Source organism: Mesorhizobium sp. BR1-1-4 (genome assembly GCF_020165375.1).
In the GTDB taxonomy this organism is placed as follows: Bacteria; Pseudomonadota; Alphaproteobacteria; order Rhizobiales; family Rhizobiaceae; genus Mesorhizobium; species Mesorhizobium australicum.
On the sequence record NZ_JAIUIB010000012.1, the window covers coordinates 1 to 115,343 of the forward strand.

Below are 115,343 nucleotides of genomic sequence, written 5' to 3' on the forward strand. Positions count from 1 at the left end.
ACTGGCGCAACGGGCGACACCGGTTCAACCGGTGGGACTGGCGCGACCGGCGACAACGGAGCAACTGGCGCAACGGGTGATACCGGAGCCACGGGTGCAACCGGCGATACCGGAGCCACGGGTGCGACCGGGAATCCTGGCTCAACGGGTGCCACCGGCGCTACGGGCGACACCGGTGCGACTGGGGACACCGGCGCCACAGGTTTAACGGGTGCGACTGGCGCGACCGGTGACACTGGAGCGACTGGCGACAACGGAGCAACTGGCGCAACGGGCGATACCGGAGCCACGGGTGCAACCGGCGATACCGGAGCCAGGGGTGCGACTGGGGATCCTGGCTCAACAGGTGCCACCGGCGCTACGGGGGACACCGGTGCGACTGGCACAACGGGTGATACCGGAGCCACGGGTGCGACCGGCGATACCGGAGCCACGGGTGCGACCGGCGATTCGGGTGCAACGGGTGCCACCGGCGGTACAGGCGACATCGGTGCGACTGGCGCAACGGGTGATACCGGAGCCACGGGTGCAACCGGGGATTCTGGCGCTACGGGTTCGACTGGAGCTGCAGGCGCGACTGGCTCTACCGGGGCGACTGGCGCGACCGGAGCCACGGGTTCAACTGGGGCAACCGGTCATTCGGGTGCGACAGGGGCCACGGGTTCGACAGGAGCGACCGGTGCTACCGGAAGCACAGGCACAACTGGGACCACCGGCGCAACGGGCGACACCGGAGCAACGGGCGCAACCGGTGATACTGGTGCGACCGGAGCAACTGGCGCAATGGGTGATACTGGTGCGACCGGGGCTACCGGAGCGACGGGTGACACCGGAGCGACCGGCGATATTGGCGCGACGGGTGACACCGGAGCGACTGGCGCGACGGGCGACACCGGAGCAACTGGCGCGACGGGTGACACTGGAGCAACTGGCGACACCGGAGCCACCGGAGCAACGGGTGATACCGGGGGGACTGGCGCGACGGGTGATAGCGGGGCGACTGGCGCGACGGGTGACACGGGGGCAACAGGTGCGACCGGAGCAACGGGTGCCACTGGCGACCCTGGTGCAACGGGAGCCACGGGCGCTACAGGCGACACCGGAGCAACTGGTGACACCGGAGCGACTGGGGCGACCGGTGACACCGGAGCAACTGGCGCGACGGGTGACACGGGGGCAACAGGTGCGACCGGGGCTACCGGAGCAACGGGTGCGGCTGGCGACCCTGGTGCAACGGGAGCGACTGGCGCTACAGGCGACACCGGAGCAACTGGTGACACCGGAGCGACCGGAGCCACCGGCGACACTGGAGCAACTGGCGACACCGGAGCCACCGGAGCAACGGGTGATACCGGCGCGACGGGTGACACTGGAGCAACAGGTGCGACAGGGAATCCTGGTGCAACGGGTGCCACCGGGGCAACAGGTGCGACCGGCCATACTGGTGCGACCGGGGCAACTGGGCACACCGGAGCAACGGGTTCCACTGGAGCAACGGGCCATACCGGGTCCACTGGTGCCACCGGTCATGGCGACAATGATCATGACCACAACGGCAACCACCATCACCATGGTCACAATGGCAATCACGACCACGATCGCCACAATGGCAATGGTGACCGTCATGACAATGACCGTGGTGACAATGGCCGTGGCAGCCGTGACAATGGTCATGGAGGGCATGGCAACGGGGATCATGGTTCGTCGGCCAACAGTCAAGGTGGCTATATCTCGACCGACACGCTTGGGCTGAAGGATATCAAGCAGTTCATACAGTCCAGTAGTTCCGCTGACAGCCAGGACTTGTTCAGGCAGCTCATCAGCCTCGCCATTGTTTCGGTGGCTGTGGACCTCCTGAACCTGCTCACTTCTGTCGCAGGCTTTGGTCAGACCCAGAACAAGCCGTTCGGTTCGACCTTGGACCTGACATCGGACAAGCAGAGCTCGGGGTATGCTCAAACCGACGACACACTGAAAAAGACACTGAGCAATATTCTGAAGCCGCATGACTAAGCGGTTGAAAACAGTGGACGCGGACCCTGCTGGAAGGCGGGGTCTGCGCCTGCGCGCTTCCAGCGCCGGCAATCGTCTCATCTCGTATGCCTGTTGGAGATGCGAACGGTCTCGCCAACTTCCATTGCGACAAGACGTAGCGAGCCTCTTCGAACTCTTGAGGCTGGTTCGCGGGAGCAGTGCACTGTGAGCGTACAACTCAGTCAAGGCCCCAAACCGAGCCCGAACCATCATGACGCGCAAGCGAATGCGGCCGGCAAGCATCCGGGCGAGGGCAAAGCGCAACGGAGTCCAGGCGGGCCTGCCGAATTCGGTCAGGTCGCACCGCGCCTAAGGGCTATGATCAAGGTCGCACGTTACCACGGTGTCGAGCTGGACCCCAACGAATTCAGGGCCGCAAGCGTAGGCACCACTCCGACCGCTGCGGATCTCTCTCAATGGGCGCAGAACGGCGGGATGTGGTCGCGCGCGGTTCGCGTCCGCTGGTCGCATCTTCTGCGCTTCGAACAAACCGGACCGGTGGTTCTGCTGTTCAGCGATGGCCGCGCTGGCCTGCTTACTGGTGCTAGCGCCGAACGCAATCTCATTTTCTTGAAGAGCGTAGATGCGCCGGATGATGCCCAAGCGATCGCGATCGACGAGCTGAGGTTGTCGCGGGTCTGGTCGGGTGAGGCGGTGCTGCTGCGTCCTCAACGATCCTTCGTCGCCGCCGACGCGCCGTTCACCTTCCGCTGGCTCGTAGATCTTGTGCGGCTCGAGGCTGTGCCGCTGCGCGACATCGGCATCGCTTCGTTCACACTCAGCATCCTGACAATTCTGCCGCCCCTTATCGTCATGACTGTGGTCAACAAGGTGCTGCAGTTCAACAGCATCTCGACTCTGGCATTGCTGAGTGCAGTGATAGTCGTCGTTTTCGCCTACGAGACCCTGCTCGGCCACGCGCGCCGCCTGATCATCAACGTGGTCGGCGCTCGCTTGGACACCAAGCTGAACTTGCACGTCTTCGGTCGGCTGTTGCGCCTGCCGCTTGACTATTTCGAGCGCCATCCAGCGGGCGAGACAATGTACCATCTGGCACAGGTCTACCGCATCCGCGAATTCCTCACAGGCAAATTGCTCAGCACCTTCCTGGATCTGATGACGCTGTGCGTGCTCATCCCAGTCATGTTCTATATCAACGCAACACTCGCCTGGATGGTGCTCGGCTGCGCCGTCTTGATCATGCTGATCATCCTTGCTTTCCTTGCGCCGCTGCGGGCCAGCTACCAACGCGTGGTGAATGCCGAGACCTGGAAGTCGGCGGCGCTCGGCGAGACCGTCGCCGGCATCAAGACGGTCAAGGCGCTTGGTCTCGAGCCGCAACGCAAGGCGCTTTGGGACGAACGGGTGGCGGACGCGGGTAAGGCGCGCCTGGCTTTTGGGCAACTCGCCAATTGGCCGCAAACCCTCGTAACGCCAGTTGAGCGCGCGATGGTGTTGGGCACCATGCTGATGGGGGCGTATCTGGCCATGAGCGACAGCACTGGCTACATGGTCGGCAGCCTGTTTGCATTCATGATGATCGCCCAACGCGTCGCGCAGCCCCTTGTCGGCCTGGCACGTCTGGTAGAGGACTACGAAGAAGTCGGCGCGGCCATCGGTGAGGCGGCGTCAGTTCTCAACCGTCCATTAGAAAGCAGTTCAAATTCCGCGGGCCTGAGGCCAAAACTTGTCGGCGAAATCAAGTTTAGCGACCTGACCTTCACTTACATGGGTACCAAGACGCCGGCGCTCGACCGGGTCAGCTTCGACATTCCGTCTGGCTCGATGTTCGGCATCGTCGGGCGCAGCGGCTCCGGAAAATCGACCATCGCGCGTCTTCTGCAAGGCATCAACCGCGACTACAGCGGGTTCCTCAAGCTCGACGGGATCGACCTCAAGGAAATTAACCTGCGCCACCTCCGCCAGGGCCTAGGTGTTGTCCTTCAGGATAATTTCCTTTTCCGCGGTTCGATAAGGGACAACATCATCGCGGGACGTCAGGGCTTGACGCTTTCGGATGCCATGCGTGCTGCTCACCTTGCCGGCGCGGCTGAGTTCATCGAACGCATGCCGAATGGCTATGATACCTACATTGAGGAAGGCTCACCCAATCTGTCGGGCGGGCAACGGCAGCGGTTGGCAATAGCCCGCGCGCTCATTCACAACCCGACCATCCTGATACTGGACGAAGCGACAAGCGCGCTCGATCCCGAGAGTGAAGCGGTGGTCAGCGACAACCTCCTGCGTATCGCCAGCGGCCGAACGATGATCATCGTCTCGCACCGGCTGGCATCGCTGACGGAGTGCGATCAGATCCTCGTGGTGGATCAGGGCAAGGTTCTCGATGTCGCGCCGCATTCCGTCCTACTGGAGCGGTGTGGCGTTTACCGCCAGCTTTGGCTTCAGCAGAACCGGCACCTGGAAGGCCGGCGTGGCCGATTGGCGGCTGTGCCCTCCGTTGATGTGAGCCGGCCATGAGCGTCACCCCCTATGCGCCAATTGCTGCTCGCCGTCGTCGGGCAAAGGCCAGCGATCCGACGGCGCCGGTCATTCTCGAATTCCAATGGCCATCGACAGCCGTCGCAAACGCGCCGGTTCCGCGAGTGGCTCGTAGCATCGTCTGGGTCGTATTTAGCCTGGTCGTCGCGCTGATAATGCTCGCAGCTCTGATACCGGTTGACCAGGTGGTCACGACGAGGGGCCTGGTGGTGGCACAGTCGCCAAACATCGTCGTCCAGCCGCTCGAGACAGCCATCGTCCGCTCTATCGAGGTACGCGAAGGACAGCAGGTCAAGGGCGGCCAGGTGCTTGCCCGACTCGACGCCACTTTTGCCTCGGCCGATCTCACCGCATTGGCCGCCCAAGTCACGACCCTCGAAGCCGAGGTGGCTCGCCTGAAGGCCGAGGCCGACGGAAACTCATTCACCTATGACGGCCTGGATCCGAGTTGGACACTGCAGGCCTCGATCTTCGATCGTCGCAAGGCGGTCTATGACGCCAAGCTGGAGAGCTTCGATCGACAGGGTGACCAACTCAGTTCGGTCATCTCCCGCTCCCAGTCCGATGCCGATGGCTATCGGCAGCGATTGGCCGTCGCGGGGTCGATCGAGCAAATGCGCAAAAAACTCGAAGTGAGACAGGTCGGAAGCCGTCTCAATACGCTCCTTGCCGAGGACAACACAGCTGAAATGTCGCGAGCTCTCACCAACGCCGAGCAGACATCCGAGGCTGCTAAGCGCCAGCAGGCTGGGGTTGCGGCCGAGCGTGACGGCTTTGTCCAGAGTTGGCGCGCAGACGTTTCGCAGAGCCTGTCGGAGGCCAATTCGCGCATATCCGACGCCCGCGAGCTTCTCAACAAGGCCAAGCTGCGCAAACAGTTGGTCGAGCTCAGGAGCGAGGCCGACGCTACCGTTCAATCTGTGGCTAAAGTTTCCGTGGGTTCGGTTCTGCAGTCCGGAGAGCGGTTGATCACCCTGGTCCCGGCTGACGCGGTGCTTGAGGTGGAGACGAATATCATCGGCCGCAGCAGCGGCTTTGTTCACGTCGGCGATCCCGTAGCAATCAAATTCGATACGTTCCCCTATTCGCAATACGGCCTGGCTCACGGCACGGTACGCTCAGTCAGCCCGGATTCCTTCTCTGCCAGGGATCAGGTGCGTGACCCGAATAGCTCGTTGGCCATGCTGCCCTCGGATGCCGACCAGTTCTACCGCACGAGAATTTCCATTGACGACGTCGCCCTTCATGGCGTGCCCGCCGGCTTCGCGGTCAGCCCCGGCATGCCGGTCACAGCTGATGTGAAGGTAGGCCGCCGCACGGTGCTCAGATACATCCTCGGCACGATGCTGCCGATCGGTCAGGAAGCAATGCGGGAGCCATAAATGGCGTTGATGGATCGGTTGGCCGGACGTATCCACCCGGCGCTGGCGCTGCGCAGGGCAGCTCAGCTTACTGAACAAGGCAAAGCTGCCGAAGCGTTTCCGCTTATAGCCACCGCTGCTCGTGCCGGGGTTCCAGAAGCGGAATGCCGCGTCGCGCGCTGCTATCTTGAGGGGTCGGGCGTACCGCCAAGCCGATTGGAAGGGACGCGCTGGCTACGGCGGGCTGCTGACCATGGTAACCCCGATGCGCAGGCACTCCTTGCCGCGCTTTACAGCACTGGGCTGGCCGAACACGAGGACAACACAGGAACCAGCAGTTCAGAAAGCCTGTTCAAGTCGCCGTCTTCACGAAAGCCGGATTTCGAGGCAGCGCTTCCGTTCGCCCAAAAAGCTGCCGAGGCTGGCTCCGCAACAGGGCAGGCCATACTCGGCTATATTCTAAGCAAGGGCCCAATGCCGATGCGCAACCTCAATGCCGCTCATGGCTTGTACGAGAAGTCCGCGGCGGCCGGTTGTCCGGAAGGATGCCTTGGCCTCGCCCTGTCACTTGCCCGTCGCAAGCAACCGGAGCACAGGACTAGGATTGCCGAAGCGATGCGGCGTGCGGCCGATGCAGGTCTGCCGACAGCGATCTACCTTCTTGCGGTCCTCACCGAGCACGGAATGGGGGTGCCCGTCGATCGCGAGGCGGCTGCTGAGCTTTATCAGCTGGCTGCGGAAAAGGGCCTCGCTTCGGCCCAATTCAGGCTGGGGCTTTCTCTCATCGAGGGCAGCTTGTCACGTCAGGACCCCGCAGCAGGCGAGGCGTGGATGCGTCGCGCCGCAGTGGCCGGAAACCTCGACGCCGCCTATCGTATAGGCGAACGGTATGTGAAGCGCCCTCAACCGGATTATGCGGAAGCCGCGACGTGGTACCGGCGCGCTGCGGAGGCAGGTCATCCAGTAGCCGCTCGTGCCTTGGCATCGCTGTATCTTTCCGGGAACGGTGTAGCTCAGGACGCCGAGGAAGGAACGCGCTGGCTGCGCGGCGCCGCTAATGGTGGCAATCGAGAATCCCAGGTCGACCTTGCGAACCTTATCCTGGAAGGCGCCGGCGACCCTACTGATGGTGTCGATGTCGCGGAGTGGTTCGAAGCGACTGCTTCGTCAGGAGACGCAGTCGCGGCCTTCAATCTCGGGCTTTGTTTTGCCGAAGGGGTCGGAGTGAGCAAGAACCAGGAACTGGCGGCGAAGTGGATGAGGCGCGCAGCCGAAGGCATGGCGCAGGCGCAGTATATGTATGCGCGCATGCTTCAGAATGGACGCGGTGTGCCAGCTGACCAGATGCAGGCCAGGCTTTGGTTTGACCGAGCGGCCAATGCTGGCATGGTGGACGCGCAGGTGGCTTTGGCCGAAATGCTCTACAATGGGCGTGGAGGAGAGCGCTCGGCGCGCGCCGCGGCGCATCTATTCAAGCAGGCTGCCGCCACCGGCCATGTTGGCGCGATGTTTGCAATCGGGGCTCTATACGAGAGCGGGCAGGGGCTTACTCCGGATCGGAAGGCGGCGCAGAAATGGTTCGCAGCCGCCGCTGAGCGAGGGCATGGACACGCCCAACTCATGCTGGGCCGCTACCTTTCCCAAGGTGTTGCCGGTGAGTACGAGCCAGTTGCCGGCCGGATCTGGCTCGAGCGAGCCGCCTCTCAGGGCATTGATGAAGCGGCCGATGAGCTTGCTGTTCTTCGAGACAGACGCGAAGCTTCAGGTCCCTCAAATGCAAGGATCCCAAGGGGCTGAGGCGCCTGGTGCTCAGCTCCTGATGTATTCGCCGTCGAATCCGGCGAACTTCGTCAGGCCCGGAGAATCGAGCACGCGGACATGGCCCTGGCGGAATTCGAGAAACTTCCGCTCGCGAAGTTCCCGCAGCATTCGATTGACATGGATCGGAGTAAGACCAAGGGCGTCCGCGAGATCGTATTGGGTGAGCGGGCAGTCGAAGCCGTTGCGGTCAACCGCGCCTACTCGTTGCAGGCGCGCTGTCAGTTCGAGCAGCAAATGTGCTGTTCGCTCCAATGCGTTGCGTCGTCCTATGTTGGCGAGGTGCTGGGCCATCACCGCGCCGTTGCGTACGAAAGCCCCAACAATGAACGAGAAGAGTTGAGGCGATTTCATAGCAGCAAGCGTCAAAGTCTTGGTGGGTGCCACAAGCAACGAAAGTTCAGTTCGAGCTACGAACGTCTCAATAGAGCCGCTCCCATGTGATTGAGGCAGAACGACATCGCCTATCAGGGCAAAATCGAGAATTTGTCGCTGGCCATCCGGAAGCTCATGGGAAATGCATCCCCAACCCGACTCGACGACGTAAATACGATCCTTGTTGTCACTTTGGCTGAAGATCACCGCGTCGGCTGGATATCGCTTTGCGGTGAACCCGAGAGTCTTGATCAGAGCGGCGTCGTCATCGCTAAGTCCAACGTATGTCGAACGGTGCTCATCTCCTCTCGAAAAAGAACGTGAAGCATTCGCCATCCCTACCCCCTACGCCAACTCCATGTGTACCTTCCTGAACTTCACCATGTATATAAAAATCCATGTGATGGGCGCCTCTTTGGATCCCGGCAAAGAAAGGTCGCGACGTCAATGTCGTATCGAAATCTGGCTCGCAACACGCTAGGGCTCGATTGACGCCGCTTAGAGCTGGCGTCATCTATGACTTACTTCTCTTAAAATTCTCCCTCATTGACTCAACTATTTCGCTGGCAACGAGACAGCTCCGATTATCTGCCTGGTCGGCGGCGTTGCGCAACGTCAGCGACGCGTCCCTCAGCAGTCCCCTGATCTCGGACGGAGACAACAACTCCGATGCTTCGAGTTCCAGGAGGACCGATTCACTCACATGCAGCGCGGCAAGCGCAACGGCCCGAGGCCTTGTTGCAAGCAGCTTCAGAAGATCACCACTGCGCCTGTGCCGCGATTTCTTTTTTGCCATCGTCGCCTTCAACTGTACGGACAACGGTTTCTAATTCCCACGTCTTGACAACTTTACGCAGCCTCAGATCGAGAGGCAGGTCGATCCTCTCGTTTTGGCGTGACTTCCACGATATCGCACTTTGCTGTGGTGACACAGAGACAAGAAGATACCGAATTAGCGGTAGCTGGCGTCCAAGGCGTCACAGGGACGAATGGCGAGAAAACATTCTGTTTGGAGAAGATCCGTCCCTTTGCGATGAGCGATCGCTTTCTTTAGCCATAACTCTGCTTCGCGACAGCGCTGTCGTCTTTGAGAGACGGTACGGGGAACGCCTCCACCTGCCCCTCGGTCTTGTCGAGATATTGCATTAACGCTGTCACCAAATGGTAGAAGATGCTGGCAGGAACCTCCGTCGCCAGCGATCGGCCGCGCTCGTCGATCCTGTCCATCCACAGGCCAAGCGGTGCGGGATCGATATGCCATCTGAAAAGGCGCGCGACACGAGCTTCGATCTCTGGTTTCAGATCGGGCCCGCCGATGCCATCCAACGCGATCGCCGCCTTGATCGCTTCGCATTGCGGCCAGCTACGCGAGAGCCTGTCGAGAGGCAGCCCTTGTCGCGAAACGGCCGCATACGCCAACCCTGTGGCTCGATTCAGCCCGCTGGCGACCGCCGACGAATAGAGTTTCCTCGCATAAGCAGCCAGATCTTTCTGCCCGCTTGCCCGCGCGAAGTCGACGAGCAGAGAGGCCCATTCGAAATGGTGCCCCGGTTCGGTCCACTGCCCCTGGTCTCCGGGCAACGGCAGCCAGTCCGCATCGAAATACTCGCCGAGCGTCCAACTTTCCTGATCGAAGAAATGGCTGCGGAAGAGATCGATGACGCGAGCCGCTCGACGCAGATATACGCGATCGCCGGTTACGGCATACCAAGCAAGGAAAGCTTCAAGCATGTGCATGTGTGGGTTCGAGGACCGAACCCCATTCCAGCCAGGTGTCTCAAGGAAGCCATTCAGGCTGCCATCCTCGAGGTGAGAGTCGATGAACTGAAATGTCTCCTGTGCAAGCTGAAGGCCAGCCTTGTGGCCGCATCGATAGGCATGGGCAAGTGCGAGGAGCACGCAGGAGTGATCATAGGCGTCCTCCACGGGGTCCGCCACGCTTCCATTCGGATTGAGGGTGCGTACCCACCCTCCGCGATCGGTGCGGCCGTATTTTGAGATGAAGTCGATTCCGTGATCGATGAGCTTGTCGGCGTCCCCGGTCCAGCCACGTTCCTTGGCCACCGCAAAAGCATAGATCTGGCGAGCCATCGTCCGCATCCGCTTGGGTTTGCTTAATGGCGTCGCATCGAAACGAAGCGCTTCGTGGAAGCCGCCATGCACATTGTCGACCCCTGCGTTTGACCAAAGCGGAAGGGTCTCGTTGAAGAGCCAGTGCTCGACGCGCTTGCGCCATGACCCGCTGACAATGACCCGGTCTTCCGACGCCGTGAATTTCGTCTCGAGACGCCCACTCTTCTCGAGTTGCTCGACGACCTTCTTCACATTCTGGCTATGGCTGACCGGGGCGACGAATATAGCGTCCGGCGTTGCGACCACCGCCACATCCTTCATCCCTATAACGGTGAGCAGCCGACCTTGGCTTCTGAGGTAGGAACTGTCGCAGTCCATGGCGACAACATCGCCCATTACCACGTTGCCATTGCCGTCCACGGGGCTCGCCTCCAGCAATGATTGCCACGATCCAAGGTCGTTCCAGCGGAAGGACGCCGTCACCATCGCGATGCCCTGCCCATGTTCCATGACCGCATAGTCGATCGATGTGGAGGGGACCGCCGAGTAGAAGCCTTGTGGCAGGTAAAGACCCGAGACATCCACCTTGGCCGTCTTGAAGGCGCGTTCCGCCGTTTCCCATATCTCCGGCTGAAATTCGATTAAAGCTCTCTGCATTGTGTCGGCACGAAACAGGAAGATGCCCGCATTCCAGTAGAACCTTCCCGACGATAAATACTTTTGCGCCGTCTCGATGTTCGGCTTTTCGACAAACCGTGAAACCGCGGCCGCGCCGTCACCATTGGCCGCAACCTCAATGTATCCATATCCCGTCTCTGGATGAGTGGGCTTGATGCCGAACACGACGATGCTTCCCGAGTCGGCGGCAGGCATGCCCGCTTCAACGGTCTCCCAGAACTGCGTCTCGGTCGATATCTCGTGGTCGGAGGGGACCACGAGCACAAGCGCGTCCTTGCCGTGCTTCGAAATCGTCTGCAGTGTCGCAATAGCGACAGCTGCCGCGGTATTGCGGCCCAGGGGTTCGAAAATCGGCTTTCCGCCGTTCAGCCCAAGCGGAGTTATGTCCGAGATGACCCGTTCGGCATGACGTTCGGATGCTATCAGATAGATCGGCGTTTCGCTGTGCGGCCACGCTTTCAGGCGCCGAACCGTCTTCGCCAGCATGGAACCGTCCCCCGAGAGATCGTGGAACTGCTTGGGATTGTCTTCGCGCGAGAGCGGCCATAGCCGGGACCCGACTCCTCCGCTCATCACAAAACTTACGATGCGGTGTGCCATGCTTCAGCTCCTCTCAGAATGTCTGGTTGTAGGCCCCGACCTCTGGATTGCGGCGCAGGACGGCGTCGATCGCCTCGAACATCTGGCGACGGCGCTCCGACGAGACGGGGCTTTCGACGACGACGACAATTTCGGGCTTGTTCGACGAAGCTCTGACCAGACCCCAGGTGCCGTCTTGAGCCACGACCCGCACCCCATTGACGGTAACCAGATCAGCCAGCGGCTGACCCGCGAACACCGTCCCGTCCCCCTTCATCTTCATGAAGTCGCCGACGACCTTGTCGACAACGCCGTATTTGACTTCGTCGGGACAGTGAGGCGACATTGTTGGCGTGCCAAAGGTTACGGGCAGGGCGCGATAGAGGTCGGCCAGCGTCCTTCCCGGATTGCGGTCGAGCATCTCGCAGACGGTGATCGCCGTGATGAGGCCGTCGTCATAGCCACGCCCGATCGGCGGGTTGAAGAAGAAGTGCCCCGACTTCTCGAAGCCGGCGATTGCGTTAAGCTCGGCAACCCGTCGCTTGATGTAGGAATGCCCCGTTTTCCAATAGTCCGTCCGTGCACCGTTTTGCGCGAGAACGGGATCGGTCATGAAAAGTCCGGTTGATTTCACGTCTACGACAAAGGTGGATTGCGAATAGAGGCTGGAAATATCTCGCGCCAGCATGACGCCGACCTTGTCCGCGAAGATCTCGGAGCCTTCATTATCCACCACGCCGCAGCGGTCGCCGTCGCCGTCGAAGCCGACACCCAAATCGGCACCGGTTTCCAAAACCTTGTCCCGGATCGCATGCAGCATTTGCATATCTTCGGGGTTAGGATTGTAGCGCGGAAAGGTGTGATCGAGCTCCACGTCAAGGGGGATCACCTCACAGCCGATGGTCTCCAGCACCTGGGGGGCAAATGCGCCCGCCGTCCCATTACCGCAGGCAACGACGACACGCGGCCTGCGTCGAACGTTCCTTCCGGCAGTCAAGTCTTCGATGTATCTCTCGCGAAAGTCGGAAACGAATTCGTAGCCGCCGCCACCCACCAGATCGAAGTCGCCGTTCAGCACGAGCGCCTTGAGCGCTGCCATCTGGTCAGGCCCGAATGTAAGAGGCCTCTGCGCGCCCATCTTCACTCCGGTCCAGCCGTTCTCATTGTGGGAGGCCGTTACCATGGCGACAGACGGAGCGTTGAGTGCGAACTGCGCGAAATAGGCGGTCGGGGAAAGCGCAAGGCCGATGTCCTTGACACGTGCGCCAGCCGCCATCAGCCCTGACACCAACGCCATCTTTATGGACATCGAATAGCTGCGAAAGTCATGGCCGGTAATGATCTCAGGGCCCACGCCCATCCGGCGGATCAGAGTACCCAGACCCATGCCCAGCGCTTGGGCGCCCATCAAATTGAGTTCGGGCTCTTTCTCAGAGCCCGGATGCCCAAACCACCAGCGCGCATCATACTCGCGGAAGCCAGTGGCTTTGATGAGAGCATTGTTCTCGAACGCGAATGTGTTTGGCTTGGCTTGGCCGACTATGTTTAGGGTCACGACTTTCGCTCCGAAATTGCGCCAACATTCCTAGCATCTCGGCGAGCCACGGCCGCTTCATGAATTCGGGTAGCGCTACCCCACGCTTCGTGCCGCCTCATCCAATAGGTGGAGCCCATCGATGATCGAAAGGATGTCTCGTCTGGGCATGGCGGTTGAGTATCGTGGGAAGTAGGTCCGCGTCGGGCGCTAACCTCAATGTGGCTGTGTAGTGCCGCTGACACCATTCAGCTTCCTTTTTCGGAAGAACGTCGATCATAGGCGTTTCCGAGCCTTGGCACGTGCGCTCGACGGCATTCAGCCAGAAATCGAAAGAGAATCGGAGCGACTTCGCGGGGCCTGGAAACACATGACAGATTGTGCGGCGTTTTCCCTGGAGGCAACGGAAAACGGGGATAAGAGCGAACGCCTGTCAGCTAAGCTGGATATTCTCGCCCGGGACCTTGCAGCCAACCGAGCACGACAGTTGCTGCTGGAACGGCAGAAGTCATTTCTAGCCACGATAAGGGCCGGTCTGCCGCGCATTCTTCACTCCCACAGGGCGTAGGTCTACGCCAATTGGTGGCGTTTACCTTCCCCCGCGTCGGCGTAGTCTTTCTTGCAAAGCTTGGGATCGCGGGGCCTCGGCTCTTATGAGAACATCGGGCGGACGCCATGAAGCTCTTGTGTCGGGCGGCGTGCACGAAGGATTCTCCTTCATGCCCGCCGGAGACGTTGAATGAACCGTTTGTTCGCCAGCCAATGGCCCTTGGCAACCAATCATCAGGCCAATGCCGGACAAGAATTCATCGGCCTCTCGGACATAACCGAGTTTCTGAGATATTATGTCGGAACAATGTCGGCCTGCCTTGCCGCGGCACTCCTGGTCGCATGGTTTTACAATTCGACCACCGATCCGGTTTTTACAGCCAGCGCGAAGATATTGATTGAACCGAAGCTGCCCCAACATCTGCAGGAGGGTGGCGAAATAAATCTCTCGTTGGACACCGCACAAATAGAAAGTCAAATCGCTGTACTGCAATCCGAGAAGATTGCTTCCATGGTCATCGGCCGGTTGAAACTGATTGAGGATGCAAGTTTCAATCGCCCCGAGACACCGATATTGCAGGAGAGATTTAGGAAAATCAAAGATATAATGGTCCAGGCTGTGGGGCTTGAGAAAAGCATCTGGCTGAACGCGCTCTGGGGGCATATCGGTTTAGGCGCTCCGGAGTCGGTCGCGAAGCTGACCGACTACCAGAAGTCACGTCTCAGCATGCTGATTTTCCTCAATGGCCTCGATGTGCGAAGGGTGGGTGTCTCCTACGCGATAGACATATCCTTCACCTCCGCCGATCCCGAGGGCGCCGCCAAGATTGCGAATGCAACGGCCGACGCCTTCGTGCATGAGCAGATCGACACCAAGGCCGAGTCGGCAAGAGAAGGTGGGGCATGGTTGGAAAAACGCCTTCAGCAACTGCGCACCCAGATGAACGAGGCAATGGCCAGGGCACAGGCATTCCGCTCTCGACACGATTATAGCGTAGGCGCTGATTCAAGTGCCGGTGACGGCGTCAATTCTGAACCTACTCTCGAAGAACTCGAGGTGACCGCCGACACCTACCGAAAAATGTATGAGAGCTTTCTGCAGGCTTACACCAATTCAGTAAGCCAGCAATCCTACCCCGTCGCCGATGCAAGAGTAATCACGGCCGCGACACCACCGCTTCTTCCAAGCGCTCCAAAACCGAAGCTGGTGTTGGCCTTCGCCGGCGTCGCAGGGCTCATTCTCGGCATTGGCCTTTCCTTCGCGCGGCATTCATTCGACTGGACCATACGCTCGCCACGTCAAATCCGCGATAACCTGGAAATAGAGTGCGTAGGAGAATTGGCGCCCACCAGCAAGCGCAGGGAATTCGGAAACGTCGACGAGGTGACTAGGCATCCGTGGTCGCGATACAGCCAGAGTCTGAGGAAAGTGCGAACCGAAATCAGCTTGGCGGAGACGAACCATCCGGTGAAATTCCTTGGCCTGACTGCAGTGTCGAACAACAGTCAGAAGAGTTCCGTCGTCAGCAATCTTGCGACCCTGTATTCTATGTCCGGCCTAAAGACATTGGTGATCGACGCCGATGTCCGAAGATCGACGATCACCACTCAACTGCTTGGGCGCCCGAACGTCCAGGGCAAAGAGTGCCAGGATGGTTTTCAACACAATGTCATTCGCGCCCTGGGGCGGCGGTTCGACGTTCTTTCAAGTTCCGTGGTGGATGCAAAAAGCCTGCTCGTGCCAAGAAACATGCAGGCTTTCCTGTCTCAAGTCAGTGCTGAGGATCCGACAGCCGACGAACTGGCCGCTTATGATATGGTCATCGTTGACCTGCCAACGCTCGAATCCGGGGCGGATGACCTGATCGTTGGATCCGTGCTCGATGGTGTCGTGGTCGTTGCGGAGTGGGGAAAGACGCACGTCGACACGTTGCGGGAGCTTGTGAGGACGCTGCAGGCCTCCAGGACGCCGATACTTGGCGTGCTTCTCACGAAGGCGCGGGCAATGACGTCCAAGCACCGTCGGATTGCGGCCAAGCGCAGCGCTTTCGGAAGTCGGCAAAGCGTGTAGGGCAATCATACGTGAGGATTAGGGGGTAGCCGTTGGAGTATCGCGCTACCTCCTTTGCATTTCTTGCCGGCAAGTTCCGTCCTTGGAAGACTGTGGAAGTTGAACAACGAGAAACAGCGACCGTCACATGACAAACGCCTTCGAGAAGCAGTCGCACCAGGGGGGGGCGCTTTGGGGCCAGCCCGCTGTGCCGGCGGCGGTCGAGAGCAGGGCGGTCCTGCATGTTGTTTCTGCGCGTGACTACGCCGGCGCCGGGACCGTGTTGAATGACCTGTCGGATGTCATCACTGGAGCGACGAACCCTCCGATCGGAGGCGTCCTCAAACGGATCATGGATCTGGTCATCGCCGGCGCAGCGCTCGTTTTCGCCGCGCCCGTCATGATCCTCGTAGGTCTGTTGATCAAGATTACGGCCGGCGGTCCGCCAATATTCTCGCATAGCCGCGTAGGCTTCGGCGGAAGGTCATTCGATTGCTATAAGTTTCGCTCGATGGTGCGCAATTCGGACGAAGTTCTGAGTGCATATCTTGATGCCAACCCCGACGCACGCAGGGAGTGGGAAGAGACCCACAAGATCAGGAACGATCCGCGCGTTACGCTCTTGGGGCGACTGCTGCGCAAGTCCAGCCTGGATGAGCTTCCCCAACTCATCAACATACTGCGCGGTGACATGAGTTGCGTGGGCCCAAGACCTATCGTCAAGGACGAACTCAGGCGTTATGGCGAGCATCAGGCGGAGTACCTCGCAACCAGGCCGGGACTCACCGGTCTTTGGCAGGTGAGTGGAAGAAGCAGCATGGACTATGATAACCGCGTTGCGCTGGACAGCCAATATGTGCGGAACTGGTCGGTCTGGCTCGACGTCGTGATCCTGCTCAGGACCATTGTCGCGGTCATGCGGGTCGACAGGGCCTCCTGAAGCGTCGAGCGACGATCACTTTTCGTTTCGAGTCCAGCAGTGCGCTAGAGACAAGCCTGCGAGGTAGGCGCAAGCCAGAACAAATACCAGAATTAGAGATTTGCCAACGGTCACATAGCCAGGCAGCCCCATGCTATTCCAGGTGACCGCCCCGATCACCAGCAGTGCGGTCGCTGCCAGCAGCGCCGCAGCCTTGAATCGTAAACCCAGTAGTATCCCTGCCACCGACACGGCCAGTATGCTTGTGAGCACCGATATCTCCAGTGGCACCAGCAGAACCAGTCGGCTTGCCGCGGCAGGGAGTTCCGTCAGGGGCCAAGAGCCCGCGTGCGCCAACTGATATGCGGCCTCGCAGTGCAAGGCAAGTGCTAGAGACGGTGTGTCGGAATGCTGTTCGAAATATCGCGAACGGGTACTTGTAGGGCGACATATTTTTCGGGTCATAGCCACGAGCATGACCATGCACGACCCGCTGTGCCCGTCCAACGCCACCTGTAGCAAGAGGGCAGCCCGGTCGATCAGCGGCCGAGCCAGGATACGGCCCTGGTTGGCCCCAACCCGGATCCGGTCAGTTCGTACTTCCAACAGCAGTTGTTTTCGCCTGGATGCTTGTATCCGCTGCGGGCAAGCTATCTAAGCCCGACTGCGGCAGCGGGATTTCGACCTTCACGGTATCGCCCGGCTCGACGAGGGTTGTCTCCTGGGCAGCAAACTCTTCCGTGCCGCTGTCTTTCGGCCTCACAATCGTGAAGATCGGCTTGGCCCTCGCGGCATTTTGCCTTAGCGCCAGCAGAGCGGGCACTGCAACCTGGGTCTCGCGCAGCAACTGCACCGCGGTGTCGGACTTGCTGGTGACCTCATTGAGCTGCTGTTGTGTCTCGCGCAAGCCCTCGGCAACCTCGCTGGAATGCTGATTGCTGAGGTTGAGGATTTCGATGTCCGTCTTGCTCATCTCCTGCCTGACACGCAGCATCGAGGTCTCGGCCGCCAATCTGTCGCTCTGCATCTGGGCGACGGTCCCCTCCAGCGAGAGTTCCCGCGGTGCGACCGCGAGGCCCTTCTGCACGAGATTCGAAACACCCGCGAGCTCCTTTTGGATGAGTTCGATCTGTTTGTCATGGAAAGTCAGCTGTTGCTCGAGCGAGGCCAGCTCCTGTTGCAGGAAGTCCTTGAGTTCTCGCAATGAGCGCAGTTGGGTCGCCAGTGCATCCTTGCGGATAACGAAAATCTTGCGTTCCTGGTCCATTGCCAGCGCAACGGTTGCGTTCGAAGCCCTGTCCCTCAGTTCGCTCGGGAAAGCGATGTCTTCACTGCCGGCCAGCTCTGACAGCAACCGCGCTTTGCGCGCGAGCAGGCTGACATTGTTCAAAGCCAGCAGCCCGACATCGCCTTGGCCCGTAATGAACTCTCGTCCAAGCCGAGACACATCGTCCTCGCGTATAGGCAACCCGCCGGCGACCCCGAGCGCCTGCAGTACCGTCAGGCCGGGCCTGTAGGGAAATTCTCCGGATTGCTTGACGTTGCCGATGATATAGAATGGCCTATATTGGGCAATCTCCACGGCCACATCCGGCTGGCGGCCGAGACCCATGTGCTGCATCAGCCGATCGCCTATGGCGTGAGCGAGATCCCCGGGAGCGGAGCCCTCGGCGCGCATCTGCCCAACAAATGGCAGGAAGAGCGTCCCATCGGCACCGACAGTGAAACTGTCATTGAGAGCCGTCCACTCGAAGATGACGTCACGCGATGCGCGCCATTCGTAAACCTTGAGCCTGACCTTGTCCTGCGGCCCAAGCAGGTACTCCGCGCCTGACGCCGGCAGCGGACAGGCAGCAGCTGCCGCCAATGAAATCCCTGCCACTGTTGAAAGCAATTTGCGCATTGTCTTCCCCCGTCGTCAGATCTTCAGGATGTATTCGGGTTCGATTCGCCCCATGGCGATATGCAGGATCGCGAGCGCGTTCCCGCTGAGACGACCCCTTCGGTCGACATATGGCTCGGGCCAAAGGCTCTTTGCGAGGTTGGCTGCAATATTCCTGAACATAAGGGGAAGCGCGAAAGAGGCTGGAACTGTCCCTTTCCTTACCAGGTAGACCGCATTGGCGACCTGGGAGTAGCCGAACCGCTTTCCGCTGACGCGTCCCGTTTTTATTCCAAGATGAACACCCGTGATCGACGTCACGCATACGACGCGACCTCTGGTTCTCATTTGACTTGTGAAGTCGATGTCTTCCTGCCAGCCATAGAGGACGAGGCGCTCGTCGAAGCGCAAATCGCCAACCAGCGAGGAACGGAACGACATGTTGCATCCGTAGGCACCGACATGGTCGACCACGCAGGGTCCATTTGCTGTGTGGCCTTCCGATTCCCTTAGCGCAGCTTCTGCATCCTCCCAGGTAAGACCGGCATTGGTGGCGCCGTCTCTGACGACCCTCCCCATCACAACCGCCCATCCCTCATTTCCAGCAAATGCCTCCTCGACCTGCCCCAGGTATCGAATGGAGGGAACGAAATCGTCGTCGAAGAATGTTATGATGTCGAAACGCCCCAATGCGGGCACAAGAGCGGTGTTGCGTTGGGCAGCCAATCCTTTCGGACCGAAAACACTCGATACCGGGAACCGGCAGCCGTCCGGCAGTTCGATGTGTGTGGCGTCGGGTGCCGACAATATGACTTCATCGGGAGGTCTTGTCTGGCCGCCTAAATATCCAAGCAGGCGAGCAACTTGCTCGCTGCGTCCGAGGGTCGGGATAATTACTGCAAGTTTCATGTTTCTTCCAGGCATCGCTTCCCTGACCCTATGATGACGCGAGGGCTCAAGCAGCCTGCATAAAAGTGGGCTCGACCAACGGGGCCTACCCCCGGGTACCCGCTTTTGAAGTATTTCCCGCAAGCGGCTCACAATCATAAGCGGTAGGGCAAATGCCAGCCGGCAGCAGTCCGTGACCGATCGGACAACTTGCGATCCTCCTTCGACAAAACAGAAACTGAGGCCTCAAAGGGGAAGGGGAGAACCATGCTCCATGAACGCTCTTCCGACCTGGCCATCGCGGCCAAGGTCGAAATGCCGATTGAGGAGTTTCCGGCTGCTCCGGTGTCCGACTTCGACAGATATGCCAGGATAGCGGTCGTTCACGACTGGTGCCCAAATTTCCGGGGTGGCGAACGAGTTCTGGCGCAGATATGCAAGCAATTTCCCAATGCAGAGGTGTTCACACTTTTTGATTTCCTCCCGGCTGAGGTGAAGGAGCAATACTTTCGCGACGTGGAATTTCATGCCTCCGCGGCCAATCGGATACCGATGGTACGGAAATTCTACCGGTCCCTCTTCTTCTTTTGCCCATTTCTGATCGAGCAGTTCGACGTGACCGGCTATGATGCTGTGATCTCGTCCTCGGCGGCATTTTCCCGAGGTGTGATCACAAGACCTGATCAGCCGCATCTGTGCTATGTGCACAGCCCCGTCCGCTATGCCTGGGATGAGCAATTCTCCTACCTTCAACAGGGCAAGCTCGGCTTCGGTCCGAAAGGACTGCTCTACCGCTATATGCTGCACCGTCTGAGGACCTGGGATACGAGAACCGCGCACGGTCCAGACCTGATGCTGGCGAATTCAAACTATGTCCGTTCCCGAATCCAGCACATTTACGGACGTGACGCACGGGTTGTTTTCCCGCCGGTCTCGCTGAAGGAATTGCCCTGCGTAGAGGACAAGGACGACTACTACGTCTCGGCGTCCTTCCTGGCCCCCTACAAGCGCACCGACCTGGTGATCAGGGCTTTCAACGAGATGCCGTCGCGACGGCTGGTCATAGTCGGCGAAGGGCAGCAATCAGCCAGTTTACGATCGCTGGCGGGTCCGAACGTCACATTTTCGGGGTTCCTCCCTCGCAAGGAATATATCGATACGCTTGCCCGGGCGAAGGCGATGGTGTTTGCGGGTTGCGAGGACTTCGGCATCGCGCTCGCCGAGGCGCAGGCCTGTGGGACGCCGCTGATCGCTTTCGGCAGAGGCGGCGCGGTCGATATCGCGCGAGGCCTGGGAGCAAAGTCCGAGCCGACGGGGGTACTGTTCAAGGCTCAGACCATCGAGCACCTCATAGACGCGGTCAAACGGTTTGAGGAACACAGCCACCTCATCACGCCCCAGGCCTGCGCCAAGAACGCGCAGCGCTTCTCGGAAGAGAATTTCGACCGCGCCATGCTGGAGTCCATAGGAGCGGTCCAGGCACTTCACGCGATCATGTGAGTTCACGCAGCCTGACTATGTTGGTTTCTGTATCGATACCGTCAGCAACAGCCATCGCCTGCAGGTAGCGCAAGGCGCTTGCTCTCCAGCTATATGCCGAGGCTCTAGCCTGTCCCTTCCCTATCAACTGCAGGCGCAGGGTCCTGGAATTGCGGAGTTCCATGAAACGGTCGAACCATGCCTGCGGATTGTCAGCGGCAGCATAGAGGGCTGCGTTCCCACAGACCTCTGGCAGGCTGGCGCGTTCGGACACGACAACCGGACAGCCGAGCGCCATTGCTTCGACAACTGGGAGACCAAAGCCCTCTGTTAGTGAAGGAAAGGCCAGGCAAAGCGAGTCCGTCAACAGCGCAGCCAACTCGTTGTCGCAAATGCGTCCGAGCCAATGGATGTTTCGGGCTTCAGCTCTGGCCGATCCTGTTTTGAAAATGGCCGAACCCGCCATGCCGACAACCGCGATCTTCAGTCCAGCTTTGCCAAGGCGGTCGGCCATATCGAGAATGAGATTCACATTCTTGTGGGGTGCGGCGCTGCCGATCATGACGATGGTTTCGCGCGAGGCGGCCAATCGTGTCGCTGCCGAGTGTTCAGCCTTCCACAGCAAGGCATGTTCATGGCCGTTCGGCGCAACGAAGACCCTCCGCTCTGGGACGATGTCCCGCCGGACCAGTTCGCCTAGCGAAAAATTGGAAACTGTCGAAATGCGGCATGCCATCTTGCCGAGGCATGGTAACAGCGCTTTGTAGGAGGTCCTGAAGCCAAGTGAATAGCTGTGTGGGGCATTCCAGACATTTGCATCGTGAATGCACACGATATGCTTGCGCGACAGAACCGGCCCGGTATTGCACAGGCTGAGTAGCCCGCCGCCGCGCACAGAGGCGGCTAGCCGGGTCTGCTCCCATAGATGCCCACCGCTGCTGCCTAGCACGCAACGTTCGATAGAATTGAGCGGTATGTCCGAGCTCCCCGGTGGGCAGTGAAGCCTGAGCTCAAGCCCACAGGTGAGCGGCGCCTGTTCGGTGATCAGCGCGTCCAGCGAACGGACGATCTCTCCCGCATAGCGCTGGACGCCCGTTGTCGGTTGGGAAAGGAAACGTCCGTTTATTGTCCAGTGCCGTGCCATGTCACCCTCTCGATGTTTCTAGTTTTAAACCGCTAGCGCGTGCGGTCACTACGGCCGTTGGGTCATCCAGACGCGCTGAGGGTCATCCAGCCAGGCGAGGGCGAGCGTTGGAACTACCTCAAACGTTTGAGGGCCGCTGCGTTGGCGACGGTGTTAGTCTGGCTGTTGGTCCGGCAAGGTGGAGGAGATGGTGGGCAAATCTGAGTTCAATGCGGCGCCGGCGTTGCAGTCCAGGAACTCGCGCCGGCAGAGCGCCGCCGCGATGGTGGCAAGATCGCTTCCCGACGGCTCGCCGTACCTGATTGGCCATCCTGGCCGGACACCGGCGGACTTCGAGCCGCCCAAGCGGCGGTGGACGATAAACGGCGATTTCACGACGCTTCGACGCAATGGGATAGCGCGTTACGCCCACGAGGTGACGATGGCTCTCGATGCCCTTATTTCCGAAGGGCATCCCTTGGGTCGCGACCTTGAGATCGATCTCGTGGTGCCGCGCCCGCCTGCCGAGGCTCTTCATCTCAAAGCCATCTCGATGCGGATCGTCCCTGAGTTCAACAGGCCTCGACTTCCGCAGTTGTGGGTGCAGGCGCAGTTGCCCTGGCACGTGCCGGGAGGGCTGCTCAGCTTCTGCAACCTCGCGCCCGTCGTGCTGAGACGCCAAATTGCATGCATCCACGACATGCATACGAGAATGATGCCGTCGAGCTACGCGAGAGGGTTCCGTTGGGCACACCGCCTGATCCTTCCAATGCTGGGCAGGCGGGCCGCACGGATCACGACGGTTTCGCAACTCTCCCGCAGTCATTTGGTCGAGTTCGGGATCGCACGCGAGGAAAATATCGTCGTTACCTACAACGGCAGCGATCATGCCAAGAAGTGGGACGCAACAAGATCATCCCTGACCGTCAATCGGGGCAGGCCATATGTCGTTTGCCTAGGCCGGGGGGATCAAGAATACAAGAACATGGGGCTTCTAGCCAAGCTCGCATCGTTTCTAGATGGGATGGGTCTCGACCTCTGGATGCCTGGGGATATCGACGAGACCACGGTCTTGCGGCACGTCCCGGAAATGCCGTCGAACCTAATCCTCCTTGGGCGCGTAAACGATCACGACTTCAAAAAGGCGCTCGAAGGCGCCCTCTGCTTCCTGTTTCCATCACGGATCGAAGGCTTTGGGCTGCCCGCAATCGAGGCGATGGCCTCGGGTTGCCCGGTCATAGCCTCGACTTCGCCCTGTTTGCCTGAAATCTGTGGAGATTCCGCGCTCTATGCGGACCCGGACGACGTACAGTCATGGGCCGAAAACGTTCGCCAGCTAGCGGTTGACCCGGATTTGCGTAAGCGAATGGTTGGCAAGGGCCATACCCGGGCGAGCAGCTATTCTTGGCGATGGATCGCATGGAAGTATCTCGAGCTTATGATCCAGGTCGACGCGGATTTCGGGGAAGTCTACGGGTAGTCGAACGCAAGTGCAGTTACCCCCAACTGATTGCCGCACAAAGCACATATCAATTCGTTTCATCACGGCACGCATCAACGCCCATCCGGGTGTCCTGTCAGGGAAGTGGCAGTCAAATAGTCATGCCGCCTGATGGCTAGGTCATGGCCTCCAAAGGAGGTAATGCGAAGCTTACCACCCCCGTATAGGCAAATTGCTTCAACATCCGGTAGTTCCGACAATCCCGATATTGATTGTCGTACAGGGAGGCATGATCGCTATGTCGTTTCGTTTTGCAGCCGCGGCTGCTTTGTTGCTGACAGCATCCGCGCCCGCATCCGCCGATTTGCTCTGGGGCGTGAACGGCCATCCGGTGGTTTCCTACCCGGATGTTCCGATCGAAAGACAACTCGATTTCGTCAGAGATCTCGGCGTCAAATCATATCGGGTCAACATCACGGCGGCAGATCAAGGAGATACCCTTGCGCGACTCGTAAAGGCCGGCAAAGAAAGAGGGATCGAAATACTGCCCGTGATCACGCCGGGACTAGACCTGGACAAGGACAAGCCGGAAGAGCTTTATGGCGAGGCTCGGCAATTGGCGTTCGCCCTTGGCGCCAGGTTCAAGAACGATATCCGCGTTTGGGAACTCGGCAACGAGATGGAGATATACGCCATCATAAAGCCCTGCGAGAAACGCGATGACGGGTCGCAATATCCATGCGGGTGGGGTCCCGCGGGTGGAAACGGAGTGCTCGACTACTACGGTCCGCGCTGGGTGAAGGTGAGCGCCGTCCTCAAAGGCCTGTCCGAGGGCATGACGGCAGTCGACCCGAGCATAAAAAAGGCGATGGGTACAGCTGGATGGGGCCATACTGGCGCCTTCGCGCGGATGAAGCAGGATGGAATCGCCTGGGACATCTCCGTCTGGCACATGTACGGGGAAGATCCCGAATGGGCTTTCCGCGAGATTTCCTCCTACGGCAAACCGATCTGGGTCACCGAATTCAACAACCCCTACGGAAGTCAGCGCAGCGAGCACCAGCAGGCTGACGGCGTCAAGCAAACAATGACACGGCTTCGCGAACTCCAGGACAAGTACAAAGTCGAAGCAGCGCACATCTACGAGCTGCTGGATGAGACCTACTGGGCTCCAAGCTTCGAAGCCAATATGGGGCTGGTCAGACTTGCCGCAAACAAAGGCAAATGGATAGCAGGTGAACCCAAACCTGCCTATATGGCTGTTCGCGACATCACCCGTGGCCCGCAGCCCCTGCCCAAACCACGCCGGGATTGCGATGCGGGTGCCAAGTTTGCCGACGGGTTCACCTATGTGCGTCAGGTAAATTTTGCCTATTGCCTCGTACTTGGCCATAACGGCGACGCTGCGGAGTTGGATCGCTGGTCGGCAACGCTCGAGAGCGGAGGCGCCCGGCTCACCAACGTGATCATGGAAATGATTCGCTCCGAAGAATTCGAGGCTAAGTATGCCACGATTGGGCTTACCGACCGCGCCTATGTCGCGTTTCTTTACCTGCTCTTGTTGGAACGCCCCGCGGACAGCTACGGTATGGAAACCTATACCCGCCAGTTGCGCTTAGGATCAATGACGCGCGATGCCATTGCCTTTGGCATCGTCAGCTCGAGCGAATTCAAATCCCGACATTCTGCCATGCGCGACGCCTCGGATGTGCCCGCGCCCGACTAAGCAGGGCAAAGACGCCGGGTATGGCGGTGGCATTGCAAGTCCATTGCTCCGGCCGCGGCACAAGACTTGAGGCCGCCGCCGGCAGGTCTGTCTGATTTCACGGTTGACCGGAATCTGTACAAGCATGGTTGTTTCGCGCCATACCATGGGCCCTGAAGGACGAGATCATCAGGCAGATGCATCACCAGCCGGCCGGGGCGCGAATTTGCCAATTCCTTTCGCGACAGTGGCCGCGCCCCATCGGAGTTGCCGAGATGAACGCCGTTCCTTTTTGCCAGGGTCGCAGCACGCGCATTCGCGACGTTGGAACCGCCGTTGCAGCGCTGCCCCCCACTGCTCTTAAGACGGCCGGAGAGACCACGATTGATGAAACCTGGCGCGAGAACCGACACTGTCCTTTGCCCGCGTCGGTGTGAGAGCACCTGCAGTTGGTGCATGATCCTGCAAACGGAATAGATTTGCGAAAACAACCGCGGTGCTTAAGCCGATATTGCGTTTTGGCTCAGACGAGACGCCATTCGAACAATGGCGGAGCGATTTTAACAAAAATACGGCCCCCCGGGGCTAATCCCCGACGGGCCGCCTGAAACCACTATCATTCTTGCGCGAGAGCGCCTTCGCCGAAAAGATCGTTCACCTTGTAGGCGACCTCTGTCCTGTTGGTTGCCTTCAGTTTTTTCATGATGTTTCGGATGTGCACCTTCACAGTGCTTTCGCGCAAGTTCAGTTCGTAGGCTATGATCTTGTTCGCCTTACCTCGCCGAAGCGCCTGAGCCACTTCAGCTTGCCGGTGCGTGAACATAGCCGTCAACGGACGCGTCTCGCGGCTGCCTGAATCGATCAGATGCCGCATCGACAGCACGCTGCTGGCCGGCACGAAGATGCCACCCGCCGCCGCAAGGTTGACGGCTTCGACGCAGACGTCAATACCAACAGAAGTCGGGATGTATCCGCGTGCGCCGCATTCAAGTGCTGTTAGTATTTGCCCGAGATCTTCTGTATCAGATAAGATTATGACTGGAACAGAGCTGAATTCAGAAGAGATGGCTCTGATCTCATCTGCAATCCCACGGTCAGTAAATTTGCGTCCGCCAAGATTAAATAGAATGGCAGCTAGAGGAGGATAAGCCCCCTTCTTTATACGCCATTCTTCGATCAATCCCATGGCGGCAACGGCCATTCCCAGGTCATGATCCTCGAGGGCCGATGCGAGACATTCGCGGTCCAACGCCCTTCCGTCCAGAATAAGGAGGCATTCTCTATCTGCTTGTTCGCTGCCCCTTCTAATGCTGCTCGACGGAGTTTCTGGTTGACTTGCGGAGTCGAAATTATGCAGTCCGTTTGCAGAAATCATACTAGTACCCCAACCCTTGATCAAACACGACGACCTTCTGGCGGCCGACATAACCCCCTCAAATTCCCGGATTTTCTTGAAGTTTTCTGCCCGTCCCGTGAAGGCCTAGCTGGACTTCTTCAGCTTAGAGCGCTCCTCGTTTCCCAAACGCCACCTAGGATTGAATAGTTTATGCTTTACAAGTGGGTGCTAATCTAAGTTAATTTTCCGATAATTTTTTTATTCAAGCCGAGCGAATGTCGCCAGTTGCGCGGGCAACAGGGCTGGCCGATAAGCTCAGTTCATGAACCAAGCATGCAAATAGTCCGAGATTGACTAAGCCGTCATGCTCATTCAATAGGCGGAAGCTGGGCAGGCAGTACTCTGTGGCGTCTTGCCACAAAAGGCTTCGTTGACGAAATGCGTTGCCCAGGACGAACATCGATTTGCCAGCGTCTGCCCGGGCCTTCGCGGTCTGTCTGCGGACACGCGAGACAAGATAGGGGAGCCGCCCGCCCGCCCCGATGGCTCCTCTATCGCTTTGCGGGAGCAGCGCCAGGACGGCGTAGTAGAAATCCGCCTGCCGGCATTGGCTGACAGGCTGATAATGCTCCTGGAATTGACGCTGGACCTCAGGCGTTTCCCTGGGGATCCGTCTCACTCAGCCACCGCCTACCCTTTTCATCGCTGCGGGTCACGGTTTCGAAGGCATCGATCAACTTCTTGGCGGCCTTGTTGGCAAGGTGGGATTCAGGATAATGGGCGCTCACAGCGCGCGCCCGTTCGTAAATTTCCCTCAATTGCATCATCTGCTTAGGGCCAAATGCGCCATGGACAACCTGGGTGGTCATACCGCTTATCCTCCTCAACATGGACCTCTGGAGAACCCACCCCGTTTGCCAAGAGCTCCCGATAGTGTCCCATTAACACGACGTCTCTCGATTGTAAGCAGAGACGTGCCCGCAGTTCTGTGTATAAGTGTGACATTCGCCGCCGTCGAGGCGTTCTTTAGTGTGCGTTTGCCAATTAGCCGTTTGCAGGAAGGGGTAGGCGGGAATCCGCAAGGGCGGCGTCTCGAAAATTCCGGAGGTGTCGGCCCTACGCCGCACGTGCTTCTCTTGCTCAAGCAAATCGCTCCATGCTTGCCATCCATTTCTGGCAGCCCGTTTTACCAGGCTCACCGACAAGCATAACGCCGCGGTGGGGTCTGCCGCTGCTCGGTGCTAGGGCCTCCCGCGGGACACGGGACTACGCCGTTTGGCTCTCTTGCCCAAGCTATGTGCCTGTCGAAAGATGCATCACCGGATAGCGTCTTTCGTCAACGTTACCATGACCAACTGAGAGCGGGGCTCGATCAGCAATGCAGGTTTCTTTACCGGGTCTGCTGGTGTGCGCGGCTATTCTGATCATTGCATACTATTCCCGGGGACTGCTGATCGTTGGGCTGATTGCTTCCCAGGCATTCGGCGCCACGGCCCTCATGACCCTGACTGTTTTGGGTGGGTCATCTCCGCTCATCTACACCGTGTTCGAGGCTCTACTCGTCGCTGCCGTCGCTGCCAGACGACGTATATGGCTTGACTTGGGAAGCGTGTTTGGGAGCATCCGCCCGGTCTGGATCCTTGCGAGCCTCATGGTGTACGCAATCATTGGGGCGTGGCTGTTTCCAAGGTTCTTCGCCGGCCAAACGGCCGTCTTTGTCCAGTCGAAAATCCGCGGCACCGTCGTGGAAGCGTCGCTGGCTCCGGTTTCAGGCAACATCTCTCAGACGGGCTATTTCATTCTCGGTGGGCTCACGACCATTGCGCTTTGCACCCTGTTGCTGCACGCCGACAGGATAGACCAGCTACGCCGTGGCTTCTTCTTGTGGTGCGCCCTGCACGCTGGCATGGGGCTGATTGATTTCGTCAGCAAGAATGCCGGTGTGGGCGACGTGCTCGCCCCGGTCAGAACCGCCAACTATGCGATCATCAGCGACGCGTACGAGGCCGGTTTCGCGCGCATCACGGGACCTTTTTCCGAGGCTTCTTCGTTTGCCGGCGCTTCACTGGTCTGCCTGGCTTTCTCTTACACATATTGGAGAATGACCGGATCGCGCCTTGCCCAGTGGCTGTCGGCCATCCTGATTTTCCTGACCATCCTTTCGACGTCCTCGACCGCCTACGTTGGCCTGACTTTACTGTGTATTCCGGTCGCCCTCTCAATGCTGGCATCAGTTCTCCGGGGAAGAGTCGAACGGGAGGAGATATTGATCACGGTGCTGATGGTGCTCGGCGTGGCCGTTGTTATGGGCGTCAGCCTCTACCGGGCCGACGCGCTGGACCCCTTCGTCAGGCTCATCAACAGCACCATCGTCAACAAAGCCGATTCCGCCTCGGGGCATGAGCGCACCTATTGGAACCTCAAGAGCCTGCAGTCCTTCGTCGACACCAGTGGCCTTGGCGTCGGCTTCGGCAGCTCCAGGGCATCGAGCTGGCCGATCGCGGTTCTCTCCCAGCTTGGTTTGTTTGGGTCTCTGATGCTGGCAATGCTGCTCGGTGTCCTGATCAGGGGCTTGGGCGGGGTCCAACAGTGGGTGGCGCCTGAAACGGCTGCAGTTGCAATGAGCATCAGGAACGCCGCCTTCGCGGGCATAATCGCTAACTCGGTGTCTGGTGGCAGCGCCGACCCCGGCGCCGTGTTCTTCATCGCAATCGCCGTCGTCTCTGCCACCAGGGTCAGCGCCTTGCGCATGGCTGCAGATTTTGAAAGGCGCAATCCCTATCGGGCGGCACAGCCCACGCCTGCTGTCGATGCCGCTACCCCTTTTGGCGCCGAGACGGGCTGAAAATGAAGGCGTGCGCTGGCAGCGGGCAAGGCCATTTTGATCTCGCGCGGCCCAGCCCCTTTTTGACCGCCGCCTATGGGCGAGGCGGCAATCCAACGCCCTGGACCCATTCTATGCTCCCAGCAGGAGACTTCTCCAGCCCTGCAGGAAGCTTCGTTTCGAGGCGCGGGAAGCAACGTCGCGCAGCTCGAGGCTGGTCTGCGCCTTTTCGTGAGAACTCCGTAAAAACGCGCGCCGCATCGCCTGTCCGATTGCTGCCGTGTCTTTCGGCGACACTTGTGCGCAGACGCCTTCCACGGCTTCCACCAAGGCGCTGTCTTCGGAGACGATGGGGAGAAGGCCCATATGGGCAGCCTCCAAGGCTGGCATGCCGAACCCTTCCAGGAGGCTCGGCAGGACGAATGCCTCAGCGTGCGCGTAGAGCCAGCGCAACTGGCTGTCCGGCACATATCCCGGCATCACAACCCCCGGTATCGAGTTCGCAAGATCAATGATCTTATCGCGGCCCTCGCCTCGCGGACCGCAAAGCACGTATTTGATACCTTGCTCATAGAACCCGGCGTCCCGATATGCCTCAAGCGCGGCCTTCTGGTTCTTGCGTATCTCAAAGGCGCCAACCGTCAGGAAGAAGGGGCTGTCGATACCAGGAAGGGCTTCCAGGGCTCCGGTAAATAGACCCGTACGCACGTACAGCGGAATCGTGGTGAGGAAGCGGAAGTGCAGCCCGAAGATCGAAACGAATTTATCCTTCGACCAATCGCTGACGAAAACGACCCCGGGTCTGCACCTGCGGATTTTTTCATAAGCGACACGGTAGTTCTCGACGGTTACAGCGTCATAGAGAAAACTATGGCTCAAAGGGCCGACGTCATGGCAGAGCACGATATCTTTTTCGGCCAGCTCCGATCTCAGCACAAAGAGCGGATCGAGAAAGACGCGCGTGTTCCGGTCGGCGGCTTTGCTGCCGATCAAGCAGCGTGGGCTGTCCTTGAGCCAGTTGATTTCCAGCATCATCAGCCGCGCCGCGATCTTGCGGGCCAGGCCTTCGGGAGCGAGCGCACCAAGCCGCCAATACCGAACCTGCGCGTGTTCGGGAACGAACTCCTGACAAAGGTCCTTGGCGATGTGCCAAGCGCCAGTCCGGTTCAATATCGATAGCGAGTTTTCAAAAAGTGGACGGCCGACAGCTGCAGCCACGGACTCTGCACAAGCCGATGCAAATCTTCCCTCCGCCCTCCGTGGAGCTTGCCGCTTCTCAATTTCCAACAACCGTTCACCTAATGTCGAACCGTCGGCGGCTTTGATCCGATGCGCAGCATCGGAAAAATCGTCGCAAGTTTCAGTTGATTGTCAAAAGCGTATCGGGGGGCAGGTTTTTGTCAACAAAATCACTGGGGAGGAGGCTCCTCTAAAAGAGCAGGTTCGGTCTAACCTTATTGGCTGATAGTTGCGCCACTGAGATTGACCATCCACCTGCAGATTTCGCGCCTCCTTGCGCTCGCTATGTCGGCCGACTGGCATGGCGCAGGTCGACTGCGGGTCAGGGCAGCCGGCGCTCTACCACCTCTGCCATGCCCGCCGCGAGTTCTGCAGCCAGTCATCGATAATTGGTGCAAGAGCGTCATCGTCAGGCCATTGCAAGGGCAGCGAGTGGACACGTATTCAGTCCACCCGGTCGAAGGATGCCAGCCTCATTCGGACTGGCGGGCCGCAGCAGGGGAGGGCGGATATGCCGCCTTTCATTCAGTTCCAGATCAGCGGGCGAGCGAGCGGAGCGAAAGTGGGGTCGTCCTCAGCTAAAACACCCAGGGCCTGGAGGAAGGAGCCTAACCCTTTCAGGCTCCTCCGGGAGCCTGCCGGGATTGTCCCCTCGCGGTCGATCTAATTATTAGCAAAAGATTCAGAACGCCCGTCGTAAGCTGTCATCCAATCATCCGCCGCGCGTGCGACCGCAAGTTCAGTTGGATCCGGCGCTTGAATTCCGTGGGCTTGAGCATAGGCCTCAAAGGTCGCGCACGCTGCCTCAATGTCTCTTTTGTCGGCAAGCGCGGACCGGCAAAGGGCGGCTGCCGCCTCATAGATGGGGCTGCGTCTGCCGGTCCACTCATCGAGGACCTGAACGGCTTCTTGAACGGACGTCACAGGATGGGGAAAGCCAAGCCCCACGAACACGTGAACTGGATGACTGAAGCGGTGCACCGACATTGTAGGAGGCTCCGTTGGGATGGGCTGTGGCCCGACTGCCGGGGATGATTTTTGGACTTATTTGGCAGCCGGGCCGGGGCCATCACTGGCGTGCTTATCTTCGCCGACTATCAGCAACAACACAACTAAACCTTAAGGATAGCCCTTCCGAACGTGGGCCATTGCCTCGATAACGAAGGTGCAGTTCGCGAAGTAAAGTCAAAGGCATTCGCGGTTTTCCTTTCGCGGGTTACGCAGTAGGACTTAAGTCTCATGTCCTAGGTTCCTAAGGTCTAAGCTGGCCGCTTTGGTTCCGCGAACGTCTATGGAATGTTCCTTCGTCGAGTAATCTCGATTAGTGCTCCAGGTAATACGCCGGCAACTCACGGCGGTCCAAGAGGGAGGTCGACTGTTCAGGTTCGGCGGAGCGATACGGGCAGCATTCTCATCTTGGTCAATCAAAACCAGATAACATCGGCGACCCGTTAAGCTCAGCACGCCCTTAAGGCACGGTGGCAGCAATCTACCGCCGAGCGCGGGAACGCCCGCTATTGCGCGGCTCCTTCGGCACTCCGTTAAATTAGTCTCGAGGTGGCAGCCAGGCGAGATAATTTCAGCCAGATTATCGCACGCGAGACCGTCAGCACGGCAAAGCGCGCCGGTCTTACCCGACTCCTGTCTCACTTCATGATCCTGCCGCGACCTTTGCCCGGTCCTGGCTCCGCCCGCGATTGAAGTAGTGCTCATTTCCTCCGGGTAGCAGCGTCGCGATAACGCGCCACTCGAAGTCGATGGAATCCTATCAGCTCACGGCGATGCTGAACCAGGCTTCCAGCCCGGGCAAGACCGCCAGCCTGTGACTGAGCCTGCCTTGCCGTTGTGAGCGTCGCGGCCACATACTCACTGCGATTCAGTTTGCTCGAGCGAGGAAGGCAATGCGGACCTCACTCTACGACCTGAGCGAGCCTACCTTCCTGCAAGCCGTGAGACCCATCCGAAGCGTTCTCGGCCGTGCCGTCACCTCTTTTCAACACCGGTGTCGATCCCAATCGGTTCGTGCAAACCCGCCTTTTCGATGAGATGGCGCCATTTCATGTTCAGATCGAAGCGGCGTGGCATCATTCCGTGTTGGGAGGTTGAGGCTCTCAGGACTGGCGCGTTCAGAAACGGCCCTGGAGGCCGTCGCCCCGGAGAGATTGACGGCTGCGCGGGCAAGCACCTAGACCTGACATACAAGGCGGCGCGGCTTGGTGCCCACCGATTAGCCGGGGCGCCAAGAAGATGACCCCTTTCCCAATCTCTTTCGCAGCGGAAGCTTGTCGCTTTCGGCGATGTCGCTAAGAAAGCCAATCACCATCTTCGCCTGTTCGGACGTACAGGAATAGAAGCGCCGTTTACCTTCGGTACGCGATCGGACGATTCCGAATTTGGCCATGCCGCTCAAATGCTGTGAAAGGGCGGTCTGGGTCCCGCCCACCAGAGAAACTAGGTCCGACACGGATTTCTCACCATCCATCAGATGAACGACGATCAGCAATCGCTTGCTGAAGCCCAGGGCTGCGAATAGCCGAGAGGCAACGGACATCTGCCGTCGCGAAGGTTTTCCCTTAGAGGGGCGGGTGCGAAGGGCGGGATCCGCTTTGACTTCCGCAAGGCGTTGCCGAACATAGGAGACCAAGGGACGAGCTCCAACAAAGGACCCGATTTGCCTTGGTCATCGAACATTTGTCAACGGTGCAGAAAGCCCGCCTGGACGGCGAGCTTTCCGAGCTGCCGGAGGCCAGGAGAGTGCGGCCAAAGCCTCACGGCCGGCGTCTCGGTGCGACGGCGGCATTTCCATACGACCGCATGACGGTAGAGCGGTTTAGAAAGACCTTTCCTCGCGCCCGCTGGAACGACGATCTGAAGGCGTGGTTCGTCCCAGGCAAAACTGCGGCGCGGCGTCGATCGATGGCTCGAACGAGAGCGTTCTCAGACGGAAACCCATGGCGATCTCAAATGCCGGGACGCCTTTGCCTTTGATCCCCCCTTTCCAAGTATCTTCGTCGGCTTGATGACCATTTGGAAGTGGTGACGCCCTATCCACGCGTCGTCGTTGATGAGATGCGCGAGGTGCCATTTGCCTCCTGGAATGCCGATCGCCGTGTATGGACGGTCCCCTACCGGTCCTATGAAGCCCTGCGCCGGCGCTGGAGCCGGATCGAGGAGGCGGCTAGGCGTGATTGTTGAGTCCCCGTTCGATCTGTCGTGCTGAGGCGAAAATGTCATCAAAGCTGGGCGATGCGTATTTCCGCGCCCGTCTGCTCACGTGCGGACGCTACCCGTGGCCTTTCGTTCTAGCAAGGGCACCGCAAACACCGAAGACAATGAACCCCACCCGCTGCCGCAAGGTGGCGGGCTTTTTGCTATGCTCTGGAACAGCCCGATCCAATGCAAGTTGGGGCCAACGCAGCGCACTCCCCACGTTCCTTCGCGCTGCTGCCCAAGGGAAAACTTGGTCGGCCCGCGCTTTTCTGCCGAGGGGCGCGGGCCAAACCCCGCAGCCCGCTGACATTCGGACTTGCGCTTGCGAGTCCCTGCGATAGGCCGTATCCATTTGCGGCGAGGGGTATCTGAGGACCTGGTAGTGCTCCCGCTTGGGACGGGGGGACTGCAATGGGGGATTTGCGCTCAAGGGCTGAAGTCTCGACGTTCGATTGCAACATTATGCGCGATGCCTTCCGCGTCATGGTGCGTGAGGAACATATCCCTGAAGGCGAGTGGCAGGAATTCGCTGCTCAGCTATTTCGTGATTATACCGGCTACGAAGAGATCGAACCGCGCTTGCTGGAATGGATCACGCGCAAGTAGGGCGTTATCCACCGCTGGTACCAGTGAAATTGCATTTAAATTGGCGCGCCAGGATCGCGTGGTAGCTGCTGGTTTAGGAGCGTGGCTAGTGCCGTTGTGATCTGCGCGACGGCAAATGGCTTTGAAATCATGATGCTGTTTGGAACGCCCCGTTTAGCCCAATGCAAGGCACTGTCACCGCTGACGTAGATAACTGGCATGGCTGGTGCGGCCTGGCGCAAATATTTGGCGAGTTCCCATCCACATTTCCCGGCCCCCAAACGAATGTCGGTGACTAGGGCACGAATATTCGATGGGTCTGTGTCAAACACCTCGATCGCAATTTCTGCGCTTTTCGCGCGCACGACCTCGAACCCAGCGTCTTCTAACCCCGATTCGATTTCCATTAGAATTAACGGGTGATCTTCTACGACCAAAATCACGACTGTTACACCGGCCCCCTCAATGGACGGCATCTTGCGATGTAAGAGAAAATTAGTCCATGCTAATAGCCTTCCCTTTGAGGTTGGCTATCCACCCCCATAGGGCGTATGGTGACATCGTCGCCCGCGAGATTTGCCGGCATCGGACGTTTGGAAGTGAACATCATGCTTTCGCCCTAGCAGGGAGATGGAAGCATGGATCCCGTCAAAGATTATCTTCGTGACATCGTTTGCCACTATGGACCGCCTTGTCCATTCAGGACCGGATATTGGAGCGAATCAGGAAGCGGGCGGCCGACAGGGCAAGAGGAGCAGCTGCTTGAAAGTTTACTCGAAAACCTGAAATCGGCGCAGGATGCCCTCCGGCGGCAGGAGGATAAGTGGAACCTATCAATCAGCATTCTCGTTACCTCCGGCCGCCGCTGCGCAGCAGCCGCAAGACCGCCCATCAAATGTTGAGTGTGTTACGAGCGCGCCGTATAGGTCGATGCGGATTCGGGCTCGCCCCGCTCACTGATAACCGCACGCGCAGCCTCGGCAACATCCTCCTTTTTGGAATTGCGAATCGCCTTGCGCTTAACCTGTGATAGTGCCTGTTTGTTCTGTTCAGAAGATGCCACAGAAGTCACAGGCTCCCCGGAGGCAAAGGCGTTCCACTGATCGATGCGGCGCAACAGACTGATTGAAGCTTGATGGCGAGGGGTGATCTGGCTGATCCAATGAGACTTCCTGTGTCAACCTTTAGGGATATGCAGGCGTGCGGCGGGGTGTTTGTTGGGGTCGCCGGAGGGCGGCAGCAGGCGGCTGGCTTACCTGCAACCAGACGCATAATTGTCTAGGCGGACGGAGAATGTCCTAACTCGTACGAGCCAGCATCGCCTGCAAAGCGCGCCGCATGCTCACGCTGGATATGCTGAAAAATCCCCCGTAGGGCTGACTAAGGTCTGCGATAACGAACATAACGCTGCTGAGTGAGATCGCGCTTAGAAGCATGAGGGTCCATGTCAGTTTCGTTCGTGGAGCGATGAGACCGTGGCAGGCGAAAATAATCATGAGCCACACGATCAGAATTCCGTAGAAGGGTTGCAGCAATTCACTGCGTGCCGCCTCGATCACGCCGAGACGGGCCGTAGAGACGCTATCATATCGCGCACGGCACATCGCTGCGATCGCCGTTTGTTGCGGACCGGCCGGCAAGAGTTCGTTCACCTCGAGACCGATCTTGTTCATCAGCTCTTCAAGTTCCGGTGTGGCGCCCACAACAGGCATACGCGACGTGTCAGGGTAGGAAACACCGGTGGGCCGAGCTTCATTAGGCCAAGTGCTCGCAATAACGGCAGCGGTGTAACCTGCTAGGTCGACGCGAATGCGGGCGGCGTCAGTTCCGTAGTCATGTAGGCACGCATCCATGAGGTCAAGCTGCAGGGCATATTGCTGCCGGTCCAGAGCCGAATTGTCGTAGGCCTGCTTCACCGACGCGGTGAGAAGACCGAGAACAACTGCGGCAAAGGTTGCAAGCAAACCAACGGTCAACTGCATCAGCAGCGTGGCTTCGGGGGTCTGGTGCTGCGCGGGAAGCCAGCCCCGAATAAGTACGCCCAAGCCTGCGCCAATGCATAGCAGCAGAAAGACCACTATTGCTGACAAGACCTCGACCAAGTGCCGCCCTCCTTCGACTGTCCAATCCTGCCCGCGACCGCCGCGCCTTCGTGTTTGCCGTGCGTACCTTTCATTCTGCCACAGGACCTGAAGGTGAAATAGCCGGCCCAGGATCCTGCGTACGTGAGGGCGAAGTCGTCGAGCACATGACATGTCGAGCCGCCATCTCGCGCCGGACCTGGTTTCGGCATTGTCGCGAGGACTGGAACCAGCGGGCATTCGCCTGGAATGGAAAGCCGCGCCGGTCAGCCCCGCCGGGCTAATAATCACCTTAGACTTCCCGCACCTCGCGCTGATCGCGCTCAGAGTTTCAGGCTCGTGCGAATGACGGTGACCGCACCGATGCGGCCGATATCTTGCCAGTTCGTGGTCGTCGATGTGTTTCGACGATGTCGGCTGCGAGTTGGGAGGTCAGGCCGCCGACGAGCCAGCGCGAATGCCGCATCCAGATGGCGCGCGCCGTGCTGGTTCTCGGGGCGGGTTCCTGCCTGGAACACGGAGCCGGCGAATTCTGCATGGTGCCTGCGGCGATGAGCCGATGATCGGAACGAACAGCTCCGTCAATTCCTGGAGCCACTCAGCAATCATCGCTGAGCTCTGCCCGGCCGGACGATGCACCGGAAGCCGAGATGGGAGATCGAAGTGTCCACCGGCTGAGCCATCCGCGCGGCCGGACGGTCGCGCCGGCGCGCGCACATGCGAGCCGCCCCTGGTGATGTTGCGCGGGATTTCACATTCGGCTGGCGGGGATCATAGCTCGCTTCGCGCGCGGCACCGCGCGGGTTTTCGGCCGAGCAGCACGGGGTCAGGCGCCAGGAAGAAAACTGCCTACGCTCACGGAGATGAAGGACGGGAACCGGACCTTTGGTGACGTTGCTCGGACGAGGACCAAATGAGTACTCGCGTCAATCTCGAGACAGGAGCTGAGCGTCTGGAAAACACCCGCCGGCCACGGCGACCGCCAGAAGCCTTGCGGATGACAGAGACCGATGTCGCAGTTCCCAAGCCGCCTCGGCAGCGACGTTCACGGCTGACACTGCGAGCTGCGTCAGGGTTTCGTCGGTGTCCTTTTCCTCGGCAAGGGTAAGCTCAAGAAGCTTAACCGCTTCGGCCATGCCGAGCTCGCTAGCCCAGGTGCGCATCGTAAGCATCGAGAGCCGGAGAGCCCTTGTACTCGTCCATGATCTCGGTGCCTTCCTCCGTGATGCCCATGATGGCGGTACAGGTCTTACCCTGGGGCTTCTTGCCTAAGGTTTCGAATATTTTCTCCAGGCGCGCGACGTGCTCCTGGGTCTGGCCGCGGTGCTTTTCGAAGGCTGCCTTAAGGTCAGGGCTTTGTGCCGCCTTGGCCATCTTGGGAAGTGTTGCCAGGATCTTCTTCTCGGCGAAAATAGATGTCCTTCAAAGTGTCGACGAAGAGTTCGTTCAGGCCTTTCGTTGAGGCCCTTTTGGCGGTTGCCATGACTGTCTCCCTTTTTCACTGCCTCACAAGCGGGGCGGACGAGAAACAAAATTGCGCCAATGCAGTTCCATCGGGATTAGACTGGCATGCCGAACGGCTCTTGCCGGCGGTGCATGCAGATGCAAAATCACCGCCGAATTCCGACAAGCCATCGCCACTGCCGGCACACCGTCTTTGTCACCAGCTCGATCAATCATCGCCACACATCGACTCCTTATCCATCCAGCAGGACGACTGACCGACTTTCGATCCGGCTCCACGCGCCTACAAAAAGGAGCCTGGTTAACCCTGTCGAATCTAGATGCGCTTGGCCTTCAGCCGGCGTATGACAAATTAGCGGGAGGGCATCTGGGAGGAGCCCATTATGTTTGAGGTGCGAAGTTTTATCGCCAAGCTGGTGAAACGCGAGCGGATAGCTGCCAAGCAGCGAGCGATGCAGCCGATAGCGAACACAATCGCCGATCGGCCTGTTCACAACAGACCCCGGCCAGTCAGGAACAGACCGTCTCCGCCGCAACATCACGCCGCCAGCAACATGTAGGCTGTCAGACGCCCTGGGCCGCGCCTTTTGCCGGCTGCGGCCCTCTCCGTACCCATTTGGATGACCAGAGGCCGGGCTCGGTGGCAGCCCTTGAGGGACCGTTGGGGAGCAATATTGTGCTATCGCGAATGCTTTGAGGTTATCCTCGCGAAGCTGGTGCGAACCTGTTACCCTAGCAGATGCATATCCCGCACGCTAAGCACGAACGTGGCCCCTTTCTTCGTCGCCGTCGGCGCATCGGGATCAGATGGCCTCAGCGACATCAAAGACCTTCTTAGCAACCTGCCCAAGGACCTGCAGGCCATCGAGGGCGCTGGACACATACATCGCGGGCAGACCGTCGACATCCTCTTCAATTCTGTGGCCGTTCACGCCAAGACGTGCGCAATCGGCATCGTGTTATCGGGCTCGCTGAGTGATGGCTCACGCGGACTTGCCGCAATAGCCCACGCCAGCGGCGCAACGAAGGTCCTTACCGAGGCCGGCGAGATCAAAGCCGGGATGCCGATGAACGCGGCAATGTATGATGGGCCGCTCGACTTCACCGGTTCTGCCGATCAGATCGCCGGTGAGGTCATCCGAAGAGTGCGGCGAGCTCAGCCCCAGCCACTACTCGTTTAATCGAAAGCGAGGGGCAACTGAACATAACATTCTCGTTTGGTCCGACGGTCGGCAGCTCGCGTGCTGGTCAGGTCCCCGATACCCAGCCAGCCCCGCTTCCCTGCCGGTGAAGCAGGCCCACACGGTCGGCAAAGTGGCAAGCGCCTTCGTTGGAACCTAAACGCCCATAACCGGTTGGGCGCTTGGTGGCAGTGGCCCCTCCAGGCTCGCCGCTGGTTGAGGTCCGGCCTCAACTGCCCGCGCTTCTGCCGAGGGCGCGGGCTATCACTTAGGCCCAGAAAATGCGACGCAAGGTAGACAAATTAAGGCACGAACGGACTGACCGAATTTCGAGCCGTCATCGATGCGGAGCGCAGAGCCCGTGAAGAGAAGACGGCTCGTCTAAAGGCCGATCGGCTGGGGCAGCGTTCCGTCCCGCATGCAAATGTCGAGCCGAAGAACTTACGCTAGTCCGTGCAGCATGGGTAGGCTGCGGGCTTTTTTGCTACCGCCAAGAACCGATTCTATCGGCCCAAGGTGCCTGGCGCCCATTGACACCTCCCAGGTCGGGAGGCGCCGAAGAGTTGTTCAGACAGCTTCGGGGCGCCCTCCGGACCACCAAGAGCAACACATAAGACGCCGGTCCGCTTTGCCCAGGCCTTCCAAAAAGGTGATACCTATTGTGATACATATTGTGATACAAATTCGCGTCAGGTACACAAAAAGAAGAATAGAAACAATAGCTTATCCATCTGATCGATCCCAGCCAACGGTACCACTAGCACTCGCCCCATAACCGGTCGAAACTATTGGAGAAGGTTTTTCCAATAGCGGGTCCTTTCCTGATTGCATCGCCTTCGATGCTGCGCCCCTTGCTCTCGCGCACCGCAACTTTCGCGGTGTTCCGGCGCATCAGTAAGTGATGGCTCGACCCGCAAAACCACGCCCCGCTCTTAAACAGTCGGCTGCGGCCCGGGCCTCGCGAACCCGACCCGTCAGCTGTAGAAATCCTGGTACCACTCGACGAACCGCCCCACCCCCTCGGTGACGGAGGTGCGGGGGCGATAGCCGACCGCCGCCTGCAGCGCCGAAGTGTCGGCGAAGGTGTCGGGCACGTCGCCGGCCTGCAGCGGCAGCAGCTCGATCACCGCCTTGCGGCCGAGCGCGTTTTCCAGCGCCTCGACATAGGCGGTCAGCTTCACCGGATTGTTGTTGCCGATGTTGAAGATGCGCCAGGGCGCGCTGCTGGTCGCCGGATCCGGGCGGCCGGAATCCCAGGCCGGGTTGGCCGCGGCGGGGCTGTCGCTGGCACGGATCACGCCCTCGGCGATGTCCTCGACATAAGTGAAGTCGCGCGTGTGGTTGCCGTTGTTGAACAGCTTGATCGGCTCACCGGCCAGGATGTTCCTGGTGAACAGGAACAGCGCCATGTCAGGGCGGCCCCAGGGACCGTACACGGTGAAGAAGCGCAGCCCCGTGGTCGGCAGGCCGAACAGGTGGCTGTAGCTGTGCGCCATCAGTTCGTTGGCGCGCTTGGTGGCGGCGTAGAACTGCAGCGGATGGTCGGCCGGCCGATGCTCGGAAAACGGCATGTCGGTGTTGGCACCGTAGACGCTCGAGGTGCTGGCATAGGTCAGGTGCCCGACACGGCTGCCGCGGCAGGCCTCGAGCACGTTGGTGTAGGCGATAATGTTGCTCTCGACATAGGCGCGCGGGTTTTCCAGGCTGTAGCGCACGCCGGCCTGGGCGGCGAGATGGATCACCCGGTCGAAGCCATGGTCGGCAAAGCAGCCGTCGACCACGCCCCTGTCGGCGAGATCGCCGTGGATGAAATGATAGCCGGCATTGGTCTTGCGGCTCGCCTCGTCCAGGAGCCGCAGCCGCGCCTGCTTGATTTGCGGGTCGTAGTAATCGTTGATGCTGTCGATGCCGACAACCTCGTCACCGCGCTCCAGGAGCCGCCTGGCGACATGATAGCCTATGAAGCCGGCAGCGCCGGTGACCAATACCTTCATCAGAAGGCATTATAGGTTGCGCCGTGAAGCCGGCATCCTGCGGACGCATGATATGTCCAGCCCATGGCTCTCGGGCTGGACTGCCGGCATGCGAACTCCAGGCCTGCTTAGCGGAAAGCCCTGGAAATCTGGTCCGTGAGAGGTTTCAGCATATACGACCAGACATTGCGTTCATCCGTGCGGATGTGAACTTCCGCCGGCATGCCCGGTCTGAGTTGCCTGGCTTCCTTCAAGCACTCCGACTGACTGTCGACCTTGATACGGGCCGAAAAGTACGAAAGCTGGCGTTGCGGATCTTTGATCAGGTCCGCCGAGATGTACTTGACGGAGCCGTTGCAAACAGGGGTAGTCCCGGCATCGAAAGCTGGAAACCGGATCGAAACGCTCTGTCCCGGGTTGACGTCGTCTATGCGGGAAGGAGGGATCAACGCGTCCACGACAAGGTTGTCGGCCTCGGGAACGATCGTCATCAGCAGTTCGCCCGGGGCGACCACGCCGCCGACAGTGTGAACGGACGACTGCTGAACTGTGCCGGATTGCGGAGCGCGGATCTCGGTTTTGGTCAGTTCGTCTTGCGCCACGATCTTGCGTTCGTTGAGTTCGGTGCGCTTGGCTTCAGTCTCGCGCAGTTCACCGGTCACATCGCTTCGCCGTTGCTCGTCGAGCTGCAGGATTTGCAACTCGATCTCGCTGATCTTGGCCTGTGCCTCTGCTACCGCGGCTGCCAGTCGTCCCGACTCGCCCTTGGCACGGGTCGCATCCAGCCTGACGTTGCTGATCCTCTCTTTGGACACCAGTTTCTTCGAATAGAGGGCATCGACATCCGTAAGGTCAGTGCTCAGCAGCGCCGCTGATTCATCGGCTGCAACCTGCTGGGCCTTCAGGCCATCGATCTGACGCTCGAGTTGCTTTGTTTGGCTCGACAAGAGCGCCTTCTGCCCGGCCAATGCCGAGGCACGGGTTTCGAACAGAGCGCGCTCGCCGCTGACAAGGGCGGCCAGCTCCGGCTTTGGCATCCCGGCCTCAAGGCCGGCTGGAAGCTGCATTTCACGCAAACCGCCGCGTTCGGCCTCCAGTCGCGCAAGCCGCACCGTGGTCCGATCAAGATCTTCGCTGATGATCTGCAGATTGGCCCGTGGCAGCGTGCCGTCCAGCCGGACCAATATGTCACCGGCCCGAACATGGTCGCCGTCTTGCGCAAAGATGCCGCCGATCGTGCCGCCGGTCTGGTGCTGGACCTTCTTGATGTTGCTTTCGACCACCACCGTGGCGGGCGCGATCACGGCGCCGGCTATCTTGGTCAAGCCAAGCCATGCTCCGCCGCCGACCACCAGCAGGCCAGTCACAACGAGCCCCAGCGTCATGCTTGGCCAAAGGGTCCCTGGCGCAAGGATGCTGTCTGGCACCTTGGGCAAGTCGGTTTCGGCGGGCTGATCTCGAGTTCCGAACCGGGCAAGTGTCGGCATGAACGCAAGCACGCGGGGCAAGATGTCACGCATGTCCGGTCACTCCCGAGTGGATGGGCGCGATCGAAGATGGACGTTGCGCGGCAGGCGAGGGCGGCCGCCGCATGCCGGCAAGCACTTCCTCGCGCGAGCCGAAGGTGCGCAGCCTGCCATCCGCCAGGACCATGACCTGATCGATGTTGGTGAGGGCAGATGGCCTGTGTGCAACAACGATCACAATACCTCCACGCTGGCGGACGGCCATGATGGCTCCGGCCAGGGCGGCGTCACCTTCAACGTCGAGATTTGAGTTTGGCTCGTCCAGCACGACCAGGAACGGGTTGCCGTAGAGCGCCCGGGCAAGGCCGATAAGCTGCCTTTGCCCTGCCGACAGCGCTCTTCCTCCCTCGCCGATGCGCGTCTGGAAGCCTGCCGGCAGATGCATGATCATCGAGTGGACGCCCGCGGCTTTCGCCGCGGCGAGCACGCCCTGGGGGTCGCTCTTGCCGCCAAATCTCGAAATATTGTCCGCCACCGTCCCGTCGAACAGTTCAACATCCTGCGGCAGATAGCCAATGTGGGCGCCGAGCCGTTGCGCGTCCCACTGGTCGAGAGAGGCCCCGTCCAGCCGCACCGTGCCGTGCAGAGGGCTCCAAACTCCCACCAGCGCGCGCACCAATGTTGTCTTTCCCGAGCCGCTTGGGCCGATAACGGCCATTCCCGCGCCGCTCGAAAGCTGGAAGCTTACATCGATGAGCGTCGGCCTGGGTGTACCCGGAGGCGCTACCGCCAAACTATCGACCGCCAGGCGGGCTTCTGGCGGCGGCAACTTCATGGATTCCATTGGACTCTCGAACGCACGGAGCGCCGCTTTCAACTGGAAGTAGCTCTGCCGGGTGGATAGGAAACCCCGCCAGTTCGCAATCGCCGCATCGACCGGGGCTAGCGCGCGACCCAGCAATATCGACGACGCGATGATCACGCCAGGGGATGCTTCGCCTCCGATGACGAGATACGCGCCGAGCCCTAGCACCGAAGATTGCAGCACCATCCTAAGCGCCTTCGACAGCGAGCTGATTCCACCCACGATGTCGGAGAGCCGCTCCTGATAGGAGAGATAAGCGTGAGTGACTTCGCCCCAGCGTCCCGCCAGCCGTTCGGAGAGGCCCATGGCGTGGACCACCTCGGCATTCCGACGGCCGGAATCAGCAAGCGCGCGCTGTGTCAGGATCGCTTCGGACGCCAGCGCCGCAGGGCGGCGGCTGATGATCTCAGCCACGATGGTCAGCACGACGACGGCGACGGAGCCGAGGGTCGCAAGCACGCCGAGCGACGGATGCAACATGTAGATAATGAGCAGATAAAACGGGATCCACGGCGCATCGAAAAGAACCGTCGGCCCCGTTCCCGAAAGGAATCCGCGCAATTGATCGAGGTCCCGCAACGGAAGCACCCGGTCCGCTTCTCGACCGGCCCTGAGCGGGAGAAGCAACGAAATCGCGAATGTTCTCTGCTGCAAACTGCAGTAGAATCGACTGGCGATTCGGACCAGCAGACGAAGCCGCACGAAATCGAGCAGACCGTAGGCCGCATAGAGGCCCAGCATTCCGATGGTAAACCCGACCAAGGTCGGGACGCTTTGCGACGGCAGGACGCGATCATAGACCTGCAGCATGTAAACGGATCCGGTCAACGCAAGGATGTTTATCATTGCGGAAAAGAGTCCGATGCCAGCTATTCCGGGCAGGCAGTCTAGTATTGCGGAGCGTAGCGGAGAGGCGCTTTGTGGCTCTTTATTCATAGCTTATTGCTACGACACGACGTTGTCGCGTGTCTTTCTTTGTTCATCCGATGGGTAACCTTTTCTGATTCCACCATATCACATGCGCCCCCCGGACATGATGGCTAGCTAACATATGGCGAACTTTATGCAAAATGAAGCGAAATCGTGGCCGGGAGTCGGGGTGGGGAGAGGGGTGCCTGTGAAAACAGTGGAGAACTGTGCATGCGGTCGTCAGTGGAAAACCCGCAGATTTCGCTGCAAGCCACTGACTTTACAGTAAATTGCACTGACCCGTTGATGTGGCCATCCCCACAGCGATCAAAAACTTCGTTCAAAGATGTTGGTATGTGATTTTCATCTAATGTAGCTTTCGGTCTAACCCCCATCCAGGGCGGGGTGTTGCCAAACAAGAAGGAAAACGCATGGCGACTCTCCATTATGCATCAGGCGGTTCGGCTGCCGAAGTTGCGGGCGCCGGATTTAACCTGGCGGACGTTCAGTATCTTTCGCAGGTCAATGAGCTGCCCAGCGGAATGAAGGGGCTTGTCTATCTAAGCGCTCATGACGGGGTGACCTCGTCGTTCATCGAAAAAGTCACGCCCTTCCTCAACAATCCAAAAGTGTTTGGATTTTTCCTGATGGACGAGCCGGATCCTACCGGCAGATGGGGCACCTACGCGAGTGCGGCAAATCTGAAGGCTGAATCCGACTGGATCCATTCCCACTTCCCGGGCGCCAAGACCTTCATCACCATGATGAATATGGGGTCGTCCACCAACCCGGACTTTTCCAACACCTATAATCCCGCCAACACCGGGATCGACTACTATGGACTGGACCCATACCCGGTTCGCACGGGGATAAGCAGCGTCGACTACAACATGATCGACAGAGCCGTGGCAGCGGCCGTGAAATCAGGCATTCCGGCTGACAAGATCGTTCCTGTATATCAGACATTTGGCGGCGGCGGTTGGCAGACGGACACCGGCGGCAAGCACGTCATGCCAACGTCGACCCAAATGCAAACGATGATCGATCACTGGGCAAAGCTGGTTCCGTCCCCAGCCTTCGACTATGCGTATGCCTGGGGTTCTCAGAATGGCGACACCGCCCTGGAGAACTCCCCTGAGTTGCAGGCCGTTTTTCGCCAGCACAACCTCGCCAGCCCTAGTCCTTCGACACCGCCTCCGAGTTCCGAGCCGACAACGCCTACGCCCACCACGCCGACTGTCCCCGATCCCACGCAGTCGACCCATCACATCTTCCATGGCGGCCCTGGCGCGGACGTATTTCATTCGACCAGCGGGGACGACGTTTACTATGTCAACAATGCACATGATAAGGTGATGGAGGCATCAGGCGGCGGCTTCGACAAGGTGGTCGCCTCGGTCAGCTACGCATTGTCTGCTGGTTCGCATGTCGAGCAACTCTCGACCGACAAGACGGGCGGCACACATACGATCAACTTGACGGGCAACGAGTTCGGCCAGGCGATCAATGGCAATTACGGCGCCAACAAGATCGATGGTCGAGGCGGCGCCGATACAATGAAAGGCTATGGCGGCAACGACACCTATTTTGTCGACAATGTGCATGACAAGGTGGTGGAGCAGCCAGGCAACGGCAAGGACGCGGTGTTCGCCTCGGTGAGCTATGCTCTCTCGGCGGGCTCATCCGTCGAGAAACTTGCGACCACGCAGGCTTCGGGAACGGGGCAAATCAACCTGACCGGCAACGAGTTTGCCCAGACGATCCAAGGAAATGCCGGCGCCAACAAGATCAATGGCGGGGGTGGTTCCGATACGCTGACGGGCTTTGGCGGCAAGGACGTCTTCGTGTTCAACACCGCGCTTGGCTCTGGAAATATCGACAAGATAACCGACTTCAAGGTTTCCCAGGACAAGATCCAACTTGATCACAGCGTATTCACCGGACTCCAGCAGGGCGCCCTTTCGGCCGCGAACTTCCACATCGGCAAAGGTGCGCATGATGGAAGCGACCACGTCATCTATAACAGTTCGACCGGCGCGCTCTCTTTCGACAGTGACGGTATCGGCGGCCATGCTCAGACGCAGTTTGCGACCGTTGCTCCGCATCTCTCAATTGGCGCGAGCTCCTTTTTCGTGGTTTGACGCACGCGGTTGTGCTTCCGGCAGGAGCTGAGCGCTCCTGCCGGTCGGCTTCTCCGCTCGCCGTCGAGTTGAGCACGCACGCCGCTTTTGGGGGCTAAAAACGGCTGCCGTCCGAGGCATTGCGGGAACATTCTGCCTTGATCGTGGTTTGGTGCCATCGCGCAGGGGATGGATGACGTGCCAAGCTACGAAGTCGAGGAGATTTTCGCCGGCCAAGTCGTGGTGACCCACAAGGTAGTCGCACCAACTCCGTTTCGAGCAGCCAAGCTCGCGACAAACCGGGAAATCACGCTTCGTGCTTCCGAGGTCCGCTGGATCCGGGTATTCGAACAGGACGGCCGTCGCCGAGCCTATGAATATACGTTCTCGGATCGACCTCAACCCACCCCAACGAGCAATCTTGATAGTCCGATCACCCGTTCGCGATGAATGCGCATTCGCCCGGCTGATCCCATAGCGCACGGCGTCTCGATCCAAATAGTCCAGCCCGCAGTCCGATCCTTGCGCCGTTAGCGCGCAAGCACGGTCCTAGTTGCGTCATTCGAACGGACGAGGACAACGGCCAGCCCTGCCCGTAGCCTGAATTACTGGTGTAAATCGCAACGAAATCGGGCCATGGGAAACGATCCAAGTTCGAGCCGCTTATGGGAGCCGAAGGCCCGCTGGATTTCGGGAGCGGCACGATGAACCCACACCTGGTTTGCATCGGCGGCGAGGATCACGCCCTGAGGATCTCGTTTCTGATGGAACTCCGCGAGCGGGGTTTTCGGGTCACCGCAGTCTCGACGGGCGATGAAGCTCTGTTTTTACGGCACGGCATTCCGCACCGCCGCTACGAGTTCAATCGCTTTGCCAATGGCAGCGGCAAAGCCGGGACGATCAGGACATTGCGAAGGTTGTTGCGGGAACTCCGCCCCGACATTGTCCAAAGCTTCGATACGAAACCCAATTTGCTAACCCCGCTGGCGGTGCGGGGAGAAGTCCCGGTCGTCCGCACAATCAACGGCTTGGGCTGGACCTTCTCATCGCTGGAGCCGCGAGCCTTGGCCATGCGGCCCGCCTTCTGCGGTCTGCAGTGGGTTGCTTCCTTCTGGACTGCTGCCACGGTTTTCCAAAATCGCGACGACCAAGCCTTTTTTGAGCGCTATCGGCTGATCCCACGCGGCAGCGGACGCCTTATTCAGGGGTCGGGCATCGACGTCAATGCATTCGCGGTGGCAAGACGTCTTGCCTCATCACCAGCGGCAATGCGGCGGGAATTCGGACTGGAATCGGCCGAGATCGTCATTTTTGTCGGCCGGCTCACCCGCCTTAAGGGCATTCCGACCCTTCTCGAGGCGATTCCGCACATTCTCTCCAAAAGACCTCATGCGCGTTTCGTGCTCGTTGGCCCACGGGAATCGGAAGGACCATTCGCCGTCGAAAAGTCCGAAATCCAACGATTTGCTTCTCATGTAACCGTGCTGGGCAAACGGCATGATGTCCCCAGTCTGCTTGGCATGGCTGATTTGTTCGCCTTCCCAACGCAATATCGCGAGGGCGTTCCGCGCGTCTTGCTGGAAGCCGGACTCGCTGGATTGCCGATAGTCGCATCGCGAATGCCCGGTTGCAGCGACGTCGTCGAAGATGGGTGGAACGGTTATCTGGTCACGCCGCGCGATGCTCGCGCCCTTGCGGACCGGATAGTCGACATACTGTCGGACCGCACCTTGGGAGCGGCCATGGGGCAGCGCTCCGCCTCGCTTGTCAGGGAGCGTTTTGCCCTGCCGGGCATCGTCGACCAGTACTGCGATGTCTATAAGAGCAATCTCAGGACCAAATCTCGCGGCTTGCTTGCTCCATCGCCTCTGGAGAGCGGCATTGCGAACCGCCGGTTGGACGGGGCGCGGCAATGATGCGCGACGCGTTGCTTGCCGGCGGTGTCATCCTGTCAGCCGCGTCGCAGCTCTCCGTCCCCGGCATGCCATTCGGCTATGGCGAACTGCTCCTGGCGCTTTGGATCATGCTGTCGGCCGGACGAATGTTGGTCGGCGGGCGCGTCGAAGCGACACCAGCCTTCGCGCAACTCGCGACTTTTTGGCTGCTCCTTTCTCTCGCATTGGGGATCGGCACGATCGTCGGCTACTTGACCACCCTGCTTTACCCGACAGGGTTGTTGCACGACACAATGGCCTACGTGCTGTTGGCCAGCATCACTTGCCTGGCGAGTGTTGAGCCGGACGCGGGGCGTCGTCTTCGACGCAGCGGTTGGTGGGCGATCGCGTTCGCCGACGCGATATTTGCCATCCAACTCGCCATCGCGTGGGGTTGGCTCCATCAGCCCGGCGTCGATCCCTGGTATTGGGACCGCTTCCGCGGCTGGTCTGAAAACCCGAACCAGCTCGCGCTCTATTGCGCGCTTCTTGGTCCGCTGGCGCTGCACCTTGCAACCACTACTCGCAACCGGTGGGGTCAGGCCCTTGCGCTCTCAAGCCTCGTGTTCATCTTTTTTGTCGGCCGCCTGACCAGGAGCGATGCCTATCTCTACACCACGATTGTAAGCGGCGTCGCCTTCCTCGGGTTGCGGTTGAAGGCATGGTTGGCATCCGATGGCAATCGAACCAGCCTGCCCAGGCAGATCGCACTTCTGCTGATGGTCGGCGCTGTCCCCCTGGTGATAGCGATGACCCCCTATCTTCTTAGCGAGGAAAGCTTTGCGGCGAATTTTGCCAAGAGCCTCACCAAGGACGGAGGCGGCGAGGCCACGGCTGAAACATTCGAACTTCGGGTTTATCTGTGGGATGAGGCGCTTCAGAAGGGGCTGCAATCGGCATCGCTCGGCCTCGGTCCTGGCCCCCACCTGGAGCGCCCGCCGACGGCCGACATGCAATTTCTGGAGCGGCCGTTCGAAGCGCACAATACGGTTCTCGACCTCTATCTGCAGGGCGGGCTGGTCGCGGTCATCGCCTTGCTGTGGATCGTTGGATTGGCGGCCATGTCCGCCTGGCGCGCTCGCTACGACGCGCTTTTGGTGCTCGTGGCGTCCGCAGCCGTGTTCAGCATACCGCACCTCATCATTCGTCATCCGATCGTGTGGTTTGCATTGACCTTCTGCCTCGTCGCGGGAACGCCAAGCGTTTTCCGGCGCGAGCTTGAGCCTTCAGAGGTGATGTGATGTGCGGGATAGCCGGGATACTTCTCGCGTCCAATGCTGCCGACCCCAAGTCGCTCGATCAGATCGGGCAAATGATGATGGCGCTTCGTCACCGCGGTCCGGATGGCGAAGGACTCTGGACGGATCGCGAAGCAGGCATTGCCTTAGGCCACAGGCGGCTGGCGATCGTCGATCTGTCGGAAACGGGGCAGCAGCCCATGCTGTCCACAAGCGGTCGGTATGCGATCACCTTCAACGGCGAGATATATAATTTCCGTGACCTGCGTCTCGAGCTCGAAGGCGTCGGTCACCATTTCCGCGGCACCAGCGACACCGAAGTCATGTTGTGTGCGATCGAGAGCTGGGGCCTCGAGGCCGCACTCCAGCGTTTTGCTGGCATGTTCGCGTTCGCCTTGTGGGACCTGAAGACCAGGACCCTGCATCTCGCGCGCGATCGATTGGGCAAAAAGCCCCTCTACATCGCTTCAGCCAGGCATGCGCTGGTCTTTGCTTCCGAACTGAAAGCAATCAGCCGCTTTTCACGCTACTCTCCGGAGATCGATCTGGATGCCGCCACTGCAATGCTTTCCAAGGGGTGGGTCCCGGATCAGAGTTGCATCTGGCGAGGTGTCTTCAAACTGCCACCCGGCTCGGTCCTGACCCTCACGGCCGCGACTGTAGCGGAGGGGCGCGGGGCCGCCTCCCTTTCGCAGGGCGCAAGTCGCTGGTGGTCGCTGGCCGAAGTCGCCAAGAACGGGCGAGAACACCAGATCGCCGGCAGTGACGACGATTTGACCAATGAACTGGATGATCTGCTCCGGCTTGCCGTTCGCGAGCGCATGATCGCCGACGTTCCGTTGGGCGGTTTCCTGTCGGGAGGCGTCGACAGCTCTACCGTTGCAGCCTTGATGCAGGCTCAATCTCCAAATCCCGTGCGCACTTTCACCATCGCCTTCGCGGAGAGCGGCTTTGACGAGGCCCCTTACGCCGCCGAGGTAGCGCGCCATCTGGGCACCGACCACACGGAACTACACCTTTCGGCCGCCGCCGCGCGTGACGTGATCCCCGAACTGCCAACGGTGTGGGATGAGCCATTCGCCGACGAATCGCAGATACCGACTCTGCTGGTGGCGCGGCTGGCCCGCCAGCACGTGACCGTGGCGCTGTCGGGGGACGGCGGAGACGAGTGCTTTGCAGGCTATGGCCGCCACTTCATGGCGGACCGGCTGAAACGGTACCAAGGTCTACCCGCAAGTGCACGACGAACGGTGGCGGCCGGCGCAGGGATGCTGTCCAGGGCGGCTCGTCACGATTTCATTGGCAACCTGCCACTTCCGTCGCATGTGCGGCATGCGCTGCGCAGCGATCGGCTCACTCGCTTCGCCTGGCTTCTCGCCGCGAAGGATGAAGACGAGCTGCACAGGCGGCTGACGGGATCATCGGCCGAAAACCTCACCCGGCACGAGACTCCTGCATCCATAGTCTCTGCACCGCGGCTCGACGGGCTGTTGTCTCGCCTCCTGTACGACGACATGTCCGGTTACCTCGCTGGTGACATTCTCGTCAAACTGGATCGAGCCAGCATGGCCAACAGCCTCGAGGCGCGTTGTCCCCTGCTGGACCACCGCGCCGTCGAATTCGCTTGGCGCCTTCCGGCTGCCATGAAGGTTCGCAACGGCGGAGGCAAGTGGATCCTTCGAAATGTGCTGCGTCGTTATCTTCCGCAACGGCTGATCGACCGGCCGAAGCAGGGCTTCGACGTGCCGATCGCGGCTTGGCTGCGGGGCCCGTTGCGCAGCTGGGCCACCGATATTCTGTCCGATGTTCGCAACCAGGGCGAAGGCTTGCTGGACAGCACAAAGGTGGACGCCTGCTGGCGCGATCACGTTGCAGGACAGGACCGCTCCCGTGAACTGTGGTCGGTGCTGATGTTTCAAGCCTGGTGCAACGAGGCCAAGCGGCAGGCGTCGGCATCGAACTCATCCCGTGAACTCGATCTGGCAGGAGTATGAAATGGCGGGTTCCGCAGTCAGCCGAATTGAATTGCCACGAGCCACCCCGGTGGCTGCCCCGGCTCCTGAAAGCAGGGCCCGCGTACGGCCTCCCAGAAGCGCCCCGAATTCAGCAACCCCGTCTCGCCAACTGCTGGTGACATTGGCGAGCAGGAAATGGATCATTCTGCTCTTCGCGGTTGTCGGCGGCATCTTGGCGGCCTTGGCGGGAATAACCCGCCCTACCATGTACGAAGCCACCAGCCAGCTTATCATAGACGCTCCTGCCAGGGCGGCCCTTCCCGCCAGCCCGGGCTCAGCGCAGGACATGATCGATTCAAGCATTGACGACCACATCACGATGCTCTCGTCGGAGAGCCACCTTCGTCGAGTCGCCGCAGCGCTGCGTCAACCGAGCCCGGCCAACGCGAACGCACAACCGCAAGCCGGGAAGGGAAGCTCCAGCCAGGGGCCAACGCCCGCCGATCCGCCGACATCGCACTCTTTCGCTGGCGATCTGCTGAAGCGCCTTTGGCCGCGGGATGTTGTATCCACCAATGCGCCGCAAGCAGCAGAGGCCGCCGAGATGAAAGCGCTGCGCAAAGGGGTAAGGGTCGGACAAGAGCTCCGGTCCCGGGTCATTTCCGTCGGCTTCTCGGACGATGACCCGGCGCGCGCGGCGATGGTGGCCAATACATTCACCAAGATCTATGTCGACGACCTCGCGCAGAAAAGTCAGGCGTCGAACATGCAGGAACTTGACGCCGTCGTCGCCAGTTTGCCCAAACTGCAGAATGAACTGGTGGATGCGTCCAATCGGCTCGAGGAGTATCGGCTGAGCCATGGCGCGGTCGATCAAGGCTCGGCTGACAAGGTGGCCGGGGAGAGGGCGGATCTCAGCCAACAGATATCGATGTCCAAAGCGGATCTGGCGGCGCTGGAGTCCCGGCTCCAGCGTATCCAGGAGCTTCGAAAGCAGGGCGCGCCGGCCGCGACCCTGGCCGAGGCCGCCGGCACGCAGGAGTTGGCCGACCTTTCGGCTCGCGTGGCCAGGGCGCCAGCGGACAAGGATCTGGCCAATGCCTTTTCCGTCGCGATCGAAAAGGTAATCGCTGATATCGTCGCTGAAGCGGACATCTATCGTGCCCAGGTCGAGGCTCTGGGAAATCGAATGCGTGTGCTCGATGCGGTCGCGGCCGACACGGCCAGCCGGCTCGCCGGTTTGCGGGCGCTCGAACCTCAAGTCAGCCTCCTGACGCAACGCTACAACGAACTTCTCGGCCGCCAGCAGGACCTGAAGCGGCGCATCGGAGCTCCGTCCGCCGGGGTCTCGGTCCTTTCCGTTGCATGGCCGCCGACAATTCCGCAGACATTGCCGCCGGTTTTTTTGGTTCCACCGGGAATGATTGCGTTCGGCCTCCTTGGCGCCGTTTTGGTCCTCATGCGAAATCGCTTCGATCGCACCTTGCGCGGTGAAGCGGAGGCGGAAGCCGTGCTCAGGATACCGTGCGTGGGGCTCGTGCCCGAACCGGGCAGGATGCACGCCAAACAGTTGCGTGACTTGGTTTTGGGCCAGCCCAAGTCGGCCTACAGCCGTGCGGTGACGTCGCTGCTGGTCGCGGCCGCGCCAAATCAGGCAAGGGGTCGTGCTCCGCACACGATCCTGCTCACGCCAAGCGTCCGGGCTGACGGAGCGACCGAGCTTGCGTGGGGCCTGGCCTTGGCGGCCACCCGACTGGGCAATCGTGTTCTTCTGGTGGATCTCCAGCGGGCGGGCTCCCAACTTACGCCCGAGTTTCTGCGCCAGTTCAACGGACCCAAGGCTCGTCATTCCTTCGCGGATTACATCAGCAGTCGTTGTACCTTGGATGACGCGGTCGCCAGCATTCCCGAAATTGGCATCGACCTGACGACCATGGCACCTGCAGAAGATCTTTTGGCTCTCCTGGCGCGTGTCGACACCGCCAAGTGCAGGGAAGATTTGCACTCGGCGTACAGCCTCGTCATCATAAACGGGCCATCGGGGCTGGCTGGGCCAGAAGCCATGTTCCTCAAGAGCTGGGCGGACGCGGTTCTCGTTACCGTTCGCTGGGCAAGAACCTCGCGGCATGTCGCGCGCGGGGTGGTGGAGCAGCTCCTGAGCGACGGAACGCTCTCGGTTCCGGTGGCGAGCGTCCTTACCCGGGTGAACCTCACCCGGTACGGCAGGTATCGGTTTGGCGACAGTGCCGATCTTTTGCGCGAGAGGATCTCATGAATTCGACCGGCACCGGCCGTAAGCAAGGCTCGCCATGATCCGACTTCCGCAAAGCCCGATCGGCAAGGTCCTTCGAGCGGCCGGTGGCGTGTCGGCCATGGCGATTGCCGGTCAGCTCATTCTTGTCGCGACCATTCCGGTGTTGGCCAGGCTCTATTCTCCTGCTGATTTCGGCTTGTTCACGATCTATCTTTCGACCGTGAACATACTGGGGGCGGTCGCGGCACTGCGCTTTGAGGCTTCGCTGTACGGCGTCAAGAGCGACGCGCAGGCATACGTCACGGTTAAGCTCATTCTTTTGGCCGTGTCGGCAACCGGCGTTCTTGCCTTGACGGCGGGGGTCATGTTGTCGAGCACCGTTCCGGTCCGCGCTGTTGACCTTGTGTGGCTGGTCCCGATCGGCATGGCAGGCGCAGGTCTTGTGGAGACCATGAATTGCTGGAGCCTGCGTGCCGGCCTGCTGCGCGACTTCGCGCTCGGCCGCTTGATCTTGCCCGCGACGATGGCGTTGTTGCAACTGATGTTCGGCATCGTCCATCTCGGAGGAGAGGCGATGGTGCACGCTCACATTCTCAGCCAATTCATCTTCATTGGGTTCCTTGGCGTTCGGATTTTCCGCTGGGAGGACGTGTGCGGTATTGCCCGCGCGCCGTGGCAAACGGTCTTTGAAAAGGCCAGGCGCGAATACAAATTTCCACTGTTCGACATCCCGGCAACGGTCGCAAGTTTCGCCATCAACAACCTTCCGGCGATACTCGTCGGCTCAATGTTCGGGACCGCCTATGCGGGCTATCTGGGCGTCGCGTCGCGGCTCGTCACCGGCCCCGTCACGCTCATAGCCACGCCGCTCAGCAATGTCTTTGTCGCCGAAGCCAACAAGGGCGGCGGCCGCAGGCATCTGCTCGGCCTCGCACGAGGCCTGCTGATCCTTGCCGGCGGGCTCACTTCACTGCCCATTCTGGCTCTTGGCCTCGCCGCACCGCAGCTCGTCGTACCCCTATTGGGACGGCCATGGCTGCCCGCCGCCGAAATCATGACGGCGCTGGCGTTCATGGGCGCGGTGCAAGCTTTGTCGACGCCGCTTCAGGATGTGCCGGCTCTCCTGCGACGGCAGGAGGTGCGCCTGGTCGTCGATGCCGTAAGGACGGTGCTCGTGTTTGGTCCGCTTCTAGCCGGCGCCAGAGCTGGCTGGGAACCTCTCACTGTCATTTATCTCATGGCTGCCGGCGGCGCCGGGGGCTTCTTCATCAAGACGGCAGCCTCTCTCTATCTGTTGAAGCAAAGTGTTCAACCGGACGAGACGTCGCCTCGCAGCCGGTGCATCGCCTTGGAGGAAAGATAACATGACGCAGATGGACAGTCGCGACGCCCTTCCTTCCGCAGCCCTGCCAACAGGGGTCGGACCTTCGCAAGATGAGGGGTCGGCGGAGTTGGCGACACTGCGGCCGTTCATTTCAGTGGCCATCCCGACCTTTCGCAGGCCAGATACCATTCGAAGGACAATCGACAGCATCCTCCAGCAGGATTTTGCGAATTGGGAACTGGTGGTTAGCGACGACGAGGGGCAAGGAGGGCTGTCCTGGAGGATCGTCGACGACTATGCGCGTGCCGACGGTCGCATCCGGATTGTCGAGAACGGCAGGGGGCGAGGCCAGGTCGAGAATACCAACAATGCCATGCTGGCTTGCACCGGCACCTGGATCAAGTTGCTGCATGACGACGACTGGCTCGCGCCCGGCGCGCTCAAGCGATTTGCCGAGGTGTCCAAGGAGCATCCCTCGGCCGCATTCATGACCTGTGCAGCCAATATCGTGGAAGACGGCAGGATCATGCTCCGCTCGACGCCATCGGAGCAAAACCGCGTTTCAGTCTATTCGAGCCAGCAATGCCTCAGGGATCTTTACCTTGTCCGGACGACGAGGAGCCTCGGCATCATTCCCTCGACACTGTTGATCAACAGCAAGGTTCTTCAGGCTGGATGCCGAATGCGTGCACACAAATCGATCCCCGCCGGCGTCGACCAACTGTTCTTCGTGGACCTGGCCGGTCACGGAGACATGGTTGCGATTAATGAGGGTCTGATTTTTTACGACGCGACCAACCATCCGAGCATCACCACATCGAAGAGCTACACGGAAGTGGACGAAGTTACGCTTGCGGTTAAGCAGCTTAATTGGCAGCTGCTCGAAAACAGAAGGAATCTTCCTGACCCTGAGAGCCTCTTGCGAGCATTGCGGGTTGCACGCGTACCCGCCAGATTTCATCACCAGTCCTTGCCCGTGACTATCCGCGACACGCTGCAAATTCTTCGCCCATCAGTGATGAAGATCGCAAGCCAGTACCTCGTGGAATACCTGTTCAGGATCCGCCCGGTCCTAGGGCCATGGTATACCCGAAGACAGTGATGGAGCTGACCCGTTCAAGGCCGCGCACGGGACGCGGCACGCGCCGAACCGATTTATGGGGCACGGATTCACGACGGCCGCCCCTGCGGTGGCCACAAGGCTGGACACGATCATCCCCGGATGTTCAGGGAACTAGGGCAACACCGAGACGCGTGCGAGAAGGGTGACCAATTCTGCCTGACGCCTGGTTTCAGTTTTGGCGAACAGTGATGCGAGCTGGGTTCGGATGGTCGTCCGGCTGAGCGCACAACTTTCAGCGATTTCCAACGGGGTGTAGCCCTTTGCCAACCGCACCGCCAGATGTGTCTCGGCTCCGGTCAAACCGAACATTCGCTGCAGGGTTTGAGGGTTGGGCGCCGATTTCGTCTCTCGGTCCAACAGGGCGACGACGATCGTGTTGTCGGCTGCGAAGAGGCCGCGCTCGTTGATGACAACGGGGCGATCTCCGCTGCTGCGGATCACAATCCATGCAAACGATCCGGGGTTGAGGTGGCACGGCACGTTCGCGATCAGGCTTCTGAGCGCTCCCGAAAGGCCGTCGGCGTTGTTCACCTGGCTGCCATAACCGCTGAGAATGACGCGCGCGGTGGCGTTCCACTTGAGGACTTTCCTGGTTTCGCTGAGCACGAGACATCCGTAGCCAAGGCGATCAAGCATACCCGGGAAAGAATGCAGCGGCGGTTGGTCACCTTCGGTGGCGGCAGCAGGCCTTTCAACCTGCCGGTCGGAGCTTTGGGCATGGCGCAAGGGAGACGGCCTGCTGCCAGGCCCCATGGCCGCCATCGCACGTTGCACTTGGAAAACAGTACTTCTCGGCCGTTCGACCAGGTTCATTGTCGTCACCACTTTCCGGTTTCGCTGTCAGATCGGCGCCAGCGCATGGGCTAAGTGTTGGAACTTTCTTCTGATGATTCTGATAGGCTGACATTTCGGCGCGCGAAAGCGAGCAGCAGCACTAGGTCCGATAACCAAAGGCTCTAAGCCGCATTGGCTAAGCCAAAAGTTGTAGGTAGTCAGGATGAGATTGCGGATAGGCGGTCCCGTACTGTCGGACAGGCTACGACAACATCTGGTTTCGTCGGCCGTCCTGCTGGCTACCCTTTTTATCGAGATGAAATCGTCGCTGACAGGTGGTGGCAGTGCGGCCTTTCTGGAATGTGTGCCGGCGATTGTCATCATCGCCTTCCTGGAGGACCGCTGGCCTGCGATGGCTGCCACGTTTGCCATGGTGGCTGTCGGCTTGGCAGTTCGCCTGGCGGCGAACGGTCAGTTGGTCGGAGATGATCTTTCCGAGGCCATTCTCCTCGCCTTGTCCGGCGGGATGATCGCCTTTCTTTTCCATCGTTCAAGGCAGGAGTTGAGGAGCGCGCTCGATGTCGCCGAGACCAGGCTTACCGCCATCGAAACGACCGAAGCGCGATATCGCTGGGCTTTCGAGCGGGCCGCCTTGGGATTTGCGACCGCAAATGACCGTGGCGAGCTGCTGCAGGTCAACATGTGCATGTGCAGTATGTCCGGCTACGCACAGGAAGAGCTCGTCGGCCAGCATATCGAAACGCTCGTTCATCCTGACGAACGCGATCTGTTCGCCAGGCTTGGACGTGGTCTAAGCGCGGAGGCGCCGTCGTTTGGCTTGGAAATGCGCTTGAGAAGGAAGGATGGCACTGTTTTCTGGGCTCGCGTGACGCTCTCTTGGTCTGGTCCGGAGAAACAACTGCCGATGGGCATATTTGTCGTCTTCGAGGATATCACTGAACGCAGGGCTGCAAGCGAAGCGCTCTTGAGCCAAAAGGAATGGCTGGACCTTGCGCTGCTCGCCGGAAGGCTTGGCACATGGCGCGTGGACTACAAGGAGAGAATTGTCTCCGGTTCAGATCAATTTTGGGAAATTCTTGGTTTGCCGCCAGCCGCTTCCCGTCCTCTGGACGAGCTGTCGGCGATCATTCATACGGCGGACTGGCCAAAACTCGGGGCCCATTCAGAATTCATCGCGGCAACCGCCAACTACGACGCAGAGGTTCGAGTTCGGCGGTCGGACGGACAGTTCCGCTGGATTGCCCTGCGCGGCCGTGAGGACATCCGCGATGGCTATCATCAGCGGTTCGGGATCGCGGCTGACCTTACCGAGCGGCGGCAGACGACACTGTTGCGGGCCGCGGTGAGAAGACAGGAGCGGCTTATACTTGAACAGCGGCACCGGCTCAGTAATCTGTTTGCCGTGATCACGGCTGTCGTGAAAATGATCCCTGCTTCAGACCAGGATATTTCCAAGTACAGAGGAGATCTTTTAGAGCGAATTCGGGCGCTCGAATCCACGCACCTGCTGTTGATCAACAATGCAGAGTTATCATCTACGATCCGCGATATTGTCGCACATGCGCTTCGCCCCTACGCGGAGGCACACAGAGCAACGATCACAGGGCCTCATGTCAGAATCGTCGGAGGCGCTGCGGAAAGTTTCGCGATGGTCGTCCACGAACTCACGACAAATTCGGTCAAGCACGGGGTGCTCGGGAACTCCCAAGGCCAGGTGGAGGTAAGGTGGGGCGTCGCACCCGAGGGCTCGGACGGCGACATCGTGTTCGACTGGATCGAACGAGGCGGCCGAAATGCCAAGCCTGTCCTGCGGAAAGGTTTTGGGTCGATTGTCCTTGGCGCCGATGGAACGCCCTTGGTCGGTCACTCTTCGAAACTGGAAATGTCGGCTGGTGGATTGCGATATCAGCTACGCCTATCCCAGGGCGAGATTCAGCCTTAACTTAGATCGTTCCAAGCCATGTCCTCATCAAAACAGCGACCTCGGTGCGGTTTCGGACTCCCAGTTCACGCAAGATTGCGGCGGCATGGATCTTCGTCGTGGCCTCGGCGATGTCGAGATCGCGGGCGATCTCCTTGTTCGAATAACCTTCGGCCATAAGCTTGAGCACGTCCTTTTGCCTTGACGTGAGCCTTCCCAGAGAACCTGGGCTGGCCAAGGCCTGGTGCGAAGCCTCCACGGGAGATCTATGCGTCTGAGGCGCGGCTGCGCCAGAGCTTCGCGACAGGAGGGCTGGTACATAGATGCGGCCTGACAAGATCTCTTTGACAGCCAGCACCACCTCCTCATCCGGCTGCGACTTCACGATGTAGCCGTGGAGGCCAACTGAAAGGGCCAACAAAATTTCCGATCGTGAATCGTTTCCTGACACAATCGCAAACCTGCTTTTGGGATAGGCGGCGAGAACGTCGCCGAGCACTTCCTGGGTGAGCAGCCCGGGCATGTTCAGGTCCAGGATCGCAAGATCAATTGTTTCGTGTTCGGCCAGGAGCCCAACCACGGCATCAAAACAGGTCGCCTCGATTATTTCGGCTCCAGGGATTCCGGCTGTCAGCGCCATGCGCAAGCCACGTCGATAAAGGCCATGATCATCGGCTATGACGATCTTGTACATAGAAACCCCCACGCACAAACAACCCGCACTACCTGGCCGCGCCTTGCAGGAGCGCCGGTACGTCCAGAAAGGTGGACCCCGACGTCCTACAACCCCGTCCTGCTAATTACCGTACGCTAATGTAGCTCGGTTTTAGGAAAATGTTTACCTTCAATCGCAATTCAAGTGGGACCTTGGTCTGTTGCGCGTCTCGACCACGCCCGTCAGGTCCGCGGGATATGTTTCGTCCCCTACGGTTCCGGGATCAGAGAAATTCGCCCGTGCCATTCAAACGCACGACGACAGTATCCCGGTTCGCTCCCTAATCTCTCGCAGGTTCGGACAACTGAAACCCTGCTGCGCGAGGCGGTTCGCCGTCTTGGCTCCGGATGCGGTTTCAGCCGTCAAGGCCAACTCTGGCCATGTGCGTAGGGAGGATCGAATGAAAGCGGTAATTCAATGCGGTGGCATGGGAACGCGCCTTCGGCCATTTACATCGGTTTTGCCCAAGCCGCTGATGCCAATTGGCGCGCGGCCAGTCCTCGAGTTGCTGCTGAAATGGCTGCGGCGTAGCGGAATCGAAGACGTCTACGTCACCACCGGCTATCTCGGGCACCTGATCCGGAGCGTGTGCGGTGACGGCTCGCAGTGGAATCTGAGGATCCGCTACACGCAGGAAATGGAACCGCTCGGAACGATCGGCCCGCTTTCCTTGATCAGAGACGAATTGAATGAGCCGTTCATTGTCTTGAACGGCGATGTGCTGACCGACCTGAGCATCAGCCGGTTTACCGCAGCGCACCGCCTGCACAAAGACTCCGTCACGATAGCGACTTCGCTGCGGCTTACCAAGATGGATTTCGGTGTGATCGACGAGGTTGACAACACCGTCCAGGTGTTCCGCGAAAAGCCTGCGCTGTCGCATCTGGTAAGCATGGGCATCTACTGCATGAACCCGGACGTCCTCGACTTCATCCCATCCGGGATACCGTTTGGGTTCGACGACCTCATGCTGCAGATGCTCCAGGCCGGACGCGTCGTGCATGTCTACAAGCACGAAGGTCTTTGGCTCGACATCGGACGCGTCGAGGACTTCCAGAACGCGCAGACAGTTTCCTGGGAAGAGCAGTCGGCGTCCATCGAAGTGGCCGCCGCGGCAGCGTAACGGCCAGGCGCGAGGATCATCGAGGAGGTGACGATGCTCTTGGTAAGTTCCCCGGTCCTGGGAGTGCCAGAAAAAGCGGCTTTGGCGAAAGTGATCGACAGCGGTTGGCTGACGATGGGTGAACGGGTCCGGGCTTTCGAAGAGGCGTTTGCCTTGATGCACGAGGCAGAGGACTGCGTAGCGGTTAGTTCCTGCACCGCAGCCCTTCATCTTATCCTTCACGGATTGGGGATTGGTCCGGGCGACGAGGTGCTGGTTCCTTCGCTGACCTTCGTGGCTACCGCGAACGCAGTGCTCTATGTCGGCGCCACTCCTGTCTTTGTCGACATAGAATCGGCAGACGTCCCTCTGATGTCGCTCAAAGAAGCAGAAGCACGCTGCAGCCCTCGCACCAGGGCCGTGATCCTGGTTCATTTCGCCGGCTATCTTGCCGACAAGGACGCCTGGCAAGCATTCGCCAGCGCACGCGGGCTCTCGATCATCGAGGATGCGGCACATGCTCCCGGCCTAAAAGCGGTTGGCACCTTTGGTGCGGGCGCCGCCTTCAGCTTCTACGGCAACAAGAACATGACGACGGCGGAGGGCGGGGCCGTAATTGCCCGGGACCCCCAACTGCTGGACAGGATTCGCCAGGCTCGCGCGCACGGCATGACCACCGGAACACGCCAGCGACTGAACAGCCGCACCGCGCATTACGATGTGACCATGCTCGGCTTCAACTACCGAATGGACGAAATGCGGGCCGCGATCGGCTTGGTTCAACTCCAGAACCTGCAGGAGTGGAACGAGATACGGCGCATTCTTGTCGTGTTGTACCGGCGCCTTATCGCGTTGCGTTGCCCGGCGATCACAATACCCTTCGAAGAACCGCGAGCCTCGGCTTACCACATCATGCCGATCCTCTTGCCGCGCTACATCAATAGGCAGCATGTCGTCGATGAGCTGCGGGCGCAGGACATACAAACCACGGTCCATTACCCGCCCGTTCATCAGATGACCCTCTACCGTGAGCTTTACCCGGGTACCCACCTGCCGCGCACCGAGGATTTCGCGGAACGAGAGTTGACCATTCCGCTGCATCCTCAGATTACCGCGCCCGCGGTTGAAGCCGTGGTGGACGTCCTGGCGACCGCGCTCAACAGCGGCATCCACGCGGGAACCGCCGCATGAACGCGTTTGATCTATCCATACACCCGCCCGTCGTGTCAGGCGTGAGCCATGGTTTTGGCAGACGCGCGATGGATGTCGTGGCCGCATCCTTGGCCGCGATCGTTTTCGCGCCGCTGATGTTGCTGATTGCATTTGCGCTATTTCTCGAGGGCGGACGCCCCGTGCTTTTCCGGCAGCCTCGCATCGGTGCAGGGGGGCGCATGTTTCATATCTATAAGTTCCGCAAATTCGAGGTTCTGTGTGATCCTCAGGGCCCTGCGTTGACCAGCATAGGCGACCGTCGGCTGACGAAGATCGGGCGCATTTTGGCCAGCACCAAACTGGATGAGTTGCCGCAACTCTGGAATGTGCTCAGAGGCGACATGGCCATCGTCGGGCCACGGCCGGAAAGCCTCGCCTTTGCTGACTGCTTCCATGGCGGCTTCGAGGCGGTCCTAAGATATAAACCCGGCTTGGTCGGCCCGACGCAAGTTCTTTTCCGTCACGAAGCCTCTCTCTACCCGGTCTCAGGAGACCTGTCGTCCTTCTACAGGGAGGCGCTGTTTCCGATCAAAGCCAAGTTCGATCTTTCCTATTATCCCCGACGAACCATCGCTTCGGATGTTGTGTGGATGATCCTCGGTTTTCTGGCGGTAATCGGCTGGGTGCCTGTCGGGCTACTCAGGCGTTGAAGGCTGTTTCTGTGTGGGCGCTCGGCAACCGGAGCGCTTCAGGTGAAAGAAGGAACACCTGGTTATGAGCTACAATGGCAAGAGAGTTCTGGTCACTGGCGCGGATGGGTTCATTGGATCGCACCTGACCGAGGCACTCGTCCGCAACGGTGCCGAGGTGACCGCATTGGCCCTCTATAATTCGTTCGACAGTCATGGATGGCTGGATGATCTGCCAGACGACATCCGAGGTCATCTGAAACTCGTTCGAGGCGATGTACGCGACGGTGCATTCCTGAACCGGATCGTGCGCGGCCAAGCCGTCGTGTTTCATCTCGCTGCGCTTATCGCGATCCCGTACTCATACGCGGCCGCCCAGTCCTATGTGGAAACCAATATCATGGGGACGCTGAATGTCCTTGAAGCGGCCCGCCAATGGGAGACGGAACGGATCATTCACACCTCGACCAGTGAGGTTTACGGCACGGCGCTCAGCATGCCGATCAGCGAGTCCCATCCTCTTCAGGGACAATCGCCATATTCGGCGTCCAAGATCGGCGCCGACATGATGGCGCAGTCCTATGCCAGATCGTTCGACCTGCCCGTCGTGATCCTCCGGCCGTTCAATACATTCGGGCCGCGACAAAGCGAACGAGCCATAATACCGACAATCATCCGGCAGGCGCTCGATCCAAAATGTGTTTCGATCATGGTGGGAGATACCAGCCCGGTCCGCGACCTGACCTTCGTCGAGGACACAGCGGCTGCCTTCCTGAGCGCGGGTTCAGCCACACTCGAATTCGGCCATGCCTACAATGCTGGAAGCCAGCGTGCCGTGACCATATCGGACGTGCTCGATCTCGTGCGCGAACTGAGCAACTGCAAGAAGCCCGTTCACCGCGACGAGAGTCGATTGCGGCCGCAAAACTCCGAGGTTCGCGCTCTGCTGGCCGATTCATCACGGCTCGAACGTGAAACCGGATGGACTGCGCAAACGAGTTTGCGCCACGGCTTGGCCAGAACCATCGATTGGTGGCGGGCGCGCCTCGGCGAAGGTCGGGTACGTCGCGAAATGAGCTACATGACATGAGGTTTTACCCACTCCCATTGGCACTGCTCCTGATCGCCTTTGCTGTCCTGCTGCGGGCGGCCGACAGCCAGGGAAACAGCATGTCCACGACGTTCGTCGCGCCAATGCCGATGGATCTCCCAGATTATCTGCATCCCGCGACAGATCCGGCATTCGGCACGAATTTCATGCGCATCACCAAACCCGGCGCACTTGGGGGAGGTGTCGTGTGTGGGACGAAATATTGCAGTCATCGCTATTCGAGCGCTCAAGCCTGGAATGCGGACCAGAGCCTGCTCGTGCTGGCCAATGGCTGCAACGGGCTGTGCTTCCTCGACGGCAAGACATATGCTCCGCTATTCCACCGCGACAAAGGCGGTGAATGCGAATGGCATCCTCGAAACGCAGACGTGATGATCTGCGTTGAGGATCGGAAGATCTCGACATGGGCGCCAAGGACAAACCACGAAGACGTTGTCTTCGTCACGGCTCAATACCACGATCTGCAGTTCGGGCCGTCGAAGGGCAATCCAAGCCGTGACGGCAACCGTATAGCCGTCCGCGCTGTCCGCGCGGATGGAAAAGCGGTGGTTTTCGCCTTCGATCTCGCGGATCGGTTCAAATTCCCGGACATCGATCTCGCTCAGGTTCCCGGAACCACCAGCTCCTGCACCATCTCCCCGCTCGGCACGAACATCCTTTGCTTTCAAAACCTGGCCGACGGCACCGAGCAGAGGGCCATTTTCAGTGTCGATGGTACCTTGCGACAGAGGTGGACAGACCATCACCGCCCGGGCCACGGAGACCTTACGCTCGATGACGACGGCAGCGAGGTCTATGTTGGCATCAGCAAATCCGGCCCCGACAAGTATCACGTGATCAAGCGAAGATTGTCCGATGGGAAGGTGACCTCCCTGACCGGATACGGCGAAGCAGAGCATGCATCGTCGCGTGCTCTGAAGCGGCCCGGCTGGGTCTTCCTGACCTATGGCGGCAACCCGGAAGAGATATCGGCCAATCCAGCCTGGGCACCATATGCACGGGAAGTCATCGCGTTGCGCATCGACGGCAGCGGCGAAGTTCGGCGCATCGTGCAGACCCGCAACGCGCCCTTCGACTACTGGAGCGAGACGCATGCGTCACCTTCGCCGGACGGCACACAGGTGATCTGGTCCAGCAATTGGGGCGTGGCCGGTGGACCGGTTTACGACTTCGTCACCCGCGTCGACTGGCCCGAAAACCAGGACAAGAAGGAGATTGTCGCGAATGGTCAACCTTAGCCGATTCTTGCTTGCGACGCTTGCGATGCTTTGCGCCCTGCCGATGGCTGCGGCAGCCGATGCGACGATCTATCGAATTTCGCCCGGAGACACCATCGAGATCGCAATCACCTCGCTTCCCGAGCGGACGCAGCGTGCGGTGGTGCAGATGGACGGCACCATCGTTCTCGCCGAGGCAGGCACGGTGCCTGTCGCTGGCCTGACCCCGTCCGAACTTCAGACGCGCTTGCAGGCGATCCTGCCGACCAAGATCTACCACATACGCATGCCGGACGGCCGTGAGCAGGTGGCGGTCGTCAGGCCCGGCGACGTGACGGCGATCATCGCTGAATACCGTCCGATCTACGTGACTGGCGAAGTGCTCGCTCCTGGGCAGCAAGCCTTTCGTCCGCTCATGACGGTTCGGCAGGCGATAGCCGTCGCCGGCGGCTTCAGCCTCTTGCGTGCACGGGCGAACCAGGCTGGGCCGGACCCAACGGACCTGCAGCGCGATTATGAGACGATCTGGGGAGAATACATCAAGGACTATTTCCACAGTGCGCGCATACGTGCCGAACTTCAAAAGCAGCCCGATTTCGACATGAAGGCCCCCCAGGGCTTTCCGCTGTCTTCTTCCCTCGCAACCGAAATCGCGCAGGCCGAGGCAGAAGGGCTGAAGCTCTCGCTGGACAATTTCGGGCAGGAGCAGAGCTTTCTGGAGAAGGGCGCCAAGGATGCAGCGACCCAGGTCCAGGCGTTGCTCCAGCGCGAGCAGGACGAAGCCGATGGAGTCAAGGCCGATGAAGAGGATTTGGCGCAGGTGACCAAGCTCTTCAAGGCTGGCAACCTGACCAACAACCGGCTCGCCGATGTCCGGCGCGCGGTGCTTCTGTCCTCGAGCCGTGCGCTTGAAACTTCGGTCGAACTCATGCGGGCTCGGCGCCAACAGGATGATCTTGCAAGGCAGATCGAGCGCAATGACAACCAGAGGCGTGCCGGTTTGTTGAACGAGTTGCGGGATACACAGGCGCGCCTTGCCGACATCACCGCAAGGCTGCACGCGGTCAGCCAGAAATTGCAGCCGCAGGGAGCATCTGCCTTGCCGCAGCCGATCGGCGGCGAAACCGTGCGGGCCCAGGTGACGATCATCCGCTCCGTCGATGCGCAATGGCGCAAGCAGCCGGCCGACCAGGATACCGCGGTGGCGCCGGGTGATACGATCGAGGTCAGGTTCAGCAGCGCGCTCGAAAACGCGGCGGTGCAATAGACAATCGCTGCCGGCGTCGCCGGCAGCGGCAATATCTTCGATGTCGTTGCGAGAACGATCGTGAGCGAAGAGATCAGCGTCGCCGGCGCTTACAACAAAGGCAGCATCATCTTCATGGGAATGAAGATCCTGGTTGCGCCCGGTGCACTGGTGCCGCGGCCGGAAACAGAGCTGCTCGGCTCCGTTGCCGTAGATGTCCTGCGCGCAATGGACCTGCCGGCGCCGCGTGTCGTCGACATGTGCTGTGGCGCCGGCAACCTGGCCTGCGCGATCGCTAGCCATATCCAATCCGCCCGAGTTTGGGCCTGCGATCTTACCGACGGCTGTATCGACGCGGCGCGGCGAAATGTCGTTCATCATGGCTTGACTGACCGGATTTCAGTGCACCAGGGTGATTTGTTCGAAGGGGTGTCCAGACTGGAGCTCGACGGCACGCTTGATGCCATCGTCTGCAATCCGCCCTACATCTCGGAGAAGCGGCTCGAGGGTGACCGCCGCCATCTGGTTATGCTCGAGCCGCGAGAGGCGTTCGCGGCCGGTCCCTATGGGCTCAGCATTCATATGCGGGTCGTCAAGGACGCGCTGCGCTACCTCCGACCAGGCGGCGTCCTGCTGTTCGAGGTGGGGCTTGGTCAGGACCGCCAAGTCATAAGTCTTCTGGAGCGCAGCAAGGGCTACGAGCAGATACGCACTTTCGCCAACCATACCGGTGAAGTGCGGGTGGTCCTGGCAGAGGCCAGGCGGCAGGCATGATTGCGTTCGCCCGGTACCGGGCCGGCCGTCCAGATCATTGCTTCTTGCGCCAGATCATTTCTTCTTGCGAACGATGAACCGCGCGATTCCTTGAATCGAATCGAGGTTTTCCGGCAGGAGTTCACTGTCTTCCACTGTGATGCCGAAAGTCTCTTCGATGAACCCGATCACCTCGAGCACTCCGGTCGAGTCGACGATCCCCTGATCGAGCAATGATGCGGTGAGGGATAGCGCCTTGACGTCCGCGATGTAGAAATTCGAGGCCAGGAAGCTGCGGATCTGGTTGATATGGATGTCGTCGCTTTCCGCGGCCGATATCATGGAATCCATCTAATCCATCCTCCATTGCAAAGGCGACTTGCGATCGCGCATCTGAAACAATCTACGACAGGGCCGCTTTCTTGAGTTTTCCGGTATCGGTCATCGGCAGGCTGGGCACGATGACGATGGTTTTTGGCACCATGAAATTCTCCAGCCGTTTCCGGCACTCCATCAGGAGCTGCCTTTCGCCGACAATTCTTCCCTGCTCGATGACGACGAATGCTTTGACCGCTTGCCCGAGGAGGTCGTCGGGGACACCGATAACCGCGGCTTCCTTCACCCCAGGGACGTCCATAAGCACGCTTTCCACCTCTTTGGGAGCGACCTTTTCGCCTCGTGATTTTATGATCTCGTCACCACGGCCGACGAAGTACAAATAGCCTTCAGCGTCCATCCGGCAGTAGTCGCCCGTGTAGAGGACCTGCTCGCCCGGCAGCGGCCCCGGCTTCAGCTTCCTTGCCGTGGCCTCTGGCTTGCCCCAATAGCCTTTCATCACCGTTGCGCCGCGAACTACAAGTTGGCCAACGACGCCCGGACCGACCCGCCTGCCACTCTCGTCGACGATCCACACTTCTGTGTTGGGAATGGCAATGCCTACGCTGAGGGGCTTTCGCCCGAGATCGTCGGGCGGCAGATAGCTGCAGCGTTTGCATTCGGTGAGGCCGTACATGGAATAGATGCGTGCGCCCGAAAACAGCTCCCTGAGCATGGCAATCTGCTTGAGCGGCAGGGCGGCCGCGGTATTGGTGACATAGCGGATGCTCGCGAAATCGTTGCTCTTCAGCGATCTGAGTTCCGCAAGCGCCGCGAAGATCGTGGGCACGCCCGGAAAACCTGTGATCTGCTCGTCCTTGATGACCTGAAGGATCTGCGCCGGAAAGGCGAAGGAGCGCTCGAGGACGAGCCGTGCGCCGGTGCGAAAGGCCATGATCATCTGATAGAGCCCGTAGTCGAAGGCGAGGGGCAGAACGTTGAGGATCACCTCATCCTCACGCAGCTCCAGATAGGAGGCGATCGATGCGCACGCGGCAGTCATGTTGCCGTGCGTCAACATGACCCCCTTGGGTTCGCCGGTGGATCCGGAGGTGTAGACGATGGCGGCGAGATCGATGTCGATCGATTTGCGCGGCGGCGCAACAGAAGGTCCTTCGATGATCGTGTCCCAACGCACGGCGTGCGGCAATCGGTTGAACTCGGCCTCGTCGACCGGCCCAGAGACAATCACCGCCCGCAGCGAGTGACAGTCGCGCGACGGCTGGGAGAATATCGAGTGCAGATGGCTGTCCGTGATCAGCGCCGCTGGCAGGCAATCGTTGAGCAGGTAATGAAGCTTCTCGCTTTTCGTAAGCGGGTTGACGATGCAGACCACGGCGTTCGCCTTGAGCACCGCCCAGAAGCTGACGACGGTTTCGACCGTATTGTCGGCGAAGATCATGACGCGGTCGCCGCGCTCGACGCCGGCCGCGGCCAGGAAATGCGCGATCCTGTCGGAGCGCTCATCGATCTCCGCATAGGTGACGCGTTGCTTGCCGGCCACCAACGCGACCTTGCCGCCAAGCCGGCCGGCGGAATGGATGAGGTAGTCCTGCAGGAGTGGTACGGCGCCGTGCATCATGCCAGGACCCTTTCCCGCTGCTCGTGATCAACGTCGATCCTGAGCTCGGCTTTGTCCGCTCCGCGTGGGCGGCTCGCGATGAACTGCTGATGCAGAAGCTGGGTCGACAGCACGCCGACCAGTGCCATGTTGTCGGAGTTGGAGAGATCGCCGTCGCCGGCCTTGGACCGGCACTTTCCAAGCAGGAAAGCCACCGATTTCGGATCGAAGACATTTGCCGCGCGCAATGCCGTGTCCGACAGTGCTTCGCGAATGTAGTCTGGTGCATCATGACCAACGAAACTAAGCGCGTTTGGCGCCCTGTAGGGCTGCTTCGTGCGGGCAACGACTTGCGGTGGCACGATCGGCTGCGCCACTCGCTTGAGCACGTGCTTTTCGTCGAGGACGCGCAACTTGTAAGCATCCGGAAGCGAATTCGCGAGCGCCACGACATCGTCGTCGAGATAGGGGAAGCGCCCCTCGACCGAGTGTGCCATCAGCATCCTGTCGCCCTGCGAGGAGAGCAGGTAGCCCGACATCAGCGTTCGGATTTCGAGATACTGGTCCTGGGCAAGGAAGCTCCATCGCGAAAATTCGGCGGGGAGAGGGGCGAGCAGTTCGGAGGCTGCATTGCGGTGCTGCGAGGCGCCGCGCATGTCGGGGCAGAATAGGCGCTTGATGGCGCTTGTGGTGCGCCACCGCGTGTCATGTGCAAAGCCGGGCCTGTCGCAGGCATGAAGATCGCGCCCGAAGAACTGTCGCGCCATGGCCTGTTGGTGAACCGGTGAGCGCGACAGATAGGGGTAGAGACGCTCGAGCAGTCGCGCACGCCGGCTCGAAGCAGGTTGACGCCCCCAGAAGCGGCGAACCTTGCCTTCGCGGAAAAGGTCGTAGCCGGCGAACATCTCGTCGGCGCCTTCCCCTGTCAGCACAACCTTGATGCCGCGCTCGCGGACCAACTTGGACAGAAGGAAGAGCGGTGCCGGGGCCGTCCTCAGGATTGGCCGCTCGGTATGGTAGACGACCTCGGGAAAAACCGCTGCAATGTCGCGGCGGGAAATCACCACCTCGTGGTGCTCGCTCGCGGTCGCGGCGGCAACCAGGCGCTGGAAATAGGTCTCGTCGTATTCCTCGTCGGCAAAACGCAAGGAGAATGTCTGGAAGCGCTCCCCCGCGAAACGTCTCCCAAGCGCCGCGACAAGTGAGCTGTCGAGCCCACCGGACAAATAGCAACCCACCGGCACGTCGGCCTGCACCATCCGCAGCGCCGTCGCGGCTTCGAGCGCACCGCGGACCGCCTCGACGGCATCGTCGCACGAGCCGCTGAACCATTCAGGGTCCGAAGCGGAAATTCGCGGATAATGCGGCTCCCAGAAGGCCGTCTCCCGTGCCACGCGACCTTCATAGAGTCGGATATGTCCAGGCTGCAGTTCCTTGACGCCTTCGAAGACGCTCTGCGGCGGGATCACCGTCCAGAATGTAAACGTCTGATCGATTCCTGTCGGATCAAAGGCGCGAGGAATCGCTGTTTCCGCAGCGAAAATGGCTTTGACTTCGCTTGCAAAGAAGACGCGGCCGCCGTGCTCGCAATAATACAGCGGGCAGATGCCGTAGCGGTCACGCGACAGGATCAGGCGGCCGGCAGCAGAGTCCCATATCGCGACTGCCCATTGACCATTCATCCGTTCAAAGGCGGCCTGGCCCCAGGCCTGGTAAGCGTGGAGCACGACTTCCGTGTCGCTATGCGTGCGGAAGCGGTGACCAAGCGCGATCAACTTGTCGCGCAATTCGACGTAGTTGAAGATTTCACCGTTGAAGACGATCCATGTCAGGCCGCTGACGTCGGCGAGTGGCTGCTGGCCGTGCAGCAGATCGACCACGGACAGGCGGGCATGCGCCAAACCCGCGCGTCGGTCGCGATACAGCCCCCGCTCGTCGGGTCCGCGGTGTGCGAGCGCGCCCACCATACGCAACAGCGCTTCCCGCGAAGGAGGTGGGGCAGTGGCGCTCAGCGCGACAATTCCGGCGATCCCGCACATCCGTTCAGTCCACCGTCATTGGCACCGAAGGCAAAGGCTGGGCGTGCAGATAGCGCGCCGCTCGACGCTTGGCTTCGATATCCTTGAAGACCTTCTGGACCTCGTCTGGTGACAACCCGGCAACATCAGCGACATCATCGGCGCAGATGCCATGGTTCACGCCGTAGAGGCATAGGTCCGTCTGATGATAGGGCAGGGCGAAGTAGAACTCCTCCTGGCTCTGCGCCATGGAGAAGGTGTCGGTCGTCGGCGGCCTGCGCCGGATCTCCCCGTCCACACCGAGATATTCCGCCAGTTGATAGACCTGCGTCTTGTAGAGGTGGACGATCGGCATCAGGTCAGCGATTCCGTCGCCTTGCTTGACGAAAAAACCCTGATCATATTCGAGCCGGTTAGGCGTGCCCGCCACCGCATAGCCGAGACGGTCCGCGTGATAGTACTCAGTCATCTTGCGAATGCGCTGCTTGTAATTGGTCGCGGCCACTATCTGCAGATAGGCCGCTCCTGACAGGCGCACGGTATCGATCTTCCCCTGGGGGTCCTGAACGGTGAGACGGGTGATATTGAGGCCTTTGCTCTCCAGCACCGAGGTCAGCACCAGCTTGCATTTCCACCCTTCGCCGTAGTCCGGAACAACGGTGCGAATGGCCTCTATCTGCCGGCTATAGGCACCGATGGCGTCGAGCGCCGGCGCAATGTCCTCGGCGATGGTGTCGATGCCCAGCTGACCGGCGATAACGCGCCCCAGCCTCAGCGAGTCCCCGGACGAGTCACGCTCCGGCATGAAGATCCCGAGTACCCTGTCCTTGCCGAAGGCAGCCACGCACAATGACGCGACCACCGAACTGTCGATGCCGCCTGAGAGCCCGACCACCACTCCGCGCCGGCGGAGCGTGACCAATACCTGCTCGCGCACGGATGCTACGATGCGGTCGACCTCCGCGGCCGCATCCAGTGCCAGAACATCCTTGCCGAACCGCGAAGTCACGCGAAGCTGCCTTTCATGGTTGAAGACTCGGCCGGCGAATAAGTGCGAGCGACCGCCTCCTCGATCAGCGGACGATTGACGCCGATGTGAGGCTCGACGACCAGATCAATGTGGTTGCCGGCAATCGGGATGACCTGCAGGTCCGCGAACACCCGATCCCATCCGATCGCAAGAGGCATTCCCGGTCGCGCGCAACGGAACAGCGTTCCGGTGATCGGGAGCACCGTTCTTGGCTGCTCCAACCAACGGAAGAAGGCCTGCGCACGCAAGACTTCCTGCAACTCCAGCTTGATGCGGAAGCTGGTTGCGTTGAATTGTCCTCGGGAAAAGTGGTCGATGGCTTGGGCAAGACGAGCTTCCTGGCCGACCTTGACCGTGAGCTTCGCCAAAACACGGCAAGCCATTCGATAGGGTGACATGCGGTTGGATCGGACCCGGCGCAAGGTGCGGGTGATTGTCTCCCAGGGACGGCTCCGCTCGCCAGCCAGGCTGGTGTCGAGGATACCGACAAACTTCACGGACCTTCCCTCCTTCAGCAGGCGCACGGCAACTTCGAATGCGACGGCTCCGCCGAGCGAGTGGCCGAGAAGCCTTACATGGCCCGACGGCTGGATGCGGTTGATCTGTTCAAGCGCGGCGTCCACCATGGCGGCAAGATCGTTCTGGCCGCTGAGAATGGTCGCGAGGCTGGGATATCTTATCGGACGGACCGTTGCGACTTTGCCCATGGCTGAGGCGAAGGCTGCAAGACTAGGCCCATAGCCCACGGAGCCGGGAAACAGAAAGAGAAAAGGCCGATCATGCTCCAGCACATGATCGGGCGCATTGCCGGCTTGTGCGGACGCGACCGCGCTGACCATCGCTTCGGCGCTCATCCCGACGGTAAATGCCTCAAGATCCAGTTCCTGGCCGATTTCGTTCTCGATCTCCATGACGCAGTGGAGCAGCTTCAGCGAGTCCCCTCCCGCTTCATCCCATCGCCCGACGGCTGCCCGCGTGTTGAGGACCCTGGTCCAGGCATTCTGCACTGCTTGATGGGCCTTGAGATCGCTGCCTGAAATCGGTGGATCGGCAACTTGGGTAGGCTTCTTGGCCAGAAGATCCATTTTCCCGAGTTTCGCCACATCTATTTTTCCGCCTGCCAGGCGCGGAATGTCCTCTACCCTGTGGAGCCGCAGCGGGCGCAGTGGCGGCGGCAGCGTCTTTGCAAGCAGCTGGCGAAGGTCGTCGGCGAAGGCCGGACCGGCGGAATTCCTGGGGATCGCGAAAGCGACCAGTTCGTTGGCCTCGGTCACGATCGTCACCGCATCCTCGACTGACGAGGCGGAGCGCAGGATCCTCTCGACTTCGGCCGGCTCGATGCGCCGACCGTTGATCTTTATCTGCCGCCCCTTGCGGCCGACGATCCTCAGCAGGCCCCGATTGTCCAATTGGACGAGATCGCCGGTCGCGAATATCCGTTGACTTGGATCATCGGGATCCGCCTCGGCAGGGATGACGGTGCCGTTTTCCCAGTGGCCGAGCAAGACGTAGGGGCTCTTGATGACGAGTTCCCCGCTTCCGCCCCGCGGTACGCTGTCACCGTCCTCGTTGACGATCGCAAAAGCTATTCCTGGCAAGAGCCGGCCGACCGGCACGGACGTTTGGTTCTTTGGTTGAACGCGAGGCAGAAACCATTGTGACCCGGTCGTCTCGGTTGACGAGTAGCCGATCTGTACGAGGCAATGAGCAGGAATCGCCTTTCGCAAAAGGGCAATGTCGGTCCAAAGCACTTTCTCGCCGCCGACGCGGACCACCCTGAGCGACCCGAAGGCATCGGCGGGGGCATTGGCCATGAGGGCGCGAAGCAGCGCGGGCACGAGGTAAGTAAGCGTCGCGCCAACCTGCTGCATTCGCTCGCGAACCGCACGCAGGCCGATCGCTTCCACGTCGACCATATGCAAAGTGGCGCCGCACAGGACCGAAGTCAGGATTTCTCGACATCCGGCTATGGTGGCCGGCCCGGTCAAGGGGAGGAAGACATCGTCGGAATTGATGTGACACGCATCGGCATATTGGTGCACCCGCCAGAGCAGGCTGCGCTGGCTGTTGACTATGCCCTTTGGAGATCCGGTGCTGCCAGACGTGTAAAGAACCATCGCCGGTGCATCGACGGATACGGCAGGCAATTGCGTCGATGACAGCGGCGCCGTCGACGCGGGGCTGGCAGTCACATCGATCCACCGGATGTCCTTGGGTAAACCTGCATGCCGGTTTCCAACGCCAAGAATGGCGCGGAGCCGCGCGACGCCCACGATCTCGTTGACACGGGCGATTGGGTCCCGGGCGTTGAGCGGGACCGAAATCCTTCCCGCCGCCATGCTCGCCAGGACAGCAACGATGTACCAGACGGAGTTTGGTTGATAAATTCCGATCGGCTGCCCCTCGGGAACGACGGCAGCGATCCGGCGGGACAGGACTTCGACGGCAGTTGCAAGCTCGAAGTACGACAGTTGATTCAAGCCGTCATGCACAGCGGCTTTTTCGGAAAATTGGGCCGCGACTTTCTTGAGCTGATCGGCAATCCCGACATCCGCAAATGCCGGGCCCAACTTCTGATGAAGGCGCAGCGCCGGGCCACCTTGATCCAGGGCGTAGGCCGGGACGTCTATCCATCTGCGGGAGGGCCGAGAATCCTGGTGACGGTCCTGATCCGCTGCTGGTGCATTCAAATACGCCGGGAGCATGGCTTGCCTGGGTTTGCGGTTGATACCCGGTTATGAGCTTGCAAGAGGGGGAATTCATCGATCATTCTGATGATGAACAAGGCACGGAAAGAGATTAGGCGTCGGGTTTCCTTGCCACGGGCGCGTATTGCGAAGCGAATGAACGGAGAGCAGCGTTGGAACCGATCCGCTGTTGATCTGTTGTTTACCCAGCGTGGAGATGTCCCCTCAACTCCTAGCCGATCGCCCGCTGCACTCCCCCGAGGCAGTGGGCTTTCTTTTTCAATTGGAAATCGCGGGCTCTCGCGAACAAGCCTGTCAGGCGAGATGAGCCGCTGCTGTAAATAGGCTTTTCAGGATTTAGCGTCTTCCCGAGAGACCTGGAGGCTTCCGTCAGGTGCTGTCCTTGTATGACTTCGCCGCCTCATCGATCTTGCGCCAATCGTTGCCGTGGCGACGTACCAGCTCCCTTGCCTGAGCGGGCGACAGGTCATGCGTTTCGACGACATGCCGGACCTCCGCGTCCTCGCCCTTCAAGGGACGTGTACGACGCCTCTTGGTCGGTTGATCCCCCATTTCTCCATCTCGCCTTGACACGATCGTTTCCTCCGGTGTCGCAAACAAGCTGCGAGTAGGGAAAAGGTTTCACTGTTGGGTGCACGAAGCCCCAATAGCCTCTGCGGTACGGCAGTTGTCTTGCCGAAGGCATCAATTCCGCCCAAGCGCGGCGTCCCGTAAAGCAACTGAAGCGGAGAGGGATTGGTGTGCCTCGGGCAGTGACCATTCACTTGCGGTCCAGCACCTTACGGATCTTCTCTGCCAATTCGTCAATCGTGTAGGGCTTGGTCAAAAGCTCCGTTCCAAAATCAAGTGTGCCGTTGTGGACAATCGCGTTTCGTGTGTAGCCGGTGGTGTAGAGCACTTTTAGCGACGGGTGCATGCTCTTGACCTGATCCACCAGTTCCCGGCCGGACATCTCCGGCATGACGACGTCAGTGAACAGAAGCGACGGCACTTGCCCGCTTGCGACGGCCGCCAGCGCGTCCCGCGGCCCTTGCATTTCCAACACGGAATAGCCCAGTTCCCGCAGCGCCTCCGCAGCCATCAGCCGGACGCGATCTTCATCCTCGACAACCATGATGATCTCGTCCTCACTGCCGGGGTGCTCGCCCGCCACGGACTCGGCCGGGCTGTCGACCACGTCGCCGTGCGAGCGCGGCAGATAGATTTTCAAAGTTGTTCCGATACCCTGCTCGGAATAGATCTTGACGCTGCCGCCGGACTGGCGAACAAATCCATAAACCTGGCTGAGCCCCAGCCCGGTGCCTTTGCCAACCCCCTTTGTGGTGAAGAACGGATCGAAGGCTCTGGCCAACACGTCAGCAGTCATGCCGGTTCCGGTGTCCGTGACAGCTATCATCACATACTGGCCGGAGGGTATTGCGTTTTCTCTCGCATACCGGTCGTCGACATGGGCATTGGATGTCTCGATGGTCAGCCTTCCACCAGCGGGCATGGCATCCCGCGCGTTGACGCAAAGGTTGAGCAACGCGCTTTCCAGCTGCCCTGCGTCGACTTCCACATGCCAAAGTCCCGCGGCGAGCACGGTCTCGATTTGGATTGTCTCCCCAAGCGTCCGGCTCAGCAATTCACTCATATCCGAGACGAGGCGATTTGGATTCAGGCGCTTGGGCGCCAGAGGTTGCTGGCGAGAGAAGGCAAGCAGCCGCTTGGTAAGTTCTGCAGCACGTTGGGCTCCATCGATCGCGCCGGTCACGAACTGGTGGACGTTGGTATCGCCGTTTCTGAGCTTGCGCTGCACAAGGTTCAGTCCGCCGATGATGACAGCCAGCATATTGTTGAAGTCGTGCGCGATGCCACCGGTAAGCTGTCCGACAGCTTCCATCTTCTGGGCCTGCCGCAGGTGCTCTTCTGCTCTGGTGCGTTCGGCGACTTCGTCCATGACACGTTGTTCAAGGGTGCCATTGAGCGTCTGCAGCGCCTTGAACAGTCGAGAATTGTCGATTGCCGTCGCGGCATGGCCCGCAAGCCCCAGCAAGGCCTTCTCTTGCTGTTCGGCGAAGACGCCGATCTCTGCATGACCAAAGAAGAGGCCGCCCAGCACCTCTCCCGAACGCGAGACGACCGGTACCGCAAGATAGGAACGCACTGGCAGATGGCCCTCCGGCATTCCCTTGCGGGGCCAGTTCTTGCCGTAGCGGGGGTCGGCGAGGATGTCGTCGGAGCGCACCACGCTTGTCCCGCGGAAAGTGGGGTCGAACACCGCCGTGTTGCGAGGCATTGGAAAATTTTCGAACGCGGAGCGAGGTGCGCCCGACAGGGCGTAGAGCATGTAGCTGTCGCCCTTGTCGTCGATCACATTGTAGAAGAAAGCTCCGAATTGTGCGCCCGACAGCGCTACGCCGGCATCAGTTACCGTTTGAACAATCCGCTCCACGTCGAGCTCGGCCGCTACCGCGGCAGCGGTGACGTTCATCATCTGAAGCTGATGCTCCACCCGCTTTCGCGCGGTGATATCCATGACGGTACCAATGAAGCGGACCGCACGCCCTGACTGGAAAAGCGACTCGCCCGCTGCCGCAATCCAGCGTTCCTTGCCGTCGTGCAAGCCGACCGTCCGATATTCGATGTCGTAGCGGGAAGACGTGCCCGGCGCGAGCGCCTGGCGTACGGCCTCGTCGGCGCGGGCCCGATCTTCTGGATGAATACCCGCCAGGAACGCGCTTTCATATGTTACCTCCGCGTCTGGCGGGAGGCCGAAAAGGGCTTTGCACCGGTCATCCCACCGCAGCGCCTTGGTGACGGGATCGTAGTCCCAGGTCCCGATAGCCGCTGCGTCCGTGGCAAGCCGGAGGCGCTCCTCACTGGCCCGGGCCGCCTGTTCCGAGCGAACGCGCTCGATGTGAGCCCAGGACCGCTCCGTCACCTCCGTCAGCAAGGACAGTTCGCGCTGTGACCAGACGCGGGGCTGCTTGTCGTGAATGGCCATCAGGGCGGTCAGCCGGCCCTGTTTTACCAAGGGCATGCAGATGGTTGCCGTTATGCCGATGTCCTGAAAGGTCTTTGCCTCCTCGGGTGCAATTTCCTCGAGGTTGTTGTTGATGATGAGCGGCCGATTGGCGCTGAGATTGGTGACCGCCAGGCGACCAAAATCGGTAAGACTGTAATACCCTCTGATGCTGGGCGAGCCGGGTGCGCTCCAGTCGCCACGGATGGTGAAATGGTCCTGATCCTGTTCCATGTCGGCGTAGGCGCAAATCGAGACGGCAAGATGTTCGCCCAACAGACGAGTGGTGATCGCCATGACGGCGTCGGCGTCGGCCGCGAGGGCAATCTCCCTTCCAAGACGGTCGAGAAAAGCCAGGCGTTCGGCGTTCTCACGCAGCGCTCGCTCAGCGCGAAGCCGCTCGATGGCGGTACGCGTCCGGTCCGCCACTTCCGAAATAAGGGCAACCTCCTCCTTGGCCCAGCGTCTGGGCGCGGAGTGGTTCAGGTATAACAGCGCCACCAAACCGCCATGCTCGGTAACCGGCATGTTGATGACGGATTGGGCGCTGATGGCTTTGAGAGCCTCTGCATGATCCCTTGTTCGCGGGTCTGTCTCGGCATTTTCGAAGACAACGGTGTCGCCCCGCTTCAAGTCCTCGATATACGAGCCGTAGTTCCTGAAATTCAGGGTCCCAGCCAGGCTTTTGATGCCTGGCGCGTTCCAATCCCTCTCGATCGTGATGGTTTCTTTCTCAAGATCGATCGTGCCGTATCCGGCTCGGCTGACATCGAAATGTCTCCCTACCAGTTCCGCGGCAGCGTGGGCCAGTTCGGCAGGATCAGTAATCTCGCGAATCCGGTCGCCCAGCGCCGCCAACAGCTCGAAGCGCTGCAGTTCAGATTGACGATCGCCTGAAGTGACCCCCATATCGCCCCCGTTTTGCCCGGACTGGATAATGCAGTTGACGGCCAAGAGTTCCATTGCGGCCCGCACGCTTCTTTGACGGGCAGGCCGGCGGTTCGCGCGAACACCTTGAGTGACACACGACGAGACGCGGCTTGAACGGCAAGAAACATCTACGATGTCCCTTTGGTCGCCTTGAACTTTAGAACACTCGCGGTTCCAACGGTCGTGCGGCTTCCATTGGGCGTGGCGCTAGCCGCGTCGCTATACGCAATTGGATCTTTTGTGCGCGAACTTGCCTCGGTCCATCATAGGTTAGCGACACGTCGTGCGCTGTGCCGCATAAGCGAGAGGTCAGCGGGCATGTAACGGGCTCCGCTGCTTGGGAGACCATCGCACTCTCGCTCGTTTGGAGACGCTTGATGCTTGACCGACCCATTCGCACGGATACCCTCTACCCGAATGACCTGGACACGCTTCGCGCGGTCTTCGACGCGATGTGCCAGGAGTTTGCCATTTTGCCGGACACCGCGGCGGCTCACTCCATCGCGAGAGAGCTGATCAGGCTGTTCCAGACCGGGATCACGGAATCGGCCATGCTGATGATTGCCGTGCGCGCGCGTTGGCAGGACGACTGGCAAAAGGACGCCAGCAACGCTGCCTGACCTCCGGTGCAGGCACGCACAATCGGTGCATCCTTTTCGAAACGGTGGCGTTGACCGTGACCCTGCCAGCAATGGCCGATCCGTTATCACCACCGACAGGAGGGATCGATGCCGAAATTTCGTTTCGAGTTTATCGAGGGCATGTCCCAGCCTGCAATCTTCGCCGACATGGCTGATCGGGATGAGGCCATCAAAGAGGCGAAGCGCGCAGCCAAGGAGGCCATGCTTGACGGAATTATCGATGGCGCGGACCCGACCAGCTGGGTGACGAAAGTCTACGACGAGGCAGGTTATCTCGTCGTCACACTTGGATTCCAGGATCTGGTCGCCGCCCCCGAGGATTCGCAACGATTAAAAGAGGCGGACGAACCTGGCGTCATGCGGTCTGGCTGAAGCCCGATTTCTGAGTTCACCGGGGCCATTCGAGTTCGATCCAGGCTGGCGCGTGATCGCTTGGCTTGTCCCATCCCCGCACCGACTCATCCACACCCGCGCCGCCCAGGCTGTTCGTGAGCGAGGGGCTCACGAGAAGATGGTCCATGCGAAGGCCGGAGCTGCGGTCGTAACCGCCCCGATAGGAAAAATTCCAGTAGGTATAGACGCCTCTCTCGGGACGGATCAGCCTGACGGCGTCGGTCCAGCCATCGGCAAGCAGGTCGGCGTAAGCCTGTCGGCTCTCCGGGAAGTAGACGGCGTCGCCCAGCCATCGTGCCGGAACCGCGGCGTCGATCGGCGCCGGCACCACGTTGTAGTCGCCGCAAAGCAGGCTGGCGGGCGCGTCCTTGATCAGGAGCCGTCCGTAGTCGATCAGCCGCTCGAACCAGCGGAGCTTATAGTCGAACTTCGGACCAGGCGCCGGGTTGCCGTTGGGCAGGTATAGGCAACCAACGACGAGACCGTCGATCTCCGCCTCGATGTAACGGCTATGCGTGTCATCGGCGTCACCTGGCAACCCGCGCCGACGCTCATGCGGCTGCTTGCCCCGAGCGAGAATGGCTACGCCGTTGTACGACTTCTGTCCGTGCCATATCGCCCCGTAGCCGGCGTTGCTGATGGCATCGGCAGGAAACTTTTCGTCCGATGTTTTCAATTCCTGGAGACAGATGATGTCGTGGTGCGTCTCACCCAGCCATTTGAGCAGAACCGGCAATCGACCGTTGACGCCGTTTACGTTAAAGGTAGCGACCCGGATCATCTGAAGCCTTGAGGCATCCATTCATAAAATGGCGCTCCCCGTTTGAGCGAGTTCGGCAGCGCCCTTTGTCGGCGGCCTCAGCTCTTCACTCATATCATTCATGGCCTGCCAGCCGCCCGACGTCGTTTGAGGACGAGGTCAGCGGTTGTGTTTCGCAGGTGCTCACCTTGTCCGTCAGGATTAACCCCGAAGCGGTAAGAAGGTTTCGACGCCGAGCAGGACCGGTGTGACAACGAGATCGAAGCTCTCTGGCTGCGGCTGAAGCCGGCCGGGCTTATGCGGTCTCTCCGCGTGTCGTGCTGGAACATCGAACGAACCAGATAGTTCGCCGCTGATGGAGCAAACCTGCGGTGAAAGCCATGCCGGTCACCCGCTCGCCGACGCTGAAGATGTGCTGATCGTCGGAGGCGGGCCAGCGGGACTGACCGCGGCCCAATATCTCGCCCGTTTTCGCCATCGCGTGCTGGTGGTCGATGCCGGCCAGCCCCGTGCCGCTCTGATCCCGAAAAGCCATAACTGTCCGGGCTTTCCCGAAGGGATAAGTGGCCCTGACCTTCTCGATCGGCTTGGCCGCCACGCGAGCTTGTACGGAGCAACCTTGATGCGGGGGCAGGTGTTTTCGCTGGCCGCTGGCGAGGGAGGCTTTGATGCTGAGACCTCGATCGGCGCAATCCGCGCGCGTAAGGTTTTCCTGTCGACCGGGATTGTCGACACGACACCCGAATTGCCCCGCTTGGCGGAGGCAATTGCGGCCGGTGTCGTTCGGCTTTGTCCGGTGTGCGACGGATATGAGGTGATCGACCGGAAGATAGCGGTCGTGGGGCAGGGTGACAGAGCCTTGCACGAGGCCATTTTCCTCAGCCGATTCACACCACACGTAACGATGCTGGGGACCCACGCATCGGACTTTTCAACCAGCACGCGTCGCGCGGCGGCCGAAAGAGGGATAGTCGTCCGTCACACTCTCGACAGGCTCAGCCCGGCTGCTAACGGTTGTGCGGCGATTTTGCAGGATGGAGCGACCTGCCGCTTCGATGCAGTCTACGCGGCCTTGGGATGCAAGGTGCGCTCGCACCTCGCCCTGGCCGTCGGCGCGAGATGTTGCGCGGAGGGCTACGTCACGGTCGATGAGCACCAGCAGACTTCCGTCGCCGGCATGTACGCCATCGGCGACGTTGTGAAAGCGCTGAATCAGATTGCGGTCGCGTTTGGACAAGCTGCCATCGCCGCGTCCCATGCCCATAGAGAGCTTACCGCCTAGGCCGTTTGAGCCGGCTACAAAGCGTCGTCTTTGTCCAGCGGAACAAGCCGCCACTCCGAAGGTTTGGGCAGGCAGGGCACCGGGCAGGGCAGTTGCTGGCAGGCATGGGCATGGCGTTCGACAGGGATGGACCGAAGCTATCGACCGTGCTGCTCATCGCCGCATTGTCGGCACTTGCCGGGTACAATCACGCCCGCGCCAAACGTGCGCTTGTTGGCCGGGCGCACGGCCATGTCATGGAGGTTGACGGTCTTCGCCTGCATTTTATCGAAGCCGGCACCGGCATGCCGCTCATTCTGCTGCATGGAAACGGATCCATGGCACAGGATTTCAAGTCGAGCGGCATCTTCGATCAGGCGGCAAAAACCTATCGGGTACTCGCATTTGATCGGCCGGGCTTCGGGCGAAGCACGCGGTCGCGCGGCCGGCGGTGGTCTGCCCGCGACCAAGCCGATCTCATACATGCCGCCGCCGGCAGGCTGGGTATCGAGAACTACATCGTGCTTGGACATTCGTGGGGCGCTTGGGTAGCCCTCGAATTGGCGCGCAGGCATTCTCGTTCGGTTGCCGGCGTCGTGCTGGTCTCCGGCTATTACTATCCGCCGCCGCGGCTTGATCTTGCGCTGGCCGCCCTCCCGGCTCTGCCATTCGTCGGCACCGCGTTTCGCCACACCTTGCTGCCGGTGCTTGTGAGGCTTGCCTGGCCTTGGACGATGCAGAAGATCTTCCACCCAGCGGATGTCGCTGCCGACTTCGCCGTTCTCGCAAAAGATATCGCCAGCCGCCCTTCCCAACTGCGGGCGGTGTGTTCGGAATCGGCATCGATGCTGGCGGCGGCCCTGCTGACGAAGGCCAGCTACACGGACATTGGTGTCCCGACAGGCATCCTGGCGGGTTCTGGAGACCGGCTGTTCGACGCCGAGGGGGAGGCACGACGCCTGCATGCGGAGGTCGGTGGGTCCCTCCTCGACGTCGTTGAGGGCGCCGGCCATATGGTTCATCAGAGCGCCCCGGGGGCGGTGATCGCCATGGTGGACACGATTGCAGGACGACACTCCTCGTCTGAAGAGACCGGCGGCCATGAGCCCGCGAGTTCAGGCGGTACAGCCTCGCCGGACGTGCCAGGCGGGCGATGAGCAACGCTCGGACGACATTGGCCGCCAAACCGGGCTTTCAAAGATGAACGATCAGCATCCCGCCGACATGCAGTCGGTCCTTCAGCAGAACATACAGGCTCTGGTCGACCACAGGCGACAACAGGAGGAGCACCAAGGCGTTCAGGTGCGAATTGCCGGCATCATTTCGCGCTTCGCGGGAAGCATGCCCTTTGTCTATTTGCATCTCGCAATTCTGGTCGCCTGGATCCTTGCGAACCTTGGCCTGATACCGGCCGTCCCAGCTTGGGACCCAACTTTTGTGATCCTGGCCATGGTGGCTTCGGTCGAGGCGATCTTCCTGTCCACCTTCGTGCTGATCAACCAAAACAGGATGGCCGAACACAGCGAGCGCCGAGCGGAGCTGGATCTGCAGATCAGCCTTCTCAACGAGCACGAAACCACGAGGCTCATCGAAATGGTGGCTGCTTTGACCGAGCGCCTCAATGTCTCCACACCGGCTGATCAGGAGCTGCCGCAACTGGCCGAGAATGTCGATCCCCGGCAGGTGATGACGGAAATCCAGCAAGCTTCTGGAGATCAGGAGAAATCTTGAGCAAAAACGAAATGCCCCGCATTGGAGGCGGGCTGCCGCGGAGGCTAATCGAATAAGAGCCTACATCCAGAGGAACATTCGCTGCACTTCAAGGTTCGGTCGCGGGCCTACAATCCTCCCTTGTCTTGGCCTTCGAGGCTGTCGAAGCAGCTTCAGCCCGTCTCGGCTTTCCGAGGCGGGCTTCTCATGACTCCGCCGCGAGGTCGCGGTGACAACAGGCCGATGCGTGTCATATGGAACCAAGTTGACGCCGAGATCGTAGTAGCGGTGGCGACTTGGGGATATCCCGGATGAGCGATGGCGTTGTTCTGATCGTCGAAGACGAGACGATGATACTGCTCGACCTCGAGTCAGCTTTGGAGGAGGCTGGCTTTCAGGTCGTCGGCGTTCGAAATGCTGCCGAGGCGCTGGCGGCCTTCGACCCCGATCCCACCAGGTTCAAGGCCGTGCTCACCGACATCCGTTTGGGGCCGGGACAATCCGGGTGGGAGATCGCCCGGCATTTGCGTAGGGCCAACTCGACCATCCCAGTTGTCTATATGAGCGGCGACAGCGCGGTACACTGGGGAGCGGAAGGAGTGCCCAACAGCATTATGATCACCAAGCCCTTCTTTCTGCCGCAAATCATAACCGCCGTTTCGCAGCTTTTAAACGCTCGGCAAGCCCCAGAAACTCACATCTAGCGCTGATAAGCTTTTTCTCCTTCCACGAAAATCCATGGAACATTCTGTCCCGACCAGCGTTAGGGCGCGCCGGAGAATCCTTATTGTAGGTTTCTTGCAGTGCATGGGCGGGATGAAATGCATAGGGATGCCTATACCCCATCGGAACTTGCCGTACTGAGCCGTGTTCTTGCACGCAGCAATCTCAAGAACGAGACTGAAGCCGAGAGAGAACGGCGCGCATCGCGCATCCTTGCTTACTACCAAGCCGGGATCACGGACGAGAACGAGCTTGAACAGCTGTCCCGGCAGCCGCTGGGAAGATGACGACTGAGCGTCCGTGTCTCGGCAAGCATGCATTTATTCGTCGAGCTTTCGGTCGAGTTCGTCGAGCAACGACCGATGCTCGCGCGGCATGTCCGCGTCTGTCGGTAAGTCCAGCAACTGGCGAAGCTGGCGACGACTGGCGTCCGATGCAATCCACTGACGTATGAGACGGGCTATGGCCTTCTGTTGCGCCTTGCCGATTTCTTCCATGTTGGGAACCCGAGCTTGTCCGAGGGTCGAACTCGGCGGATCCCCTCATGGTTCCCTGTCATGGATAACAAACCGGCGGTTGAGCTATAGGCTATCTCAGGGCAAGTGATGCGTGGCTGCCTGACAGGCATTCCGAATTTTTGCGTTGAACACTGCCGCGCTTTGCTCACCATCAATTCGATATTTCAGGCGTGGCTTCCGCCGGGACACCCGACAGGACAGCCATTCTTGTCCTCGCATCCTGTATCCGGCCCTTGATGGTGGCTGTGTCGCAATCGCAGATGTCGGCGGCGTCTTCATAGGACAGTCCGAGCATGCAAACCAGAACGATGGCCTGCCGCTCCGGATCCGCCAGGAGGTCAATGGCATGCGCTATCCTTGGGCCGGCTTCCATCTGTTCCTGTGTGTCGGTGGCAAAAGGTTCTGACAGGCAGCTCGCCGGTCCTCGAGGCTGGGGGGCTGTGCCTTCAAGCCTGGCCAAGGAAGCCCTGCGCATGGTGGCGAAGATCCAGGGCTTTACCCGGCTTCCGTCAAGACCATCGAGATCTGCAATCCCTTTGACCAGTGTTTCTCGGACAAGATTGTCAGCTTCGTCGATGCTGCCGCTGAGCGAACGTGCGAATGCCCGCAATGCGGGAACAAGGTCGACCAGGTTCGTCTGTTCGCCAGAACATGGTAAGGACGATCCGCCAGGGTCGGTAGCGGGCTGTGTCTGCTCCGCAAGCGCCGGATCGGACGCGTTGAGCTTGCGACGGTGGTCAGCCATCACACCGATCCTCCAGGGACATGGGACCTCTTTCGTGTCGGTCTGATCTGGTGGGGTGAAGGGTCCAAGAAGCGACAATTGTCATGTTTTGCTCCAGGCTGATACTCGGGCCCGTCATCAGCAGGGTCCTGCGTGCGAGCAAGGGTGCATTGTCCCCCGGCACGCACAGACCCAATTAATCCGGTCGCCGACTAGGCGCACTTACATAGATTAAAGCGCCCACCCGCTTGCATCGATGGATCCACCCCATGACCGAGCCCTGAGTGATCCTATGGCTCGCGGCCCTTCGAGAGTTCTCGCTCGATGCAGTCCGATGGCCATGTTGAAGCTGGTTGGGTGGGGGGCTGATCCGATAATGGCGTGAAAATCGGCCGAATTCATCTCATCAATTTGATCTGAAGCGAGAGGCTTAGCCGCAGAACCTTGTCGCCATTTTCATCACGCACCTCGACAAACAATTTCTGGCCGTCGACGCTTTTCAATGCGTCTCTCGTAAGATCGATAAGGCCCTCGAATCCGACTCGGCGCACCTCTTCCAGGCCAGCGCATTCGACACCTATCTCATCCTGCAAGACCAAATCGCGATCGCCGGTGTCAAAGAAAAATCGTGCCATGGGAGAGCTTCCGTCACCACTAATCTGCCGGGTTCTTTTGATGCAGGTAAGTCGTGTCGAAATCCCCTGCGTGAGTGAGGCCGGGCCAGTCGATTGCATGCATTCTCGACCCCGTGGTGGCGATCAGGCCTTCACGTCGTAGTTCCTGAAGCATTCGGTTGACGTGGACCGTCGACAGACCCAATGCGTCGCCAAGTGCGGCTTGGGTTATGGGAATATCCGCAATGTGATCCTGAATGCGTCCGACCGCCCGCAAGCGAAATATGAGTTCGCACAAAATGTGAGCCATGCGGGTGTAAGCCTCACGCCTTCCAACGTTGGTGACCCACTCCCTGTACATCGCGGCGTCGATCAGCGTCGACCGCCAGAAAGCGGTGGCGATGCGAGGGTGCTGGTCACAGATGCTGCGTAGAACATCGTGTCGCATGAAGCCCACTCGGGCCGGCGTCATGGTCGAGAAATTACAATCCATGACCGACAGATGCAGCCCGTGCAGATCGGGAATGTCCCCGGCCACGAAGAAAGACGTGATCTGTCGCTTTCCTTCGCTTGTGTATTTGGTGGACCCGACCAAACCATCCAGGACGACAAACGAGTAAACAGGATGGTCACCCTCACGCACCAGGTCGTGGTTGGCCGAAAAATCTTTCTCCTGAATCGGTATGCTTTTCAAAACCGCGATTTCGGCTTCTCGAATGTCCGAGATGGTCTGAAGCTTGCGGATAAGTACATCCGAGGACGAAGAGGGGGACAAAATGGCTACCTAGCTGATGTTGCCCACCGAACTTTTATCCCAGCCAAAAGTTCCGGATGGCGGTGAAATCCGAATGAGCAGAACCTGGTTTGCCAAAGGCGCGATCAAAACCGCAGCCCACGGAACAAACGCACCCACGGCTTTGTACGTTTTCATACCTAACGCCGCTCCGCCGGAACGTAGGGTAGGCATTCGCGGTTACGTCGGACTCTTCGGGGGAGTTCGCCATGGATGAGCCTCAGACAGCTTTCATTGATCGCCTGATCAAGGAAACCAGCATCAGCGAAAAAGACGCCCGCGAACTGGTAGCCCTGCTAGGGCTCAATTGGCCGTCCTTGGTTCGGGAAGCGAAGCTCCTGAAGCCACACGCCCACGGTGCCTCTTCTATGAGCGCGGACGGCGGCGGCCTCTCTGACTTCCATACGGGTTCTAGCCAGGTCTCGGAGCAAGGCGGCCATTCTAGCCCGCTGGTCGGCAAGACTGACACCTAGCGCCCGCTACAAGTTCGTTCAAGCATAGGGGAGATCTGGAAGGATGGTCGCTAAACGGCCATCGTCCGCGACGGCACCGCTGCCAACAGAAGCGGCTCATCGAGAGGCGCATCTTTGGCGCGTCGCCAGATAAGAACGCAAGACCGCGCGCGCTGCCACTGCCTGCAACACTTTAATCCGCGCCTCAGGAACGGAGTGGTCCCACTGACGTTCTCGACGGTGGCAAGGTGAGACCTCAGTGAACAGACCCATTTCGCGGACGGAAATCATCGAAGAAGTCCATCACCCGTCGAATGACGGGGACCTCGCGAGAGACCAGGGCGCCTCGCCTTCCGCCGCAATCGCGGCGGCGCTGGCCGACTCCCTTGAGAGCGGTCCAAACAAGCATATTGTCCATATAGCCGCCTCGGAACGCAGTGCCGAAGAGACCGCTGCGGCTTTGCGTCAGTTTCTGCCGAGCGCGGACGTCATCTTCCTGCCGTCCTGGGATTGCCTGCCTTACGACAGGGTATGGCCGACAAGCGCCAATATGGGGCGGAGGCTTCGCGCTCTGCGTGAGATCGCGAGCGAGCCAAAACGTCCGCGCATCGTGGTTCTGTCGATCGAGACTACTCTCCAGCGGGTGCCGCCCGCACCAGTCATTGCTGGCGGTTTTACAATTCTGGAACTCGGACAAGAGTTCGACCCGGATGGTTTCCGAACGAGAGCAGAGGCGATTGGATACGGTGTCGACGAAAGGGTCGACGAACCGGGCGAGATAGCCTTTCGGGGCGACCTCATGGACATATTCCCTGCTGGCGCCGATCACCCGGTTCGCGTCGTCATCGGTCCAGATAGCTGCATCCGGGAACTCAAGACCTATGACCCCATCAGCCAGCTTAGCGAACAGTCGCGCGAGTCGGTCACGGTTGGGCCAGCATCCGAGCTGATTTTCGCAACGGGGGATCATCCCGAGTTGGCAGCGATGCGCGAGACGTCGATGGAAGAACGCCTCGTCGCGTTGTACGGCAGCATGCCGTCGGTCTTCGATGTGGCATCCGACGCCTGTGTCTCCATCGCGGAAGGTCTCGAAGGCGCGCCGCTCGACCGCTTCCTGGGCCTGATCGAAGATGCTCGTGGTGCGAGGCAGGAGGTTGCCGCGCCCGCCAAACCCTTGCCGGAACAGTTTTACCTGTCGCGTCAAGAATGGGACGTCGCAGTCCGTAAACGCCACGGCACTAGTCTCGCCGTTTCTGCCGCGCGAGTTCCCAAATTCTTCCAGCAGGCGCGATCCGGGCATCGGTTCGCCGAATTTGCGGAAAGGCAGACACGGTCGGGTGTCACCGTGGCATTCGCGGGCGAGGCCTCCGAACTGCAGCGAGCCGATCGTCTGCTCGATCGGAAGCTTGGTCGGCGAATGGGGGAAGTGGCGGACTGGCCGCGGATCCGTTCGGCCCCAACGGGCTCTCTTCTCAAGGCCGAGATCGTTCTCGACGAAGGCTTTCTCGACGAGCAATCAGGCATCGCGGTGGTGGCCGCGGCCGACCTGTTTGGCCACGCCTTGAAAGCAAATGGCGGCGCGGCCACCAGCATACTCGAACCCGAGTTGCGCATTGGCGACGTCGTCGTCCATGAGGACCATGGCCTGGCCATGCTGGCGGCGGTCGAACAGGTCGAGTTGGCCGGTCAGCAGCAGGATGTCGCCAGGCTGGAATATCAGGACGGAGCTTCCTTGCTGGTCCCGGTCGATGAGTTTGGGCGGATATGGCGCTACGGCTCGGAACCCGGTGCAGTGCCGCTCGATCGCTTGAACAGCGATGGGTGGCTCAACCGACGCAAGGCGGCGCTGCGCGATATCGACAGGCTGGCCAAGCGCTTGAGGGACCTTGCCAATGCCAGGTCCAGCCAGCCTGCCGCGATCATAAAACCCTCTCGCGCGGACCTTGCCCGGTTCGCGGCGCGGTTTCCCTATACCGAGACTCCCGACCAGGCTGCCGCCATCCGCGACGTGCTCGGCGACCTGTCGTCGGGGAGAACAATGAATCGCCTTGTCTGCGGCGACGTCGGCTTCGGCAAGACAGAGGTGGCCCTGAGGGCCTGCGCCGCCGTGGCCCTCTGCGGGAAGCAGGTGGCGGTGATAGCGCCGACAACGGTGTTGGCACGTCAGCACTACGAGACGTTCAGCAGAAGATTTGCGGGAACCGGCCTCGACGTCGCCCACCTCTCGAGAATGGTCGGAGCGGCGGAGGCGAGAGCGGTGAAGGAGCGGCTGCGGAGCGGTCAGGTCGCGGTGGTTGTGGGTACCCAGGCCCTGGCGGCCAAGAGCGTCAGCTTCGCCAATCTCGGACTGCTGGTGATCGACGAGGAGCACCGGTTCGGCGTCAAGCTCAAGCAGGCGCTGCGGAACATGGCGCCCTGCCTTCATACGCTGAGCATGAGCGCCACGCCCATACCGCGGACGCTGCAATCGGCGATGTCAGGCGTCCAGGAGGCCAGCGTCCTCAACTCTCCGCCCGCCAAAAGACGTCCCGTTCGCACCATCCTGGCGCCCTTCGATCCAGCTTCGGCAAGAGCCGCCCTTTTGCGCGAGTTTCGTCGGGGCGGACAAAGCTTCCTGGTGGTTCCGCGCATCGAAGACATCGATCCGGTTCGCCTGCAGCTAAACAGACTGGTGCCGGAACTCGCGGTCAAGACGGCGCACGGCGAAATGAAAGGGAGACAACTGGACGACATCATGGTCGGGTTCGCTAACGGTGACGGCGACGTCCTGTTGAGCACCGACATCATCGAGAGCGGCCTCGACGTGCCGCGGGCCAACACCATACTGATCTGGCGAGCGGACAGGTTCGGTCTGGCACAGCTGCACCAGCTTCGCGGCCGGGTCGGAAGGGGGGCGGTGCAGGCTATTGCTCTTCTTCTGACCGAGCCTGGCGTCGAACTGGCCGAAGGCACAAGAGCCCGACTTTCGACCATGATTGCGCTCGATCGGCTTGGCTCCGGCCTTGCGATCAGCCAAAGGGACCTCGACCTGCGCGGGGCAGGAGACCTTTTCGGCGAAGATCAAGCCGGACACATGAAGCTGATCGGAGCAGGCCTTTACCAACATTTTCTGCAGCGGGCGGTCTCGCTGGCTGCGGGAGGGGCCGATACCGACAAGCAGCTTGCCGACATCAACGGCGCCGGAAAAGGGGCCTTTCCCGAAAGTTACGTCAACGAGCCGACGGTGCGCGTCAGCCTCTATGCGAGGCTGTCTCGTTTAGCTGCCGAGACGGACCTCGATGCATTCGGCGAAGAGCTTGAGGACCGCTTTGGAGACATGCCCGGCGAAGTGGCGGATTTACTGGAACTGACCAGGTTGCGCATAGCCGCGGCGGACCTGGGCATCAGCAAAGTCGATGTGGGACCAGAAGGGATCGCGATTACCTTCCGCAAGAAGCCGGTGGCATCAAAATGGCGCTTTAAAAACGCACAGGGCTTCGAGTTCCGCAACGGCCGGCTGATTTTCAGGCCCCCGATCCAGTCTCGCGGCTCAGGTATCGATGCCGTCCGCTCGGTGCTCGGTGCCTTGCGTGCAGCCCGGCCGGCGCGGCGCCGCCCATGATGGGTTCGCTCGGATCACCGGTTCCAGATCGTGGGGAAAGTCCGGCGCTTCGATGGGCAGTTCGTCAGCCGGCGTTCTTTCCCTTTGAGTCACGGCCGGAAGCATTTCGGCGACCTCGATGAGGATATCCTTGACGAAGTGATTGATCTGGGCGCCCATCTACCGCGAGCCTGTTGTCTCCGATGGCGTCCGAACTTGCTGCCCGAACCAAAGTTCCCGCCTGAGACGCGTGACGAGGCGAGCGAAAGTCAGCTAATACCGTGTCCGGCGTGCGGTTCGCTCAAGGCATCACTCCGGCTTGATGGGCGGTCATGGCAGCCATATTCTGATCCAGATGGGCCATGATCCAGACTGAGCCCAGAACCACCAGCGCCACGATCAGCACGCCGAAGGCCAGGGCCAGGACGTTGTTGGTGTTGTCCCGTCCGGTCGTCAGGTGGAGAAAGAAGACAAGATGCACGCCCATCTGCGCGACAGCGAGCACCACCAGGGCCGAAATTACCGCCGGCTGGTAGATCAGGTTGGTCTGAGCCGCCAGGAACGAAGCGATCGTCAGCAGGATGGCCAGGCCGAAGCCAAGCAGGTAGCCAGAGAGGCCCCCCGCCATTTCGTGCTCGGTTATGCGTTCCTCGCCCGGTGCTGAATCGCGGCGGTCTGGCGTCTCGCCTGTCCCGCTCTCGCCCCCGATCTCGGTCATGGCGATGCTCCTAACAGATAAACCAGGGTGAAGATGGCAACCCAGATGATGTCGAGCGCGTGCCAGAAGAGCCCGAAGCAGTGGAGCCGCCGCAAAATATCGGACCGAAAACCCTTGACCCACAGCTGCGCCATCATGGTGCCGAGCCAGAGCAGGCCGAGGGCGACGTGGGTCCCGTGGCAACCAACGAGCGCAAAGAAGGCCGAAAGAAATGCACTTCGAGACGGGCCTGCCTGCTCGCCGGCCATCGCCGCGAACTCCTGCACCTCCAGGAGCAGGAAGGCTGCCCCGAGCAGGCCCGTAACCAGCAGCCAGAACTGGGTGGCAGCCATCGATCTGCGGTGGCTAGCGAGCGTTGCCAAGCCGCAGGTGAAGCTCGAACTGAGCAGAAGGCCCGTTTGCACCGCAACGCGCGTGGGCTCGAACAGATCCTTGCCGGCCGGCCCGTCGGCGGTTGCCTTGGCGAGCACGGCATAGGCGGCGAAGAAGGCCGAGAACATGATGATGTCGGACAGCAGAAAGATCCAGAACCCGTAGGCAACGGTGACGAACTTCGACGCTGGGCCGCCCTGTCCGTGGCCCGTCGCGGATCTTGCACCATGGCTGCCGGTGCGATTGACCCGGTATTGGTCGCGTGTCTGGCCGTCGGCGCTGATGTCGCTGGTGAAGGCGTGATCGCTCATACCGGACGTTCCCAGCTGCGCAGGAAGGCAAGCCGCGCGGCTCGGCCGTTTCGGTCTATTCGCGCGACCTCATCGGCGGGGATCTCGTAGTCGCCATGATCGCGCCAGGCGAAGACGACGAAGGTGGCGTAGGCGCCGATGAAGCCGACGATCGCCAGCCACCAAATGTGCCAGATCAGCGCGAAGCCGATCAGCGTGCTGAAAAAAGCGGTGACGAAGCCCGTCGGGCTGTTGCGCGGCATCTCGATAGGCTCGTACGCGGCCTCCGTCCCCGCACCCTGCTCCTCGATCCCCCGCTGCTTGATGGTCCAGTAGGGTTCTTCGTTCTCGACATGTGGCAGCCGCGCAAAGTTGAAGGCGGGCGGAGGGGAGGGTGTCGACCATTCCAGCGAACGCCCATCCCACGGGTCGCCGGTCTCGTCGCGAAGCTTGTCGCGATGCCGGATCGAAACCACCAGCTGCATGATCTGCAGCGCGGCGCCGATGATCATCACCAGCACGCCGAACGCGGCCACCACCAGCCACGGTGCCCAAAGATCCATGTCGATGTGCTGAAGGCGCCGCGTCATGCCAAGCAGGCCGACGATATAGAGGGGCACGAAGACCAGCATGTAGCCGACCAAGGTGACCCAAAACGCCGCCTTCCCCCAACCTTCGTGCAACCGGAAGCCGAATGCCTTGGGGAACCAGTAGGTGAAGCCGGCGAAGGCGCCGAACAGCACGCCCGAGATGATGACGTTGTGGAAATGTGCCACGAGGAAAAGCGAGTTGTGCAGCACGAAGTCGGCGGGCGGGACGGCAAGCAGGACGCCGGTCATGCCGCCGACGGTGAAGGTGGTGACGAAAGCCAGTGCCCAAAGCATGGGCGTGTCGAAGCGAACGCGCCCGCCATACATGGTGAAGAGCCAATTGTAGATTTTTACGCCGGTGCCGACGGCGATCACCGAGGTGGCGATGCCAAACGCGGCATTGACGTCGGCACCGGCGCCCATTGTGAAGAAATGGTGCAGCCAGACCATGAACGAGACGATGCAGATGAACATCGTCGCCGCGACCATCGAACGATATCCGAACAGCGGCTTTGACGAGAAGGTCGAGAAGATCTCGGAAAAAATCCCGAAGGCTGGAAGCACCAGGATGTAAACCTCGGGATGGCCCCAGGCCCAGATCAGGTTGACGAACATCATCTGATTTCCGCCGGCTTCGTTGGTGAAGAAATGGAAGCCGAGATAGCGGTCCAGCGTCAGCATCGCGAGCGTGGCGGTGAGGATCGGGAAGGCCGCGACGATGAGCAGGTTGGATGCCAGCGATGTCCAGCAGAACATCGGCATGCGCAGGTACCCCATTCCCGGCGCACGCATCTTGAGGATGGTCGTCACCAGGTTCACGCCGGTCAGCAGCGTGCCGACGCCGGAGATCTGGATCGACCACAGATAGTAGTCGACACCGACGCCCGGCGAGTAGGTGGTTTCCGACAAGGGTGCATAGGGCAACCAGCCGGTGCGCGCGAACTCGCCGATGACAAGCGAGATGTTGACCAGCAGGGCTCCGGTAGCCGTCAACCAGAAGCTGACTGAGTTGAGTGTCGGAAAGGCGACATCGCGGATGCCAAGCTGCAGTGGCACGACGAAATTCATCAGTCCGATGATGAAGGGCATTGCCGCGAAGAAGATCATGATCGTGCCGTGCGCCGAAAAGATCTGGTCGTAATGCTCGGGCGGAAGATAGCCTGGACCGTGGATGGCCAGCACCTGTTGCGTGCGCATCATGATGGCATCGATGAAGCCACGCAAAAGCATGAGCATCGCGAGCACGATGTACATCACGCCGATGCGTTTGTGGTCGACCGAAGTTATCCACTCGCTCCACAGATAGGGCCAATATCCCTTGAGACTTATCCAGCAGAGCACCGCTGCCGCGGCGAGGAACACCGCGAAGGCCGCACCGAGGGGGATAGGTTGGTCGAACGGAATCGCCGACCAATCGAGCTTGCCGAGCATCGTCATTCTCCCCCTTCTGCCTGCTGGTGGTGTGCCATGGCCGCCGCTCGTAACGCCTTCGGACTGACCTGTGGCTCGCCGCTGCCGGTACTTTCAGCGGGGCCGGGGCCGGGCGGCAGCGTCTGCTGAACAACCGCTTCGAACAGCCCGGGCTGCACGTGGCCGAACGAAGCCGGCGGCAGGTTTGTGCTTTGCCGGGCGAGCTCGCGGTAAGCATTGGCGTTGAGCACGCCGCCGCCGCCACGCAACGATGACGTCCAGCGGGTGAACGCATCAGGCGAAACCGCGGTCACGCTGAAGTTCATGTCCGAGAAGCCGTCGCCGCTGAAATGCGCCGACTGACCGAAATAGCTCCCCTCGCGGTCGGCCTGCAGATGCAACTCGGTCTGCATGCCGTTCATGACGTAGACCATACTGCCAAGCTGAGGCACGAAGAACGTGTTCATCACGCTGGCCGAGGTCAGCTTGAAATGCACGGGAACGCCGGCCGGGATGATCAACTGGTTGACCGCTCCAACACCCTGCTCGGGATAGAGGAACAGCCATTTCCAATCCAGCGCCACCACTTGGATGTCGAGCGGTGGCCGCGCCGAGGCGATCGGTTTGCGCGGATCGAGGTGATAGGAACCGTAATAGATCAGTCCGCCAAGGAAGAGGATGGTGAGCGTCGGGATCGACCAGACGATCAACTCGATCCGACCGGAATAGGTGAATTCCGGGTCGTAGCGGGCATTGCTGTTCGAGGCGCGGAACTTCCAAGCGAAGGCCAGCAGTGCGATCAGCGTCGGAATGACGATCACCAGCATCACCGCCAGCGAGTTCAAAAGGATCGTGCGATTGCCCGCGCCAATTGGCCCTTGCGGGTCGAGCACGCCCCCCGCGCAGCCGGGCAAGAATGCGGCTGCGGGTATCCAGAGCAGCGAACGCGCCGGCTTGAAGGTGGGTGGCAATAACAGTGGCTGCGCCACGCATCTCGGGGAGGACGCGTCGTGAGGGCACGCGTTCTTCGCGTTTTCCATCTAAGTCTTCCCTGACGCAGAATTCGAGATACGCCCGGTGTCGCCTGCCGCCCAACGAACGCCTAACTGGCGCCTGTGACGTTTGTTCCGCCGCCGCCCGTCTTGGGCCGCCCGGGCGGCAAAGCCGGCGCGTTTTTGACAGATCTTGAGAACCGCAGCAGAGCGCTGCGCTCGGACAGGCTCAGCTATTTGGAACCGTCGCCGGCTCGCGCACGAATTTCATCTTCGGCGGCACGGCAAACTCCGTGAACCGATCAGCCAGGCTGTCAAGAGCTTGACGCATGCCCATGCCAGCCGCCGCCGCCCCATGTCCACTGATGACCATCTGCGGCTTCAGCGCGGCCAGGCGCTTCACCGATCTTTCCGCCGCATCCCAGTCCGGCGTGAAATAGCGTGGCGGACCGTGCATCTCAAGATCCTGAACGGCGACCTCATAGACCGACTCCTGGCCTGTGGTGATGAAAGCGTCCCCTACGATCAGCGAGCGGTCCTCCTCGCGCCAGAGCGAGATATGCCCCGGGGCGTGTCCTGGCGTGTGCAGCCACTGCCATCCGGGCATTCCGGGGATCGAACCGTCGGCCGGCAAGAGTTCCAGACGGTTGCCAAGATCGATCGGCCCGCGTGGAAATAGCGGCGAGAGCAGCGCCATCAGTCCACCCCCGACCCAGGGGTCCGGCGGCGGATAGGATGTGGTCCCGTCCAAATAGGGGCGCTCGAGCGGGTGGGCGAAGACAGGCACGTCCCACGTATTCGCCAGGTCCAGAACCGTTCCCACATGGTCGAAATGGCCGTGCGTCAAGATGATCGCAGCCGGCCGCGCGTCAATCCCGAAGCGCTTCTCCGCCACAGCAAGGATGCTGCTCCGGGACGTCGGCAACCCGGTATCGATCAGCACCCATTTCCGGTCTCCGCTGCCCGGTGCGCCGAAGAACACGACATTGACGATTGCCAGCCGCAAATAACCCAGATCCGGTGCGATGCTCCAAGCACCGTCGCCACGATCCTCGCGCCTGGCGTGGTCGATATCGGAAAGTTGAATTTGAACGGTCATGTGATCCCGTGCCTCTGTTGTTTGCCGGGCAGCCGGTCGAGTTAAGCGACGCCGGTGCTACATCGTCCCGAACTTGGCTCGAGCCTCCTTGTTCCTGATGTCGCCAATCGCCACCCAGCTCGCGCCTGGTCGACCACCGGAACAAAGGCTCGGCCAGTCGGTTCGGCTTTACCCCGCTCAGGCAGGATGAGGGGGCAGCTGAGCTGAGCAATGGGACGCGGCTTGCCTGATCGGATCCGGCGTTTTGCCAAGGCAATTCGCGGTCCAAACAGGGCGGCCGAGTTTGAAACCGACTGCCCAAAGGAGACTTCGAATGGACGAAGTGGGACGCACGGACGGGCACGAAGTGGGTGAGTCGGCTCCGAAAGCTTCGCGCTTTGCCAGTTTTTTCATGGCGGGCTTTGAGTGCTCCTCGCATCGGCGCAAGGATGGCGTCCGCCTCGACCTTATTCGTGCGACTTCGCATAGTTTGCATGCCCTCGGCGATTACCGGGCCTGCGCCGAACTCGGCCTGCGCACCATTCGCGATGGGCTACGCTGGCACCTGATCGAAACCGCTCCTGGAACCTATGACTGGTCAAGTTGGATGCCTATGGTCGAGGCAGCCCAATCGGCAGGGGTCCAGGTCATCTGGGACATCTTCCATTATGGATCCCCGGATCATGTCGATCAGGGGTCCATCCAGTTCATCGATGCCTATGCCTCGTTCGCGGCGGAAGCCGTGAGGGTGTACCGTTCGATAACCGGAACATCGCCTCTGTTGTGTCCGATCAACGAAATCTCCTTCTTCGCCTGGGCCGTCGAGGTCGGCTATTTCCCGCGCGTAGGGCCGAACAAGCGGGGATGGTTCAAGCGGCATCTCGTCAAGGCTGCCATCGCCGGTGTTCGTGCAATGCGGGAGGTCGATCCGGCATGCGGATTTGTCTGGGCCGAGCCGCTCATCCACATCGCGCCTCGCGACCGGACCCGCGGCGAACGGCGCCGCGCCGAAAACGCCCGACTGGGACAGTTCGAGGCCTACGACATGTTGCTGGGCCGCGTCGAACCGGAGTTGGGCGGCAGCGAGGATGTTGTCGACGCCGTGGGCCTGAACTTCTACCCACACAATCAATGGTACATAAATGGACCGACCATTCCGATGGGGCACCACGAGTACCGTGCTCTGTCGGAAATGCTGATCGAGGTCGCTCATCGATACGGCAAGCCGATGTTCATTGCCGAAACCGGCTCGGAGGGATCGGGCGGGGCGGCTTGGCTCCACTATGTCTGCGACGAGGTGCGTGCGGCGATAAAACTCGAAGCGCCGATCGAGGGTATTTGCCTGTATCCGATAACCGCTTACCCCGGGTGGGATAATTCCCGACATGCGGAGGTGGGATTGTTTTCCGTCATCCAGGCGGATGGCACGCGACGCCTCCGCCAGCCCGTCGCGGACGAACTGGTTCGGCAGCAAGATCTGTTCGCACCAAACCGGACGCGTTGAAGGAGCGGCCGGCAACCAGGCGGGGGCGGCGTTGTGGATGCCGCCCCTGGCCGTTGGATCAGCTTTTTGCGGTCTCCCCCGCCGCGCGCAACTTGGCGTACCGCAGGGTCACGTCGCTCAGATTTTCCTTAAGCCAATCGGCCATCGCTTCCTCTTCGCTCAGATTTTGCTTGAGGACCGTTTCGGCATCCTGGAAGCCGCCGGCCTCGGCGAGCACCAGGAGCGAATTGTAGGCAGCGATCTCGTAGTTCTCGAAGGCGAAATTCGCTAGGCTGTTCTTGATGATCTCGTCGCCTGCCATCGAGTGTCCCATGGCAGCCATGCTGCCAACCATCGACAGGGCCGTGTCCTTGAGAGTCGAGTGCTCTTCATCGAGACCCTCCAGGACCGTCTCGAGCCGAGTGATCTGGCCCTCGGTCTCTTGAATATGCCGGCGCAAGCGATCAGCCACCTCAGGATAATTCTCGATACGCTCGACCTGTGGTTTCATGATCGACAGCGCTTGGTTCTCCATGGCATGGGCGTTGCGCAAGCCAACAATGAATATCGAACGGCTCTCCGAGTTGAAGTTTGTATCCATCGCAATTCTCCTTCTGTTTTCTGCCGCGGTTAATTCAGCTCCCATGTGCGGGAGAACTCGCCACCAGTCCGGCCAGGGACGTCCTTCCAGTGCCCGCCCATTCCGGCAGACTTTTCTGGATGCGAGCGAAAGTGGCCAGAGCCTGTCCGACCACCTGGTCCATGTTGTAGTAGCGGTATGTTGCCAGGCGGCCGACAAACCACACGTCGGGACAGGTTGCGGAGAGCGCTTCGTAGCGCTTGTAGAGCGCTTCGTTTTCGGCTCGCGGCACCGGGTAGTACGGGTCGCCGATATCCGTCGGGTATTCGTAAGTCAGGCTGGTCCGCGCGTTCTGCTGGCCGGTCAGATGTTTGTACTCGGTGATGCGGGTGTAATCTTGCGTCTGCGGATAATTGACGACGGCGACCGGCTGAAACTGCTCGCGGTCCAGGGTGACGTGCTCGAAACGCAGCGAGCGATAGGGAAGATGCCCAAGCTGCCACCCGAAATATTCGTCGATCGGACCGGTATAGATCATCCGCCTGAACGGGATCTTCTCACGGATTTCGCGGAAATCGGTCTGCAGCATGATCTTGATGTTCGGATGGTCGAGCATGCGTTCAAACATCCTGGTGTATCCGCCGGCCGGCATTTTCTGGAAACTATCGCTGAAATAGCGGTCGTCACGGTTGGTCCTGGTCGGCACTCGTGCCGTCACCGACTTGCTCAGTTGACTGGGATCGACGCCCCATTGCTTCCTGGTGTAGCCACGGAAGAATTTTTCGTAGAGCTCGCGGCCCACCGTGCTGACAACGACATCCTCGGCCGTGCGAACGTCCTCCACAGTCTCGCGTCGCGACGCGAAGAATTCCTCCAACTGGGCCGAGGTCAGGTCCAGTCCATAAAGGCTGTTGATCGTGTCGAGATTAATCGGGATGGGAACGAGTTTCCCGTCCACCGCCGCCAACACCCTGTGCTCGTATGACCGCCACTCGGTGAACTGCGACAGGTAGTCCACGATTGCCTGGCTGTTGGTGTGGAAGATATGCGGACCGTAGCGGTGGATCAGGATGCCGGCTTCATTGTAGCAATCATACGCATTGCCGCCGACATGGCCGCGACGATCTACCAGCAGGACGCTTTCGTGACGCTGCGAGGCTATCCTTTCGGCAAGCACGCTGCCGGCAAAACCCGCCCCGACGACCAGCCAGTCGAACATGGCTAAGCGCTCCTGCGAAGAGGGACGATTTTCTTGCGTTCATGGGCGCGCTCGATGTGAGCCGCCATGGCATTCCATGTTCGCTCCCAGGAGGTATCCGCAAGGTAGGCGTCGACTTGTTGCCGGAGCATCTGGCGCGGTCGCGAAAGAGCCGAGCGGAGCTTGGTTTCCAGATCGTCGCTGTCGGCGATTTCCACCAGCCCGGCAGCGCCGTAGCTGCGCACCACGTCCACGATCGCCGTCGAGACTACCGGCAGCCCCGCCGCGAGGAACTCCGGCGTCTTGGTCGGGCTGATGAAGCGGGTCGCTTCATTGAGGGCGAACGGCATCCAGCCGGCATCCCAATGGCGCAGGTAGTCGGGCAGATCGCGGTAGGCTTTCCCGCCCAGCCAGTGAAGGTTCTCGGCGCGCGGCAGGCTTGTAGCGTCGATCTTGACCACCGGGCCGAGCATGACGAAATGCACGTCCGGCATGGTCTCCGCCGCCTGGGCTACGAGATCGACGTCCAGCCGCTCGTCGATGACGCCGAAATAACCGACCCTCGGGTGAGGAATGCCGGCCTGATCGGCCGGGTCTTTTCCCGGCTTCCTGGCCTGGTGAAAGTGGTTCACGTCGATGCTGCTCGGAAAGGGATAGATCGCGTGATGCAGGTGGCGCTTGGTCTCGAACAAGCTCAGGCCGCCGGTGAAAACGAGATCGGCGCGGTGCAGAAGCGCCTTTTCCATCTGCCTCAATTCAGGCGGCGCATTCTTGAACGCCGAGAGTTCGTCCATGCAATCATAGACACATATGTCAGGCTCAAGGTACTCCGTGAAGCGGAGAGCCATTGGCGTATAATACCAAGCGATCAGCCGGCTGTGCGGCATAGAAGCGATTGTCTGCTGAACAAATCTGCGCTGCGTCGCATCTGCTTTCGCGGCCGACGTGCCGACCGGGAGCACTGGTGTCACAATCAGAATGTTTGGCGAGGCCTCGCTCGTCCGCATTAGCGGCTGCGGCAGTTCTTCAAAGACAGGTTCTTCAAAGTAGACAACCCTCTGCTGCATGGATGCGAGTGTGAGGATATGCTGCGGGCGTTGATGAACGAAGTTCCACCTTAAATGAGAGAAGCAAACCAGTAGATTTTGCCTGCCAGCCTGTTTACTGACGGTGACCCTGCCCAAGGCTGCTTCCATTGAGATATTCCTTTTATAGACGGTGGTTTATGTTGCGACTAACATTTGTTAATCGTGGATGAGGGGGAACTAGACTTCGGTTTCAGCTCCTAACTTTCGGGTAGGTGAGTTGTTCCAAGGTGAAACGGAGAGCCTCGGTCGCCGCTTCGGATTGGACGAATGCAAAGCGCCGGCTGCGCGGAGGCAGACTGGCTGTCTCAAATGGCGGGTCATCGAAACTGCCCCCGACCAAGTTTGCTGGTGGAGAACCGCCTTCGCCGTATTTGCGTTGAACTTGCTGGCTATAAAATGTGCCGGACATCAACTTGATTCGCCCGCAGCTTGGGCGGGTCCGGGGGGCAAGGGCAAATTCCGGGGCTAAGATGAAGATCGACTTCGATACCAACGTGTTTCCGCTGTTCCATCCGCAAAGCGTGGATGATCTCAAGGACCCATGCCCCGTCTTCGATGGCAGGCTGTGGCATGTGTTCGGCTCAAGCGGGACGGTGACGACCGAGACGTGGAGGATCCTGCACGCCACGGCCCCCGACCTCTATGGGCCTTGGACCGAGCACGAAGCGATCGAGCTTCCCATCAACGGGACCGGGGTCGCGGCTCCGGGCGTCATCCACGAAAGTGGCGTCTTCCATATGTTCATCCAGACCGAGTTCATGAAATCCGGGGGCCGCTGCGAGCATGCGGTTTCCAACGATGGCTTCCATTGGGTGGTTCTCAGCCCGGCCATTCTCGCCATCCCCGACACAGAGGAGGATGGCATCTACGATCCGCATCCGGCGGTCATTGGTGGCAAGCGCTATCTCGTTTACTCTGCCATGCCGAAATTCAACAGGGTGCCGCAGCCCGACATCTATCTCGCACGCAGCCAGTCCGACTCGTGGTTCGGGCCGTGGAAGCGGATCGGCAAGATCCTCGATCACGCTGATGTCCCTCATCACAATACGAGAGAGGACCCCGACTATGAATGGGGCATAGAAGGTGCCCAACTGGTCGAGTTGCCGGATGGCCGAGTGCTTCTGAACGCCACTTGCTTTCTTCCAAATGGCCTTCGTGGGAATCGCCAGCGCGTGTTTTTTGCCATCGCTGACGAGGTTGCCGGACCTTACGTGTCCATAGGCCCGGTACTCGAACCAGGCCAGCCGGGCGAGAACGGTCATTCAACGGTGATGATCGAAGGCAGCCAGCTTTCCCTGTTTTACCAAAGCCGGGTTGCCGCGACCGACCACCGGTGGCGCTACGGCTTGGCCCGATGTGACGTGGCTCTGTTTTCCAAGGTTGCATGATCCTGGTCTGCCGGCCGGCACGACTGCGTTCGACTGGCCGGAGCGGCTGTCGTCGTCGTGCAATTGAGTTCCGTTGACACGAGGCGATCCGTTGCCAGTTCTTTCCAAATTAAACGCCTACCCGGGCGGAACAATGCTTCCGGGCTGAGGTTCGGCTGACTTCAAACGGAGAGTCAGCCATGTATTACACCGACAAGAAATTGCAGTTCCCGGTTCGAGTCGAGACGCCGAACCCAATCTTTGCACGCGCCTTACAGCAGGCCATAGGCGGAGTGGAAGGCGAAATTCGTGTCGCCTTGCAGTATTTCTTTCAGGCGTGGGGGTGCCGTGGACCGGCCAAGTACCGCGACCTGCTGTTGAACACAGCCACCGAGGAGCTCGCCCATATCGAGATGCTGGCGACCGCGGTCGCGCTCAATCTCGAAGGGGCACCGCTTTCGCTGCAGGAGGACGTGTCGTCCGATGCGGTCGGCGGCTCTGTCCTCAACGGGATGAATTTCCGTCATATCTTGTCGACTGGGCTCGCCGCCCTGCCGGAAAACTCCAACGGTGTTCCCTTCAATGCTTCGCATGTTTATGCCAGCGGCAATCTTGCCGCCGATATGGTCGCCAACGTAACCGCGGAAGGAAGCGGACGCGTGCTTGCGACCCGCCTCTACAACATGACCAACGATGCCGGAATGAAGGACATGCTGTCATTCCTCATTGCGCGCGACACCATGCATCAGCAGCAGTGGCTGGCGGCGATCGAGGACATGGGGGGCCTGACTGCGTCTCTGCCGGTGCCCAATTCCTTCCCGCAGGAGAAAGAGCGTCAGGACGTATCCTATGCCTTCATCAACTGTTTCATCGAAGGTGTAGCACCGGCGCAGGGACGCTGGAGCGAAGGCCCGTCGATGGATGGCAAGGGCGAGTTCTCCCTGGTGCCCGGCGCACCGATGGGCGAGGAGCCAATGCTTTCGCCGCCACGGCCAAGCTCTGGCGCGCAGAGCGAGCAGATGTTCGACAGGAAGGCAGCCGAATAGTCATAGTCGCAGGCCGAAGGCGGCGGCCAAATGGGGGCCGCTTCCGCTTTGTGCCGTTCGTACTTGTCAGGTCGCGTCGGGCCGAAGGATCCTGGCGCAGACATCGCGAATGAGCTGCGGCAGGACGTCGAACGCATAGCCGACATGCAATCGTTCGAGCGGCGTGTGATAATCGCGTCCCCACGGACCGATGTTGATTGTCGGTATGTTGGCCAGGGCTCGCGTGAGGGGCCAGCGCACGCTGTCTTTCCAGGCTGGTGTGTTGCGGGCGACGACGTCGAGGGAGGACTCGGCCGCTTCGCCAAAGAAGCTCATGTCCGAAATCCCGGCGAAATAGTCCGCGCAGGTGACCACGCTGCCATAGCGAGCCGCTGCCTCGTCGGCCACCTCGACGGCAGCGGCTCGCAGCCTGGCGGCTGCCGGCTGCGCGGAAAGGTTCGTCGGCAGATAGGGAATGGATCCGAAGCCCGTCACGATGGCTGGTCCGGCCAAGCGGCTGAGTTCCCAGGCCTGCTCGGTTATCAATCGGCACTTCTGGGGCAGGGGCTGGTCGCCGGCGGCGATCGAAGCGGAAACAGCTTCGAGCCGCATCCGCTCCGGTTCTTCGAGACGCGCCAGCAGAGTCTCATACCGATGGACCGGGATCGATTGCACCATCTCCAGCAGACCTGTTTCGTGCTGAGCGGAGACGCGCCGCCGGAGCTCCTGTAAAAGACGCGAGGCCGCTTCGGCGCATAGGCTGTCGAACCGGTCGAGCACCTCACTGGGCGCCCGGCGATAACTCAGCACATTGAAAGTGGCATGGGCGGTCCGCGGTGTCGTGACATCATACCCCGTCTTTCCGTCCCGAATCCCGAGCAGGCTGGGCGGGGTGCCGGGTTCGGTGCCGCACATGTCGGTGAGCTCGGGCGCCCATTCGATCCGCGCGGCGATTGCCGCGGCGATCGCGCCGGCATTGAGGCCATTCAATGGAAAGCCGCTATGTGTGGGAACACCAACCACGCAGGCGGCCGGAAGCAGCTTGCCGACGGTTCCCAGAGCGATGACGCGACCCTTGCTGCCGTCGCCATCATCCGCGATCGCATCGAGATTGATCACCGCGAGCAAATCGAGGTCCCGCTCTTTACAGAGTCCAGGCAGCATCTGCGCCGCCTTGCGGGCGCCGGCGGAATTGTTCTCCTCGTCCGGCACTGCGATAAAAAGCAGATTTCCAGCCGGCTTTGCGCTTTCGGCAAATTCGGCGCATACGGCCAGCCCGGCTGCAAGGCCCGCCTTCATGTCGAGAAGACCGCGTCCGGCAAGGAACTCCCCGCCCGCGAAATCATGGTGGGCCAGAATGGCGGCTGGAGCGTTCGCGGCGACGAGGGAACCGTGCAACGCCTTTGTCAACGCGTCGGGCCGAGTGGCCAGAGGCTCCAACTGTCCGTAGTCGCTTGTCCCGACGGTGTCGTAGTGACCGGTCAAGAGCACGGTCGAGCGACCAGTGCCGCGCAGGAGCATCGCCACGCAGTGACGGCCGTCCTGGGGTCCGACCTCGATCGTCCAGACCTCCGCGTTCTGAAATGCCGTCTCCTTTCGGAGTTCCGCCGCCAACCAAGGGCCGAAGGCAGCCTCGCCGTCCGTGCCGGTGATGCTCTTCTGCTCGGTCAACCCGATTGCCCAGCGCCGCGCGCGACTGGACAGCGTCTCGATAGGGTTGCGGGTCATTGCGGTCCTGCCATTCGGGTGGGAACGGTGGACCCTATCCTGGTCAAGCGATTTCTCTCAAGCGTACTTCGGCCCTGGCTTAGTGGAATTAGAAGGCATTCGTGCTCTGAGGGGAACTCTCGGGCCGGGGCAGCTCATCTCGATCGCGGACTGGCGGCGCTTCCGACCAGTTCTTCCTGCATTGCTCTTGGATCGCAAAAAGCTCTTCGCCGACGGAACATCGCAGGGTCCATGAAGTTGGGCTGCCAAGGAGGAACGTGCCATGAACGGTGTCATCTATCTTATCGGCCTCGTCGTTGTCGTGCTCGCGGTCCTCTCCTTCCTCGGTTTTCACTAGGTGACCCATGCAACGTAATGACGGCCAGGGCCGTAAAGCCACCGATTTCGACAAGGCGACAAGCGACGTTTCCGATAGGCTTGGCCGGGAAAAAGAGCGCGCGAGCGAGTTGCTTCACGATGCTCGCGACGGACTGACCCGCAAGGCTGGCGACTACGCGACAGAAGCCACGCAGGTTATTTCGGACAAGGCGGAGGAGACGCAGCGCGACATCGGATCAAGCTTGGCGGCGTTGGGCGGCGCGTTACGCGCGGCCAGCGAGCATCTGGCCAACAATGATGAAAGGACCGCGTCGAAATTTGCCCTGGACGCCGCTGGCGGGCTGGAGCGGCTTTCCTCCTCGTTGAAACAAAAGCCGTTCGGCCAGGTGCTTGAGGATGTGCAGTCTTTCGGCCGGCAAAACCCCGGTGTCCTGCTTGCCGGGTCTGTACTGGCCGGATTGGCGCTGGGTCGGTTCATCAAGGCTTCCCCGCCCAGAAGCCCCGAAGCATCTCGAAGTGCCTCGGGTGGTGCAAATTCGCAGACCGGCGAAGCTGCTGGTTGGTCGGCCGATGGGGCGCAAGGATTCGGCGGCGGTGTTGACGATCTGGCCACGCATTATGGGGAGCAAGACAGATGAACACTCAAGACAATCCCAGCCTCGCGACCCTGGTGACCGACTTGGCCCAAAACGTCACCACGCTGGTGCAAACCGAAGCCAGGCTTCTGCGGGCGGAGCTCTCTGAAAAGTTTACCAAGACGGGCGCTGGCGCCGCCGAGGTGCTGGGCGGGGCCATCTGCCTGCTCGCGGCTCTGCTCGTGCTGCTTCAGGCACTGGTCATCGCATTGACGAGGGCAGGGCTGGGGGCCGGGTGGTCCTCTCTGTTGGTCGGCGTGGTGGTGGCAGTTCTTGGCGTCATTCTGCTGCGCACCGGCATGGCAAGCATGGCGCCTTCCGAACTTACTCCCGACCGAACCCAGGAACAGCTCAGGCGCGACGCGACTGTGATCAAGGAACAAGTGAGATGACCGAGAAATCCGCAGCCGAACTCGAACGCGAGGCGGAAGCCGCGCGCGCCAGGGTGGTGGAGACCGCCGAATCCATTCGAGGCAAAATGACACCGGGACAATTGCTGGACGAATTCACCGGCATCTTCTCTGGAGGAGAGAGTTCGGCAATGCTCAACAACCTGAGAACGCAGGTCAGGGACAATCCCTTGCCCGTGACCATGGTGGGCGCCGGTCTGGCTTGGCTGATGCTGGGCAGCGGTCCGTCGAACGGCAGCCGTCGCCCGGCCGGCTATACGGCGCCAACCCCGCCCCGCGGGGGTGACGAGGCGGAGGGCGGCGGCTTGGGCAGCACGCTCTCCGGAACCGCTGAATCGCTCACGTCGGCCGCAAGCAGCGCTGGCGCAGCCATATCGGGCGCAGCAAGCGGCGTCGCCGAAGGGCTGACGAGCAACGCCGCCAGCGCAGGATCGACGGCTGGCGACATGGCTGCGAAAGCCAGCCGCTCGGCACAGGAGCTGTTGAACGATCAGCCCCTCGCCGTTGCGGCGGTCGGTCTCGCCATCGGCGCCGCGATAGGCGCCATGCTGCCCCATACCGCAATGGAGGATGAGCAGCTGGGCGGCTATGGCGAGAAGCTTCGCAACACCTCGGAGACCATGCTCGAGCAAGGCCTCGATCAGGCCAAGCAGGTTGCCGCGGACGCCTATGAGACGATCAAGCAGCAAGCTGGACGGCAGGACACGCAAGCAGGCACGGTGGCCGACCAGATTGGTGAAATCGTCAAGTCCGCGGCCGACACGACGGAGCAGTCCGTACGGGAACGGATCTCTCCCCCGTCGGAACAAAAATCCTAGCCGAGGATGCTGGAGCCGCCGTAACGATGTGCGATTCTCGCAAGGCAAGGCGGGAGCTTCAACCGATTGGCAGTGGGGGCTCCGCCACTTCAGCAACCACGATTGCGGCGGGCGCTTCGAATGAAGCGCCGCCTTCGATACACCAGCGCGCCAAAGGGTTGTAGCGCCAATTTTCAGAGCTCTTTTCGCAGGAAGATGCGCGCCGCGCCAGGAATGCCAAATTCAACCCTGCCAAATTCCTCGTATCCGTGGCGAACATAGAAGCCAGGTGCTTGGAAGCTGCTGGTCTCGACCACGGCGCGGGCGCAGCCACGCTTTCTTGCCTCTGTTTCAACGGCTGACAGGAGCCGGCTGCCATACGACTTTCCTCGTACATCCTCAGCCACGAAAAACATGTCCAGGAACAACAGTCCAAGCTCAGTCCTGCCCCACAAACCCCCAAGGACCTTTCCCGAGGCATCCCGCACTATGGCGCCGATCGGCATTCGATCCGCGACGCCGGACTTGGCCACATTGTAGCGATAGAGCGCAGCGCCCGCTTCTGCCTTGGCATCCCCGCCGGTTTCAACCAACTCGATCAGGAGATCCGGCTTCCGTGCTGCGCGGCTCGCTGAACATGCCCAGTCTGAAACCTGCTTCGATCTTGTCATCGTTGGATCTGCGGAGGAGACTTTGGCTTCACTTGCCGGCCCCGCCGCCCACGGCCATTCGAATGCCAAGGCCGACAATGAAGCAGCCCGCTATCCGTTGTTGCCAAAGTCTCACGCGGGGTCGACGCATGACCCATTCGCCGAGCACACCAGAAGCAACCGCATAGGTCCCCAGGACCAAGACGCCAGTCAATTTCTGGGTCGCGCCGAGCATCAGCATCTGGAACCAGACAGAGCCACGGTTCGGATCGACGAACTGAGGCAGGAAGGCGATCATGAAGGTCATGGGCCAAGGATTGATGAGGTTGGCTATCATACCTTCCCGCATCGCGGCGAGCGGCCCGACGCGCTCGACGCAATCGAGATCCAGATCGCTTTTCGTGTCCGAGAGCAAACTTATGCCCAACCAGACCAGATAGGCTGCTCCAGCCCAACGGAGCGTGTCAAATGCCAATGGCGATGCACGCAAGAGCGAGGAGACACCCAGGGCGATCAGCGGCAGTTGCACCATGCCTGCGCCCAATGTCATTCCCACGACCGTGAACAACGCCACGCCACGGCCTTGCCCGATGCCACGTGCCATGACCAGCATGCTGTCGGGCCCAGGCGGCATCTGCAACAGGATCACGGTGCCGAGAAAGGCGAACCACAGATTGGGATCGATCTTACACCTCCTTGGCCCAAGCCTATTTGGTGCGTTCAATGGTGGCCCCCTGTCCCGGCAAGCGGCGACATCCTTGCCGGCGCGATCGCCCCTGGCGCCGTCTGGCCGGCCTTGTCAGACCGTATGGCGAGCCCCTGCTCGATGAGAACTCCGTCGCAAGGCGATATTTCCGGCCCGGAGCATGCGGCATTTTTCTCGGCGTCACAATTTTCCAAAGGGAGATTTGTTCCCGGGGAACGAACGCTGCGTGTCATCCGGCAGCGGCTGTTCAAGCAAGGAAGTCCAGGATCGCCTTTGCCAACAGGTCCGGTGCTTCTTCGGCGACATGGTGGCCGCTGTCGATGCCTCGGCCCTGCAGGTGCCGGGCCCATGGGCGCCAGATCGCCAGCACATCACCATAGAGCCGTTCAAGATCGTCGCGCAGCGACCACAGGACAAGCGTTGGGCATTCGACCCGGAGCCCTCGGGCGCGATCCTCCGCATCGTGCCGGCGATCGATCGTGAGCCCGGCCCGGTAGTCTTCCAGCATGCCATGCACGACATGCGGACTGCTGATCGCCGCCTGATAGTCCTCGAAGTTTTCTCTGCCCATCGCCTCGGCCGATCCGCCATACCAGGCCTGCGGATCGACATTGATGGCGCGCTCGGGCTTGTCTGGCTGGGCAAAGAAGAACCAATGCCACCACTCTGTCGCAAAGCGGCTGTCGCAACGCTCCAGATGCTCAAGGACCGGAATGCCATCGATTTCGACAAGGTGCGAAATACTGGCAGGATGATCCATCGCCATCCTGAACGCGGTAAGGGCGCCACGGTCATGCCCGGCGACGGCGAAACGATCAAAACCAAGCCTGTGCATGAGAGCCACGCAAATGCCGGCCTTTGCCCGCTTTGAAGATCCCGCGCTTTCCCAGGCATCGGCCGGGACGGACGATTGCCCGAACCCCGGCAGGTCCGGGCAAATGACGGTGTGATGTCTTGCCAGGATCGGCGCGACGCGATGCCATGTGGTGTGGGTTCGCGGGTGCCCATGCAGGAGCAACACTGGCGGGCCAGCCCCACCATGGCGCACGCGCAATGTCGCATCCGCAAGCTTGACGATCTCCAGGCTAAAGCCGTCGAACATCATTTTTGCCGAGGATCGGTCAGCGACTGTCCAGCGGCGACGAAAGTGCCCTCCTTCCGAGCGACCGCAGCGGCCAGAAGCGTACGCGCCGCGTTTCGGACTTCTTCCTGCAGGTCCATGTCGTCGTCGAGCTCGTTGTGGCTGGTAGCGTATGGCTTCCAATAACCGGTGTAGCGGTCGAGTTCGGCCTTCGGCCCCGCCGGGACCATTTCGATCGATTTCAGCCAATCCGATAAAGAGCGCCGGACGTTTTCGGCTCCCTCGGTATCGCCGTGCACGATTACCGAGAAGAGCCGGCCGGCAAGGTGCCGGGGATAGTCCCATCCCTCGAGTTCCAGCGCCTTCGCCTCCCGCGCCTCCTTGCCGTGCGTGGAACTAGGATCGGGATTGCCGCCATCGGCGCATACCAGACGGTCCATCATCAGCTTCAGCGGCGAGGTGGCCTGATACCAGTGGACAGGCGTTATGATCATCACCGCATGGGCGGCAACCCACATTGGATAGATCTCGTTCATCCAGTCCTGCGTCTGGCCGAGCGAATGATTTGGATAGCAGGAGCAAGGCCAGTGACAAAGCGCGGCAGCGGTGGAGAAGCAGGCCTTGCAGGGATAGATTTTGCGGCCGTATTCGGCGGCCAGCCGGGACAAATCCAGGATCTCGACTTCCGCGCCGCCGGCCTTGAAAATCTTCCGGGCGATTTCGACAAAACGATAGGATTTGGACATCTCGCCGGGGCAGGTGTGCTCGCTGCGCGGCGATCCGTTCACGATCAGGACGCGGCGTCGTTTGCCCAGCTCGTTCATGCGCTTTGCGCGCTCGATTGCTTGTCTGGCCTTGAGCCAATCGACCGCCAGATCGTAATCGGGATCGGCGAAGCCACGGCCCGCCTTTCGGGTCCGCGGGCTCTTCCTGGAATCCCTGTAGGCCTGCCAGGCGACCTCCGTTATCCGCTCGATGTCGGCGGCCAGGGGCTCGAACGCCGGATCATTGAACTGTTCGCCATAGCGACGCTTGAAAGCCTGTTCGTCCAGGCGGGGGCTGGGCATGCCCTTGCGCGGTTCTGGCGCGCCGCGCTTCAGCCAATCGAACATGGGGTTTCACCTCTGCATGGAAAGCGATCCAAGCTCAAACGCGGCAAACAGGCACGGCGTTCCGAACGCGCCATAGCCATGATCTGCAAGGACTTTTGGGCGAGTACAAAACAAGGCGCGCCGGAATCACCCGAGCCGGCGTGTTTCGAATTGATTCGCCAAGTTCGGTACGAAGGCGTACACAAAGAGGTCGTCAGCAGCACGATCCGGGCGTTGACGCTTGGGAGCGACCATCGCACTCCTGCCCCAGCGTGAGGCTAGGATGTCATGACAAAAGACCCTGAGCGCCCCGGTCTGGCGGCCGAAGCCGTGCGTACACTTGCCCGGGAATCGGGCGCTACGGAACAGCAGATCCGTGACATAGTGTTGCTGGTAGGGTTTGACCGTGCCTCGATCCTCAGAGAAGCTCGTCTTCTGGCGAAGGATGGATAGCCGACAAAACTTGCGATTTGTCCACAGCAGCTATTGTCGGTTTCATACCGACGCGGCCGCCTGCCTAGTGCTGGCCGGGTGGGACAGTTTATGTTTTGCCACCGTCCCCTCGTTCGAGGGGCGCGGCCGGCCGAGAGATCCCAGTGCTCTTGCCCAAGTGGAGAGCGTCTCGTGGATCCCAAGATTCTGCAGGCCAAGAGCGAGTTGTTGCGCCGAATGAGCGTGGCCGATTTCGAGCGGCTGCGGCCGCATCTCGAAAGTGTTTTTCTAGAGTTGCGCTCGCCGTTGGAGATCGAAGGCCAAAAGATCGAAGCTGTCTATTTCCTGGAGAGTGGCATCGCATCGGTCGTCGCCAAGACTGCGGGGACGGCTGAATCAGAGGTGGGAATAATCGGCTTCGAAGGGATGACCGGTTCGGCGCTGATCATGGGCGACGATCTGGCAAGCTTCGATTGCTACATCCAGTCGACGAGCGAAGCGATACGGATGAGCGCCGCGCCGTTCGTCGAAGCCTTGGAAGAGAGCCCTACCTTGCGGCCGTTCCTGTTGCGCTACGTCCAGTACCTCCATGTCCAGACCAGCTACACGGCGTCGATCAACGCGCGGCACAGCCTGGAGGTCAGGCTGGCGAGATGGCTTCTGATGTGCAGCGACCGAACCGTCGGCGACAGGCTTATGATAACCCACGAATTCCTTTCCGTCATGCTGGGCGTCAGGCGCCCTGGAGTTACCGTGGGGCTTCAGACAATCGAGAGCCATGGCTACATCCGTGCCCGCCGCGGCGAAATCACGATCCGGGATCGGAAAGGTCTCGTGGCGCTGGCACGGGAATCTTACGGCCCTCCCGAACTGCAATACCGTCGGCTGGTCGGGGACCTCGGTTCAAAGAACCCTTCGAGGCAGGACCGCCCGCCCAGCTGACCGCCATCATGCCGACATTGCTGGGCGAGGATCGCGGAAGTGGCCGACGCGACGATGCCGGTGACGGCACATTGCCTAAGCCCGCATCGGCCACTGCGGCATGATTTGGGGATGCCGCCTGGTTAATCTAGTCATCTGCCAATGACTGACAATAAAGGGCCAAGGCTCGGTAAGAAACGTACGAAGCCGAACCTAATCTCACTGACGGGAGGCGATACGGGCCCTGCTCATCTCGCACACGGAATGGAACTGGCGTCCCACCGCTTGCCAGGCAATGTTACTCGCGCTGCGGATATTGCGAACTTGAATTCCCGGAGCACACCGCGCTTCGCGCCATTCACCGCCGACAGCGATCGGCATTGGTCAGGGCAATCACAAGTCCTTGAACGCAAACAGTTCCCGGAACATCTCAACTTCAGGTTTGTTTGAAGCCCAGATGCCATCTGGAGCAGGGGCGGAGAAGATCCGTGGCCAATTCGCGATCGATACCGGTGGTCGTCGGCCGTCCGATCCATCGGACACCGATGGCGGTCGCCAATGCCTGTTTCATCGGCACGCTGCTGACCGACCTCACCTATTGGCGAACGGCGGACATGATGTGGGCCGATTTTTCCGCATGGCTGCTGTTTGCCGGCCTCGTGATGGGCGCTCTTGCGGTGCTTGCGGCGCTTTTCGATCTCTTCACCCGTCGAATTCTCCGTACGCACGGAGCCTATCTGCTCGGCGGCCTGGTGGTGCTAGTGCTGTCGTTCTTCAACGCGCTGGTGCACAGCCGTGACGCCTGGACGTCGGTCGTGCCGACAGGGCTCATCCTCTCCGCGGCGGCCGTGATCGTCTTGGTTCTCGTGTGGTTGCTGGAATGGAGCACCGGCCGCACCCGCGTCGAGGTGCTCGAATGAACGCCCTGCAGGTTTCGAACACTCACATCCGGCGTGCCCTTGGGTTCGGTCTGTTGTGCGGATCGCTTTTGGCATTGCCCGCCTGCAGCAACGACGACCCAGACCCAAGCGGCCAGGTCGGGCCAAATCCGACACTGCCTGAACCAACGCAATATCTTGTTCCGCCCATGCATGTCGCTTCGGTCGTCGGCTGGAAGCAGGACGAGAAACCAACGGTCGCGAAGGGTTTGCAGATCCAGGCATTCGCCAAGGGATTGAAGCATCCACGCTCGCTCTACACCTTGCCGAACGGTGACGTTCTCGTGGTCGAGTCCGTGGCGCCGCCCGGCGCCGCGATCAAGCGTCCGAAGGACCTGATCATGGGCTGGATCGAGTCCATGGCGACGTCGGGCGGCGGCACCGAGGGAAGCAACCGCATCACGCTGTTGCGTGATACGAACGGCGACGGCGTGCCCGACGTGCAGGATGTCTTCCTCGATCATCTCAATTCGCCCTTCGGCGTGGCCCTGGTCGGCAACGATGTCTACGTCGCCGACACGGATGCGATCGTGCGTTATCCCTACACATCCGGCGAGACCAAGATCACCGCGCCAGGCACCGTGCTGACGCCGCTGCCCGGCGGCCCGATCGATCATCACTGGACCAAGTCTCTCGTCGCCAGTCCGGACGGATCGCTGCTTTATGTCGGCGTCGGCTCCAACAGCAACATCACCGAGAACGGCATCCAGGCGGAAAAGGATCGCGCCGCGATCTGGGAGGTCGACAGGGCGACAGGCCGTTCGCGCATTTTCGCAAGCGGGCTGCGCAATCCCAACGGTTTAAGCTGGGAGCCGCAGAGCGGAGCGCTGTGGGCCGTCATCAACGAGCGCGACGAACTCGGCCCCAATCTGGTTCCCGACTACATGACTTCGGTCAAGGACGGCGCGTTTTATGGCTGGCCCTACAGCTACTATGGCCAGCATGTCGATCCGCGGGTGATGCCGCGGCGGCCGGACCTGGTCGCCAAGGCCATCCCTCCAGACTATGCACTGAGTTCCCATGTCGCGCCCCTGGGACTGGCATTTTACACCGGCACCAACCTGCCCGAATCCTATCGCAATGGCGCCTTTGTCGGCGAACATGGCAGTTGGAACCGCAAGCGCTTCAACGGCTATAAGGTCGTTTTCATACCGTTCAATGGAGGTCATCCTGACGGTAAGCCTCAGGACGTCGTCACCGGTTTCCTTGACAATGACAACAAGGCACATGGGCGGCCTGTGGGCGTTGCCGTCGACAAGGCGGGCGCGCTGTTGATTGCGGACGATGTCGGAAACACGGTCTGGCGCGTGACCGCAGCTCGGTAGTTATCGGATTGTATGCGCAGGAAGCCCGGTAGTGAAACTGATCCTCACGCTGTTATCGGCGGCGTAACCTATACTGAGGATTCAAAGCATGCGTTACCCGGCACTCGCGATAAGTCGAGAGGAACAAAGGTCGCGCCGCCTTGTTAGCGATGATGGCGCGCTATTATTTTGATCTAGTCGACAACGGAACCTCCTTCCCGGACATTGAAGGAACCGAGCTTCCGAGCTTGGAGGCAGCTGAGGATGAGGCGGCAAAGGCGTTGCTCGAAATAGCAAAGGACCAGACGCCTGAAGGCAATTTCCGAGAGGTTGCCCTGCATGTCCGTGCTGGTGCTAGCAAACCCCTCGTTATGGTAAAGGTAACGTTCGAACTGGTGCGCAACGGATCTGATCGCGATGGACCCGTGGGAACCTGACTACTTCCTCAATGAAAGTGCGCGCCTATATCAACGGAGGACGGCGGCACAGATTGCCGATCTTCGCTCGAATATTGAAGACATGCGGCGCGTAATCGAGGAATCGCGCAAGCTGCTGGACCGGCTTTCCGCCAAATCAGGCACTATCCACCCGTAGGGAATGACAAGGCCCGCTCGTAACGCGGGCCGCTTGAGTTGTGGTGGAGCAATCCGCCTCATAACTGAGTTTAAGGCGGCTCATCTCGGTTCGTTGTTGATGCTCAGATAGGTAGGGTCGAACTCGGCAAGCCTGGCAAGCTGGTCCCAGTCCAGAATGGTGACCATATGGTTCGTCCAGGTGATTACCTTGATCTTCTTCAAACCTCCGATCACCCGGTTCATGTGCACGACCGACAACCCAAGCACGTCGGCCATTTCAGTCTGTGACAACGGTAGATGGAAACTCATGCCGCTGGTGCGTTTCACCGCCTGCAGACGTACGAACAGTTCGCAGATGAGATGGGCCAGATGCGAGGTCCTGGAGCGGCGGCCCATTGCCACGATCCATTCGCGATGTATGGCCCCATCGACCAGCGTATCGAGCCACAACAGCCGGGTCAGGTGAGGGGCCTGTTCCGTGATGGCTTTCAGCTTGTTGTGGTCCGCGTACATCACCCGGCAAGGCGACAGCGCGACGATACCGTGATCCATGGTCTTGAGCAAAAAGGCGTGGAGATCGACGAAGTCGCCGGGCACCTGCAAGGACGTGAACTGCCGGCCGCCGTCCTCGAGCACCTTGTAGCGTGCCGCCAGGCCATCCAGCAGCATGGTGCTATAGGTTGGCCGGGACCCCGCTTTGACCACATCTTGCCCCTTTTCGAACTCGCGTCCGAAAACAACCGTTTCGGCCAGCAAGACCTTCTCGACGTCCGACAGAGTGTCGTGCTGGCCGAGTTGCAGATAGAGGGACTCTAACATCATAGCCTCGAGGCGATCGGGGTTGAAACGCCGATCGCCAGATGTCCTGGACGCAAGGATAGCAGCCGGACCTTAGGCCTTCGGAAGATGGCGGACCCTATCATCGGCAGCCTGCGCGTATTCTGGCGCAAGCGCCGGAGCGGGAACCACCAGTGTCGCTGGGTATTAGCACGCTAGAGGTGT

92 protein-coding genes and 1 pseudogene are annotated in these 115,343 nt (G+C 60.3%); 47 read left to right on the plus strand and 46 right to left on the minus strand.

Going from position 1 to position 115,343, the window contains the following annotated elements:
• Positions 1–679: 679 nt before the first annotated feature.
• The 5 genes from LB571_RS23865 (at position 680) to LB571_RS23885 (ending at position 7,691) form a co-directional block, all read left to right on the plus strand.
• Entirely contained in the window at positions 680–1,753 is a 1,074-nt protein-coding gene (locus LB571_RS23865; RefSeq protein WP_224598476.1) for a hypothetical protein, read from the plus strand.
• A 50-nt stretch (positions 1,754–1,803) separates the two neighbouring features.
• Entirely contained in the window at positions 1,804–2,013 is a 210-nt protein-coding gene (locus LB571_RS23870; RefSeq protein ID WP_224598478.1) for a hypothetical protein, read from the plus strand.
• A 186-nt stretch (positions 2,014–2,199) separates the two neighbouring features.
• Positions 2,200–4,512, plus strand: a complete 2,313-nt coding sequence (locus tag LB571_RS23875) for a peptidase domain-containing ABC transporter (protein ID WP_224598481.1) — start codon at positions 2,200–2,202, stop codon at positions 4,510–4,512.
• A complete protein-coding gene (locus tag LB571_RS23880) occupies positions 4,509–5,915 on the plus strand; it encodes an HlyD family type I secretion periplasmic adaptor subunit (RefSeq protein WP_224598483.1) in 1,407 nt (468 codons plus the stop codon). The genes LB571_RS23875 and LB571_RS23880 overlap by 4 nt, the downstream gene beginning before the upstream one ends.
• Positions 5,916–7,691, plus strand: a complete 1,776-nt coding sequence (locus tag LB571_RS23885) for a tetratricopeptide repeat protein (RefSeq protein WP_141906358.1) — start codon at positions 5,916–5,918, stop codon at positions 7,689–7,691.
• Positions 7,692–7,703: 12 nt separating this feature from the next.
• On the opposite strand, the gene LB571_RS23890 is transcribed toward LB571_RS23885, so the two are convergent.
• From LB571_RS23890 to LB571_RS23900, 3 genes are all read right to left on the minus strand, one after another.
• On the minus strand, positions 7,704–8,423 hold the full coding sequence (locus LB571_RS23890) for a Crp/Fnr family transcriptional regulator (protein ID WP_224588088.1): 720 nt from the start codon (positions 8,421–8,423) through the stop codon (positions 7,704–7,706).
• A 714-nt stretch (positions 8,424–9,137) separates the two neighbouring features.
• Positions 9,138–11,438, minus strand: coding sequence for a mannose-1-phosphate guanylyltransferase/mannose-6-phosphate isomerase (locus LB571_RS23895; RefSeq protein ID WP_141906359.1), 2,301 nt, complete (start codon positions 11,436–11,438; stop codon positions 9,138–9,140).
• Positions 11,439–11,451: 13 nt separating this feature from the next.
• A complete protein-coding gene (locus LB571_RS23900; RefSeq protein ID WP_224598485.1) occupies positions 11,452–12,972 on the minus strand; it encodes a phosphomannomutase/phosphoglucomutase in 1,521 nt (506 codons plus the stop codon).
• A 718-nt stretch (positions 12,973–13,690) separates the two neighbouring features.
• Between LB571_RS23900 and LB571_RS23905 the strand changes: the two genes are divergently transcribed.
• Positions 13,691–15,571, plus strand: coding sequence for a GumC family protein (locus LB571_RS23905; protein WP_224598487.1), 1,881 nt, complete (start codon positions 13,691–13,693; stop codon positions 15,569–15,571).
• 127 nt (positions 15,572–15,698) lie between these two features.
• On the plus strand, positions 15,699–16,490 hold the full coding sequence (locus LB571_RS23910) for a sugar transferase (protein ID WP_224588080.1): 792 nt from the start codon (positions 15,699–15,701) through the stop codon (positions 16,488–16,490).
• Positions 16,491–16,505: 15 nt separating this feature from the next.
• On the opposite strand, the gene LB571_RS23915 is transcribed toward LB571_RS23910, so the two are convergent.
• From LB571_RS23915 to LB571_RS23925, 3 genes are all read right to left on the minus strand, one after another.
• A complete protein-coding gene (locus tag LB571_RS23915) occupies positions 16,506–16,742 on the minus strand; it encodes a hypothetical protein (RefSeq protein ID WP_140793001.1) in 237 nt (78 codons plus the stop codon).
• A 316-nt stretch (positions 16,743–17,058) separates the two neighbouring features.
• Positions 17,059–18,372, minus strand: a complete 1,314-nt coding sequence (locus LB571_RS23920; protein ID WP_224598493.1) for a polysaccharide biosynthesis/export family protein — start codon at positions 18,370–18,372, stop codon at positions 17,059–17,061.
• Positions 18,373–18,387: 15 nt separating this feature from the next.
• On the minus strand, positions 18,388–19,260 hold the full coding sequence (locus tag LB571_RS23925; protein WP_224588077.1) for a glycosyltransferase family 2 protein: 873 nt from the start codon (positions 19,258–19,260) through the stop codon (positions 18,388–18,390).
• A gap of 246 nt (positions 19,261–19,506) precedes the next feature.
• Between LB571_RS23925 and LB571_RS23930 the strand changes: the two genes are divergently transcribed.
• On the plus strand, positions 19,507–20,739 hold the full coding sequence (locus tag LB571_RS23930) for a glycosyltransferase (RefSeq protein WP_411908859.1): 1,233 nt from the start codon (positions 19,507–19,509) through the stop codon (positions 20,737–20,739).
• On the opposite strand, the gene LB571_RS23935 is transcribed toward LB571_RS23930, so the two are convergent.
• On the minus strand, positions 20,732–21,862 hold the full coding sequence (locus LB571_RS23935) for a glycosyltransferase family 4 protein (protein WP_224588076.1): 1,131 nt from the start codon (positions 21,860–21,862) through the stop codon (positions 20,732–20,734). The two genes, LB571_RS23930 and LB571_RS23935, sit on opposite strands and share 8 nt — an antisense overlap.
• A gap of 187 nt (positions 21,863–22,049) precedes the next feature.
• Between LB571_RS23935 and LB571_RS23940 the strand changes: the two genes are divergently transcribed.
• Together LB571_RS23940 and LB571_RS23945 are read left to right on the plus strand one after the other, a co-directional pair.
• Positions 22,050–23,321: a glycosyltransferase family 4 protein gene (locus tag LB571_RS23940; RefSeq protein ID WP_224588075.1), complete on the plus strand. Its 1,272-nt coding sequence runs from the start codon at positions 22,050–22,052 to the stop codon at positions 23,319–23,321.
• Positions 23,322–23,571: 250 nt separating this feature from the next.
• On the plus strand, positions 23,572–25,008 hold the full coding sequence (locus tag LB571_RS23945) for a DUF4214 domain-containing protein (RefSeq protein ID WP_411908858.1): 1,437 nt from the start codon (positions 23,572–23,574) through the stop codon (positions 25,006–25,008).
• Between the two features lie 595 nt (positions 25,009–25,603).
• On the opposite strand, the gene LB571_RS23950 is transcribed toward LB571_RS23945, so the two are convergent.
• On the minus strand, positions 25,604–26,362 hold the full coding sequence (locus LB571_RS23950; protein WP_140793011.1) for a response regulator transcription factor: 759 nt from the start codon (positions 26,360–26,362) through the stop codon (positions 25,604–25,606).
• 611 nt (positions 26,363–26,973) lie between these two features.
• The gene (locus tag LB571_RS23955) at positions 26,974–27,192 is read right to left on the minus strand and encodes a hypothetical protein (RefSeq protein WP_140793013.1); all 219 of its coding nucleotides are present in this window, start codon (positions 27,190–27,192) and stop codon (positions 26,974–26,976) included.
• 509 nt (positions 27,193–27,701) lie between these two features.
• Here LB571_RS23955 and LB571_RS23960 point away from each other — a divergent pair.
• Positions 27,702–29,168, plus strand: coding sequence for a hypothetical protein (locus tag LB571_RS23960; RefSeq protein WP_140793015.1), 1,467 nt, complete (start codon positions 27,702–27,704; stop codon positions 29,166–29,168).
• 111 nt (positions 29,169–29,279) lie between these two features.
• On the opposite strand, the gene LB571_RS23965 is transcribed toward LB571_RS23960, so the two are convergent.
• From LB571_RS23965 to LB571_RS23975, 3 genes are all read right to left on the minus strand, one after another.
• Entirely contained in the window at positions 29,280–30,365 is a 1,086-nt protein-coding gene (locus tag LB571_RS23965) for a glycosyltransferase (RefSeq protein ID WP_140793017.1), read from the minus strand.
• A gap of 684 nt (positions 30,366–31,049) precedes the next feature.
• Positions 31,050–31,373 carry a DUF982 domain-containing protein gene (locus LB571_RS23970; RefSeq protein WP_224588072.1) on the minus strand — a complete coding sequence of 108 codons (324 nt, stop codon included), beginning with the start codon at positions 31,371–31,373 and terminating at the stop codon, positions 31,050–31,052.
• Between the two features lie 1,240 nt (positions 31,374–32,613).
• Positions 32,614–33,030 (minus strand): ArsR/SmtB family transcription factor, encoded by a 417-nt coding sequence (locus LB571_RS23975; protein WP_224598533.1) that lies wholly within the window; start codon positions 33,028–33,030, stop codon positions 32,614–32,616.
• 977 nt (positions 33,031–34,007) lie between these two features.
• Here LB571_RS23975 and LB571_RS23980 point away from each other — a divergent pair.
• Positions 34,008–34,202 carry a hypothetical protein gene (locus LB571_RS23980; RefSeq protein WP_140793023.1) on the plus strand — a complete coding sequence of 65 codons (195 nt, stop codon included), beginning with the start codon at positions 34,008–34,010 and terminating at the stop codon, positions 34,200–34,202.
• Between the two features lie 35 nt (positions 34,203–34,237).
• Here LB571_RS23980 and LB571_RS23985 read toward each other — a convergent pair whose 3' ends face one another.
• The 3 genes and pseudogenes from LB571_RS23985 to LB571_RS24000 all read right to left on the minus strand — a co-directional run.
• A complete protein-coding gene (locus LB571_RS23985; protein WP_224598536.1) occupies positions 34,238–34,624 on the minus strand; it encodes a response regulator in 387 nt (128 codons plus the stop codon).
• Positions 34,625–35,479: 855 nt separating this feature from the next.
• On the minus strand, positions 35,480–36,283 hold the full coding sequence (locus tag LB571_RS23990) for a hypothetical protein (protein WP_140793026.1): 804 nt from the start codon (positions 36,281–36,283) through the stop codon (positions 35,480–35,482).
• A 1,004-nt stretch (positions 36,284–37,287) separates the two neighbouring features.
• Positions 37,288–37,745: pseudogene (locus tag LB571_RS24000) on the minus strand (ferritin-like domain-containing protein); the annotation flags it as partial.
• Between LB571_RS24000 and LB571_RS24005 the strand changes: the two are divergent.
• Both LB571_RS24005 and LB571_RS24010 read left to right on the plus strand, forming a co-directional pair.
• Complete coding sequence (locus LB571_RS24005) at positions 37,678–37,983, plus strand: hypothetical protein (RefSeq protein WP_224598800.1); 306 nt, start codon at positions 37,678–37,680, stop codon at positions 37,981–37,983. The pseudogene LB571_RS24000 and the gene LB571_RS24005 overlap by 68 nt on opposite strands.
• A 510-nt stretch (positions 37,984–38,493) precedes the next feature.
• Positions 38,494–38,907: a chemotaxis protein CheB gene (locus LB571_RS24010; RefSeq protein ID WP_224598539.1), complete on the plus strand. Its 414-nt coding sequence runs from the start codon at positions 38,494–38,496 to the stop codon at positions 38,905–38,907.
• Between the two features lie 974 nt (positions 38,908–39,881).
• Here LB571_RS24010 and LB571_RS24015 read toward each other — a convergent pair.
• The 3 genes from LB571_RS24015 to LB571_RS24025 form a co-directional block, all read right to left on the minus strand.
• Entirely contained in the window at positions 39,882–40,901 is a 1,020-nt protein-coding gene (locus LB571_RS24015; protein WP_224598542.1) for an NAD-dependent epimerase, read from the minus strand.
• 107 nt (positions 40,902–41,008) lie between these two features.
• Positions 41,009–42,400, minus strand: a complete 1,392-nt coding sequence (locus LB571_RS24020; RefSeq protein ID WP_015316380.1) for an HlyD family type I secretion periplasmic adaptor subunit — start codon at positions 42,398–42,400, stop codon at positions 41,009–41,011.
• Positions 42,393–44,147, minus strand: a complete 1,755-nt coding sequence (locus LB571_RS24025) for a type I secretion system permease/ATPase (protein ID WP_224598545.1) — start codon at positions 44,145–44,147, stop codon at positions 42,393–42,395. The genes LB571_RS24020 and LB571_RS24025 overlap by 8 nt, the downstream gene beginning before the upstream one ends.
• 404 nt (positions 44,148–44,551) lie before the next feature.
• Here LB571_RS24025 and LB571_RS24030 point away from each other — a divergent pair, with 404 nt between their 5' ends.
• The 7 genes from LB571_RS24030 (at position 44,552) to LB571_RS24060 (ending at position 56,047) form a co-directional block, all read left to right on the plus strand.
• Positions 44,552–46,261 (plus strand): calcium-binding protein, encoded by a 1,710-nt coding sequence (locus LB571_RS24030; RefSeq protein ID WP_140660802.1) that lies wholly within the window; start codon positions 44,552–44,554, stop codon positions 46,259–46,261.
• Between the two features lie 683 nt (positions 46,262–46,944).
• Entirely contained in the window at positions 46,945–48,156 is a 1,212-nt protein-coding gene (locus LB571_RS24035) for a glycosyltransferase (protein ID WP_041163711.1), read from the plus strand.
• On the plus strand, positions 48,153–49,415 hold the full coding sequence (locus LB571_RS24040) for an O-antigen ligase family protein (RefSeq protein ID WP_140725775.1): 1,263 nt from the start codon (positions 48,153–48,155) through the stop codon (positions 49,413–49,415). The genes LB571_RS24035 and LB571_RS24040 overlap by 4 nt, the downstream gene beginning before the upstream one ends.
• Positions 49,415–51,406: an asparagine synthase (glutamine-hydrolyzing) gene (asnB, locus tag LB571_RS24045; protein ID WP_224598548.1), complete on the plus strand. Its 1,992-nt coding sequence runs from the start codon at positions 49,415–49,417 to the stop codon at positions 51,404–51,406. Before LB571_RS24040 ends, asnB (LB571_RS24045) begins: the two co-directional genes overlap by 1 nt.
• Before the next feature lies 1 nt (position 51,407).
• Positions 51,408–53,642 (plus strand): GumC family protein, encoded by a 2,235-nt coding sequence (locus tag LB571_RS24050; RefSeq protein ID WP_411961403.1) that lies wholly within the window; start codon positions 51,408–51,410, stop codon positions 53,640–53,642.
• Positions 53,643–53,676: 34 nt separating this feature from the next.
• On the plus strand, positions 53,677–54,984 hold the full coding sequence (locus LB571_RS24055; protein ID WP_015316387.1) for a lipopolysaccharide biosynthesis protein: 1,308 nt from the start codon (positions 53,677–53,679) through the stop codon (positions 54,982–54,984).
• 1 nt (position 54,985) lies between these two features.
• Positions 54,986–56,047, plus strand: a complete 1,062-nt coding sequence (locus tag LB571_RS24060; protein ID WP_224598553.1) for a glycosyltransferase family 2 protein — start codon at positions 54,986–54,988, stop codon at positions 56,045–56,047.
• Positions 56,048–56,179: 132 nt separating this feature from the next.
• Here LB571_RS24060 and LB571_RS24065 read toward each other — a convergent pair whose 3' ends face one another.
• Positions 56,180–56,881 (minus strand): helix-turn-helix transcriptional regulator, encoded by a 702-nt coding sequence (locus tag LB571_RS24065; protein ID WP_224586269.1) that lies wholly within the window; start codon positions 56,879–56,881, stop codon positions 56,180–56,182.
• A 184-nt stretch (positions 56,882–57,065) separates the two neighbouring features.
• Between LB571_RS24065 and LB571_RS24070 the strand changes: the two genes are divergently transcribed.
• Complete coding sequence (locus LB571_RS24070; protein WP_224598556.1) at positions 57,066–58,805, plus strand: PAS domain S-box protein; 1,740 nt, start codon at positions 57,066–57,068, stop codon at positions 58,803–58,805.
• A gap of 1 nt (position 58,806) precedes the next feature.
• On the opposite strand, the gene LB571_RS24075 is transcribed toward LB571_RS24070, so the two are convergent.
• A complete protein-coding gene (locus tag LB571_RS24075; RefSeq protein ID WP_015316391.1) occupies positions 58,807–59,478 on the minus strand; it encodes a LuxR C-terminal-related transcriptional regulator in 672 nt (223 codons plus the stop codon).
• A gap of 421 nt (positions 59,479–59,899) precedes the next feature.
• Here LB571_RS24075 and LB571_RS24080 point away from each other — a divergent pair, with 421 nt between their 5' ends.
• From LB571_RS24080 to LB571_RS24110, 7 genes are all read left to right on the plus strand, one after another.
• Positions 59,900–60,622: an NDP-sugar synthase gene (locus LB571_RS24080; RefSeq protein ID WP_015316392.1), complete on the plus strand. Its 723-nt coding sequence runs from the start codon at positions 59,900–59,902 to the stop codon at positions 60,620–60,622.
• 33 nt (positions 60,623–60,655) lie between these two features.
• A complete protein-coding gene (locus LB571_RS24085; protein WP_224598558.1) occupies positions 60,656–61,792 on the plus strand; it encodes a DegT/DnrJ/EryC1/StrS family aminotransferase in 1,137 nt (378 codons plus the stop codon).
• Entirely contained in the window at positions 61,789–62,463 is a 675-nt protein-coding gene (locus tag LB571_RS24090) for a sugar transferase (RefSeq protein ID WP_140614635.1), read from the plus strand. Before LB571_RS24085 ends, LB571_RS24090 begins: the two co-directional genes overlap by 4 nt.
• 64 nt (positions 62,464–62,527) lie before the next feature.
• Positions 62,528–63,532 (plus strand): SDR family NAD(P)-dependent oxidoreductase, encoded by a 1,005-nt coding sequence (locus LB571_RS24095; RefSeq protein WP_140614634.1) that lies wholly within the window; start codon positions 62,528–62,530, stop codon positions 63,530–63,532.
• The gene (locus LB571_RS24100; protein ID WP_224598561.1) at positions 63,529–64,791 is read left to right on the plus strand and encodes a hypothetical protein; all 1,263 of its coding nucleotides are present in this window, start codon (positions 63,529–63,531) and stop codon (positions 64,789–64,791) included. Before LB571_RS24095 ends, LB571_RS24100 begins: the two co-directional genes overlap by 4 nt.
• On the plus strand, positions 64,778–66,037 hold the full coding sequence (locus LB571_RS24105; RefSeq protein ID WP_224531215.1) for a polysaccharide biosynthesis/export family protein: 1,260 nt from the start codon (positions 64,778–64,780) through the stop codon (positions 66,035–66,037). Before LB571_RS24100 ends, LB571_RS24105 begins: the two co-directional genes overlap by 14 nt.
• A gap of 60 nt (positions 66,038–66,097) precedes the next feature.
• A complete protein-coding gene (locus tag LB571_RS24110; protein ID WP_224598563.1) occupies positions 66,098–66,790 on the plus strand; it encodes a N5-glutamine methyltransferase family protein in 693 nt (230 codons plus the stop codon).
• A 54-nt stretch (positions 66,791–66,844) separates the two neighbouring features.
• Here LB571_RS24110 and LB571_RS24115 read toward each other — a convergent pair whose 3' ends face one another.
• From LB571_RS24115 to LB571_RS24145, 7 genes are all read right to left on the minus strand, one after another.
• The gene (locus LB571_RS24115) at positions 66,845–67,120 is read right to left on the minus strand and encodes an acyl carrier protein (RefSeq protein ID WP_015316399.1); all 276 of its coding nucleotides are present in this window, start codon (positions 67,118–67,120) and stop codon (positions 66,845–66,847) included.
• Positions 67,121–67,172: 52 nt separating this feature from the next.
• Positions 67,173–68,726, minus strand: coding sequence for a class I adenylate-forming enzyme family protein (locus tag LB571_RS24120; protein WP_224598564.1), 1,554 nt, complete (start codon positions 68,724–68,726; stop codon positions 67,173–67,175).
• Positions 68,723–70,744 (minus strand): asparagine synthase (glutamine-hydrolyzing), encoded by a 2,022-nt coding sequence (gene asnB, locus LB571_RS24125; protein WP_224598581.1) that lies wholly within the window; start codon positions 70,742–70,744, stop codon positions 68,723–68,725. Before asnB (LB571_RS24125) ends, LB571_RS24120 begins: the two co-directional genes overlap by 4 nt.
• 4 nt (positions 70,745–70,748) lie before the next feature.
• Positions 70,749–71,732, minus strand: coding sequence for an NAD(+) synthase (gene nadE / locus LB571_RS24130; protein WP_140614629.1), 984 nt, complete (start codon positions 71,730–71,732; stop codon positions 70,749–70,751).
• Complete coding sequence (locus tag LB571_RS24135) at positions 71,729–74,458, minus strand: non-ribosomal peptide synthetase (RefSeq protein ID WP_224598584.1); 2,730 nt, start codon at positions 74,456–74,458, stop codon at positions 71,729–71,731. The genes nadE and LB571_RS24135 overlap by 4 nt, the downstream gene beginning before the upstream one ends.
• Positions 74,459–74,830: 372 nt before the next feature.
• Positions 74,831–74,974 (minus strand): hypothetical protein, encoded by a 144-nt coding sequence (locus tag LB571_RS24140; RefSeq protein WP_167331116.1) that lies wholly within the window; start codon positions 74,972–74,974, stop codon positions 74,831–74,833.
• Between the two features lie 247 nt (positions 74,975–75,221).
• A complete protein-coding gene (locus LB571_RS24145) occupies positions 75,222–78,428 on the minus strand; it encodes a GAF domain-containing protein (protein WP_411961404.1) in 3,207 nt (1,068 codons plus the stop codon).
• Positions 78,429–78,772: 344 nt separating this feature from the next.
• On the opposite strand from LB571_RS24145, the gene LB571_RS24150 reads away from it, so the two are divergent.
• Positions 78,773–79,015, plus strand: coding sequence for a hypothetical protein (locus tag LB571_RS24150; protein ID WP_140725748.1), 243 nt, complete (start codon positions 78,773–78,775; stop codon positions 79,013–79,015).
• 108 nt (positions 79,016–79,123) lie between these two features.
• Positions 79,124–79,408, plus strand: coding sequence for a DUF6894 family protein (locus LB571_RS24155; protein WP_023771439.1), 285 nt, complete (start codon positions 79,124–79,126; stop codon positions 79,406–79,408).
• Between the two features lie 16 nt (positions 79,409–79,424).
• On the opposite strand, the gene xth is transcribed toward LB571_RS24155, so the two are convergent.
• Positions 79,425–80,210, minus strand: a complete 786-nt coding sequence (gene xth / locus LB571_RS24160) for an exodeoxyribonuclease III (RefSeq protein ID WP_224598788.1) — start codon at positions 80,208–80,210, stop codon at positions 79,425–79,427.
• Between the two features lie 334 nt (positions 80,211–80,544).
• On the opposite strand from xth, the gene LB571_RS24165 reads away from it, so the two are divergent.
• The 4 genes from LB571_RS24165 (at position 80,545) to LB571_RS24180 (ending at position 83,864) form a co-directional block, all read left to right on the plus strand.
• Positions 80,545–81,471, plus strand: a complete 927-nt coding sequence (locus LB571_RS24165; RefSeq protein ID WP_140725742.1) for an NAD(P)/FAD-dependent oxidoreductase — start codon at positions 80,545–80,547, stop codon at positions 81,469–81,471.
• Positions 81,472–81,581: 110 nt separating this feature from the next.
• Positions 81,582–82,607, plus strand: a complete 1,026-nt coding sequence (locus LB571_RS24170; protein ID WP_140725739.1) for an alpha/beta fold hydrolase — start codon at positions 81,582–81,584, stop codon at positions 82,605–82,607.
• A 43-nt stretch (positions 82,608–82,650) separates the two neighbouring features.
• Positions 82,651–83,181: a DUF1003 domain-containing protein gene (locus LB571_RS24175; protein ID WP_140725922.1), complete on the plus strand. Its 531-nt coding sequence runs from the start codon at positions 82,651–82,653 to the stop codon at positions 83,179–83,181.
• Between the two features lie 290 nt (positions 83,182–83,471).
• Positions 83,472–83,864: a response regulator gene (locus LB571_RS24180; RefSeq protein WP_224598587.1), complete on the plus strand. Its 393-nt coding sequence runs from the start codon at positions 83,472–83,474 to the stop codon at positions 83,862–83,864.
• A 339-nt stretch (positions 83,865–84,203) separates the two neighbouring features.
• Here the strand turns inward: LB571_RS24180 and LB571_RS24190 are convergent, their stop codons facing one another.
• The 4 genes from LB571_RS24190 to LB571_RS24205 all read right to left on the minus strand — a co-directional run bounded on the left by LB571_RS24190 (position 84,204) and on the right by LB571_RS24205 (position 86,514).
• Positions 84,204–84,380: a hypothetical protein gene (locus LB571_RS24190; protein ID WP_157163632.1), complete on the minus strand. Its 177-nt coding sequence runs from the start codon at positions 84,378–84,380 to the stop codon at positions 84,204–84,206.
• 172 nt (positions 84,381–84,552) lie between these two features.
• Positions 84,553–85,146 (minus strand): sigma factor-like helix-turn-helix DNA-binding protein, encoded by a 594-nt coding sequence (locus LB571_RS24195; protein ID WP_224598590.1) that lies wholly within the window; start codon positions 85,144–85,146, stop codon positions 84,553–84,555.
• 377 nt (positions 85,147–85,523) lie between these two features.
• Positions 85,524–85,760, minus strand: coding sequence for a DUF6894 family protein (locus LB571_RS24200; RefSeq protein ID WP_015316415.1), 237 nt, complete (start codon positions 85,758–85,760; stop codon positions 85,524–85,526).
• Between the two features lie 19 nt (positions 85,761–85,779).
• A complete protein-coding gene (locus LB571_RS24205; RefSeq protein ID WP_015316416.1) occupies positions 85,780–86,514 on the minus strand; it encodes a Crp/Fnr family transcriptional regulator in 735 nt (244 codons plus the stop codon).
• A gap of 227 nt (positions 86,515–86,741) precedes the next feature.
• Here LB571_RS24205 and LB571_RS24210 point away from each other — a divergent pair, with 227 nt between their 5' ends.
• Together LB571_RS24210 and LB571_RS24215 are read left to right on the plus strand one after the other, a co-directional pair.
• Positions 86,742–87,005, plus strand: coding sequence for a hypothetical protein (locus LB571_RS24210; protein ID WP_224598592.1), 264 nt, complete (start codon positions 86,742–86,744; stop codon positions 87,003–87,005).
• A 238-nt stretch (positions 87,006–87,243) separates the two neighbouring features.
• Positions 87,244–90,585 carry a DEAD/DEAH box helicase gene (locus tag LB571_RS24215; protein WP_224598615.1) on the plus strand — a complete coding sequence of 1,114 codons (3,342 nt, stop codon included), beginning with the start codon at positions 87,244–87,246 and terminating at the stop codon, positions 90,583–90,585.
• 280 nt (positions 90,586–90,865) lie between these two features.
• Here the strand turns inward: LB571_RS24215 and cyoD are convergent, their stop codons facing one another.
• From cyoD to LB571_RS24240, 5 genes are all read right to left on the minus strand, one after another.
• Complete coding sequence (cyoD, locus tag LB571_RS24220; RefSeq protein WP_015316420.1) at positions 90,866–91,282, minus strand: cytochrome o ubiquinol oxidase subunit IV; 417 nt, start codon at positions 91,280–91,282, stop codon at positions 90,866–90,868.
• Positions 91,279–91,965 (minus strand): cytochrome (ubi)quinol oxidase subunit III, encoded by a 687-nt coding sequence (locus tag LB571_RS24225; RefSeq protein WP_224598618.1) that lies wholly within the window; start codon positions 91,963–91,965, stop codon positions 91,279–91,281. Before LB571_RS24225 ends, cyoD begins: the two co-directional genes overlap by 4 nt.
• On the minus strand, positions 91,962–93,965 hold the full coding sequence (gene cyoB, locus LB571_RS24230) for a cytochrome o ubiquinol oxidase subunit I (protein ID WP_224598792.1): 2,004 nt from the start codon (positions 93,963–93,965) through the stop codon (positions 91,962–91,964). The genes LB571_RS24225 and cyoB overlap by 4 nt, the downstream gene beginning before the upstream one ends.
• Before the next feature lie 2 nt (positions 93,966–93,967).
• Positions 93,968–94,984, minus strand: a complete 1,017-nt coding sequence (gene cyoA / locus LB571_RS24235; protein WP_224598621.1) for a ubiquinol oxidase subunit II — start codon at positions 94,982–94,984, stop codon at positions 93,968–93,970.
• A gap of 181 nt (positions 94,985–95,165) precedes the next feature.
• Positions 95,166–96,035: an MBL fold metallo-hydrolase gene (locus tag LB571_RS24240; protein ID WP_015316424.1), complete on the minus strand. Its 870-nt coding sequence runs from the start codon at positions 96,033–96,035 to the stop codon at positions 95,166–95,168.
• A 313-nt stretch (positions 96,036–96,348) separates the two neighbouring features.
• On the opposite strand from LB571_RS24240, the gene LB571_RS24245 reads away from it, so the two are divergent.
• Positions 96,349–97,518, plus strand: coding sequence for a beta-glucosidase (locus LB571_RS24245; RefSeq protein WP_224598625.1), 1,170 nt, complete (start codon positions 96,349–96,351; stop codon positions 97,516–97,518).
• A 58-nt stretch (positions 97,519–97,576) separates the two neighbouring features.
• Here LB571_RS24245 and LB571_RS24250 read toward each other — a convergent pair whose 3' ends face one another.
• From LB571_RS24250 to LB571_RS24260, 3 genes are read right to left on the minus strand one after another with little or no spacing between them, the layout of a single operon-like run.
• On the minus strand, positions 97,577–98,098 hold the full coding sequence (locus LB571_RS24250; protein WP_015316426.1) for a ferritin-like domain-containing protein: 522 nt from the start codon (positions 98,096–98,098) through the stop codon (positions 97,577–97,579).
• Positions 98,099–98,132: 34 nt separating this feature from the next.
• The gene (glf, locus tag LB571_RS24255; RefSeq protein ID WP_140614620.1) at positions 98,133–99,296 is read right to left on the minus strand and encodes a UDP-galactopyranose mutase; all 1,164 of its coding nucleotides are present in this window, start codon (positions 99,294–99,296) and stop codon (positions 98,133–98,135) included.
• 2 nt (positions 99,297–99,298) lie between these two features.
• Positions 99,299–100,471 (minus strand): glycosyltransferase, encoded by a 1,173-nt coding sequence (locus tag LB571_RS24260; RefSeq protein ID WP_224531246.1) that lies wholly within the window; start codon positions 100,469–100,471, stop codon positions 99,299–99,301.
• A gap of 362 nt (positions 100,472–100,833) precedes the next feature.
• Here LB571_RS24260 and LB571_RS24265 point away from each other — a divergent pair, with 362 nt between their 5' ends.
• Both LB571_RS24265 and LB571_RS24270 read left to right on the plus strand, forming a co-directional pair.
• Positions 100,834–101,751: a hypothetical protein gene (locus LB571_RS24265; RefSeq protein WP_181166253.1), complete on the plus strand. Its 918-nt coding sequence runs from the start codon at positions 100,834–100,836 to the stop codon at positions 101,749–101,751.
• Positions 101,752–101,930: 179 nt separating this feature from the next.
• On the plus strand, positions 101,931–102,776 hold the full coding sequence (locus LB571_RS24270) for a manganese catalase family protein (protein ID WP_015316430.1): 846 nt from the start codon (positions 101,931–101,933) through the stop codon (positions 102,774–102,776).
• 66 nt (positions 102,777–102,842) lie between these two features.
• Here LB571_RS24270 and LB571_RS24275 read toward each other — a convergent pair whose 3' ends face one another.
• Complete coding sequence (locus tag LB571_RS24275; protein WP_224598629.1) at positions 102,843–104,483, minus strand: M20/M25/M40 family metallo-hydrolase; 1,641 nt, start codon at positions 104,481–104,483, stop codon at positions 102,843–102,845.
• Between the two features lie 344 nt (positions 104,484–104,827).
• On the opposite strand from LB571_RS24275, the gene LB571_RS24280 reads away from it, so the two are divergent.
• The 3 genes from LB571_RS24280 to LB571_RS24290 are packed head-to-tail and all read left to right on the plus strand — an operon-like array spanning position 104,828 to position 106,664.
• Positions 104,828–105,439, plus strand: a complete 612-nt coding sequence (locus tag LB571_RS24280) for a hypothetical protein (RefSeq protein ID WP_140715606.1) — start codon at positions 104,828–104,830, stop codon at positions 105,437–105,439.
• Positions 105,436–105,828 (plus strand): phage holin family protein, encoded by a 393-nt coding sequence (locus tag LB571_RS24285; RefSeq protein WP_140715605.1) that lies wholly within the window; start codon positions 105,436–105,438, stop codon positions 105,826–105,828. Before LB571_RS24280 ends, LB571_RS24285 begins: the two co-directional genes overlap by 4 nt.
• The gene (locus LB571_RS24290) at positions 105,825–106,664 is read left to right on the plus strand and encodes a hypothetical protein (RefSeq protein ID WP_224598634.1); all 840 of its coding nucleotides are present in this window, start codon (positions 105,825–105,827) and stop codon (positions 106,662–106,664) included. Before LB571_RS24285 ends, LB571_RS24290 begins: the two co-directional genes overlap by 4 nt.
• A gap of 173 nt (positions 106,665–106,837) precedes the next feature.
• Here the strand turns inward: LB571_RS24290 and LB571_RS24295 are convergent, their stop codons facing one another.
• From LB571_RS24295 to LB571_RS24310, 4 genes are all read right to left on the minus strand, one after another.
• Entirely contained in the window at positions 106,838–107,314 is a 477-nt protein-coding gene (locus tag LB571_RS24295) for a GNAT family N-acetyltransferase (RefSeq protein WP_015316436.1), read from the minus strand.
• 28 nt (positions 107,315–107,342) lie between these two features.
• On the minus strand, positions 107,343–108,017 hold the full coding sequence (locus tag LB571_RS24300; RefSeq protein WP_224598636.1) for a LysE family translocator: 675 nt from the start codon (positions 108,015–108,017) through the stop codon (positions 107,343–107,345).
• Positions 108,018–108,246: 229 nt separating this feature from the next.
• Positions 108,247–109,101 carry an alpha/beta fold hydrolase gene (locus LB571_RS24305; protein WP_041163351.1) on the minus strand — a complete coding sequence of 285 codons (855 nt, stop codon included), beginning with the start codon at positions 109,099–109,101 and terminating at the stop codon, positions 108,247–108,249.
• Entirely contained in the window at positions 109,101–110,192 is a 1,092-nt protein-coding gene (locus LB571_RS24310) for a flavodoxin family protein (protein WP_140715600.1), read from the minus strand. Before LB571_RS24310 ends, LB571_RS24305 begins: the two co-directional genes overlap by 1 nt.
• 603 nt (positions 110,193–110,795) lie before the next feature.
• Here LB571_RS24310 and LB571_RS24315 point away from each other — a divergent pair.
• From LB571_RS24315 to LB571_RS24330, 4 genes are all read left to right on the plus strand, one after another.
• Positions 110,796–111,545: a Crp/Fnr family transcriptional regulator gene (locus tag LB571_RS24315; protein WP_015316441.1), complete on the plus strand. Its 750-nt coding sequence runs from the start codon at positions 110,796–110,798 to the stop codon at positions 111,543–111,545.
• A 467-nt stretch (positions 111,546–112,012) separates the two neighbouring features.
• Entirely contained in the window at positions 112,013–112,444 is a 432-nt protein-coding gene (locus LB571_RS24320) for a DUF2231 domain-containing protein (RefSeq protein WP_224598639.1), read from the plus strand.
• Positions 112,441–113,787 carry a PQQ-dependent sugar dehydrogenase gene (locus LB571_RS24325; RefSeq protein WP_224598642.1) on the plus strand — a complete coding sequence of 449 codons (1,347 nt, stop codon included), beginning with the start codon at positions 112,441–112,443 and terminating at the stop codon, positions 113,785–113,787. The genes LB571_RS24320 and LB571_RS24325 overlap by 4 nt, the downstream gene beginning before the upstream one ends.
• 152 nt (positions 113,788–113,939) lie before the next feature.
• Positions 113,940–114,203 (plus strand): DUF6894 family protein, encoded by a 264-nt coding sequence (locus tag LB571_RS24330; RefSeq protein WP_224598645.1) that lies wholly within the window; start codon positions 113,940–113,942, stop codon positions 114,201–114,203.
• Between the two features lie 237 nt (positions 114,204–114,440).
• Here the strand turns inward: LB571_RS24330 and LB571_RS24335 are convergent, their stop codons facing one another.
• Positions 114,441–115,160 carry a Crp/Fnr family transcriptional regulator gene (locus LB571_RS24335; protein ID WP_140790257.1) on the minus strand — a complete coding sequence of 240 codons (720 nt, stop codon included), beginning with the start codon at positions 115,158–115,160 and terminating at the stop codon, positions 114,441–114,443.
• Positions 115,161–115,343: the final 183 nt, after the last annotated feature.

Coding starts and splice junctions, on each gene's coding strand:
- LB571_RS23880 (WP_224598483.1), top strand. CDS start 4,509: ATGAGCGTCACCCCCTATGCGCCAATTGCTGCTCGCCGTCGTCGGGCA.
- LB571_RS23885 (WP_141906358.1), top strand. CDS start 5,916: ATGGCGTTGATGGATCGGTTGGCCGGACGTATCCACCCGGCGCTGGCG.
- LB571_RS23890 (WP_224588088.1), bottom strand. CDS start 8,423: ATGGCGAATGCTTCACGTTCTTTTTCGAGAGGAGATGAGCACCGTTCG.
- LB571_RS23895 (WP_141906359.1), bottom strand. CDS start 11,438: ATGGCACACCGCATCGTAAGTTTTGTGATGAGCGGAGGAGTCGGGTCC.
- LB571_RS23905 (WP_224598487.1), top strand. CDS start 13,691: ATGAACCGTTTGTTCGCCAGCCAATGGCCCTTGGCAACCAATCATCAG.
- LB571_RS23910 (WP_224588080.1), top strand. CDS start 15,699: ATGACAAACGCCTTCGAGAAGCAGTCGCACCAGGGGGGGGCGCTTTGG.
- LB571_RS23920 (WP_224598493.1), bottom strand. CDS start 18,372: ATGCGCAAATTGCTTTCAACAGTGGCAGGGATTTCATTGGCGGCAGCT.
- LB571_RS23925 (WP_224588077.1), bottom strand. CDS start 19,260: ATGAAACTTGCAGTAATTATCCCGACCCTCGGACGCAGCGAGCAAGTT.
- LB571_RS23930 (WP_411908859.1), top strand. CDS start 19,507: ATGCTCCATGAACGCTCTTCCGACCTGGCCATCGCGGCCAAGGTCGAA.
- LB571_RS23935 (WP_224588076.1), bottom strand. CDS start 21,862: ATGGCACGGCACTGGACAATAAACGGACGTTTCCTTTCCCAACCGACA.
- LB571_RS23940 (WP_224588075.1), top strand. CDS start 22,050: ATGGTGGGCAAATCTGAGTTCAATGCGGCGCCGGCGTTGCAGTCCAGG.
- LB571_RS23945 (WP_411908858.1), top strand. CDS start 23,572: ATGATCGCTATGTCGTTTCGTTTTGCAGCCGCGGCTGCTTTGTTGCTG.
- LB571_RS23950 (WP_140793011.1), bottom strand. CDS start 26,362: ATGATTTCTGCAAACGGACTGCATAATTTCGACTCCGCAAGTCAACCA.
- LB571_RS23955 (WP_140793013.1), bottom strand. CDS start 27,192: ATGACCACCCAGGTTGTCCATGGCGCATTTGGCCCTAAGCAGATGATG.
- LB571_RS23960 (WP_140793015.1), top strand. CDS start 27,702: ATGCAGGTTTCTTTACCGGGTCTGCTGGTGTGCGCGGCTATTCTGATC.
- LB571_RS23970 (WP_224588072.1), bottom strand. CDS start 31,373: ATGTCGGTGCACCGCTTCAGTCATCCAGTTCACGTGTTCGTGGGGCTT.
- LB571_RS23980 (WP_140793023.1), top strand. CDS start 34,008: ATGGGGGATTTGCGCTCAAGGGCTGAAGTCTCGACGTTCGATTGCAAC.
- LB571_RS24005 (WP_224598800.1), top strand. CDS start 37,678: ATGTCCTTCAAAGTGTCGACGAAGAGTTCGTTCAGGCCTTTCGTTGAG.
- LB571_RS24015 (WP_224598542.1), bottom strand. CDS start 40,901: ATGAAGGTATTGGTCACCGGCGCTGCCGGCTTCATAGGCTATCATGTC.
- LB571_RS24020 (WP_015316380.1), bottom strand. CDS start 42,400: ATGCGTGACATCTTGCCCCGCGTGCTTGCGTTCATGCCGACACTTGCC.
- LB571_RS24025 (WP_224598545.1), bottom strand. CDS start 44,147: ATGAATAAAGAGCCACAAAGCGCCTCTCCGCTACGCTCCGCAATACTA.
- LB571_RS24030 (WP_140660802.1), top strand. CDS start 44,552: ATGGCGACTCTCCATTATGCATCAGGCGGTTCGGCTGCCGAAGTTGCG.
- LB571_RS24035 (WP_041163711.1), top strand. CDS start 46,945: ATGAACCCACACCTGGTTTGCATCGGCGGCGAGGATCACGCCCTGAGG.
- LB571_RS24040 (WP_140725775.1), top strand. CDS start 48,153: ATGATGCGCGACGCGTTGCTTGCCGGCGGTGTCATCCTGTCAGCCGCG.
- asnB (WP_224598548.1), top strand. CDS start 49,415: ATGTGCGGGATAGCCGGGATACTTCTCGCGTCCAATGCTGCCGACCCC.
- LB571_RS24050 (WP_411961403.1), top strand. CDS start 51,408: ATGGCGGGTTCCGCAGTCAGCCGAATTGAATTGCCACGAGCCACCCCG.
- LB571_RS24055 (WP_015316387.1), top strand. CDS start 53,677: ATGATCCGACTTCCGCAAAGCCCGATCGGCAAGGTCCTTCGAGCGGCC.
- LB571_RS24060 (WP_224598553.1), top strand. CDS start 54,986: ATGACGCAGATGGACAGTCGCGACGCCCTTCCTTCCGCAGCCCTGCCA.
- LB571_RS24065 (WP_224586269.1), bottom strand. CDS start 56,881: ATGAACCTGGTCGAACGGCCGAGAAGTACTGTTTTCCAAGTGCAACGT.
- LB571_RS24070 (WP_224598556.1), top strand. CDS start 57,066: ATGAGATTGCGGATAGGCGGTCCCGTACTGTCGGACAGGCTACGACAA.
- LB571_RS24075 (WP_015316391.1), bottom strand. CDS start 59,478: ATGTACAAGATCGTCATAGCCGATGATCATGGCCTTTATCGACGTGGC.
- LB571_RS24080 (WP_015316392.1), top strand. CDS start 59,900: ATGAAAGCGGTAATTCAATGCGGTGGCATGGGAACGCGCCTTCGGCCA.
- LB571_RS24085 (WP_224598558.1), top strand. CDS start 60,656: ATGCTCTTGGTAAGTTCCCCGGTCCTGGGAGTGCCAGAAAAAGCGGCT.
- LB571_RS24090 (WP_140614635.1), top strand. CDS start 61,789: ATGAACGCGTTTGATCTATCCATACACCCGCCCGTCGTGTCAGGCGTG.
- LB571_RS24095 (WP_140614634.1), top strand. CDS start 62,528: ATGAGCTACAATGGCAAGAGAGTTCTGGTCACTGGCGCGGATGGGTTC.
- LB571_RS24100 (WP_224598561.1), top strand. CDS start 63,529: ATGAGGTTTTACCCACTCCCATTGGCACTGCTCCTGATCGCCTTTGCT.
- LB571_RS24105 (WP_224531215.1), top strand. CDS start 64,778: ATGGTCAACCTTAGCCGATTCTTGCTTGCGACGCTTGCGATGCTTTGC.
- LB571_RS24115 (WP_015316399.1), bottom strand. CDS start 67,120: ATGGATTCCATGATATCGGCCGCGGAAAGCGACGACATCCATATCAAC.
- LB571_RS24120 (WP_224598564.1), bottom strand. CDS start 68,726: ATGATGCACGGCGCCGTACCACTCCTGCAGGACTACCTCATCCATTCC.
- asnB (WP_224598581.1), bottom strand. CDS start 70,744: ATGTGCGGGATCGCCGGAATTGTCGCGCTGAGCGCCACTGCCCCACCT.
- LB571_RS24135 (WP_224598584.1), bottom strand. CDS start 74,458: ATGCTCCCGGCGTATTTGAATGCACCAGCAGCGGATCAGGACCGTCAC.
- LB571_RS24145 (WP_411961404.1), bottom strand. CDS start 78,428: ATGGAACTCTTGGCCGTCAACTGCATTATCCAGTCCGGGCAAAACGGG.
- LB571_RS24150 (WP_140725748.1), top strand. CDS start 78,773: ATGCTTGACCGACCCATTCGCACGGATACCCTCTACCCGAATGACCTG.
- LB571_RS24155 (WP_023771439.1), top strand. CDS start 79,124: ATGCCGAAATTTCGTTTCGAGTTTATCGAGGGCATGTCCCAGCCTGCA.
- xth (WP_224598788.1), bottom strand. CDS start 80,210: ATGATCCGGGTCGCTACCTTTAACGTAAACGGCGTCAACGGTCGATTG.
- LB571_RS24165 (WP_140725742.1), top strand. CDS start 80,545: ATGGAGCAAACCTGCGGTGAAAGCCATGCCGGTCACCCGCTCGCCGAC.
- LB571_RS24170 (WP_140725739.1), top strand. CDS start 81,582: ATGGCGTTCGACAGGGATGGACCGAAGCTATCGACCGTGCTGCTCATC.
- LB571_RS24175 (WP_140725922.1), top strand. CDS start 82,651: ATGAACGATCAGCATCCCGCCGACATGCAGTCGGTCCTTCAGCAGAAC.
- LB571_RS24180 (WP_224598587.1), top strand. CDS start 83,472: ATGAGCGATGGCGTTGTTCTGATCGTCGAAGACGAGACGATGATACTG.
- LB571_RS24190 (WP_157163632.1), bottom strand. CDS start 84,380: ATGGAAGAAATCGGCAAGGCGCAACAGAAGGCCATAGCCCGTCTCATA.
- LB571_RS24195 (WP_224598590.1), bottom strand. CDS start 85,146: ATGGCTGACCACCGTCGCAAGCTCAACGCGTCCGATCCGGCGCTTGCG.
- LB571_RS24200 (WP_015316415.1), bottom strand. CDS start 85,760: ATGGCACGATTTTTCTTTGACACCGGCGATCGCGATTTGGTCTTGCAG.
- LB571_RS24210 (WP_224598592.1), top strand. CDS start 86,742: ATGGATGAGCCTCAGACAGCTTTCATTGATCGCCTGATCAAGGAAACC.
- cyoD (WP_015316420.1), bottom strand. CDS start 91,282: ATGACCGAGATCGGGGGCGAGAGCGGGACAGGCGAGACGCCAGACCGC.
- LB571_RS24225 (WP_224598618.1), bottom strand. CDS start 91,965: ATGAGCGATCACGCCTTCACCAGCGACATCAGCGCCGACGGCCAGACA.
- cyoB (WP_224598792.1), bottom strand. CDS start 93,965: ATGCTCGGCAAGCTCGATTGGTCGGCGATTCCGTTCGACCAACCTATC.
- cyoA (WP_224598621.1), bottom strand. CDS start 94,984: ATGGAAAACGCGAAGAACGCGTGCCCTCACGACGCGTCCTCCCCGAGA.
- LB571_RS24240 (WP_015316424.1), bottom strand. CDS start 96,035: ATGACCGTTCAAATTCAACTTTCCGATATCGACCACGCCAGGCGCGAG.
- LB571_RS24245 (WP_224598625.1), top strand. CDS start 96,349: ATGGACGAAGTGGGACGCACGGACGGGCACGAAGTGGGTGAGTCGGCT.
- LB571_RS24250 (WP_015316426.1), bottom strand. CDS start 98,098: ATGGATACAAACTTCAACTCGGAGAGCCGTTCGATATTCATTGTTGGC.
- glf (WP_140614620.1), bottom strand. CDS start 99,296: ATGTTCGACTGGCTGGTCGTCGGGGCGGGTTTTGCCGGCAGCGTGCTT.
- LB571_RS24260 (WP_224531246.1), bottom strand. CDS start 100,471: ATGGAAGCAGCCTTGGGCAGGGTCACCGTCAGTAAACAGGCTGGCAGG.
- LB571_RS24265 (WP_181166253.1), top strand. CDS start 100,834: ATGAAGATCGACTTCGATACCAACGTGTTTCCGCTGTTCCATCCGCAA.
- LB571_RS24270 (WP_015316430.1), top strand. CDS start 101,931: ATGTATTACACCGACAAGAAATTGCAGTTCCCGGTTCGAGTCGAGACG.
- LB571_RS24275 (WP_224598629.1), bottom strand. CDS start 104,483: ATGACCCGCAACCCTATCGAGACGCTGTCCAGTCGCGCGCGGCGCTGG.
- LB571_RS24280 (WP_140715606.1), top strand. CDS start 104,828: ATGCAACGTAATGACGGCCAGGGCCGTAAAGCCACCGATTTCGACAAG.
- LB571_RS24285 (WP_140715605.1), top strand. CDS start 105,436: ATGAACACTCAAGACAATCCCAGCCTCGCGACCCTGGTGACCGACTTG.
- LB571_RS24290 (WP_224598634.1), top strand. CDS start 105,825: ATGACCGAGAAATCCGCAGCCGAACTCGAACGCGAGGCGGAAGCCGCG.
- LB571_RS24295 (WP_015316436.1), bottom strand. CDS start 107,314: ATGACAAGATCGAAGCAGGTTTCAGACTGGGCATGTTCAGCGAGCCGC.
- LB571_RS24305 (WP_041163351.1), bottom strand. CDS start 109,101: ATGTTCGACGGCTTTAGCCTGGAGATCGTCAAGCTTGCGGATGCGACA.
- LB571_RS24310 (WP_140715600.1), bottom strand. CDS start 110,192: ATGTTCGATTGGCTGAAGCGCGGCGCGCCAGAACCGCGCAAGGGCATG.
- LB571_RS24325 (WP_224598642.1), top strand. CDS start 112,441: ATGAACGCCCTGCAGGTTTCGAACACTCACATCCGGCGTGCCCTTGGG.
- LB571_RS24330 (WP_224598645.1), top strand. CDS start 113,940: ATGGCGCGCTATTATTTTGATCTAGTCGACAACGGAACCTCCTTCCCG.
- LB571_RS24335 (WP_140790257.1), bottom strand. CDS start 115,160: ATGTTAGAGTCCCTCTATCTGCAACTCGGCCAGCACGACACTCTGTCG.